This window comes from Hymenobacter sp. BT730, assembly GCF_030542105.1.
Classification (GTDB): Bacteria; Bacteroidota; Bacteroidia; order Cytophagales; family Hymenobacteraceae; genus Hymenobacter.
The window spans coordinates 57,672-173,014 of sequence record NZ_JAUOFB010000002.1 but is presented as its reverse complement, the minus strand read 5'-3'; the positions used below and the strand labels follow the sequence as shown (position 1 = coordinate 173,014).

Annotated in this window: 94 protein-coding genes and 1 tRNA gene (2 of these 95 cut by a window edge); 54 read left to right on the top strand and 41 right to left on the bottom strand. The window is 55.6% G+C overall.

What is annotated here, in order from left to right; genetic code table 11:
- The 13 genes from Q4G72_RS07690 to Q4G72_RS07630 form a co-directional block, all read left to right on the top strand.
- A protein-coding gene (locus Q4G72_RS07690; RefSeq protein ID WP_303310835.1) for a RagB/SusD family nutrient uptake outer membrane protein crosses the window boundary here: on the top strand, window positions 1-11 show its 3' portion. 1,516 nt of this gene lie to the left of the window's left edge; only the last 11 of its 1,527 coding nucleotides appear in the window; its start codon lies beyond the left edge, outside the window; it ends in the stop codon at window positions 9-11.
- A 122-nt stretch (window positions 12-133) separates the two neighbouring features.
- Window positions 134-1,216: a glycoside hydrolase family 43 protein gene (locus tag Q4G72_RS07685; RefSeq protein ID WP_303310834.1), complete on the top strand. Its 1,083-nt coding sequence runs from the start codon at window positions 134-136 to the stop codon at window positions 1,214-1,216.
- A gap of 51 nt (window positions 1,217-1,267) precedes the next feature.
- Window positions 1,268-2,989, top strand: a complete 1,722-nt coding sequence (locus Q4G72_RS07680; RefSeq protein WP_303310833.1) for a family 43 glycosylhydrolase — start codon at window positions 1,268-1,270, stop codon at window positions 2,987-2,989.
- A 304-nt stretch (window positions 2,990-3,293) separates the two neighbouring features.
- Window positions 3,294-4,496 carry an aldose epimerase family protein gene (locus Q4G72_RS07675; RefSeq protein ID WP_303310832.1) on the top strand — a complete coding sequence of 401 codons (1,203 nt, stop codon included), beginning with the start codon at window positions 3,294-3,296 and terminating at the stop codon, window positions 4,494-4,496.
- Window positions 4,497-4,540: 44 nt separating this feature from the next.
- Window positions 4,541-6,274: a ribulokinase gene (locus Q4G72_RS07670; protein ID WP_303310831.1), complete on the top strand. Its 1,734-nt coding sequence runs from the start codon at window positions 4,541-4,543 to the stop codon at window positions 6,272-6,274.
- Entirely contained in the window at window positions 6,271-6,972 is a 702-nt protein-coding gene (locus Q4G72_RS07665) for an L-ribulose-5-phosphate 4-epimerase (protein ID WP_303310830.1), read from the top strand. Before Q4G72_RS07670 ends, Q4G72_RS07665 begins: the two co-directional genes overlap by 4 nt.
- Window positions 6,973-7,092: 120 nt before the next feature.
- The gene (gene araA, locus Q4G72_RS07660) at window positions 7,093-8,583 is read left to right on the top strand and encodes an L-arabinose isomerase (protein WP_303310829.1); all 1,491 of its coding nucleotides are present in this window, start codon (window positions 7,093-7,095) and stop codon (window positions 8,581-8,583) included.
- A gap of 121 nt (window positions 8,584-8,704) precedes the next feature.
- On the top strand, window positions 8,705-10,408 hold the full coding sequence (locus Q4G72_RS07655) for a sodium:solute symporter family transporter (RefSeq protein WP_303310828.1): 1,704 nt from the start codon (window positions 8,705-8,707) through the stop codon (window positions 10,406-10,408).
- Window positions 10,409-10,687: 279 nt separating this feature from the next.
- Window positions 10,688-12,541, top strand: a complete 1,854-nt coding sequence (locus Q4G72_RS07650; RefSeq protein WP_303310827.1) for an NPCBM/NEW2 domain-containing protein — start codon at window positions 10,688-10,690, stop codon at window positions 12,539-12,541.
- 44 nt (window positions 12,542-12,585) lie between these two features.
- Entirely contained in the window at window positions 12,586-14,637 is a 2,052-nt protein-coding gene (locus Q4G72_RS07645; protein ID WP_303310826.1) for a glycoside hydrolase family 127 protein, read from the top strand.
- Window positions 14,638-14,772: 135 nt separating this feature from the next.
- On the top strand, window positions 14,773-15,945 hold the full coding sequence (locus Q4G72_RS07640) for a PAS domain-containing sensor histidine kinase (RefSeq protein WP_303310825.1): 1,173 nt from the start codon (window positions 14,773-14,775) through the stop codon (window positions 15,943-15,945).
- 143 nt (window positions 15,946-16,088) lie between these two features.
- Window positions 16,089-17,369: a hemolysin family protein gene (locus Q4G72_RS07635; protein ID WP_303310824.1), complete on the top strand. Its 1,281-nt coding sequence runs from the start codon at window positions 16,089-16,091 to the stop codon at window positions 17,367-17,369.
- Between the two features lie 184 nt (window positions 17,370-17,553).
- Window positions 17,554-17,958 (top strand): hypothetical protein, encoded by a 405-nt coding sequence (locus Q4G72_RS07630; RefSeq protein ID WP_303310823.1) that lies wholly within the window; start codon window positions 17,554-17,556, stop codon window positions 17,956-17,958.
- A gap of 78 nt (window positions 17,959-18,036) precedes the next feature.
- Here Q4G72_RS07630 and aspA read toward each other — a convergent pair whose 3' ends face one another.
- Window positions 18,037-19,443, bottom strand: a complete 1,407-nt coding sequence (gene aspA, locus Q4G72_RS07625) for an aspartate ammonia-lyase (protein WP_303310822.1) — start codon at window positions 19,441-19,443, stop codon at window positions 18,037-18,039.
- A gap of 347 nt (window positions 19,444-19,790) precedes the next feature.
- On the opposite strand from aspA, the gene Q4G72_RS07620 reads away from it, so the two are divergent.
- A complete protein-coding gene (locus Q4G72_RS07620) occupies window positions 19,791-20,783 on the top strand; it encodes a YitT family protein (RefSeq protein WP_303310821.1) in 993 nt (330 codons plus the stop codon).
- A gap of 67 nt (window positions 20,784-20,850) precedes the next feature.
- The gene (locus tag Q4G72_RS07615; RefSeq protein WP_303310820.1) at window positions 20,851-23,895 is read left to right on the top strand and encodes a cyclic nucleotide-binding domain-containing protein; all 3,045 of its coding nucleotides are present in this window, start codon (window positions 20,851-20,853) and stop codon (window positions 23,893-23,895) included.
- 25 nt (window positions 23,896-23,920) lie between these two features.
- On the opposite strand, the gene Q4G72_RS07610 is transcribed toward Q4G72_RS07615, so the two are convergent.
- Genes Q4G72_RS07610 through Q4G72_RS07600 form a run of 3 tightly spaced genes read right to left on the bottom strand, consistent with a single transcriptional unit; the run spans window position 23,921 to window position 27,592 of the window.
- On the bottom strand, window positions 23,921-24,967 hold the full coding sequence (locus Q4G72_RS07610; RefSeq protein WP_303310819.1) for an adenylate/guanylate cyclase domain-containing protein: 1,047 nt from the start codon (window positions 24,965-24,967) through the stop codon (window positions 23,921-23,923).
- 10 nt (window positions 24,968-24,977) lie between these two features.
- Window positions 24,978-25,367, bottom strand: a complete 390-nt coding sequence (locus Q4G72_RS07605) for a response regulator (RefSeq protein ID WP_303310818.1) — start codon at window positions 25,365-25,367, stop codon at window positions 24,978-24,980.
- Window positions 25,364-27,592, bottom strand: a complete 2,229-nt coding sequence (locus Q4G72_RS07600; RefSeq protein ID WP_303310817.1) for a sensor histidine kinase — start codon at window positions 27,590-27,592, stop codon at window positions 25,364-25,366. The genes Q4G72_RS07605 and Q4G72_RS07600 overlap by 4 nt, the downstream gene beginning before the upstream one ends.
- Window positions 27,593-27,911: 319 nt before the next feature.
- Between Q4G72_RS07600 and Q4G72_RS07595 the strand changes: the two genes are divergently transcribed.
- On the top strand, window positions 27,912-29,390 hold the full coding sequence (locus tag Q4G72_RS07595; RefSeq protein ID WP_303310816.1) for a sensor histidine kinase: 1,479 nt from the start codon (window positions 27,912-27,914) through the stop codon (window positions 29,388-29,390).
- A 65-nt stretch (window positions 29,391-29,455) separates the two neighbouring features.
- Here Q4G72_RS07595 and Q4G72_RS07590 read toward each other — a convergent pair whose 3' ends face one another.
- The 5 genes from Q4G72_RS07590 to Q4G72_RS07570 form a co-directional block, all read right to left on the bottom strand.
- On the bottom strand, window positions 29,456-30,373 hold the full coding sequence (locus Q4G72_RS07590; RefSeq protein WP_303310815.1) for a DUF6929 family protein: 918 nt from the start codon (window positions 30,371-30,373) through the stop codon (window positions 29,456-29,458).
- A 60-nt stretch (window positions 30,374-30,433) separates the two neighbouring features.
- Window positions 30,434-32,455, bottom strand: coding sequence for an RICIN domain-containing protein (locus Q4G72_RS07585; protein ID WP_303310814.1), 2,022 nt, complete (start codon window positions 32,453-32,455; stop codon window positions 30,434-30,436).
- Window positions 32,456-32,631: 176 nt separating this feature from the next.
- The gene (locus Q4G72_RS07580) at window positions 32,632-32,853 is read right to left on the bottom strand and encodes a hypothetical protein (protein WP_303310813.1); all 222 of its coding nucleotides are present in this window, start codon (window positions 32,851-32,853) and stop codon (window positions 32,632-32,634) included.
- A 289-nt stretch (window positions 32,854-33,142) separates the two neighbouring features.
- Window positions 33,143-33,814: a response regulator gene (locus Q4G72_RS07575; RefSeq protein ID WP_303310812.1), complete on the bottom strand. Its 672-nt coding sequence runs from the start codon at window positions 33,812-33,814 to the stop codon at window positions 33,143-33,145.
- 350 nt (window positions 33,815-34,164) lie between these two features.
- Entirely contained in the window at window positions 34,165-35,730 is a 1,566-nt protein-coding gene (locus tag Q4G72_RS07570) for an amino acid permease (RefSeq protein WP_303310811.1), read from the bottom strand.
- Window positions 35,731-35,931: 201 nt separating this feature from the next.
- On the opposite strand from Q4G72_RS07570, the gene Q4G72_RS07565 reads away from it, so the two are divergent.
- Complete coding sequence (locus Q4G72_RS07565; protein ID WP_303310810.1) at window positions 35,932-36,405, top strand: DUF4890 domain-containing protein; 474 nt, start codon at window positions 35,932-35,934, stop codon at window positions 36,403-36,405.
- Window positions 36,406-36,496: 91 nt separating this feature from the next.
- Here the strand turns inward: Q4G72_RS07565 and Q4G72_RS07560 are convergent, their stop codons facing one another.
- Both Q4G72_RS07560 and Q4G72_RS07555 read right to left on the bottom strand, forming a co-directional pair.
- Window positions 36,497-37,141, bottom strand: a complete 645-nt coding sequence (locus tag Q4G72_RS07560; RefSeq protein WP_303310809.1) for an NADPH-dependent F420 reductase — start codon at window positions 37,139-37,141, stop codon at window positions 36,497-36,499.
- A 69-nt stretch (window positions 37,142-37,210) separates the two neighbouring features.
- Window positions 37,211-37,648: a MarR family winged helix-turn-helix transcriptional regulator gene (locus Q4G72_RS07555; protein WP_303310808.1), complete on the bottom strand. Its 438-nt coding sequence runs from the start codon at window positions 37,646-37,648 to the stop codon at window positions 37,211-37,213.
- A gap of 217 nt (window positions 37,649-37,865) precedes the next feature.
- On the opposite strand from Q4G72_RS07555, the gene Q4G72_RS07550 reads away from it, so the two are divergent.
- From Q4G72_RS07550 to sbcD, 3 genes are all read left to right on the top strand, one after another.
- Window positions 37,866-39,245 carry an MBL fold metallo-hydrolase gene (locus Q4G72_RS07550; RefSeq protein ID WP_303310807.1) on the top strand — a complete coding sequence of 460 codons (1,380 nt, stop codon included), beginning with the start codon at window positions 37,866-37,868 and terminating at the stop codon, window positions 39,243-39,245.
- A gap of 119 nt (window positions 39,246-39,364) precedes the next feature.
- Window positions 39,365-39,703 carry a DUF6970 domain-containing protein gene (locus tag Q4G72_RS07545; protein WP_303310805.1) on the top strand — a complete coding sequence of 113 codons (339 nt, stop codon included), beginning with the start codon at window positions 39,365-39,367 and terminating at the stop codon, window positions 39,701-39,703.
- A gap of 114 nt (window positions 39,704-39,817) precedes the next feature.
- Entirely contained in the window at window positions 39,818-41,047 is a 1,230-nt protein-coding gene (sbcD, locus tag Q4G72_RS07540; RefSeq protein ID WP_303310804.1) for an exonuclease subunit SbcD, read from the top strand.
- Window positions 41,048-41,136: 89 nt separating this feature from the next.
- On the opposite strand, the gene Q4G72_RS07535 is transcribed toward sbcD, so the two are convergent.
- On the bottom strand, window positions 41,137-42,417 hold the full coding sequence (locus Q4G72_RS07535) for a glycoside hydrolase family 2 TIM barrel-domain containing protein (RefSeq protein ID WP_303310803.1): 1,281 nt from the start codon (window positions 42,415-42,417) through the stop codon (window positions 41,137-41,139).
- 204 nt (window positions 42,418-42,621) lie between these two features.
- Between Q4G72_RS07535 and Q4G72_RS07530 the strand changes: the two genes are divergently transcribed.
- A complete protein-coding gene (locus Q4G72_RS07530; RefSeq protein ID WP_303310802.1) occupies window positions 42,622-42,861 on the top strand; it encodes a hypothetical protein in 240 nt (79 codons plus the stop codon).
- Window positions 42,862-43,061: 200 nt separating this feature from the next.
- On the opposite strand, the gene Q4G72_RS07525 is transcribed toward Q4G72_RS07530, so the two are convergent.
- From Q4G72_RS07525 to Q4G72_RS07500, 6 genes are all read right to left on the bottom strand, one after another.
- Window positions 43,062-43,469 (bottom strand): hypothetical protein, encoded by a 408-nt coding sequence (locus tag Q4G72_RS07525; RefSeq protein ID WP_303310801.1) that lies wholly within the window; start codon window positions 43,467-43,469, stop codon window positions 43,062-43,064.
- 39 nt (window positions 43,470-43,508) lie between these two features.
- Window positions 43,509-45,803: a GH92 family glycosyl hydrolase gene (locus Q4G72_RS07520; protein WP_303310800.1), complete on the bottom strand. Its 2,295-nt coding sequence runs from the start codon at window positions 45,801-45,803 to the stop codon at window positions 43,509-43,511.
- 89 nt (window positions 45,804-45,892) lie between these two features.
- Window positions 45,893-46,270 carry a hypothetical protein gene (locus Q4G72_RS07515; protein ID WP_303310799.1) on the bottom strand — a complete coding sequence of 126 codons (378 nt, stop codon included), beginning with the start codon at window positions 46,268-46,270 and terminating at the stop codon, window positions 45,893-45,895.
- A 50-nt stretch (window positions 46,271-46,320) separates the two neighbouring features.
- A complete protein-coding gene (locus tag Q4G72_RS07510) occupies window positions 46,321-46,788 on the bottom strand; it encodes a DUF4279 domain-containing protein (RefSeq protein ID WP_303310798.1) in 468 nt (155 codons plus the stop codon).
- A gap of 64 nt (window positions 46,789-46,852) precedes the next feature.
- On the bottom strand, window positions 46,853-47,344 hold the full coding sequence (locus Q4G72_RS07505; RefSeq protein ID WP_303310797.1) for a nuclear transport factor 2 family protein: 492 nt from the start codon (window positions 47,342-47,344) through the stop codon (window positions 46,853-46,855).
- A 127-nt stretch (window positions 47,345-47,471) separates the two neighbouring features.
- Window positions 47,472-49,760, bottom strand: coding sequence for a GH92 family glycosyl hydrolase (locus Q4G72_RS07500; protein ID WP_303310796.1), 2,289 nt, complete (start codon window positions 49,758-49,760; stop codon window positions 47,472-47,474).
- Window positions 49,761-49,943: 183 nt separating this feature from the next.
- Between Q4G72_RS07500 and Q4G72_RS07495 the strand changes: the two genes are divergently transcribed.
- Window positions 49,944-53,375, top strand: a complete 3,432-nt coding sequence (locus Q4G72_RS07495; RefSeq protein WP_303310795.1) for an SbcC/MukB-like Walker B domain-containing protein — start codon at window positions 49,944-49,946, stop codon at window positions 53,373-53,375.
- 18 nt (window positions 53,376-53,393) lie between these two features.
- Here Q4G72_RS07495 and Q4G72_RS07490 read toward each other — a convergent pair whose 3' ends face one another.
- On the bottom strand, window positions 53,394-54,452 hold the full coding sequence (locus Q4G72_RS07490) for a DUF6687 family protein (RefSeq protein WP_303310794.1): 1,059 nt from the start codon (window positions 54,450-54,452) through the stop codon (window positions 53,394-53,396).
- A gap of 428 nt (window positions 54,453-54,880) precedes the next feature.
- Between Q4G72_RS07490 and Q4G72_RS07485 the strand changes: the two genes are divergently transcribed.
- From Q4G72_RS07485 to Q4G72_RS07455, 7 genes are all read left to right on the top strand, one after another.
- Window positions 54,881-55,330: a hypothetical protein gene (locus tag Q4G72_RS07485; RefSeq protein WP_303310793.1), complete on the top strand. Its 450-nt coding sequence runs from the start codon at window positions 54,881-54,883 to the stop codon at window positions 55,328-55,330.
- 115 nt (window positions 55,331-55,445) lie between these two features.
- Window positions 55,446-55,760: a thioredoxin gene (gene trxA / locus Q4G72_RS07480; protein ID WP_368408972.1), complete on the top strand. Its 315-nt coding sequence runs from the start codon at window positions 55,446-55,448 to the stop codon at window positions 55,758-55,760.
- Window positions 55,761-55,878: 118 nt separating this feature from the next.
- Complete coding sequence (locus tag Q4G72_RS07475) at window positions 55,879-58,221, top strand: TonB-dependent receptor (protein ID WP_303310791.1); 2,343 nt, start codon at window positions 55,879-55,881, stop codon at window positions 58,219-58,221.
- 43 nt (window positions 58,222-58,264) lie between these two features.
- A complete protein-coding gene (locus Q4G72_RS07470; protein ID WP_303310790.1) occupies window positions 58,265-59,083 on the top strand; it encodes a DUF4249 domain-containing protein in 819 nt (272 codons plus the stop codon).
- Between the two features lie 106 nt (window positions 59,084-59,189).
- Complete coding sequence (locus Q4G72_RS07465; RefSeq protein WP_303310789.1) at window positions 59,190-59,618, top strand: hypothetical protein; 429 nt, start codon at window positions 59,190-59,192, stop codon at window positions 59,616-59,618.
- Between the two features lie 465 nt (window positions 59,619-60,083).
- Entirely contained in the window at window positions 60,084-61,427 is a 1,344-nt protein-coding gene (locus Q4G72_RS07460) for an MBOAT family O-acyltransferase (RefSeq protein ID WP_368408971.1), read from the top strand.
- Window positions 61,428-61,445: 18 nt separating this feature from the next.
- The gene (locus tag Q4G72_RS07455) at window positions 61,446-62,453 is read left to right on the top strand and encodes a hypothetical protein (protein ID WP_303310787.1); all 1,008 of its coding nucleotides are present in this window, start codon (window positions 61,446-61,448) and stop codon (window positions 62,451-62,453) included.
- A 70-nt stretch (window positions 62,454-62,523) separates the two neighbouring features.
- On the opposite strand, the gene Q4G72_RS07450 is transcribed toward Q4G72_RS07455, so the two are convergent.
- From Q4G72_RS07450 to Q4G72_RS07440, 3 genes are all read right to left on the bottom strand, one after another.
- The gene (locus Q4G72_RS07450; protein ID WP_303310786.1) at window positions 62,524-63,342 is read right to left on the bottom strand and encodes a purine-nucleoside phosphorylase; all 819 of its coding nucleotides are present in this window, start codon (window positions 63,340-63,342) and stop codon (window positions 62,524-62,526) included.
- A gap of 136 nt (window positions 63,343-63,478) precedes the next feature.
- Window positions 63,479-65,233 (bottom strand): signal peptide peptidase SppA, encoded by a 1,755-nt coding sequence (sppA, locus tag Q4G72_RS07445; RefSeq protein WP_303310785.1) that lies wholly within the window; start codon window positions 65,231-65,233, stop codon window positions 63,479-63,481.
- A gap of 163 nt (window positions 65,234-65,396) precedes the next feature.
- Entirely contained in the window at window positions 65,397-66,644 is a 1,248-nt protein-coding gene (locus Q4G72_RS07440; protein ID WP_303311239.1) for a replication-associated recombination protein A, read from the bottom strand.
- A gap of 162 nt (window positions 66,645-66,806) precedes the next feature.
- Between Q4G72_RS07440 and Q4G72_RS07435 the strand changes: the two genes are divergently transcribed.
- Together Q4G72_RS07435 and Q4G72_RS07430 are read left to right on the top strand one after the other, a co-directional pair.
- Window positions 66,807-67,751 (top strand): DMT family transporter, encoded by a 945-nt coding sequence (locus tag Q4G72_RS07435; RefSeq protein WP_303310784.1) that lies wholly within the window; start codon window positions 66,807-66,809, stop codon window positions 67,749-67,751.
- 823 nt (window positions 67,752-68,574) lie between these two features.
- Window positions 68,575-69,507, top strand: a complete 933-nt coding sequence (locus Q4G72_RS07430) for a DUF5996 family protein (RefSeq protein ID WP_303310783.1) — start codon at window positions 68,575-68,577, stop codon at window positions 69,505-69,507.
- Window positions 69,508-69,709: 202 nt separating this feature from the next.
- Here the strand turns inward: Q4G72_RS07430 and lpdA are convergent, their stop codons facing one another.
- A complete protein-coding gene (gene lpdA, locus Q4G72_RS07425) occupies window positions 69,710-71,104 on the bottom strand; it encodes a dihydrolipoyl dehydrogenase (RefSeq protein WP_303310782.1) in 1,395 nt (464 codons plus the stop codon).
- A 242-nt stretch (window positions 71,105-71,346) separates the two neighbouring features.
- Here lpdA and Q4G72_RS07420 point away from each other — a divergent pair, with 242 nt between their 5' ends.
- A complete protein-coding gene (locus Q4G72_RS07420) occupies window positions 71,347-72,027 on the top strand; it encodes a tetratricopeptide repeat protein (RefSeq protein ID WP_303310781.1) in 681 nt (226 codons plus the stop codon).
- 80 nt (window positions 72,028-72,107) lie between these two features.
- Here Q4G72_RS07420 and Q4G72_RS07415 read toward each other — a convergent pair whose 3' ends face one another.
- Window positions 72,108-73,358, bottom strand: a complete 1,251-nt coding sequence (locus Q4G72_RS07415) for an NAD(P)/FAD-dependent oxidoreductase (protein ID WP_303310780.1) — start codon at window positions 73,356-73,358, stop codon at window positions 72,108-72,110.
- A gap of 149 nt (window positions 73,359-73,507) precedes the next feature.
- Between Q4G72_RS07415 and Q4G72_RS07410 the strand changes: the two genes are divergently transcribed.
- From Q4G72_RS07410 to pta, 3 genes are all read left to right on the top strand, one after another.
- Window positions 73,508-74,266 (top strand): tetratricopeptide repeat protein, encoded by a 759-nt coding sequence (locus Q4G72_RS07410; protein ID WP_303310779.1) that lies wholly within the window; start codon window positions 73,508-73,510, stop codon window positions 74,264-74,266.
- Window positions 74,267-74,359: 93 nt separating this feature from the next.
- Window positions 74,360-75,109: a 3-oxoacyl-[acyl-carrier-protein] reductase gene (gene fabG, locus Q4G72_RS07405; protein WP_303310778.1), complete on the top strand. Its 750-nt coding sequence runs from the start codon at window positions 74,360-74,362 to the stop codon at window positions 75,107-75,109.
- A gap of 213 nt (window positions 75,110-75,322) precedes the next feature.
- Entirely contained in the window at window positions 75,323-77,413 is a 2,091-nt protein-coding gene (gene pta, locus Q4G72_RS07400; RefSeq protein WP_303310777.1) for a phosphate acetyltransferase, read from the top strand.
- A 44-nt stretch (window positions 77,414-77,457) separates the two neighbouring features.
- Here the strand turns inward: pta and Q4G72_RS07395 are convergent, their stop codons facing one another.
- Both Q4G72_RS07395 and Q4G72_RS07390 read right to left on the bottom strand, forming a co-directional pair.
- The gene (locus tag Q4G72_RS07395) at window positions 77,458-77,934 is read right to left on the bottom strand and encodes a hypothetical protein (RefSeq protein ID WP_303310776.1); all 477 of its coding nucleotides are present in this window, start codon (window positions 77,932-77,934) and stop codon (window positions 77,458-77,460) included.
- 48 nt (window positions 77,935-77,982) lie between these two features.
- Window positions 77,983-78,399 carry a DUF1801 domain-containing protein gene (locus Q4G72_RS07390; protein WP_303310775.1) on the bottom strand — a complete coding sequence of 139 codons (417 nt, stop codon included), beginning with the start codon at window positions 78,397-78,399 and terminating at the stop codon, window positions 77,983-77,985.
- A 287-nt stretch (window positions 78,400-78,686) separates the two neighbouring features.
- On the opposite strand from Q4G72_RS07390, the gene Q4G72_RS07385 reads away from it, so the two are divergent.
- Window positions 78,687-79,883 (top strand): acetate/propionate family kinase, encoded by a 1,197-nt coding sequence (locus Q4G72_RS07385; protein ID WP_303310774.1) that lies wholly within the window; start codon window positions 78,687-78,689, stop codon window positions 79,881-79,883.
- A gap of 115 nt (window positions 79,884-79,998) precedes the next feature.
- Here Q4G72_RS07385 and Q4G72_RS07380 read toward each other — a convergent pair whose 3' ends face one another.
- Window positions 79,999-80,790 carry an SDR family NAD(P)-dependent oxidoreductase gene (locus Q4G72_RS07380; protein ID WP_303310773.1) on the bottom strand — a complete coding sequence of 264 codons (792 nt, stop codon included), beginning with the start codon at window positions 80,788-80,790 and terminating at the stop codon, window positions 79,999-80,001.
- Between the two features lie 297 nt (window positions 80,791-81,087).
- Between Q4G72_RS07380 and Q4G72_RS07375 the strand changes: the two genes are divergently transcribed.
- The 6 genes from Q4G72_RS07375 (at window position 81,088) to Q4G72_RS07350 (ending at window position 89,598) form a co-directional block, all read left to right on the top strand.
- Window positions 81,088-83,163 carry a VWA domain-containing protein gene (locus tag Q4G72_RS07375; protein ID WP_303310772.1) on the top strand — a complete coding sequence of 692 codons (2,076 nt, stop codon included), beginning with the start codon at window positions 81,088-81,090 and terminating at the stop codon, window positions 83,161-83,163.
- Between the two features lie 25 nt (window positions 83,164-83,188).
- Window positions 83,189-84,058: a pseudouridine synthase gene (locus Q4G72_RS07370; protein WP_303310771.1), complete on the top strand. Its 870-nt coding sequence runs from the start codon at window positions 83,189-83,191 to the stop codon at window positions 84,056-84,058.
- Window positions 84,059-84,090: 32 nt separating this feature from the next.
- Window positions 84,091-85,050, top strand: coding sequence for an alpha/beta hydrolase (locus tag Q4G72_RS07365; protein WP_303310770.1), 960 nt, complete (start codon window positions 84,091-84,093; stop codon window positions 85,048-85,050).
- A gap of 181 nt (window positions 85,051-85,231) precedes the next feature.
- On the top strand, window positions 85,232-87,181 hold the full coding sequence (gene dnaK, locus Q4G72_RS07360; protein ID WP_303310769.1) for a molecular chaperone DnaK: 1,950 nt from the start codon (window positions 85,232-85,234) through the stop codon (window positions 87,179-87,181).
- Between the two features lie 96 nt (window positions 87,182-87,277).
- On the top strand, window positions 87,278-88,426 hold the full coding sequence (locus tag Q4G72_RS07355) for an FAD-dependent monooxygenase (protein WP_303310768.1): 1,149 nt from the start codon (window positions 87,278-87,280) through the stop codon (window positions 88,424-88,426).
- 65 nt (window positions 88,427-88,491) lie between these two features.
- A complete protein-coding gene (locus tag Q4G72_RS07350; RefSeq protein WP_303310767.1) occupies window positions 88,492-89,598 on the top strand; it encodes a DegT/DnrJ/EryC1/StrS family aminotransferase in 1,107 nt (368 codons plus the stop codon).
- A gap of 45 nt (window positions 89,599-89,643) precedes the next feature.
- On the opposite strand, the gene Q4G72_RS07345 is transcribed toward Q4G72_RS07350, so the two are convergent.
- On the bottom strand, window positions 89,644-90,801 hold the full coding sequence (locus Q4G72_RS07345) for an endonuclease/exonuclease/phosphatase family protein (RefSeq protein ID WP_303310766.1): 1,158 nt from the start codon (window positions 90,799-90,801) through the stop codon (window positions 89,644-89,646).
- A gap of 57 nt (window positions 90,802-90,858) precedes the next feature.
- The gene (purE, locus tag Q4G72_RS07340; RefSeq protein ID WP_303310765.1) at window positions 90,859-91,419 is read right to left on the bottom strand and encodes a 5-(carboxyamino)imidazole ribonucleotide mutase; all 561 of its coding nucleotides are present in this window, start codon (window positions 91,417-91,419) and stop codon (window positions 90,859-90,861) included.
- A 147-nt stretch (window positions 91,420-91,566) separates the two neighbouring features.
- Between purE and Q4G72_RS07335 the strand changes: the two genes are divergently transcribed.
- The 3 genes from Q4G72_RS07335 (at window position 91,567) to hemE (ending at window position 93,902) form a co-directional block, all read left to right on the top strand.
- The gene (locus tag Q4G72_RS07335) at window positions 91,567-92,193 is read left to right on the top strand and encodes a MarC family protein (protein WP_303310764.1); all 627 of its coding nucleotides are present in this window, start codon (window positions 91,567-91,569) and stop codon (window positions 92,191-92,193) included.
- Window positions 92,194-92,314: 121 nt separating this feature from the next.
- Window positions 92,315-92,770, top strand: coding sequence for a hypothetical protein (locus Q4G72_RS07330; RefSeq protein ID WP_303310763.1), 456 nt, complete (start codon window positions 92,315-92,317; stop codon window positions 92,768-92,770).
- Window positions 92,771-92,867: 97 nt separating this feature from the next.
- Window positions 92,868-93,902, top strand: a complete 1,035-nt coding sequence (hemE, locus tag Q4G72_RS07325; protein ID WP_303310762.1) for a uroporphyrinogen decarboxylase — start codon at window positions 92,868-92,870, stop codon at window positions 93,900-93,902.
- Window positions 93,903-94,036: 134 nt separating this feature from the next.
- Here hemE and Q4G72_RS07320 read toward each other — a convergent pair whose 3' ends face one another.
- The 5 genes from Q4G72_RS07320 to Q4G72_RS07300 form a co-directional block, all read right to left on the bottom strand.
- Window positions 94,037-95,050, bottom strand: a complete 1,014-nt coding sequence (locus Q4G72_RS07320; RefSeq protein WP_303310761.1) for a bifunctional heptose 7-phosphate kinase/heptose 1-phosphate adenyltransferase — start codon at window positions 95,048-95,050, stop codon at window positions 94,037-94,039.
- Window positions 95,051-95,211: 161 nt separating this feature from the next.
- Window positions 95,212-96,444 (bottom strand): pyridoxal phosphate-dependent aminotransferase, encoded by a 1,233-nt coding sequence (locus tag Q4G72_RS07315; protein WP_303310760.1) that lies wholly within the window; start codon window positions 96,442-96,444, stop codon window positions 95,212-95,214.
- A gap of 82 nt (window positions 96,445-96,526) precedes the next feature.
- Window positions 96,527-98,533 carry a glycosyltransferase family 2 protein gene (locus Q4G72_RS07310; RefSeq protein WP_303310759.1) on the bottom strand — a complete coding sequence of 669 codons (2,007 nt, stop codon included), beginning with the start codon at window positions 98,531-98,533 and terminating at the stop codon, window positions 96,527-96,529.
- Window positions 98,534-98,720: 187 nt separating this feature from the next.
- On the bottom strand, window positions 98,721-99,335 hold the full coding sequence (gene recR, locus Q4G72_RS07305; protein ID WP_303310758.1) for a recombination mediator RecR: 615 nt from the start codon (window positions 99,333-99,335) through the stop codon (window positions 98,721-98,723).
- 95 nt (window positions 99,336-99,430) lie between these two features.
- Window positions 99,431-99,712, bottom strand: coding sequence for an ATP-dependent Clp protease adaptor ClpS (locus tag Q4G72_RS07300; RefSeq protein ID WP_303310757.1), 282 nt, complete (start codon window positions 99,710-99,712; stop codon window positions 99,431-99,433).
- Between the two features lie 336 nt (window positions 99,713-100,048).
- Between Q4G72_RS07300 and Q4G72_RS07295 the strand changes: the two genes are divergently transcribed.
- Window positions 100,049-100,606: a hypothetical protein gene (locus tag Q4G72_RS07295; protein WP_303310756.1), complete on the top strand. Its 558-nt coding sequence runs from the start codon at window positions 100,049-100,051 to the stop codon at window positions 100,604-100,606.
- An 87-nt stretch (window positions 100,607-100,693) separates the two neighbouring features.
- On the opposite strand, the gene Q4G72_RS07290 is transcribed toward Q4G72_RS07295, so the two are convergent.
- Both Q4G72_RS07290 and Q4G72_RS07285 read right to left on the bottom strand, forming a co-directional pair.
- Complete coding sequence (locus Q4G72_RS07290; RefSeq protein ID WP_303310755.1) at window positions 100,694-101,356, bottom strand: YceI family protein; 663 nt, start codon at window positions 101,354-101,356, stop codon at window positions 100,694-100,696.
- Between the two features lie 36 nt (window positions 101,357-101,392).
- Window positions 101,393-101,842 (bottom strand): MarR family winged helix-turn-helix transcriptional regulator, encoded by a 450-nt coding sequence (locus tag Q4G72_RS07285; protein WP_303310754.1) that lies wholly within the window; start codon window positions 101,840-101,842, stop codon window positions 101,393-101,395.
- 165 nt (window positions 101,843-102,007) lie between these two features.
- Between Q4G72_RS07285 and Q4G72_RS07280 the strand changes: the two genes are divergently transcribed.
- The gene (locus tag Q4G72_RS07280; protein WP_303310753.1) at window positions 102,008-102,586 is read left to right on the top strand and encodes a DUF6799 domain-containing protein; all 579 of its coding nucleotides are present in this window, start codon (window positions 102,008-102,010) and stop codon (window positions 102,584-102,586) included.
- On the opposite strand, the gene Q4G72_RS07275 is transcribed toward Q4G72_RS07280, so the two are convergent.
- Window positions 102,579-103,634 (bottom strand): dipeptide epimerase, encoded by a 1,056-nt coding sequence (locus tag Q4G72_RS07275; protein ID WP_303310752.1) that lies wholly within the window; start codon window positions 103,632-103,634, stop codon window positions 102,579-102,581. The genes Q4G72_RS07280 and Q4G72_RS07275 overlap by 8 nt on opposite strands.
- Window positions 103,635-103,797: 163 nt before the next feature.
- Here Q4G72_RS07275 and Q4G72_RS07270 point away from each other — a divergent pair, with 163 nt between their 5' ends.
- The 5 genes from Q4G72_RS07270 (at window position 103,798) to Q4G72_RS07250 (ending at window position 110,374) form a co-directional block, all read left to right on the top strand.
- Window positions 103,798-105,216, top strand: coding sequence for a dicarboxylate/amino acid:cation symporter (locus Q4G72_RS07270; protein ID WP_303310751.1), 1,419 nt, complete (start codon window positions 103,798-103,800; stop codon window positions 105,214-105,216).
- A 287-nt stretch (window positions 105,217-105,503) separates the two neighbouring features.
- A complete protein-coding gene (locus Q4G72_RS07265; RefSeq protein WP_303310750.1) occupies window positions 105,504-106,211 on the top strand; it encodes a hypothetical protein in 708 nt (235 codons plus the stop codon).
- A gap of 195 nt (window positions 106,212-106,406) precedes the next feature.
- Window positions 106,407-107,297, top strand: a complete 891-nt coding sequence (locus tag Q4G72_RS07260; protein ID WP_303310749.1) for a T9SS type A sorting domain-containing protein — start codon at window positions 106,407-106,409, stop codon at window positions 107,295-107,297.
- A 110-nt stretch (window positions 107,298-107,407) separates the two neighbouring features.
- Window positions 107,408-107,962: a hypothetical protein gene (locus Q4G72_RS07255; RefSeq protein ID WP_303310748.1), complete on the top strand. Its 555-nt coding sequence runs from the start codon at window positions 107,408-107,410 to the stop codon at window positions 107,960-107,962.
- Between the two features lie 81 nt (window positions 107,963-108,043).
- Window positions 108,044-110,374 carry a GAF domain-containing protein gene (locus Q4G72_RS07250; RefSeq protein WP_303310747.1) on the top strand — a complete coding sequence of 777 codons (2,331 nt, stop codon included), beginning with the start codon at window positions 108,044-108,046 and terminating at the stop codon, window positions 110,372-110,374.
- A gap of 101 nt (window positions 110,375-110,475) precedes the next feature.
- Here the strand turns inward: Q4G72_RS07250 and Q4G72_RS07245 are convergent, their stop codons facing one another.
- The 3 genes from Q4G72_RS07245 to Q4G72_RS07235 all read right to left on the bottom strand — a co-directional run bounded on the left by Q4G72_RS07245 (window position 110,476) and on the right by Q4G72_RS07235 (window position 112,218).
- Window positions 110,476-111,177, bottom strand: coding sequence for a phosphatase PAP2 family protein (locus tag Q4G72_RS07245; RefSeq protein WP_303310746.1), 702 nt, complete (start codon window positions 111,175-111,177; stop codon window positions 110,476-110,478).
- A gap of 112 nt (window positions 111,178-111,289) precedes the next feature.
- Window positions 111,290-111,374: transfer RNA gene (locus Q4G72_RS07240), tRNA-Leu, on the bottom strand.
- A 124-nt stretch (window positions 111,375-111,498) separates the two neighbouring features.
- Entirely contained in the window at window positions 111,499-112,218 is a 720-nt protein-coding gene (locus tag Q4G72_RS07235; RefSeq protein WP_303310745.1) for a phosphatase PAP2 family protein, read from the bottom strand.
- 85 nt (window positions 112,219-112,303) lie between these two features.
- Here Q4G72_RS07235 and Q4G72_RS07230 point away from each other — a divergent pair, with 85 nt between their 5' ends.
- Together Q4G72_RS07230 and Q4G72_RS07225 are read left to right on the top strand one after the other, a co-directional pair.
- On the top strand, window positions 112,304-112,957 hold the full coding sequence (locus Q4G72_RS07230; protein WP_303310744.1) for a class I SAM-dependent methyltransferase: 654 nt from the start codon (window positions 112,304-112,306) through the stop codon (window positions 112,955-112,957).
- Between the two features lie 131 nt (window positions 112,958-113,088).
- Window positions 113,089-114,924, top strand: coding sequence for a M61 family metallopeptidase (locus tag Q4G72_RS07225; protein WP_303310743.1), 1,836 nt, complete (start codon window positions 113,089-113,091; stop codon window positions 114,922-114,924).
- An 87-nt stretch (window positions 114,925-115,011) separates the two neighbouring features.
- On the opposite strand, the gene Q4G72_RS07220 is transcribed toward Q4G72_RS07225, so the two are convergent.
- A protein-coding gene (locus tag Q4G72_RS07220) for a Bax inhibitor-1/YccA family protein (RefSeq protein ID WP_303310742.1) crosses the window boundary here: on the bottom strand, window positions 115,012-115,343 show its 3' portion. 403 nt of this gene lie beyond the right edge of the window; 332 of the gene's 735 nt are visible here — the last part of the coding sequence; its start codon lies off the right edge, out of view; it ends in the stop codon at window positions 115,012-115,014.

Below are 115,343 nucleotides of genomic sequence, written 5' to 3'. Positions count from 1 at the left end.
CTGGCTACTAAGCCATGTTCCAGTAAGTACGAATTCAGACAGCCGCTCCCGGCCACTTTTGGGAGCGGCTGTTCTGTTTCGACCCACAGCCCAGCGTAAATGGGTATTTATTAGTGCCAGTTTCTGATTATCCATGACGTATCCATTCAAATCAATATTCCGGCAAATTCCCGCGCTGGCGTTGCTATTGCTGCTTAGCTGCACCAACGGCGACAAAACCATGGTGGCGCCCAAGCCCCCGGTAATTAATCCTCCGGTAGCAGGCACCACCTTCACCAATCCGCTGCTTTCTTCCGGCCCCGACCCCTGGGTGTATCATAAGGATGGGTATTACTACTACATGCACACCACCAATACTAATCTGCGCATCTGGAAAACGGCTAAGATGTCGGAACTGGGGACCAAGTCCAGCGTGCTGGCCTGGGCACCACCGCAAACCGGGCCGGCCTCGGGCAACCTGTGGGCGCCGGAGCTTTACTTTCTGGATGGCAAATGGTACCTCTACTATTCTGCCGGCCCGGCCGGCTCCGATTTGGGTCGGCAACGTACCTGGGTACTGGAAAACGCCAGCGCCGACCCTACCACCGGCACCTGGATTAGCAAGGGCCAGGTGGTCAGCCCCGAGGCCGACTATTGGGCTATTGACGGTACCGTGCTGGAGCAGAACGACAAGCGCTACTTTATCTGGTCGGGGCACAATGGCGTGGATGCTATTCAGCGCCTTTATATTTCCGAAATGAGCAACCCCTGGACGCTGATTGGTCCGCGGGTGGAGCTCTCCCACCCCGAGTACAATTGGGAAACTGTCGGTCCGCCTTATGTGAATGAAGGCCCCGAAATCCTGAAGCACGGCGACAAAACGTTTCTGGTTTACTCAGCCAGCTTTTGCGGTACCGATCAGTATGCTCTGGGCATGCTGACGGCCAATAGCACCGCCGACCCATTGGCTTTATCATCCTGGACGAAATCAGCCAAGCCCGTTTTCACCCAAAACCCCGCCAACCGGGCGTATGCGACCGGGCATAATTCCTTTTTCCGGTCGAAGGATGGGCAGGAAGACTGGATTCTGTATCACGCCAACTCCAACGCCAATGAAGGGTGCGTGGAAAAGCGCAACCCGCGCATGCAGAAGTTTACCTGGAAAGCCGATGGCACCCCCGACTTTGGTGTGCCGGTGGCCATCAGCACCCCCATTTTGAAACCCAGCGGGGAATAACCAGCCGTAAGGCTGTAGGTTTCTTTGCTCTCAACTTACCTTCAACTGCATATGTCTACCCCCATACTTTCAGGAAGCCGGGCCTCGGACCATCATGCTGGCCCCTTCTCTCATTTGCTGCGCCTGGCTGTGCTGGTTATGCTGCTCCTGGCTGGCACAGGCTACCAAGCCTTGGCTCTGCAAGGGGCCGTGGGCGTGCACGACCCTTCCACCATGGTGAAGGATGGCAACAAGTACTGGATTTTTGCAACGGGGCAAGGCATTTACAGCATGTACTCCACCGACTTGGTGAACTGGACCGCCGGTTCCAAAGCGGTGTTTGTGAACAACGCCTACCCGAGCTGGATTAATACCAAAGTAAAAGACTTCAAAGGCCATTTTTGGGCACCTGAGGTCATTTTTATGAACGGCAAGTACTATCTGTACTATTCTTGTTCCACCTTCGGCTCCAAGGTATCGGCCATTGGGCTGGCTACCAACGTTACCCTGGATCCGGCCAGCCCGAATTATAAGTGGGAAGATCAGGGTGAGGTAATCTCCACCGATGCAAACAGCGCAGTGAATGCCATTGACCCGGCCGTTTTTAAGGATACCAATGGGGATGTCTGGCTGTCTTACGGCTCTTTTTTTGGTGGTATTCGCATTACCAGGCTCAACGCTAGTACCGGCAAACTCACTGGAACCACACAATACGCTGTAGCCAACAACAATCCGGAAGCAGCTTACCTCACCAAAAATGGCAGCTATTACTATCTGTTTATTAACCGTGGTGCCTGCTGCAACGGAGTAAACAGCACCTACCATATCCTGGTGGGCCGCTCTACCTCTCCTACCGGCCCTTTCCTTGATCAGAAGGGGGTTGATTTAAATAGCGGGGGCGGTACCGTTGTCCTGAATACCTCCGGGCGTTATATCGGTCCGGGCCACACAGGTATTTTCCAGGAGAATGGCGTCAGCTACTTCTCACACCATTACTATGATGGGCAGGACAATGGGGTGGCCAAGCTAAGTTTGGCCAAGCTTACCTGGAGTGCTGCCGGCTGGCCGGTGGTTAGCCGGGACTGGGTAACCACCGGGCGCTACGAAATCAAAAACCAAAACAGCCAGCTGATCTGGGGTTCCTCAGGCTGCTCCGGCGTAACAGGCCAGGCCATTGCGCAGGCCACCCCTACCGGGCTGGACTGTCAGCGTTGGGATATCACGGCCATGGGCGATGGGGAATATAAAATCACTAATGCCTTGGGCGGTTTGGCCGCTGATGTAGCCGGCTGCTCCGCCGATAACGGGGCCAAGCTGCAGCTCAAGCCCTATAGTGAATTGGACTGCCAGCGCTTCCGGATAGACCGGGTAAACAACGGCAGCGTAGTATTGGCCTCCACCAATGGCAACCGGGTGATAGAGGTGCCGGGTGCCTCAACTACTGCTGGGCAGCAGCTGGCCCTCTGGGATTATAATGGCTGCAACTGCCAGCAATGGGCGCTTACTGACGTCACTATTCCCACGGCCTCTGCCACCGATAAGCAGCTTAAGGGAGTAACCTTATTCCCAATTCCAGCTACCCGTAACGGATTTACTATTGAGTTGGGGAGCCAAAAAGCACGCCAGGCTACGATAGTGGAGATGTATAACGTTCGGGGCCAGATGGTCTACCTTCAGTCGTTTTCCCGGCAGCAAAGCAGGCTGGAAGTTGCCCCCAAATTACCATCCGGCATCTACCTGGTACAGGTTCGACAAGACAGCGGATTCTGGCGACAAAAAGTGACCATTCAATAGGAGGATTGAAGGAGTGGGCGTAGCGTAATCCGGCTGCGTCTACTCTTTTTTATTATGGCAATACACAAACGATTGTGTAAAGTGAAAATCATTTTCTACTTTACACTCCTGTTAGGGCTAAAAAAGATCTAAGCGCCTATTTCGCACAAGAGAAGACAAACTATAAATAACTGATTAATTGATTCATACGATGGTTTTACACCGAACACAATCCATTGTTTAAATCTGGCAAATCATTAACTCACCCTGCATTTTCACCATATCAGCCCTGCTCAGTCACTTTCTAATTCCCATCCGTTAGATCATGAACCACTCCCTTCGCATCGGCTTATTTGGACTAGCCGGTTTGCTTTCCGTAGCCAGCTGTAACCAATCTTCTCCCGCTGAACAGTCGAATAACAACGACGCCAACCAGACCATGGCTGATTCCACCCAAACTACCGACAGCACTGCCAGCGCTGCTCCCACTGTTTCGTCCTTCGGCACCACGCAGGATGGCCAGCAAGTGCAGCTCTACACGTTGACCAACGCCCACGGGGTGCAGGTGAGCATCAGCAACTATGGCGGCACCATCACCCGCCTGCTTGTGCCTGATAAGGCCGGCAAGCTAGGTGACGTGGTGTTAGGCTTTGATAACGTGAGTGGCTACCAGAGCCCCGAGTTTCTTAAGTCGGGTCCGTATTTCGGAGCCCTCATTGGCCGCTACGGCAACCGCATAGCCCAAGGCAAGTTCACGCTGGATGGCAAGCAGTATACGCTGGCAAAAAACAACGGCGAAAACACCCTGCACGGCGGCAAGAAGGGCTTCGATAAAGTAGTATGGCAAGCGGAGCCCGGCAGCTCGGCCGAAGGCCAGACGCTCAAACTGACCTACCTCAGCAAAGACGGGGAGGAAGGCTACCCCGGCAATCTGAACGTGACGGTGCTCTACACCCTGACCCCGGACGATGCGTTGAAAATTGACTACACGGCCACCACGGATAAGGCTACCCCCGTGAACCTGACCAACCACGCTTACTTCAACCTGAGTGGAGGAAAGGATATCCTGGGCCACCAGGTGACGATTCCGGCGGACCGCTATAATGTGGTGGACGCAGGATTGATTCCCACCGGCGAGCTACGCCCCGTGAAAGGCACACCCTTTGACTTCACCACGCCGCACGCCATTGATGAGCGAATTGGGCAGGTCCCCGGCGGCTACGATCATAACTGGATACTGAACGAGACGACGGGCATGCATCCGGCAGCTATGGTATTCGAGCCCAGCACGGGCCGTACCATGGAAGTGCGCACGACGGAGCCGGGAATACAGTTCTACACCGGCAACTTCCTGGATGGCACCCTGAAAGGCAAAGACGGTCAGGTGTATGGCAAGCACGCCGGTTTCTGCCTGGAAACCCAGCACTTCCCTGATTCGCCCAACCAGTCCAAGTTTCCGAGCACGATTCTGAAGCCGGGGCAGACCCTGAAGTCCACTACGACTTATCAATTCGGCGTGCGCAAGTAGTGCCTGACTAAAAACTACCGCTTACACTTCTTACCCTTTTCGCTGTGCAAACATCCGCCTCAGCATCTTCCTCCGAAGAAGCCTACGTTATCGGTATTGACTATGGCACTGACTCTGTCCGGGCCCTGCTGGTAAATGCCCGTACCGGCGCCGAAGTAGCCCAAGCCGTGCATAACTATGCCCGTTGGAAAACCCAGCGCTACTGCAACGCGGCCAAAAATCAGTTCCGCCAACACCCGCTGGATCATATTGAAGGGCTGGAGGCCACGGTGCGCCAGGTAGCGCAGCACGTGCCGGCCGCGCAGATTGTCGGGCTGGCTATTGACACCACGGGCTCTACCCCGGGCCCTGTGAATGAGCAAGGCGTGGCCCTGGCCCTTACGCCCGGCTTCGAGGAAAACCCTAACGCCATGTTCGTGCTCTGGAAGGACCACACGGGCCTGGCTGAAGCGGCCGAAATCAACCAGAAAGCCAAGACCTGGGGCGGAGAAGACTTTACGCAGTACGAAGGCGGAATTTATTCTTCTGAGTGGTTCTGGGCTAAGATTATGCACGTAACCCGCGAGGACGAAGCGGTGACGAAAGCTGCCTACTCCTGGATGGAGCATTGCGACTGGCTCACGCTCCTGCTCACGGGCGGCGACCTGGCCACCTTTAAGCGCAGCCGTTGCGCCGCCGGCCACAAAGCCATGTGGCACGAGAGCTGGGGTGGGTTACCCTCCGAAGAGTTTTTGACCTTGCTGGAGCCCAAGCTGGGCGGCCTGCGCCAACGTCTGTTTGAGGAAACCTACACGGCTAATGAGGTAGCAGGCACGCTGTCGGCGGAGTGGGCCCAGCGCCTGGGCCTTACCACCAACACAGTGGTAGCCGTGGGCACCTTCGATGCCCACGCCGGGGCCATTGCTGGAGAAATTGAGCCTTACTCTATGGTGAAGGTGATGGGCACTTCCACCTGCGACATTGTAGTGGCTCCCATGGAGGAAGTGGGTGACAAGCTCGTTCCCGGCATCTGCGGGCAAGTGAATGGCTCCGTGATACCGGGCATGCTGGGTCTGGAAGCCGGGCAGTCCGCCGTGGGTGATTTGCTGGCCTGGTTTCGTCAGGTAATTGAATGGCCCCTGCGCACGCTGCTGCCCCAATCTTCCGTGCTCAGTGCCGAGCAGCAGGAAGCGCTACGGGCCGAAATGAGCGACAATCTGTTCACGGAGCTAACTAAAGCAGCTGCCGAGGTTAACCCCGAAGAGTCGGCGGTGCTGGCGCTGGACTGGGTAAACGGCCGCCGCACGCCCGACGCCAACCAGGCCCTGAAAGGCGCCATCATGAATCTGACCATGGGCACCAGTGCGCCGCACATTTTCCGGGCGCTGGTTGAGTCTATCTGCTACGGTTCCAAACAGATTGTGGAACGCTTCGAGCAGGAAGGAATTCCCATTAAGCAGGTCATTGGCCTGGGTGGGGTGGCCAAGAAATCTGGGTTTATGATGCAAACCCTGGCTGATGTGCTCAACCGCCCCATTAAGGTGGCCGAGTCAGACCAGGCGCCCGCGCTGGGCTCTGCCATGTACGCTGCTGTGGCTGCCGGCATCCACCCCGATGTTCTTACGGCGCAGCGGGTGATGGGCAGCGGTTTTGCCAAAACCTACCAGCCCAACCCGGCCCGGATAGCCGACTATCAGCGGCGCTACGAGCAATACCAGGCCTTTGGTCAATACATAGAGCAGGCCACCGAACTGCGCGCCGGTGAAGTGGCTGAAACCGAAATGGCCGCCCGGATATGAGCCAGTACCAAGCGTTAAAACAAGCCTGCTACGAGGCGAACATGCAGTTGCCTGAATTGGGCCTGGTGCTGTTCACGTTTGGCAATGCCAGCGTGGTAGACCGCGAAAAGCAGGTGTTTGCCATTAAGCCCAGCGGAGTGCCCTACGTGGCCCTGCGGCCCGATGACATTGTCATTGTCGACTTTGCCAACAACATCGTGGAAGGCACCAAGCGGCCTTCTTCCGATACCAAAACCCACGCGGTGCTTTACAGCCACTGGGAGCATATTGGGGGCATTGTCCACACACATTCCACTTATGCCACCGCCTGGGCCCAGGCGCAGCTGGACATTCCGATTCTGGGTACTACCCACGCCGACCACCTCACGGCCGACGTGCCCTGTGCGCCGCCCATGGATGACGCCATGATTGCCGGCGACTACGAGCATCAGACCGGCTGGCAGATCATCAACGAGTTTCAGCGCCGCGGGCTTTCCCCGGAGGAAGTAGAAATGGTGCTGCTCAGTAACCACGCTCCTTTCACCTGGGGCAAAACAGTAGAAAAAGCGGTGTATCACAGCGCCGTGCTGGAAGAGGTGGCCCGCATGGCCTACCTCAGCTGCACCCTGCGCCCCGATGTGCCCCGCCTGAAAGAAGCCCTGATTCAGAAGCACTACGAGCGCAAGCACGGGGCGAATTCCTACTACGGTCAATCCTGAAAATTCACTCATTGGCTGTCTTGCTGAATCATCTCGCAGGCAGCAGTAATCCAATCAGTCCACGACGCGAGCGAGATGCTTTGGCAAGCTCCGCAAGACGTTCTTTTCGCCTTTCCTCCCATGATTGACATCTCCCACTACGAAGTCTGGTTTATCACCGGCAGCCAGCACCTCTACGGCCCCGAAACCCTGGAGCAGGTAGCGCAGCACTCCCAGCAGATTGCCACAGCCTTGGGTCAGGCCCTGCCCATTACGGTGGTGTATAAGCCCGTTCTCACCGGCCCCGATGGTATTACCAAGCTGGTGCAGGAAGCCAACACTACGCCTAACTGCGTGGGCCTGGTAGCCTGGATGCACACTTTCTCGCCGGCCAAAATGTGGATCAATGGCCTGAAGATTCTACAGAAGCCGCTGGCCCACCTGCACACGCAGTTCAACCGCGACATTCCGTGGGGCGACATCGATATGGACTTCATGAACACCAATCAATCGGCGCACGGCGACCGGGAGTTTGGCTTTATTGGGGCCCGTTTGAAGCTAAAGCGCAAAGTGGTGGTGGGCCATTGGCAGAGCGCTGATGTGCAGGAGCGCCTGAGCATCTGGTCCCGTGCGGCCTGCGCCTGGGCCGACTGGCAGGGTGCCCGCATTGTGCGCTTTGGTGACAACATGCGCTACGTGGCCGTAACCGAGGGTGACAAGGTAGAAGCCGAGTTGAAGTTTGGCTACTCCGTGAACACCTACGGCATCGGTGACCTGGTAGCAGTGATTAACGCCGTGAGCGACGAGCAGGTGAAGGAGCTGCTGGCTACCTATGAGCAGGAATACGAGCTGGGCGATTCGCTGAAAGATGGTGGGAGCCAGCGTCAGTCATTGTATGAGGCGGCCAAAATTGAGATGGGCATGCGCCGCTTCCTGCAGGATACCAAAGCCATTGGCTTTACCGATACCTTCGAGGATCTGCACGGCATGGCGCAGCTGCCCGGTATTGCTACCCAGCGCCTGATGGCGGAGGGCTACGGCTTTGGCGGCGAAGGTGACTGGAAGACTTCTGCCCTGGTGCGCGCTATGAAGGTGATGGGTGCCGGTCTGCCCGGCGGCAACTCCTTTATGGAAGACTACACCTACCACTTCCAGCCCGGCAACGAGCAGGTGCTCGGCTCCCACATGCTGGAAATCTGCCCCACCATTGCCGAGGGCAAAGCCAAAGTGGAAGTGCATCCGCTGGGCATTGGCGGCAAGGCCGATCCGGCCCGTCTGGTGTTCAACTGCCCTGCCGGCCCGGCCCTGAATGCTACCATCGTAGACCTGGGGCACCGCTTCCGGCTGGTAGTAAACGAGGTGGAAGCAGTGGCCCCCGAGCAGGATTTGCCCAAGCTGCCCGTAGCCCGCGTGCTGTGGAAAGTAAAGCCCAGCCTGAGCGTGGGTGCGGCCGCCTGGATTCACGCCGGCGGAGCCCACCACACCGGTTACAGCCAGAACCTGACGGCGGAGTACTTGGAGGATTTCGCTGAAATGGCCGGTATCGAGTACCTCATCATCGACGACGAAACCAGGCTGCGCACCTTCAAAAACGAGCTGCGCTACAACGAGGTAGCCTTCAGCCAGCGCTAGGAAATGGCTGAAATCCAACAAGCTTCATAAATTCTCATTTTCGGGGTATGATTATTCTTTTGAAAAGGTATTCTACCCTTATCTTTTGCCACGCTAATCTTTTCGACCTCCCACCCCTCGCATGAAAAACGCCTTTAATACGCTAGACCTAGCGGTTTTTCTATTTTACCTGATAGGAGTATCGGCCTATGGCTTTTACGTCTATAAGCGCAAGCAAAAGGCGCAGATGGACACGAAGGACTACTTCCTGGCCGAAGGCTCGCTGACGTGGTGGGCTATTGGTGCTTCCATGATTGCCTCCAACATTTCCGCCGAGCAATTCATCGGGATGTCGGGCAACGGGTTTCAGGTGGGTATTGCGGTAGCGGCCTATGAGTGGGTGGCGGCTATTGTGCTCATTATTGTGGCCGTGTTCTTCATGCCGATTTACCTGAAGCAGAAGATCTACACCATGCCGCAGTTTCTGGAGCAGCGCTACAACTCTGCTCTGAGCCTGATTATGAGTATTTTCTGGCTGTTCCTGTATGTACTGGTTAACCTGACTTCCATTCTCTACCTCGGGGCGCTGGCCATCAGCAACCTGATTGGCGGCGGGGAAAGCTTCCACCTGATTATGGTGGCCCTGGCCGTGTTTGCCCTCATAATTACCCTGGGCGGTATGAAAGTGGTAGGCTACACCGACGTTATTCAGGTAACGGTACTTATCATTGGTGGTCTGGCCACTACGTATCTGGCGCTGACCTTGGTAAGTCAGCGGTTCGGTCTGGGGCATGATGCACTGGCGGGTTTCAATGCCATGATGCACGATGCCGGGGACCACTTCCACATGATATTTGAAAAGCCAACAGCAGCCTCCCCGCAGGTCGATATTAACAAGTACCTCATGGTGCCTGGCATAGCCATGTACGCGGCCGGCCAGTGGATTGTAAACCTGAACTACTGGGGCTGCAACCAGTACATTACGCAGCGCGCCCTGGGCGCCGACCTCAAAACGGCTCGTACGGGTATCCTGTTTGCGGGCTTCCTGAAGCTTCTGATGCCGGTAATTGTAATGCTGCCCGGTATTGCGGCTTACGTGCTGCATAAGAACGGCGGCCTGCAGGCTGAAATGAACTCTACGGGCGCTTTCAACGCCGACAATGCCTACTCGGCCATTCTGACCTTCCTGCCTAATGGCCTGAAAGGCTTGTCACTGGCCGCGCTAACGGCCGCCATCGTGGCCTCTCTGGCCGGCAAAGCCAACTCTATTTCCACCATCTTCACCCTGGACATCTACAAGCGCTACCTGCGCCCGGAGTCGGATGAAAAGAAACTGGTATGGATAGGCCGCGTGACGGTTTTCGCCGCTATGGCGCTGGCTATCATGCTGACCTGGAAAGACCTGTTGGGTATTGGCGGTGAAGGTGGCTTCACCTACATTCAGAAGTACACCGGCTATATCTCCCCCGGTATTGTGGCCGTGTTTATTCTGGGCTTGTTCTGGAAGCGCACCACGGCGCAGGCTGGCATTGCTGGTATCCTGTCGGGCTTCATTCTTTCGGTGTTCTTCAGCAAGTTTGCCCCCTTGCTATTCGGGAATGAAACCTGGTTTTACACGGCCTTCCCCAATGCCAGCGGCGAGTATGAAATTCCCTTCCTCATCTGCATGGGCCTCTCCTTTGCCTTCACGTTTTTGCTGATGATTGTCATGAGCCTGGCGGGGCCAAGAGTTAACCCTAAGGCCATTCCCGTGGATTCCAGCATGTTCAAGGTAAGCCCCAGCACCTTGGCAATGATTGTTATCACGCTACTGATTATTACGGCGCTGTACGTTAAGTTCTGGTAAAGAAAAAAGCAGGGCGGTTCACTTCCGCCCTGCTTTTAGCACCGTTACACAATCGGTTGTGTTAAAATACAAGAGGGTAAGAATCGATTTCTGAGTGAGTTAAAAAAGTAGAGCAAGAAAGAGTGAGTGAGGAAAAAGAGCGGGTGCTAACTGCTGGGCAGTAGAACTAGAGGTAAGGGACTGGGACTACATGCTGGGCGCAGTTCTGCACTCGCTCTTTCATTTTCGCTACTGATTCACCGTCAAAATTCTCTGAAGATGCGCCGCCTATATTCCCGAATGCTTCTAAGGGTATTGGCTCTGGGCCTGGCCAGCAGTGCCTGCGCCCCTAAAGCAGTACCCAGCAGTTCCGCTCCTGCCAAGGCCGATTTCCACCAGTGGGCCTCTACCCCACCTATGGGCTGGAACAGTTGGGACTGCTACGGACCCACCGTAACGGAAGCCGAGGTAAAAGCCAATGCCGACTACATGGCCCGGCATCTGCGCCCATCTGGCTGGGAGTACGTGGTAGTGGATATCCGCTGGTACGTAGGTAACGACACCGCCCACGGCTATAATGACAAAGACCCCGCTTTCTCCATTGACGAGTACGGCCGCTTTGTGCCGGCCGTGAATCGGTTTCCATCCGCCGCCGACGGAAAAGGCTTCCGGCCCCTGGCCGACTACATGCACGCCAAGGGCCTGAAATTCGGGATTCACATCATGCGCGGCGTGCCCGTGGTGGCCGTACAGCGCAGGCTGCCCATCCTGGGCACCACAGTAACCGCGGCCGATATCTACTCCCCGGAAGGGCAAGCCGGTTGGCTGCATGATATGTATACCGTGGTAGCCGGACGGCCCGGCGCACAGGAGTACTATAACTCTTTGTTTCAAATGTATGCCTCCTGGGGCGTTGATTTTGTGAAGGTGGATGATCTTTCTTCCCCCTACCATAAGGCCGAGGTAGAAATGATTCGTAAGGCCATAGACCTTGCCGGCCGTCAGATAGTGCTGAGCACCTCTCCAGGCGAAACACCCATTGCGGAGGCGCAGCACGTGCAGGACCACGCCAATATGTGGCGCACGGTGGGCGACTTTTGGGACAGTTGGGAGCAATTGAAGGAGCACTTTGAAGTGTGCAACCGCTGGGCGCCTTTTATCCGCGCAGGCGCTTACCCCGATGCGGATATGCTGCCGCTGGGCCGCCTGGGCATCCGGGCCGAGCGGGGCGACGACCGGATGACGCGCTTTACCCGCGACGAGCAGTACACGCTGATGAGCTTATGGAGTATTTTCCGTTCGCCACTGATGTTTGGTGGGGATTTACCCAGCAACGACGCCTTCACCCTTTCCCTACTGACCAACCAGGAAGTGCTGGCCGTTAACCGCCACAGCACCAACAACCGGCAGCTTTTCCGCCAGGACAACCTCATTGCCTGGACCGCCGACGACCCGGCCACCGGTGATAAGTTTCTGGCTTTGTTCAACGCGCAGGACCAGGAGCTGGCCCCCGCCAGTGAAGCCGCCTGGGCCGGCAGCCTCCTCACTCGCCAGACGCTGGGCCAAAGCCAACCGGTGGATGTGGATATAACCGGCGCGACTAAGCTATACCTGAACGTGCGCGACGGCGGCGACGATATTGCCTGGGACCACGCCGACTGGCTGAATCCGGTGCTCCGCAACGGCAGCAAAACTATTTCTCTAAGCTCCATTTCCTGGAAAGCCGCCTCGGCGGGCTGGGGCCAGGTTACGGCCAACAAAAGCGTATCGGGGGCCGATCTGCTGGTGGCGGGCAAGCGCTACGAGCAGGGCATTGGCACCCACGCCAACTCCATGATTGAGTTTGATTTGCCCGCCGGCTTTACCCGCTTTCAGGCTACCGCCGGGCTGGACAATGCCGGTGCCGCCCAGAATACCGGCGGCACCTTGCAATTCCTGGTCTTCACCAAGAACCCCTACCGGCCCATGCCTGTTGACTCAGCCCGCATTCCCGTGACAATGAAGCAGCTCGGGCTCAGCGGCCCCTGCACCGTGCGCGACTTATGGACGGGGAAGAACCAGGAAGTAGTTACCGATGAGTTTGCCCCTTTTGTGCGCCGGCATGGGGCCCGGCTGTACCGGATATCCAAGCGTGGAACAGCGGCGTCTCAGTAAGCCGCTGCATCAATAAGAACTGCTGGTTTTCTCTCTTCTAGCTTATGAAACGCATCCTATCTTCTCTCCTTATAGCCGGGCTGCTTAGTGCGCCGGTGCTGGCCCAGTCCGTTAAACGTTCGGATTATCCCATTCAGGCGGTATCGTTTACCCAGGTGAAGCTGGCCGATAACTTCTGGCTGCCCCGGCTGAAGACCAATACTGACGTAACGATTCCGGCTTCGTTTCAGCGCTGTGAGTCCACTAACCGGGTAAAGAACTTTGAGATGGCGGCAGCCCGAACGGGTAAGTTTGCCACCATCTTTCCCTTCGATGATACCGACATCTACAAGACCATTGAGGGCGCTTCGTACTCACTGAAGCTCTACCCCGACGAAAAGCTGGACGGGTACATGGACGAGCTGATTAAGAAAGTGGCCGCGGCCCAGGAGCCCGATGGCTACCTATACACGGCCCGTACTATCGATCCGGCCCATCCGCACCCGTGGTCGGGGCCGGAACGTTGGGTGAATGAGCGGGAAATGAGCCATGAGCTCTACAATTCAGGTCACCTCTATGAAGCAGCCGTGGCGCACTACGAAGCCACCGGCAAGAAAAGCCTGCTCAACATTGCCCTAAAAAATGCTGACCTCGTCTGCTCCGTATTCGGGCCCGGCAAGCGCGGCGTAGCGCCCGGCCACGAAATTGTAGAAATGGGCCTGGTGAAGTTGTACCGCGTAACGGGTAAGCCGGAGTACCTAAGCACCGCCAAGTTCTTTATTGAGGAGCGCGGCAAGTACAAAGGCTACGACCCCAAAAGCCCCGACCCGTTCCGCAATGGCTCCTACTGGCAGGACGCCAAGCCCGTGGTAGACCAAAAGGAAGCCGAGGGCCACGCCGTGCGCGCCGAGTACCTGTACTCGGCTATGGCCGATGTGGCTGCCCTCACCGGCGACCAGAAACTGCTGGCGGCCGTGGATACCATCTGGCAGAACATGGTGAGCAGGAAAATCTACGTCACGGGTGGCACGGGCGCTATTCCGGGCGGTGAGCGGTTTGGCGGCAACTACGAGCTGCCCAACGCCACGGCCTACAACGAAACCTGCGCCGCAGTGGCCAACGTGTACTGGAACCAGCGCATGTTCCTGCTGCACGGCGACTCCAAGTATGTGGATGTGCTGGAAAAAGTGCTCTACAACGGGCTGATTTCGGGCGTGGGGCTGGATGGCAAATCGTTCTTCTACAGCAACGCCATGCAGATTAAAAACAGCGCCAGCTTCCCGCAAACCGAGCCGGTCCGCGCGGGTTGGTTTGATTGCAGCTGCTGCCCCACCAACATGGCACGCCTCATGCCTTCCCTGCCCGGCTATGTGTATGCCCAGAAAGGCCACGACGTGTACGCCAATCTGTTCATCAGCGGCACTACGGACCTGAAGGTGAATAAGAAGAACGTGCGCATCACGCAGCAAAACAATTACCCCTGGCAGGGCAACCTGAAATTCACGGTGACTCCCGCTACCGCTATGGATTTCAACCTGTTGGTGCGCCTGCCTGGCTGGGCCCGGAACGAGGCCCTGCCCTCGGATTTGTACCGTTTTGCTACGCCCTCGGAGCAGAAAGTAAGCATCAGCGTGAACGGTCAGCCCGTAACGTATTCCACGCGCCAGGGCTATGCCGTGCTGGCCCGTAAATGGCGCAAAAATGATGTGGTGGAAGTGAAGCTGCCCATGGAAGTACGCCAGGTAGTGGCGCACCCCAGCGTGCAGGACAACCTGGGCAAAGTAGCCCTGCAGCGGGGTCCGGTAGTATACTGCGCCGAGTGGAAAGACAATGGCGGCAAAGCCAGCAACATCATGGTGCCGGCGGCTACCACCTTCACCAGCGCCTATCAGCCAGAGATATTAAATGGCATTATGCAGCTGACGGCCACCGTGCCCGTGGTGCTGGTAGATGCCGCCAATAACTCCATCAGCACCACCCGCCAGACCATGACGGCCATTCCTTATTATGCCTGGGCAAACCGCGGCAAAGGCGAAATGACGGTGTGGTTTCCCCAGAAGCTTACCGATGTGGACCTGATTTCGCGCAAGGCGCCGGAAGTAACCGTGGGTAAGTAGTCTGCTTGATTAACCGCGCTCAGGCTTATGCCCTGCCTGGGCGCTAGAACCAACCTTTTGCTTCCCGCCTGGCATGCGAAGCAGGAGGCTGGTTTGATTTCCGGCGTTTCCGGCGGCGGTGCGTATAGCCCAGTCATGAGTAAGGCCGATGATGAGCTGTTGCCCGAACTGGACCTGCGCCTGACGGAAGAAAACCTGGAAGACCTTTATGAGCACGCCCCCTGCGGCTATTGCTCCTGCCTGCCCGATGGCACGCTGGTAAAGCTGAACCACACACTGCTGCAATGGTTGGGCTACAGCCGCCAGGAGGTAGTAGCCCGCTATACCCTGCAGGAGTTACTTACTGCCGAGGGGCGGCAGAATTATGAAACCCACTGTCTGCCTTTGCTGCTGCAACACGGCCAGCTAAAGGAAATCAGCAATACCCTGCAGCTAAAAGACGGCGCTACCTTACCGGTGCTGCTGAATGCTGTGCTGCTGCATGATGCCACGGGCCAGCCACTGGTAGTGCGCGTTACGCTGTTTGATATTACCGGCCGGCACCAGTATGAGCAGGAGCTATTGCGCGCCAGGGCCCAGGCGGAGGAGCAGGCCGAGCAGCTCCGCGCCCAGAATGAGCAGCTCACCCGGATTAATGCCGACCTGGACAATTTCGTATACACGGCCTCCCACGATTTAAAGCAGCCGGTGCACAACATGGCCGGGCTCTTTGAGGAGTTTAAGCGCAGCACCACCTTCCATGACCCCGCAGCTGCCCATATGGCGGCCATGTTTACCGAGGCCCTGCATCAAATTCTCACAACCATTGATGGGCTGACGGAAATTGTGCAGGAGGAAAGAAAGCTGGAGCAGGCCCCGGTAGAGGCCGTAGAGTTGCAACCCTTCACCGAGGAAATTATCCGGAGCCTGCTGCCACGAAGGGAGCAGGCAGAAGCCCGGTTCTCCCTGAACTTTGTGGCGGTTCCTGCCCTGCGCATAGCGCGCCATAGTCTGCACAGCATGCTGTACAATTTGCTGAATAATGCGCTGCTGTACACTGAGCCTGGCCGGCCGCCGCACATCACCGTGAACACCACGCAGCAGAATGGCATGGTCGTGCTGAGCGTGCAGGACAATGGCCGCGGTATCGACCTAAAACGCTACCGGGGAAAGATGTTTCAGCTCTTCCGCCGCTTTCACCCGGAGGTAGCCGGCACGGGCATGGGCCTGTATCTGGTTAACCGCCTGGTGTACCAGGCCGGCGGGCGCATTGAGGTAGAAAGTGAAGTAGGCCAGGGCACTACCTTTCGGCTGTATCTGCCCCGGTAGCTCCGCTCCTACAGCTTCCTTTCTGCTTAAGTGCTGAGGCTCATTCGGTTTCTGTTGTGTAAGCCGAGTCACTGCTTACTAGCCTTGTTCCATAACCTGTTTTTAGGGCGGATGCGTATTCCCTGATTATGCCCTTCTGACTCATGGAGATACTGATTATTCTGCTGCTGGTCGTGCTCAATGGGGTGTTTTCGATGTCGGAAATTGCCCTTATATCTTCCCGTAAGTCGAAGCTGGAAGCGGAGGCCAAGCAGGGCAGCCACCCCGCCCAGGTAGCGCTGGCCCTGGCCCACGCCCCCACTCGTTTTCTTTCCACCGTTCAGATCGGCATTACGCTGATCAGTATTCTGACCGGGGTATTCAGCGGGGCCGCCCTCACCACCCAGCTCCAAGGATATCTGATCCAAATACCGGGCCTGCAGGCCTACAGTGAGCCTATTGCCGTAACGCTCATGGTCATTTTTACTACTTATCTATCGGTAGTGATTGGAGAGCTGCTGCCCAAGCGCATTGGCCTCACCAACCCGGAGCGCATTATTAAGTTCATGGCAGCGCCTATGGCGCTGCTTTCCCGCCTTACTTCCCCGTTCATCTGGCTGCTCACCGTTTCCAGCGACTTTCTCATTAAGCTCATGGGCATTAAGCCTCAGGAGAGCCCCGTAACGGAAGAAGAAATTAAGGCCCTGGTGAGAGAAGGCGCTTCCGAAGGCACTATTCAGGAAATTGAACACGACATCGTGCGCAACGTCTTCAGCCTGGGCGACCGGCGCGTGGGCTCCCTCATGACCTCCCGCCACGATATTGTGTGGCTGGATCTGGAAGATAATGTGGATACCACCCGGCAAACCATCCTGGAGCACAAGCAATCTGCCTATCCTCTGTGCCAGGGTGGTCTGGATGAGGTTGTGGGCATGGTGTACTTAAAAGACCTGGTAGGCGAACAGCTGGACCAGCAGCTACAAAACATGGCGGCCCTCAAGCGGGAGGCGCTTTTCCTGCCCGCCACCAGCAAAGCGTATCACGCCCTGGAGCTGTTTAGGGAGCGGCGCGTGCACCAGGGCATTGTGGTAGATGAGTTTGGCGGTGTGGTGGGAATGGTTACCATTGATGATATCCTGGATGCGCTGGTGGGGGACGTATCCCCGGATACGGAAGGGGAGCCAGCCATAGTGGCCCGCGAAGACGGCACTTTCCTCATTGATGCGGCCCTGCCCTTTGTGGAATTTGCCGACCGGTTTCACATTCCGCATGCCCAGCGGCGCGGCCTGGGCAGTTTTCACACTTTGGGAGGCTTTGCCCTCCACCTGCTGAATGTGCTGCCGCGGGCCGGAGAGAAGTTTACGTGGGAAGGGCATTATTTTGAAATCATTGATGTGGACCGCAGCCACATCGACAAAATTCTGTTCCGGCCTAGCGCCACTTAAGGGCCTGCCAGGTGCTGGCTTCTTGCCTGTTATCTAGGGAGCGAAACCCAAACCAGCCTTTTCTTGCCAGCTACATCCGTCAGCCCAACATTCTGTACGTCTTTACCGGATAACCCTACTGCCGCCGGGCCGTTACGGTAATAAGTCATCGGTCTTCACTTTCGGCCAAAAAAAATCTGCTATCATGGAAAAAAAAGAGGTTCAAAACCAAGTGCATTTAGATGCCGCTACAGCCCTGCTGAACGGCAACCTGCAGGAAGAAGCTTCCCGCGCGGGACTCGATAACACTTTCCAGCGCTGGATTCAGGACCTGAAAGATGCCGACAACCCCGAGCTACACCAGTTAGTGGTGGATATGCAGGAGCTAAAAGCCCACTTCGGCTCCGGTACCCTGGATAAGAATGTTATCAGCCGTTTGCTCCAGCGCCTAGGCGAAAACACGTTGAAAGCCGCCATTTTTTCGGAAGGCAACACCCGGCCCCGCGTAGAGCAGTTAGGGGAAGCGCTGCTGGCCGCGGCCAAGCAGGTGCAAAGCCCCGGCACCAACGCCGAGCAGGATCTGCAGAATGCGAATCGCGAAGCCCAGTAAAGCTTCTCGCTGTTTAACACCAAAAAGCCCGGCGCTACAACTGTAGCGCCGGGCTTTTTACTGGCGGTTAACTGCCAGCTATTGAATGAAGCCGGGCCGGATCAAATTCTCAAACGTGAATATCTCATCCCATTTAGCCTGAGTCAGCAGTTGGCGCTCTGTTACGGCAATCTGGTAAACCGATTTTCCTGTCAGCAGGGCTTCCTTCGCAATTTCAGCGGAGGTTTCGTAGCCCAGCACCGGGTTTAGCTGCGTCACAATGCCAATACTGTTACGCACCAAATCTTCGGCGTGCTTCGCATTGGCCGTAATTCCTACCACGCACTTTTCGCGCAGGGTATGGCAGGCGTTGGTCATGTAGGAAATTGAGGTGAACAGAGCAAAGCTGATAACCGGCTCCATCACATTCAGCTGCAGCTGTCCGGCCTCGGCCGCCATGGTTACCGTTAAGTCGGCCCCGATAACGTAAAAAGCCGTCTGGTTCACTACCTCGGGCACTACCGGGTTTACTTTGCCCGGCATAATGCTGGAGCCGGGCTGCAGCGGCGGCAGGTTAATCTCAAACAAGCCCGTGCGGGGCCCCGACGACAGCAGGCGCAAATCGTTGCAGATTTTGGAGAGCTTTACCGCCGTGCGCTTCAGCACGCCGGAGAGCTGCACGTAGGCACCGGTATCATAGGTGGCCTCAAATAAGTCGCCGGCCAGGCTTAGGTCCAGCCCCGTGATGGTGCGCAAATGCTGCGTGACCAGTTCGGCATAGCCTTTAGGCGCATTAACGCCGGTGCCAATGGCCGTGGCCCCCATATTAATTTCGCTGATGAGGCGGCGGCTGTCCTCAATGCGCAGCAACTCTTCCCGCAGGTTAGTGGCAAAGGCATGAAATTCGTCGCCCATGCTCATGGGCACGGCATCCTGCAGTTGCGTGCGCCCCATTTTCAGCACATTACGGAACTCCTCGCCTTTTGCGTGAAAAGCATCGGCCAGCTCCCCCAACGCCTTACTATATCCGACCAGCTTATTACTGAGGGCAATGCGAAAAGCCGTAGGATAGGCATCGTTGGTGGACTGCGAGAAGTTGACGTGGTTGTTGGGGTGGCAGAACTCGTACTCCCCCTTCTGCTTACCCAGCAGTTCCAGCGCTACATTGGCAATTACCTCGTTGGCATTCATGTTCACGGAGGTGCCTGCCCCGCCCTGAATCATATCCGTCAGAAACTGGTCGTCAAACTCGCCCGCCGCTACTCGGTCACACGCTTTTACGATGGCTTCCGCAAGTGGGGCTTCCAGCACCCCCAAATCCCGGTTGGCCAGGGCCGCGCCTTTCTTTACGTAGGCCAGCGCCTGCACAAACAGTGGCTCCACTTTTAGTGGGATGCCCGTGATGTGGAAGTTTTCAATAGCGCGTAGTGTCTGAATGCCATAATATGCATCGGCGGGAATGGCCCGTTCACCCAGAAAGTCGTGTTCAAGTCGGGAGGTTTGCATTCGATACTGTTGAGGTTTGGTGCTTATTGTACGGAAAGCCAGGTAGAAGGGAGGAAGTGTTTTTAACCAAGGGCACCACCGAATCTTTTTCCCTACTTCGGATATTTTATTTATATTTTTACTTTCCATATAAAATAAAAAAGAAGCAGATAGAAGGCCAGTCTGGGGCTGGCCTAGTGTGTAGGAAACAGATGGGGCGCTGGCAATGCAGCCGGCGCGGTTCTTCTTCTGCAGTGCGGCGGCTGTTTCTGGCCAGTAAGCACTGCTTGTGCATGGCAGCAAAGGCAGTTCTTCCCTTTTTCAGCAGACTGCGCTGAGAGCAATAGCTCCGTCACTTATCCTGGTTGATGATGCTGATTGACCCGTTTATTCCGCTACGCCTGCGGACCAGAAAGCAGGGCCGGCACCTGGTAGCAGTGCCCCCTGCCCTAACGGCCGCCGCTACGGCGCCAGACTACCGGCTCCTGTACCGGTTGTCGCACCGCTGGGCGCGGCGTGCGCTGCAGCACGGACTTTTGCTACTGGCCGGCATCTTTTCGGCGGCTTTTGGGCTGAAAGCTTTCCTGCTGCCCAATGGCTTTATTGATGGTGGCGTCACGGGTATTTCCCTGCTGGCCAGCCAGGTCACGGGGGTTTCCCTGTCCGTGCTGATTGTGGTCATCAACATTCCCTTCATCATCCTGGGCTATTATCAGCTGGGGCGGAAATTTGCGCTGAAAACCCTGCTGACGATTGTAGCGCTGGCGGGCACTCTGCTCATAGTATCATTCCCACCCATTACGCAGGACAAACTGCTGATTGCCGTGTTCGGGGGCTTTTTCCTTGGCGCAGGTGTAGGGCTGGCTATGCGCGGGGGCGGTGTGCTGGACGGCACCGAAATTCTGGCCGTCTACATCAGCAAAAAGCTCCCCAGCTCCATCGGCGACATTATCCTGATTATCAACATCCTGATTTTTGGGGTAGCTGCCTGGCTGCTGTCGGTAGAAACGGCCCTGTATTCCATTCTGGCCTACCTGTCGGCCGCCCGCACCGTTGATTTTGTCATTGTGGGGGTAGAGGAATACACCGGTCTCACCATCATTTCTATTCACAGCGAAGCCATCCGGCAGATGATAACGGAGAAGCTCTGCCGGGGTGTTACGGTGTATGAGTGTATCCGGGGCTTTGGCACGCACGGCCACCAGCACCTGCGCGTGGAGGCTCTGTTCACGGTCATCACACGCCTCGAGGTGATTCACCTGACGGATGAGATTCATAAGATTGATCCGCATGCATTTGTAGTGATGCAATGCGTGAGTGATACCAAAGGGGGCCTGATTAAGAAACGGCCCCTGCATTAAAGCCGGTTGCCCATGGCTGCCAAGCTCCTTTCATAGCCAGACGCTGATGGAACGTTGGAATCGACTTATGAGCGTACGTTCAGGCGAGGTGAAAACCGTCTGGCTTTTTTTCCTGCACAACTTTTTGCTGGGCGTCGGTACCATTCTCGTCTACGTAGTAGCCAACGTTATCCTGCTCGAAAACGCCCCGGAGCGCAACCTGCCTCTGGCCTATGCCGTGGGCGCGGTGGCTATGATGGGACTGGGCAAAGCCTATTCTTACTACGAGCATCATCTGCTGCTAAAACGGCTGGCGGTGCGCGTACTACTGGCCGTGGTGGTACTTACTGCGGTTATCGGGATGCTCGTCACGCTGGGGCACTCCGTGGTAGTGGCACTCATCATCATGACGGGCTACCGCCTCATTTACCTGCTCACTAACCTGGAATTCTGGGGTGTGTCGGCTGTGGTATTCAATGTACGCCAGGGCCGGCGGCTATTCAGTGTTATCAGCTCGGGTGATATGCCCGCTAAAGCCCTGGGCGCCATTCTGGCCGTATTCGTGCATCAGCACTCTGAGCTGCTGATTTTGCTACTAACGGCTTTTGCCGCCTATCTGGCGGCGCTGTATACCCAGCAGAAAACCTTCCACTCGCACGTGGTGGAAGCCAAGCCCGGCCCACTTCGCAGGCCCCGGCGGGAAGCCACGCCGCTGGTTCAGCAGTTGCTGGGCGGTAACCCGCTGGTGCTGTTTATGGGCCTGAGTATGGCCGCGCTGGCGGCTGTAGCCGCGGGCGTGGAGTTTTTTTTCTTCGTCAACGTGAAGCAGAAGCTACACGACCAAACCACGATTCTGCAGTATGTAGGTGGCGTATTGGCGGCCACCTATCTGGTAGCTATGCTTTTTAAACTGCTGCTTACTCACCGCGGGCTCGACAGGCTGGGTATGCGCTGGACGCTGCTGCTGCTGCCGCTCACCGCGCTGGTAGGCATTGGGCTGTTTGGCGGTCTGCAACTGGTGGGCACCGGTACTGCCGGGCACCTGGCATATTTCTGCGGCCTCTACCTGGCACTGGAAGTGCTGCGGCGGGCCGTGTTTGAACCCGTCTTTCTGGTGCTGTTTCAGCCCCTTACCCCGCAGGAGCGTCTGAAGGGTCATACGCTGGTGAAAGGCTTTTACGAGCCCCTGGGCATGGGATTGGCAGGCCTACTGCTGTATAGCCTGCACCGTTTGCCGGAGTTGAACGCCTGGGTGCCCTTTGTGTGGATGGGCCTGTTGCTGCTGGGGGCGCTGGTGCTCCTACAACGGACTTACGGGCAGTATCTGGAGGAGCTGAAAACGGCCGTTAGTCGTCGGTTTTCGGACCCTGCCTCCCAATCGGAGCAGCTCTCCCGCATTCAGGATGTGCCGCATACAAACAGGAACTCGCCCACCAAGCCGGCCGAGCCGGCTGCCAGCCTGGCGCCGCTCCAACCATTACACCCAAACGGCCCCGATGAAAAAACTCTTCAGGCCGATAACGTGCCATTCCGGCTCCACCAGGAACCATTTATGGCTCAAACTGCCAACCGGGACCAACCGCAACTCACTCCGGCCGATACGCAGGCGCAGCTTAGCCTAGGCGCTCTGCATACCACTCCGCAACTAGCCCACCGCCTGGCCGCCCTGGACCGAATCTGCTTTCTGCCGCCGGAACAGCAGGTAGCGCTAGTGAATGCCAGTCTGAGCAGTCCGGAGCTAATAGAAGTACGGGCCGCTATCCGGGCAGCAGGGCTGGCCCACCATCCGGTACTCACCCGGCAGTTGATTTCGCTGCTGAAGAGCAAAACCCTGCGAAGGGCTGTAACCGACAGCCTTATCGACGTAGGCGCTACGGCCCTGCCCCTGCTGCGTGAGGCCCTGAACCAGGAAACCGATTATCCGCTGGTGCGGCGCCTGACGCAGGTGTGTGCCCGGCAGGCCACGCCGGAAAGCCGTGCGCTGCTGGTAGAAATGGCCCAGCAAACCAACCTCACGCGCCGTATGGCGGCCCTGCAGGCGCTGGGCAGCTTTGCCTCGGAGGCCGGTGATACTCTGGTATTTCAACGGCTGGTACAGGAAGAAATGCGGCTGGCCCAGTTGCTGCTGCATGGCATGCTCAGCGCCAACGTAGCTTTGCGGGCCTGCCTCCGCTATGAGCTAAGCAAAGTGGCGCAGCGTCTGTTTCAGGTGCTGTTGCAGCTATATGAGCGCAAGCCCATTCTGGATGCACAGCGGGGTATAGCCCACAGCAGCCGGGAGCGGCAGGCCAATTCCCTGGAAGTGCTGGACAATCTGATTCCGCGCCCCCTGTACCAGGGCCTGCAGGCGCTGCTGGAGGTGGGCCGCCTGCAGGAAAAAGTACAGCTCTTTGATGAGCTGCTGGGGCCGGTGCAGCCGGAATCGGTGGTCCTGCTGGTGCTGGAACGGGGTGAAATGGCCTTCTCGCCCTGGACCATTAGTATGGCCCTGCGTCAGTGGAAGCCCCTTCCTGTTTCGGTGTCGCTGCTATATCCGCATTTACATTCCTCCAACAGCTTACTGCAGGAAAGCGCCTTTTCGGTACTCCGCCAGTTGCCCGAGCAACAACCGGCGGCTTACCAGCAATTGAGGCAGCAATATCCTGCCATTTCTGCTATGCTTATGAGCCATACGCCTGCCACCTCCCGCACCACCGCGCTGGAGCGCGTGCTTGTGCTGAAATGCACTACGCTGTTTTCCCAAACGCCCGAAAACGTGCTGAGCAACATTGTCCCCATCATGAAGGAAGTCACGTTTCAGGAGGGGGAAACCATCTTTTCCAAGGGCGACCTGGGCACTTCCCTGTTTATTGTATACGATGGTGAGGTGGGCATTTTCAACGGCTCGCAGCAGCTGGCTACCTTCCGGAAAGGCGACTTTTTCGGGGAGCTGGCTTTGCTGGATACCGAGCCCCGCTCTGCCTCCGCCGTGGCGCTGGGAGAGGTGGTGGCCTTCCGGCTCGATCAGGAAGACTTTTATGATGTGATGGAGGAGTGCTCCGAAGTGCTGCACAATATTCTGCGGGTATTGTGCCAGCGGCTGCGGCTGCAAAACGAAAAAATGCAGGCCTATTCTTCTCCTCATGCGGTGTAGGCAGCCCAGCCGCCCAAGCTTAGACTTAGGCCACCACCTCGTAGGTCATCACGGGCTGAGCCTTGTTTTTGAGCGTGAACTGCTGCACCGGCTGGCACTGAAACGACTCTTTCACACGCAGGTAAGTAGCCTCCGTAATGAGAATCTGGCCCGGCTGCGCCACCGACTGTAGGCGCTGGCCCACGTTTACGGCGTCGCCGATGACGGTGTAGTCCAAGCGGCGAAGCGAGGCCGAGCCGATGTTACCGGATACCACTTCCCCGGTGCTGACACCGATGGCCACATCGGGCCGGTAGTTTACGCCTTCCGGCAGGGCCTCCGGGTTATTCTGCAGCAACGTGCGCACGGAAAGCGCGGCATCAATGGCGCGGTCCAGGTGATACGCCCCCCGGAATACGGCCATTACCGCGTCGCCCATAAACTTATCAATGTAGCCGCCCTGGGCAATAATCTCCTTCACCATTTGGTCGAAGTACATGTTGAGCAGGCGCACCAGGGCATCGGCAGGCAATTGTTCGGCCAGGGTGGTAAAGCCACAGATATCGATGAAAATAACGGTGGCCTCAATGGTTTCGCTGACCAATAGCTTATTCTCAAAGCCAGGTCGCGCCATAAAGTTGATAACCGTTTCATCCACGTACATCTTCAGAATGTTGTTTTCCTGAATGGCCTGCAGCGTTTCGCGGAGCTGGCGCACGTGAGTGGCGGTTTTTTCAATGGTTACCTCCAGATCAGTGAAGTCCACGGGCTTACACACAAAGTCAAAGGCGCCGCGGTTCATGGCGGTGCGAATGTTCACCATGTCGGCGTAGGCGGAAACCATTACGGTTTTGAGAATCGGGTTGGCTGCCTGCAGCTTAGTGAGCAGGGTAAGGCCATCCATCACGGGCATATTAATGTCGCTGAGCACAATGTCGATATCTGCGTGCGTGCCCAGCGTATCCAGCGCCTGCTGACCATCGTGAGCAAACAGGAACTCGTAGGTACCCTCCCGAATTTTGCGCCGGAATTTCTGCTTGATGAGCAACTCCAGGTCGGCTTCATCATCTACCACCAAAATTTTCGTTTTCATAGCCGGGCCCTCACGTATTGTTCAGGGGAGCAAGTTTTTGTCTTAAAACGGCGAAGTCCAGCGGTTTCGACAAGAAATCGTTGGCCCCCAGCTCCATAGCCTTGGCGTAGCTTTCGGCGTCGCCATAAGCAGTAATCATCATCACCATAGGCGGCGGATTGGGGTGGTCGCGCTTAATATGGCGCAGCAGCTCCAGCCCACTCATGCCCGGCATATTGATGTCGGACAAAATCAGGACGACTTCTGAATAGTGCTCCTCCTGCTCCAGATAGGTAATGGCCTCCTCGCCGGAAAAAGCAAAGTAGAAGGCAAATAACCCGTCACGGATTTCGCGCCGGAAGCGCTGCTCAAACAGCAGGCGCACGTCCGTTTCATCATCAACCACCAGAATCTTTCTCATACTGACAAGGACATTGCCTCCATTTGTTCATTGTTCATGGGCAGGCTTACCGTAAATTCTGTGTAGGCCCCCTCGCAGGTATCTACCGTGAGCGTGCCTTTGTGGCCTTTGGTGATGATGTCGTAGCTAAGGGACAAGCCCAGCCCGGTGCCCTCGCCCGTTGGCTTGGTGGTGAAGAAGGGTTGGAAAATCTTTTCCCGCACCGCCTCCGGAATCCCCATGCCATTGTCGCGCACCCGAATCACCACTGGTCCTTCGGCTAAATGCTGGGTAGTGAGGCAGACTTCGGGGTGGTAATCAGGCTGCCCCAGCTTCTGGCGCTGCTGCACGGCATAAAAGGCATTGTTGAATAAATTCAGCAGCACGCGCCCAATTTCCTGCGGTACCACGCTGACTAGCCCCAGGTTTTGGTCCAGATGAATGGTGAGAGTGGCGTTGAAGTCCTTGTGTTTGGCGCGCAGGCCGTGGTAAGCCAGGCGCAGGTATTCCTCGGCCAGGGCATTCAGGTCGGTGGGTTGCCGCTCGCGGCCGCTGGCCCGGCTATGCTCCAGCATGCCTTTCACAATGCTGTCGGCCCGCTGCCCATGGTAGGTAATTTTGCCCAGGTTTTGCGTGAGCTCCTCCACCAGCTCATCGGCCACCTTTTTCTCGCTTTCCGACAGCGTGTGCAGCGGCCCGTCGCGCAACTCCGTGAGCAGTTCCACGCCTACCTCCGCAAAGTTATTAACGAAGTTGAGCGGGTTCTGAATCTCGTGGGCAATACCAGCTGTCAGCTCGCCCAGAGAAGCCATTTTCTCGCTTTGAATAAGCTGGTGCTGGGCGGTTTGCAGGGTAGTGAGCGTGTGCTGCAGGGCGGCCGTGCGTTGTTGCACCTGTTGCTCCAGGGTTTCATTTTGCCGGGCCAGCAGCTCCTGTTTCTCCTGATGCTGGGCCAGCGTTTGTGCTGAGAGTCGCCGCACCTGCGCCAGCTTGATGGCCAGCAGACGACTATCCAAAGCAAAGCGGCGGGCCAGAAACAGGGATATGGCCAGCACCGGACTCAGCAGAGCCGGGAACGTAAGCAGCGTATTCAGCGGAATAAAGAATATTTCCCGCGCCAGCAATTGAGGATGGAAGTTAGCCATGTAGCTGAACGTGAGCAGCAGGACCAACGAAATAGCAAAGCCCGTGGCAATAATACCGGCGGCCCGCTTGGTCTGGCGCAGTGCCCCCAGTGTCAGGCGCAGCTGCTCGGCTGTGACCAGCACCATAAACCCAACCGTAGGATACCAGCTTAAGCTATGGCTGAAGGTGAGCAGCAGCAAGCTGAAGATATTGGTGACCCAAATGCCATAGTAGATGGGGCCTACCGGCACGTTAAACAAACTATAGAGGGCCCGCACGGCCAGTACGCCCCCGGTTTGCAGAAACACATAGGAAAGGATGTCCACGGCCACCCGCAGATCGAGGCGATGCACCTCGTCCAGAAAACCGGTGCAGCAAAAGCTTACGGCCTCCGCCAGGGTATAAAGGGCAAAATAGAAATTAGCCCGCTGGGCGGGGTTGTATATGTAGAAGGCCAGATGCAGCATACTTAGCAGCAAAAAGGCCCCAAACAGCAGCATATCCGATGTTTTGTAGGTAGCCTCCTGCTTGAAGTTTTGCATGAGCTGCGGCAATTGATGCAGGTGCGCCTCGAGAAAAACCGGCACGAAAAAGTCGCTGAGGGTGGTGAAAGGCGGCCAGGTAGCAAAGCGTACGGCAAGCACCTGCTCTTCCTCCCAGTTGGTAATGGGCAGCTCAATGGGTTGCCCGTCGGGCCAGTAGGGTACTACCCAGCCAGGATCGGGGCTGATAGTGCCGTAGCGGCGCAGCAAGCGGCCGTTAAAGTATATTTCTGAAGCAGCATATTGGAAAATACCCAGCATGAGGGCCCGGCCCTGCAGGCCGGGGGCTACCCGAAAGCGCAGCCTTAACCAGCCAATAGGGGTTTGTGCCACCTGCGGAAGCTGGTGCAGGCTCAGAGTAGGATTTAGGGGTTGCCAGTGCCGATCATCAGTTTCGGGCCGTGCCCAGCTGTTGTCATCCCCGGCGTGAAACATCCAACCCGAGTCCAGCACAATCCCGGATGCCGGCATGCTTTGCACTACCACCACCGAACGGTCAGCGGGCTGGGCTACTCCTGGGTGTATCCAGCCCGCCAGCAGTAGCAGCAAAAACACTTTTATCGGCGAAGAAAAAGGCATAGTGCTTTTAAACTCGGGGTTGAAAGCGGCCCGGCCCCATGACACATGTCAAAGAATAGCAGACCGGCTTGCCGGCCGCTTACGTGGCATGGTACACGCGGCATGCGGGCCTCTGGTTTGGTGCCGCATACAGCTCCTCTACTACAAAAGGCAGCGCGCTTTCTATAAATATAGTGTTATTAAATACGGTTTTGTTTCAAAATAATTCCCTAAACTTAACTACAACGCCGGCAAATGAGCCCTTGTAGTTAGACCGGCGGATACTCTCCCTGCCGTTGGGTGGATGCCTCTTCGCAACCCCTTGCTACTACTTCCCGCTATGCTTACACCCCATCTGCCGGCTCCGGAAAGTACTTCTTCCTCCTTCGGAGCTGGTCTGTTGCAGTATGGGCTACTTCTGTGGCATCGGCTGATTAATATTGGCCGGCAGCCCACGCTCACGGTATGGCAGCTGAAGCGCCTGCACCTGCTCAATGGTATCAGCTTTGTTACCCTTACCATTTATGCGGGCTACGTCCTTATTTTCTTTAACTCACCTGACTGGCTTACGTTCCGCATTTGTGTTTGCGGGGTTATTCTCAACCTGCCACCGTTCGTCTTCAACTACTACCGGCTGTATGATGCGGCGGCCTACTATTGTATACTGAGTGTTACGGTTTTATGCTCGTTTATTGCCGTGGCCCGCAAGTATGACGGCGTAGAGTATTTCCTGATTTCCAACAGCGTGGTACCTATGCTGTTCTTCCGCACTTTTTGGAAAATAGCCCTCCTCTTTTCCCTGAATGTGGGGGCCTATTTTGGGGTGCGTTATGCCATGAAGTTTATTAAGCCTTTTCTCTACGTTCCCAATAGCGCCTACTTCTACAATGTGAATGTGCTGCTGTTTTTTATGACGCTGTTTTTTGTGGTGTACTATTTCCGCTCGGAGAACTTCCGGCAGGAACAGTTGCTTACTCAAAAGAACAACTCCTTAGCACAGTCCCTGCATCATTTAAAAAGCACGCAGGATCAGCTTATTCAGCAGGAAAAGATGGCTTCCCTGGGAGCCCTCACCGCCGGTATTGCCCACGAGATTCAGAATCCGCTCAACTTCGTGGACAACTTTGCGGAGGTAGGCGTGGAACTGGTGCAGGAACTGCGCGAGGAACTGGCCCACGAGCCGCTTTCGGAAAAAGGCCGGCAAACCGTTTCCCTTCTTCTTCAAGACTTGCTGCAAAGCCAGAAGAAAGTAAATGAGCACGCCGACCGTGCCGGAGTCATCGTGAAGGGGATGCTGCAGCACAGCCGTTCCAGCACCGGCGAGCGGCAACCCACCGACCTGAACGCCCTGGCCGAGGAATACCTGCGCCTGGCCTACCACGGCCTGCGCGCCAAGCACAAGGATTTCAACGCCACCCTCAACACTGATTTCAACGCGCACCTGGGGTTGGTCAAGGTGGTAACCGAAGACGTTGGGCGCGTGCTGCTGAATTTATTCAACAATGCCTTTTACACCGTGCAAAAGAAGGCAAAGCAGCTACCGCCCGGTACGTATCAGCCGGCCGTATCGGTGAGTACTCAGCGGGCAGCCCAGGGGTTTATCATTCGGGTACGGGACAATGGCACCGGCATTCCGGCGGATATTATCGACAAAATTTTCAATCCTTTTTTTACCACCAAACCACCGGGCGAGGGCACCGGGCTGGGCTTGTCCCTCAGCTACGACATCATCACTAAAGGCCATGGGGGCACCCTAACGGTAGAATCAGTAGTGGATCAATACTCGGAATTTACCGTCTGGCTGCCAGAGCTTTCCTAACGAGTTTCACTGCTCCGCCTTACCTCCATCTAAGGGGTATTCCGTTACCGCGCTACTTTCCATTTTCAAACCACTACCTCTACCGTAACGGCCGTAGAGCCACCGGCGTCATCATCCGTTACCAGCAGCAGTTCATAACGCCCGGGGCCTGTACGGCGGCGCACGGCTACGCTTTCTACTTTTCCGCGGTATGGCTGGCCGCCGGGTAGCTCCAGCCGGGCCAGCGCTACGGGCAGAGGCCGCTCATTATCCTTAGTGAGTTGAAGAATGCCTACAAACGAGCCCAGTACGGCGCCGTCCAGCACGGCATCCTGCGTGTCCTCTACCGAGGCCGTGATAAAGAGCCTATCGACAAACCACGAGGCCCCGGAGAAGCCCGCCGGCTTCCCCTCAATAGCAGGCAGTTCCGCAAATTGCCGATGCACCGGGGGTAGCTGGGGCGTGTGGTGGTGCAGATAAGCCAGCGTAGCTTCCAGCGGCAACCGAAACACCAGGTTACCCGCTTCTGCTCCCACTGTGCGCTGAAATAACAGCAGCTCCGTAGCCGTAGCGGCGGCAGCTTCCAGATTTAAAACAATACCAGAGGGCAGTAGTAGGCGCAAGGCGGCGTAAAGCCCACCCAGCGCCAGCGGATATACACTGCCCGCAGCACCGGTGGTACCCGGCAAGGGCACCCAGAAGCCCTGTTCCCGTGCTGCCGTGGCACCGGACCCTAATACCAGCAGGCCTACTTCTCCCTTCGCAGTGGTCAGGGCCGTCAGGCACTCCAGGTCTAGCTTTATATCCTTGGGAATGCGGCCGGTGCTGAAATGGGCGGTTTCAAACAAAGGCACCTTCTCCCCTGCTGTCAAGGAGGAAGCCGCCAGCTGATACAGAAACGGGGAATCGTCGCCGATGACGTAGGCTACTTCCCCCAGAATCTCAATACCGGAAGCCGAGGGCAGGTTCGGCAGAGGCGTTTCCTGTAGAATAGTAGCCCGCATAGCTGGTTTCTGAGGCGCAGTGGTTTCTTTTCTTTGGACGTTGACACCCAACAGAGCCGGCTATTTCACAATCGTGAATTCTACGCGGCGGTTGAGGCGGCGGGTTTCCTCCCGGTCGTTGCTGGCGCGGGGTTTCGAGCCACCATAGCCAATAGTGCTGATACGGGTTTCGGCCACTCCCCGGCGTACCAGGTAGCGTTTCACTTCCTTTACCCGGTCCTCGGAAAGCTTCACGTTCAGCGCTGCGTTGCCTACGTTATCGGTGTGGCCTTCCAGCCGAATATTCACCGTGGGGTTTTCAACCAAAGTAGCGGCCAGGCGGTTCAGTTCTGTAAATGAGGCAGGCAGCATGGTGTACTTGCCTTGGGCAAAAATGAGGGTAGGCAGTTCCAGCCGGGAACCTACGCTGGCGGGCATCACCAAAAAGTCGCGGGCCTGGTTGGTGGTGAGCGTCAGCGTGTCGGTGGCCGTGAGGAAGCCGCCCGCAGTGGCGGCTATGCGGTAACGGCCGGCGGGCAGCATTAGCTGGAAGGTGCCGCCGCTGGCTTCGCTGCGTGCATTGGCCAGCAGCATAACATTCTCATCCAGCCGCTCGGCCTTAATGGTGGCGGCAATGGGCTTGCGGGTTTTGGCATCCAGTACCCGCCCTGTAAGCGTGGCCCGTACCAGGGCGGGTGGGGTTACTACCGTATCGGGCTTGGGCGGTGGCGTTACGCCTACTTCTGAGCGCAGCACATCGGCCGGGCCGTTGGGGGTTCGGGAAGAGGCATAGTAGGCCTGCTTACCATCAGGAGTCAGTTGAAAATAAGCATCAAAACCGGGGCCATTTACGCTGGCCCCCAGGTTCTGAGGAGTGCTCCAGGCCGTCCAGGAATTATCCAAGCGGTGGCTTACAAAGATATCGGCAGAGCCATAGCCGGCATGGCCGTAGGAGGCAAAGTACAGCGTACGGCCATCCGGGGTAAGCCAGGGGGCAAACTCAAATCCCGGCGAGTTGATGACGTTCCCCAGGTTGCGCGGCTCGCTCCATGCACCGTCGCCGGTGGGCAGACTTACGTAAAGGTCGTTGGCGCCGTAGGCATCGGGGCGTTCCAGGGAAAGGAACAGCACCTTTTCGTCGGAAGGCGCAAAAAACGTGGTGGAAGTACCGTTGGAATAGTAATTATTGATGTCGATGGGTTCAGGCTTTAATGCCTGCTTGCCGCTAAGCTCCGTGCGCGACACCCCTTCGTCGCGGAAGCTGCCGTCCCGCTCATAGTGGCCGCGCACCAACAGAGCCTTGCCATTTTCCACAACGGCCATTACGCCGTTATTCTGAGGCGTATTCAGCGCATCAAGGCGCTGGGCCAGCCCCCAGGTGCGGCCCTTATCCGTAGAGCGGCTCACCCATACGTCCGCCGATTCAGTGTTACCTTCCATATTACCGGCAAAGCGGTTACGGGCAAAATACAGCGTATTACCATCCGGGCTCAACACGGGCTGCATTTCATTGCCTACGGTATTTACCCCCGGCCCTAAGGACGTAGGTGCCCCCATCAGTGGGTGGTCAGTAGCCAGGTTCAGCTTCAGGGGAAACAGCCACCATTGCTGGCTGGCCCGGCCCAGGGCGCGCTGCCCTACCACGGGCGTAGCATTAGCTTTATCGGCGGAGGCTAGGGCTAAGCTGAAATCATTGCCCCGGCTAACCAGTTGAAATGAGCCGGCGGGCCCGGCGGGCACAATGCGCCATTGCTGATAAAAGCTACCCGACCATGGCTGCTGCACCACCGCTGCGTTTTCGGCGGGCCCATCCAGGGTAAGCACTTTGCCGCTGTGGCGGGCCTCAATGCGGTAATACAGGCTATTGGGCGTAACAGGCGTCAGGCGCCATTGCTGGCTCTGGGCCTGGGTAAATTCCCACTGCACGGCCTTGCTGCCGCTTTCCGGCGAGGCATTGGTGATATCCAGGGAGCGGCCGCTACCGCGGGCTACCACCCCATACCACACCGTAGGGTCAGGAATGAAAGCGGCCTGTTGGGCCAGGGCCGGAGTGCCCAGCCCGAGTAAGACGAACCAAAGCACGCAAACCAGTAAACGAATCATAAGCACGCAAAACGGATGAATCGGGCCCAAGTTAGCCGATTTCCGGGCGGCAGGTGCAAACTCCCTAAAAGTGCTGGGCGCCAATCTTCTTTCTGAGAAAGAAAACCGGCGCCCAGTTCTGACGGATAGAGAGTAAGGGTTTCACCTATAGAGTGACGCTAGATGGAACACTATAATTATTGATTATTAATGTACTTAAAACGCACAAAACGCTCATTCTCATAAATAGCCGCAAAGTGGCCACCTCCGGTGCTGTTAGTATTGGAAGCTGACGAGGAGGAAGAAGAAGCGCGACGCTCCGTACGCTCAGGTGCTTTAGGAGTAGTAGGAACGGCGGGGTATGCCCCTGGCGTGAGGCCGGGAACATGGCAGATGAAGGAGAGGATTTTAGACGGCATGTCGGTAATGGTTAAAAGGTGTGAGATAATTCCGGTGGTGATAGAGGCAAGCAGAGCGGCTAAGAAATGAATGAGGCTATAAATATTTTATTGAACGATGCTAAGATAAAACAATAATTTTCAATTATCAATCAGTAGCACCCCGTAAATTCTCCTCCGTACTGGTACGGAGTTTTTAATCCCTCCACCAGCTACCCTGGGCGTGCTATCAACAAGCGGTTTACTGCCGCCTTATTCCCTTACTGTGAAAAATAGGCTGACGAGTACTAAAGGCTTTTTTGGTGCCTGCTTAGCTAATGAGCTTGTGCCGAAAAGCGTACTTGATCAGCCCCACAATGGACTTGGAATTGGTCTTGGCGAGGATGTTTTTCCGGTGAGTTTCCACCGTCCGCTCGCTGATAAATAGCTCTTCAGCAATTCGATTGTTGGAGTATTCCTGCACAATTAGCCCCAGTACCTGCCGTTCGCGCTCCGTTAGCAGCGCCGGCACCACCTGAGGCGCCCGGCGGGCTGGAATATCCAGGTGCTGCAGCAAAGTGGCCGCAGCCTCCTGGCTGAAAAACGTATTACTGGCTGCCACCTGACGAATAGCTTGTACCAGCTCCGATTTAGTGGAGTTTTTCAATAGATAACCCGTCCCGCCAGCTCCCAGCACGGCCTGAATAGTGGCGGCATCGGCCAAGGAGGCAAGTGCCAGAATCTGCACCTGCGGCTTCTGTTGCTTCATGCTGCGGATCAGCTCCACCCCTTCTGCACCGGGTATATTCAGATCTATCAGTACTACCTGCACCTGGGGTAATGCTTCCAGCAACTGCAGGGCTTCTTCCCGATTACTGGCCTGCCCTACTACCTGTATATCCTGCTCGGCGCGCAAAAGCGTCCGAATGCCCTCCAGTACCATCTGGTGGTCATCTACCAGCAGTACCTGAATATCGGTCTGGCCACTTTCTTCTCTTTTCATAGCAGAAGGCACCTTCCCGGTAGGGGTTACAGTAGATGTTTGGCTTCTTATCATCCCGCTTCTATCGCTATAGCATGATACTAAATATAGACATATTACTTATGTAATCAAATTTATATTTTATTGTCTTAATTATACAATGATTTTTACAAGACACTGATTACTTGCGTGATACACTAGGAAAAACCATGCCAGAGCGTAGAATCCCTCAAATCTGTTTTCAGCTTTGCGCGGTTTACTTTTTTCTATTCCACAAAGCCTTTCTGTTAAGCCGCCTATTAGGCCAGAAGACACAAAAAAGCCTCGTTAGCATACGCTAACGAGGCTTTTCACTCTCCAGTACGGTGCGGCTATTCGTGCACTGTTACCTGGTCCATTTCTGTTGGCATTACTACAATGCCTTGCTGCAGCTTGCTATTGCGTCGGCCGTAGAGGAAGTACACAATAAAGCCCAGCAGCATCCAGCCTAAGGCTACCTTCAGCGTAAACGAATCCAGCGCCATAATCATGCTGGTGCAAACCAGTACGCCCATTACAGGCACGAAGGGGAAAGATGGCGAAGACAACGGGGCCCGGAACGGACGGTGCTGTGCAGGATCCGAGCGACGCATAATCCAGATGCCGGCTGATACCAGCACGAAGGCCAGCAGCGTACCAAACGAAGTCAAATCACCGGCCAGCGAGCCGGGCACGAAGGCAGCAAAACCACCCACGAAAACCAGCAGCGCCAGGTTCGACTTGTAAGGTGTGCCGAAGCGGGGGTGCAGTTCCGAAAAGGCTTTCGGCATCAGGCCGTCTTTGGCCATGGAGAAGAACACGCGGCTCTGCCCCATCAGCATCACCAGAATTACCGAGGAGAAACCCAGCAGAATGGCAACCGTTACGGCCGTGCTCAGCCACTCGTAGCCGGGCATGTGCGTTTTAATAGCATAGGTTACGGAAGCCTCGCCGCCCAGAGCCGGGTCAGCAAACTCACGCCAGTTGGCTACGCCCGTCAGCACGTGGCCGAACAGGATGTAGAGGACCGTACATACGGCCAGAGAGCCCAGAATACCAATAGGCATGTCGCGCTTTGGGTTTTTAGCCTCCTGCGCCGCGGTGCTCACAGCATCAAAACCAATGAAAGCAAAGAATACGATGGCCGCGCCACCCAGAACACCGCCCCAGCCATGCTTATTCCAAGCCGTGTACTCACGCACCACAGTGCCGGCCGCATTTTTCACGGGCTCAGCGTTTTCAGGAATCAGGTAAGGCGTATGGTTAGCAGGGTTGATAAACTGCCAGCCTACGGCAATGAAAACCAGCACAATGGCTACTTTCAGAAATACAACAACGGCGTTAAACATAGCCGACTCCTGCGTGCCTTTGATCAGCAGCAGCGACAGGGCCACGATAACCAGCAAGGCCGGCAGGTTAATGATACCGTGCTCCGTCACACCGTTTACCACGGCACTTTCGAAGGGCGAGTGGCTTAAGCTGTACGGCATACTGGTGCCAAAGACTTCCAGCAGCTTATTGAGGTATTCGCTCCAGGCAATGGACACTGTGGCGGCACCCAACGCATATTCCATGATCAAAGCCCAGCCAATAACCCAGGCTATAAACTCGCCCATGGTGGTGTAGGCGTACGTGTAAGCCGAGCCGGCAATAGGAATCATGGCGGCAAACTCGGCGTAGCACAGGCCAGCGAATACGCAGCCAATGGCGGCCACAATGAAAGCCAGCGTTACGCCCGGCCCAGAGGCCTGCGCGGCGGCGGCGGCTGTGCGCACAAACAAACCGGCCCCGATAATAGCCCCCACGCCCAGTGCGACAAGGTTGCCAGCCCCCAGCGTGCGTTTTAGCGTGCCGTGGCCGGTAGAGTTGGCCTCGCCCAGCAGTAGGGCCAGCGGTTTTTTGGCGAAAATATTTGCCATAGAGGTGAAAAGAGAGAAGAAAGAAAGGTGAGTTGGAAAGAAATAAGGATGTTGCCAGGCAGCAACGGCATGGCCAATATAGCCGATTATCCGGACTGTGAGGGCAAATAGGAGGTTTGTGGCGGCAAAACCGGGCCTTTTTAAACCTGGCACCAGCTTTGTAATCTAACCCGGCAAAACCAATCTACAGACCCACCTCCTATGAAAAAGATGCTTGCTCTGGTAGCTTTTGCTGCCCTTTTCAATACCGCCGCTTCCGCACAAACCACCGCTCATACTACTCAGGACCATGCCATGCACCGCGCTGGCCGCATGAACCACGAGAAGATGACACCGGAGCAGCGCGCGACAAAGACCTCGCAGCGTCTCACCCAGCAGCTCTCCCTGTCCGCTGATCAGACCGCCAAAGTGCAGGCTATCCTGCTGGCCCAGGGCCAGGAGATGGAGGCCATCCACACAAAGTACGCCTCCTCCACCGACCGCAAAGCTGCTAAGCCAGAAATGAAAGCGGCCAAGGAAAAGTATGATGCCCAGATGAAGGCTGTTTTTACCGCCGAGCAATATGCCAAGTATAACCAGATGCGCGACCAGCAGGCGCAGAAGCAAAAGGGCATGATGAAAGACGGAAAACTAAAGGTGAAGAACGATAAGATGAAAATGAAGGCCCAGTCCTAATTCTTCGCGCTTTACAACTACCCACCGTACGCAAAAGCCCCGGCCATCTGGCCGGGGCTTTTTGTTGGAGGCAGTTTGAAACCGGGCCGTTTTAGAACCGCATGGCGTGCGTCCAGGTGTTGTGAATGATGCCGTAGCGCACCCACAGCAGCACAAAAGGCTCGGTGGCGCGGGCTTCCTTAATGCCGCCCAGGTCGGTGATGCGGCGCCAGCCCATTTGCTGAAGCAGCTCCGTTACCTGCTGTTTGGCCTCGGCATTGTCGCCGCAAAGGAACATGTCGGGCTCCCCTCCCCCGTTGGCCGAGGCAGGGTCAATCATCTGGGCTACGTTTACCAGGTTTAGGGTTTTTACCACATGAGCGCCAGGTAGCGCGCGTTGCACCTGCTCGCCCAGAGAGTCCGTAACGCCTACAAATAGTTGGGGCGGCATGCCCTGCGAGAAGTCCAGCGGGTTGGTCAGGTCAATGACGGTTTTACCAGCCGCGTTGGCAGCGCCGGCCTGCTCTACGGCGGCTATCGTGCCCGTACCCATGGTAGCCACAATCAGCAATTCGCCAAACTGAGCCGCGTCGGTGAAGGAGCCTTCACGGGCGGTGCCACCGTGCTGCTGCACCCAGGCTACTGCCTTTTCATTGCCAGCCTGGCGCGAGCCCAGCATAACATCGTGACCCAAAGAAAGCAGCTTAGCGCCCAACGTCTGGCCTACGTTGCCGGTACCGAGAATTCCGATTTTCATAAGTTAAAAATAATGGTGAGTGGAAATTTTATTTGGTTGTACATGCAATTATTAATGGACAAAAAAAGGCTATTCAGCCTCTTCCAGCGCCTGAATGGCGGTGTAAGATTGTTGGGTGAGCATTTTGGCAGCTTCTACGCCAATAAGCTCGGAGTAGCGCGCATACAGGCTGCGCCAGGCGGCCTGCAATTGGGGCTGCAGGGCCAGCCCCTTTTCCGTAGCATGTACCTGCGTAGTGCGCCCGGTTACCTCCCGGCGCAGATAGCCCTGGTGCTCCAGCTTCTCCACCAGCCGCGACACGGTAGAAGGCGTCAGCTTCATTAGCTCGCTGAGTTGGGAAGGCTGAATACCGGGTTGCCGGTTCACATTCATCACCACAAACGCCAGGCTGGGGGCTAGTCCTGTTGTCCGAAATTCCTGATCGGCCAGCCCGGTTAATAGCCGGCCCAGCGCATTGGCCGCAAAATACAGGCAGCTGCAGTAAGGAGAATTCTTCTTTTCGCTCATGATGGCTCAAAGGTAATAGATTTTTATATTTGTATGTACAAGCATTAATAAAAATGTTTTTCAACCCTGTCAAAGACCTTTTTAGCAGCTGAAACCTGCCATTTTGCCACAGAACCGACCTTCGCTGTGCAAAAGGAACTACACTTGCTTATATTTGAAAATATGCCTCCGCGCTTAGGCTCTATCGGCCCGATGGCATCCACCAAGTTTTACCCCTATGAGTCCCCTTCCCAGTAGTACCACCTCGGTACAAATTCAGCAGTTTTACGACAAAGGACTGGCCCACGCCAGCTACGCTATCCGCAGCGGCCGTCAGGTGGCTATCATCGACCCGGCCCGCGACCCCCAACCCTATTATGATTTTGCCGACGAGCACGAAGCGCGGATCATAGCCGTCATTGAGACGCATCCGCACGCCGACTTCGTGTCCTCGCACCTGGAAATAGCCGAAGAAACCGGCGCAACCATCTATTGCAGCAAGCTAGTGCAGGCCAGTTACCCCCACCATCCGTTTGATGATGGTAACCGGATAGAGCTGGGTACCGTGGAGCTGCACGCCATCAACACCCCCGGCCACTCCCCCGACAGCATCAGCATTCTGCTGATTGACGACATGGCCCAGATTCGAGCCGTATTCACCGGCGATACGCTGTTTGTGGGCGACGTAGGCCGCCCCGACCTGCGCGAAGCCGACCTGGTAGGCGGCCACCAGCGCGAGCAGCTGGCCGCGCAGCTCTACCACTCCACGCGCACCAAGCTCATGACCTTGCCGGCTACTACCAAAGTATACCCGGCGCACGGCCCTGGCTCTTTGTGCGGCAAAACCACCAGCCCCGACCTCGACAGCACTATTGGCAAGGAGCTGAAAACCAACTACGCCCTGCAGCCCATGAGCCAGGACGAGTTTGTGCGGGTGCTGCTGGAAGATCAGCCCTTCATGCCGAAGTATTTTGGGCACGATGTGATGCTGAACAAGCAGGGCGCGCTGCCCTTCGAGGACAGCATCCGGCGGGTGCCGCGCCCCCTGATGGATGCGCCCGTAGAGCCCGGCATTCTGATTATTGATACCCGCCCGGCCGCGGAGTTCCGCGCCGGCCACCTCCCTGGTGCCATCAATCTGATGGATGGCGGCAAGTTTGAAACCTGGCTGGGCTCTATAGTGGGCCCTCAGGAGCCGTTCTACCTGATGGCTGATTCGCAGATTGCCCTGGATGCAGTGATTCGTAAAGCCGCCAAAATCGGCTACGAAACCAACATCAAAGGCGGCTTACTCACGCCCCACCAGTTGCCGGCCACCAGCCCCACAACGGATGTGGAGCACGTGCGCCATCAGCCCCACGATTTCACCATCGTGGATATCCGCAACCGTACGGAGGCCCAGCATCCTATTTTCGATAATGCCCTGCTGATTCCGCTACCGGAGCTGCGTGAGCGGGTGCGCGAAGTGCCGACTGATAAACCTATTCTGGTGCATTGCGCCGGTGGTTACCGCTCTGCGGCGGGTGCCAGCATTCTGGAAGCGGCCCTGACCGGCGTGCCGGTGTATGATTTGGGCGAAGCCATTACCAGCTTCCAGCCGCAGTCGGCGCACGTGTAAACAGCTTTTTTCGCGGTGCAACTATCCGGCACTGCGCACACTCTTCAAATGACCAGAGCCTTAAGTGGGTCTGGTCATTTTTGTTTTTCTATGGCGCTATTCATTTTGCCAGTACTCCCATGAAAAAGATTCTTTACTGTTTGATTGGCGCTGCCTTTGTTTTCACGGCCTGCGAGAAGGTTGACATTGTGAAGGACGCTCCCAAGTGTATGAAGCAAAAGGCCGTGGACCTAGCACAATCCCCTTGCGAGTCGGATGTAAACATCAAGGAGTACCTCTTTCAGAATAAGCTAGTCTATGTACTCAACACCGGAAATTGTATTGCGGATGCCAGTGCCGAGGTGATAGATGCTAATTGCAATTCGCTCGGCTTCCTGGGCGGATTTGGAGGAAGCACCAAAATCAACGGCGAAGACTTCAGCAAGGCGGAGTACAAGCGCACCGTCTGGGAGAAATAACGACTCATTCAGAGGAAGCCTTTCTTCCGAAGAAGCGGTTGGGACAACATGGGAAGCTCCGGTGGATAACGCCGGAGCTTTCTTCTTACAGCTGGCACGAGTATCTTCGTAGTCATGCGCGTATTACACACCGCCGACTGGCACCTGGGTCAACGCTTCATCAGCGGCCACGAACGTACCGATGAGCATCGCCATTTCCTGGACTGGCTGGTGCAGACCGTGCGCGAGCAGCAGGTGGAAGTGCTGATAGTAGCCGGCGACATTTTTGATACTGGCTCGCCCTCCAACCAGGCTCTGGAGCTGTACTACTCCTTCCTGCTGAATATGCGCGGCACCGGCTGCCGCGACATTGTGGTGGTAGGCGGCAACCACGACTCCCCCGCCACCCTCAACGCCCCTGCGCGCCTGCTGCGCCACCTGCGCGTGCACGTGGTAGGCTGCGTGCCCGACTGCTTCGAGGACCAGGTGTTGGTGCTGGATGATGCCCATTGCAAGCCCGGCCTGGTAGTGTGCGCCATACCCTTCCTCCGCGACCGGGACGTGCGCCTTTCCGTGCCCGGCGAAACTGCCGAGGAGCGCGAAGCCCGCATCAAGCAAGGCATTGCCGACCACTACTCGCGCTGCGCCGAAATAGAGCAGGTATGGCAGCTTAAAGACCTGGGCCTGCCCGTTATTGCCACCGGCCACCTCTACGCCGCCGGCGCTGCCCCTTCCGATTCTGAGCGTACTATTCACGTGGGCAACCTGGGCCAGGTAACTGCCGACCACTTCCCCGATATCTTCGATTACGTGGCGCTGGGCCACATTCACCGGCCACAGCGCGTGGGCGGCCGAGAGCATATCCGCTATTCGGGTTCCCCTATTCCGCTGTCTTTTTCCGAAGTAGACCACCCGAAGGAGGTTTTGCTGCTGGATTTTAAGGGCGGCTGCCTCGCGGAGCTGCAGAGCCTGCTGGTACCGGGTGCCCGGCGGCTGGTGCGCTTCCATGGCACCCTAGCGGAAGTCACCCAAAGCCTCACCACCTATGATAACACCGGCTACCACCTCCCCGCCTGGGCCGATGTGCAGATTCACTCCGAGCTCACCCAGCTGGAAGTAGCCGATGCCCTGCTCAAAGTGATTCAGGAGCTGGACCGGCAGCAGCTGGAAGTGCTGGCCCGCCGCCACTTCCGCCTGGTAAAGCTCCGCGCCCTCGGCGAGGAAGAAGAAGCCGATGCGCCCCTCACCCGCAGCCTCCACGATTTTACGGAGCGCGAAGTATTTGAGCAGCGCCTGGCCGCCGAGCCGGAAGACAGCCGCGCCGAACTGCTGCGCACGTTTGACGAGTTGCTGGAGCGTATGTAAAGAAAAAGGCCACTGAATTTCAGTGGCCTTTTTCTTGCAGACTCTTTAGTAATTAGATGGCTGCTGTGCTTTCAAGAAACCGACAACGGCTACTTGCCCTTCACATAAAACGGAATGTTGGCGGTGGCTACGTTGTCGTGCCCATCATAGGTGTAGATGAACAGGCGGTAGGCTCCTTCTTTTTCGGGAGCTTTAAGATTGATTTTGGCTTTGGCATTCTTCGGAATCAGCCCTGCAATGGGCTCCGGGCGGCTTTCCCGGTCGCCGCCGGATTTCAGGTCGGTGCTTTCCGGGAGCAGCTCCCAGCGGTACGTCAGCCGGTCTTTGTCGGGGTCAGTTACGGTGACGATGGCGGGGTAGCTTTTGCCGGGTTGCAGGTACACGCTATCCGTGGCCTGCTGGCCGTTCAGGCGGAAACCGGCCAGGTGTGGGGCGCGGTTTTCGGGCCATTGGCCGCTCCACAGGTACTGCATCACATCCACCACTTCCGACTCCTTCCCATCCTCCGTGAAGATGCCGTACCAGGTGGGCGTGCGCTCCTGCTTCTGGCCCCACAGAAACACGTAGGTGCCCAGGCACTGGGTTTTGTCCTTGGCCACCGAGGCCTCGTAGCGGCTCTGGTACACGGCGGCTTTCTGGCTGCTGGTTTCTTCTACTGAGGCTTTCCAGGGCGTAACGGGGCTTTCCCAGTGCCCGGTGGGCCCCCACTCGGCTACCACGTACGGCCCCGTCCAGCCGGTGGAGCGCACCTGCTGTGGAATGGCCGCCAGCCCGGCGTAAGTATTAATGCTGAGGATATCCACGGCCGGACATTTGGCCTTGATCAGGTCAACCTCCTTTTGATTGAGGCCCGCCAGCACGGTGCTGGTGGGGTGGTTGGGGTCCACTTCGTGAATCATCTGGGCAATCTGCTGCACGGCATCCCACACTTTGGGGTTGGTGTACTCCAGGTTCAGCTCATTGCCAATGCCCCAGAATAGCACAGCCGGGTTGTCCTTATACTTGAGCACTTCGGCGCGCACCTTTTGCAGTTGCTCGGCCACGGCCTGCGGGTTGTTGTAGTCAAAGCCGTGCCGCTCCCGGGCCACGTCCAGGCCCAGCATCACGGTCAGGCCGTTTTTGTTGGCCTCAGCCAGCGTTACATCGGCGCCCTCGGTGCTCCAGGTGCGGATGGAGTTGCCACCATAGGCCTTCACGCGCTCCGGAAATTGCCCGCCGCCCGCGCCTTTGATGAAGTACGGCTGGCCGCCCCGCAGCAGCTCGTAGCGGCCATTGATTTGTTTTACTTCGACTTTAATCGGGCCGCTTTGGGCATAGGTAACGGTGCTGAGAGCCAGCAATGGTAGGAGGAAACGCAGATTTACGGACAAAATTTAAGGAGTAAGGAGGCAGAAGGGGGTACCAAATCTAACGCAGAAAACGCACGTTACGCTGCTTCCCAACTCTCAAAATATGCGCGGCTCCGGGGCAGGCCATCTATTTATTCAACTCGACTCCTGATTTACAGCTTTTGAAACTAACCCCAATGGCGCCGTCTGCGTTTTATATAGCCTACACCATATCCCTTGTCAATCATGAGCATCTTTGGTTCTTCTGACCGCCCAAGCGGCACAATGGGTGGCCTGCTTTCAGGCCTATTTGGGGGTCGTAAACCCATTAATCCAACTACAGGCAATTATGGCAATGTCAACCAGTCCGGCGGCACTGGCCGTAAACTCGTCACCGGCGCACTGCTGGCTGCCGGCGCCGCATACCTCTACAATCGGAATAAAAACAAGAGCGGCGCAACTCCTGGTTTTTTGCCTAACCGGTAGGGATATTTATTTCAAAATTTTGAAGCCCTGTCATTAGCTATTTTAGCTAGTGACAGGGCTTTTTTCACTTGGGCAAATTACTGTCGCTGCGCAGCTACAACGACAACGCCTAGTCAGTAGTCTTGTAACTGCGGATATTAATAAAAAACATTATAAATAAGATCAATATATTAAATATAAATTAAACAATTGCCTTATTCTTATATTTTATCTGGGTTATGCTTAATATTGCTAACAAACAGCACATAAGTGTCATCTAAAATCTCATAGTGTTCTTTTGAAAGTTGAAAATAACTCGGATTTAACACTACTATATCACAATGGTCACGAGTATATCCTTCAATTTTACCTTCTATAATGAAATTAGAATGATAAAATTCGTAATCAGTAAAATTTGATGCTATTGCTAATATGATGTTTTTCTTATTTGATTGAATCAACCGAACATTCCAATTTTCATCTACATAAGGCTTTAATACTTTACCTCCCGCACTATTAGCTAGATCTTCAACACTCCAATTGGAAATCAATTCAACCAATGCGTCCACCTGGCAGCTATCTATAATACATAATAACTTATTCAAATATTCAAAATCAGATTTTACCATACTTAATAACAAGTTATTTTTAGGAAAAATATTTGTGGCTCATGGTTTCCCCGCCATCACAAACACCAGCTCCCCCCCATTCAGGATATTCTGATGATTGAGAAACGGTCGGGTCAGTTTCTGGCCGTTTAACCGCGCTTCCTTCACATACACGTTCTTGTCGCTCTGGTTTTTGACGGTGATGCGGAAGGTTTTGCCGTTTTCCAGCCGGAGCGTGGCGCCGTGGATGGCGGGACTACCGAGGGCGTATTCCGGGGAGCCGGGCGCTACGGGGTAGAAACCCAGGGCCGAGAAGACGTACCAGGCTGACATCTGCCCGCAGTCGTCGTTGCCGCCGAGGCCGTCGGGGGTGGGGCGGTACATTTTGGGCAGAATCATGCGTACGCGGGCCTGGGTTTTCCAGGGCTGGTTGGTCCAGTTGTAGAGGTAGGCGGCGTGGTGGGCGGGCTCATTGCCGTGCACGTAGTTTCCGATGATACCGTCGCGGGTGATGTCCTCGGTTTCGGCGAAGAACTTATCGGGCAGGTGCATGGTGAACAGCGAGTCCAGATGCTCCGTGAAGCGGGCGTTGCCGCCCATTTTAGCGATGAGCGCGCCAGGGTCCTGGGGTACGTAGAGGCTGTAGTTCCAGGCGTTGCCTTCGATGAAACCCTGGTTGTGGGTGCTGAGCACGTCGAAGTCTTTGCGGAAGGAGCCATCGGAAAGGCGGGGGCGCATGAAGCCGATGCGCTGGTCGTATACGTTCTGCCAGTTCTGGGCGCGCTTGCTGAATTCCTGCTCAATATCCGCGCGGCCCAGCTTTTTGGCGGCTTGGGCAATGCACCAGTCGTCGTAGGCATATTCCAGGGTTTTGGAGACGGAGGAGCCGCTTTTATCCTCGGGCACGTAGCCCAGGCGCAGGTACTCGCCTATGCCGTCGTACCACTGCTGGCGGGCAGTAGTCACGCAGGCATCCAGGGCCTTGTTGGCATCGAAGGGTGCGTTGCCTTTCACAATGGCATCGGCAATAACGGGCACCGAGTGGTAGCCAATCATGCACCAGTTTTCGTTGGCGTGGTGGCTCCACACGGGCAGCATGTGCTCAGCGCTCTGCCCAAAGTGCGCCAGCATGGACTGAATCATGTCGGCGTTGCGCTTGGGCTGCACCACGTTAAACAGCGGGTGCAGGGCGCGGTAGGTATCCCAGAGCGAGAAGGTGGTGTAGTTGGTGAAGCCTTCGGCCTTGTGAATGTTCTGGTCGAGGCCACGGTACTGGCCGTCCACGTCCTGATAGGTAGTGGGGCTGAGGAAGGCGTGGTACAGGGCCGTGTAGAAGTTGTCCTTGTCCACCCGTTTCGGCGACTCAATCGTGACCTTGCTTAGCTCCTGCTGCCACTGCGCCTGGCCCTGGCGCTTCACCTGCTCAAAATCCCAGCCCGGCAGCTCGGCGCGCAGGTTGCGCAACGCCCCTTCGGTACTTACCGACGACAAGGCCATTTTCAGCTTGATCTTCTCCCCTGCCTGGGTCTGAAAGTCGAAGTATAGGCGCAACTGCTCGCCGGCTTGCTCCGGAAAGTTATGGGCTTGGTCGAAACGGCCCCAGAAGCCACGATAAGCCTGCTTCTTGGCGTAGTTGCGGGCGCCGTACTGGCGGAAGGGCTTGGAGAATTGCAGGGCAAAATACTCAGTGCGGGTGCGGGCCCAGCCGTTGGTCTGGCGGTAGCCGGTCACCAAGGAGTCGTTTTCCACGCGCACAAACGTCCAGACATTTTTATCGGGGTAGTTGTAGATGCCGGCCGTGAGGTCGAGGATGATGTGGGCGTCGTCGGCCTTGGGAAAAGTGTACTGGTGAAAGCCGACGCGGTTGGTGGCCGTCAGCTCAGCCAGGATGTTGTGGTCGTCGAGCTTTACTTTGTAGTAGGCCGGTTCCGCTACCTCGTTCTGGTGCGCAAACCGGGAACGGAAGCCACTCTCGGGCTTGTCGGCGGTGCCGGGGTTGAGCTGCAGCGGCCCGGTAGTGGGCATAATAAGGAAGTCGCCGAGGTCGGAGTGGCCGGTGCCACTGAAGTGCGTGTGGCTGAACCCGACGATGGTTTTGTCCTCGTACTGGTAGCCTGCGCAGTATTCGTACACCTTGGGGTTGTACTTGCCGTTCTGCTCGTAGCTGATGGTGTCGGTATCGGGCGAGAGCTGCACCATGCCAAACGGCACCGTCGCGCCCGGAAACGTGTGCCCCATGCGCTGCGTGCCCACTATGGGGTGCGCGTATTGGACGAGGTTTTCGGCGGGCTTAGCCTTTTGGGCGAAGGTGGGAAAGGATGCGAGGAGAAGTGCGGCGAGGGAAAGGCGGTTCATCAGCTTCAGAGTGGCGTTGAAGCTGGGAAGGTAGGAAAGAGTGTATAAGAAAGTGAAAGGAGTTTCCTAACTACAGGATGAAGGCTCTATTAATACACAAGCTTTAAATCCTCAAACTCAATATTATTCAAGTATATAACCGACTCGCGTAACAACTCTTCTATATGCATCTCGATTTGCCTAAAATCAGCTGAGTTTACAAGGTTCCTATCCGACGCAAATCTATTAGGCCCTATATCCTTCCAGGCTACGTTTACAAAATTCCATTTACTGGTATCTACACCATTTTCGCTGAAGTCATGCTGAATAATCACCGCCAAATTCACCTCATTATGTTGCCAATCTATTCGTCGCTCTTCAAACTTGAACAGGTAAACACTTGTATCCTTACGATTTTTTGTAAGTACAGCATTCTGCTCATCAGCGTAACGTTCAAGGATAATATCAATATTATCGAATAGACCCATACTACTTTGCTTACAACACTACGAAATTAGATATTAGATTACCCCAGCTCCTAATTACTGGAATCATATCGGTATATATCAACGTCAATATAAGTCTGAGTTTCATATAAAAATTTGATGGTACGCAGGTCCTGACCTAAAGCAGGTGTGGAATTTTCTTCATTCATATCCACATAAAGAATGATTCCCAATATAGATTCTAACTGTAGCTCTCTTTTTAATTCTACAATAGCATCTATTCTATACTCAAAAGCATCAACCACTTTTGTTACCAGTTTATCTACCCAAATAGGCTCAGTCCCTCTGTTTGTCTCCCAAATCCAACCTGCGTATTTGTACTCAATACCTGAAAGAGTCTTCTTGTCGCCTTTTCTCCAAGCTCTTGTGGGATTTATACCGAGCTTCTTTGTAACCTCATCAGGATCAAAATCGGAATTGGGCTCAGAGTCGGTGCCATATAGGGCAAAATACACGTAGGTTTCCGACTGACTCATTTGTGCGTTAATACGATGCTTCACAATTCAGATGTATACTATTTCAGCCCCGCTAACTAATTAATCATTGGCTTAGAAGTGCAAGAGTTCAATGCCCATAACTCACCACCCTCGTCACCTTCCACTGCCCATCCTTTAGTCGCCACACCATCATATTCTTAAAAGTCCCGCAGTCGTCTTTGCCGTTTTCCACGTGGCAGAAACGGTGCTGGTAGGTTTCTACGGCACCATAGCCGTTGATGGGATACACTTCCAGTGTGCCCGGCACCAGCTGGCGGTTTAGGCCCGTGGTTTTGTTCTGGTCGAACATATTTCGAAAGCCCTGCATGGTTTGCTGAAAGTTGGCTAGGCCACCCTTATCGTGGTAAAATTCCAGGTCTTCGGCAAAGAAGGTTTGCAGCTTCTCTACATCATGCTGGTTGAACGCCACGAACATAAGGCTGTCCTGCCGGGCAATAGTGCGGTACAATTGCGCATCGACGGGCTTGTATGCCCCTACTGCAGCCGGAGTGGTGGGTTTTACCGTGGCGCAGGCTCCCAGCACTGCCACACTACTCAAAAGCACATACCAATTTTTCATACCTCATTTCTTTTTGTGTCATGCTGAGCGCAGCCGAAGCATCTCTACCGCTTCGTTGGGTTACCACACTACCAAGATGCTTCGGCTGCGCTCAGCATGACGTTCAATTAGGTTTAAAAATGCTGCCCTACTTCCTTTCCTTCGAAAAGGAATATGGCGCGTCCTCAGCCTTCGTACCGCGAGTTATATTCGGCTTATTGGTCATATCAAAATCCACTGTTGCGCCCTGCATCAGCGTTTGGTGGCTGAGCCAGTTGTGGGTGTAGGGCTGGCCGTTGAGACGCACAGCCTGCACGTAGCGGTTGGCGGCGCTGTTGGCGGGAGCGTTCAGCACGATGGTCTTGCCGTTGGCGAGGTGTAGGGTGGTTTTCGGGAAGAGCGGGGCGCCCAGCACGTACTGGTCGGTGGCGGGGCACACGGGGTAGAAACCCAAGGCCGAAAAGACGTACCAGGCTGAGGTCTGGCCGTTGTCTTCGTCGCCGCAGTAGCCGTCGGGAGTGGGCAGGTAGAGGCGGTTGAGGGTTTCACGGGCCCAATACTGGGTTTTCCAGGGCTGGCCGGCGTAGGCGTAGAGGTACACCATGTGCTGAATGGGCTGGTTGCCGTGGGCGTAGTTGCCCATGCCCGCAATCTGCATTTCCCGGATTTCGTGAATCACGGAGCCATAATATGAGGCATCGAACACCGGCGCCAGGGTAAATACCGTGTCCAAGGCCGCCACAAAGGGCTTGGGGCCGCCCATCAGCGTCATCAGTCCATTTACATCGTGGAAAACCGACCAGGTGTAGTGCCAGCTGTTGCCCTCCGTGAAGGCGTCGCCCCACTTAAAGGGGTTGAAGGGCGACTGGAACGTGCCATTCTGGTTGCGGCCGCGCATCAGGCGGGTTTGCTTATCGAAGAGGTTGCGGTAGTTCTGGCTGCGCTTCTGGTAGAGCGCCACTTCTTTCTTGGGCCGGCCCAGCGCCTTTCCGAGCTGGGCAATGGCGAAGTCGTCGTAGGCGTATTCCAGCGTGCGGGCCGCGCTTTCGTTGATTTTGACGTCGTAGGGCACGTAGCCGAGCTTGTTGTAGTAGCTGGCGCCGGTGCGGCCCACGGCTTCCAGCGGGCCTTGGGCGTTGGCGCCTTTCAGCAGACCCTCGTAGAGCTTGTTGATGTCGTAGCCGCGCACACCTTTCAGGTAGGCATCGGCCACCACGGAGGCCGAGTTGTTGCCCACCATAATGTCGCGGTAGCCGGGGCTGGCCCACTCCGGCAGCCAGCCGCCCTCCTTGTAGGTATTCACGAGGCCTTCTTGAATCTGGCTGTTTACATCGGGGTACAGCAGATTCAGGAAGGGGAACAAGGCCCGGAACGTGTCCCAGAAACCGGTATCGGTATAGAGGTAGCCGGGCAGCACCTGGCCGTTGTAGGGCGAGTAATGCACGGGTTGCCCGGCGGCATCCAGCTCATAAAACTTGCGCGGAAACAGCAGGGAGCGGTACAGGCAGGAATAGAAGGTGCGCTGCTGGGCATCGGTGCCGCCTTCCACCTGCACCCGGCCCAGCTGCTCATTCCAGGCGGCTTTGCCTTGCTGCTTTACCGCCTCAAAATCGTTGGCCCCAATTTCCTGCAGGTTGCGCTCGGCCTGCTCGGGACTAATGAATGAGGAGGCCACCCGCGCCTGCACCTGCTCGCCCTTGCGGGTTTTGAAGCCCACTACGGCCCCGGTGTGGCCGCCGGTAGCTTCCAGCCGCTGCCCGTAGAGTACTTTATCAAGGTAAATAGTAGTGCTGCTGAACTGGTGGTCAAACTCGATGATGAAGTAGTTCCGGAAGTTCTGCGGTACGCCGCCGCTGTTGCGGGTAGTGTAGCCAATAATGCGGCGTTGCTGGGGCAGCACCTGCACGTGGGAGCCGTGGTCCAGGGCATCGAGCACCACGTAGGCGCTGTCGGTTTTGGGGAAGGTAAAGCGGAAACGGGCGGCGCGCTCAGTGGGCGTCAGCTCGGTAGTAATGTCGTAGTCGGCCAGATACACACGGTAGTAGTAGGGCGTGACCACCTCGGCCTTGTGCGAAAACCAACTGGCCCTCTCCTCTTCCTCAAAGCGCAGGGCCCCGGTGATGGGCATGAGGGCAAACTGCCCGTAGTCGTTCATCCAGGGCGAAGGCTGGTGCGTTTGCTTGAAGCCTTTGAGCTTATCAGCCGAATACTGATAAGCCCAGCCGCTGCCCATTTTGCCCGTTTGCGGCAGCCAGAAGTTCATGCCCCAGGGCCGCGCAATGGCCGGATAGGTGTTGCCATTGGAAAGGCTGGGCTTGGAATCCGTGCCCATCAGCGGGTTCACCAAATCGGCCAGGTCGCGGGTTTGGGTCTGGGCGAAGAGCGGGAGGCACGCGAGGAGCAGCGCGGCAAGAGGAAGTACTTTCAGCAGCTTCATGCAAGGGGCTTTGAGGCTGGGAATATAGGGAGGTGAATGGGCTGTTTGCTTATTCTTCTTCAACAGGGCGCAGGAACGCCCGCTTCGGCGTAACTTCGTGTGCTGTGTGCCCGGCCGCTTATAGGCCGGTTTTTGCCATTCTCTTTTGCTTTTCCCCGGCTCCTCCCCTGGCTGGTTTGCCCTATGAAGATTCTCCGCGTCCGTTTTTGCAATCTGAACTCCCTGCGCGGGGAGCACACCGTGGATTTCAGCCAGACGCCGCTGGTTGATGCGGGCCTGTTTGCTATTACCGGCCCCACGGGTGCGGGCAAAACCACCATTCTGGATGCCATTACCCTGGCCCTCTACGGCCAGATACCCCGCCACGAAACCAGCGGCCCGGAGCACGTGATGAGCCACGGCACCGGGGAAAGCTGGGCCGAAGTGGAGTTTGAAGTAAACGGCCAGCACTACCGCTCCAAGTGGGGCCAGTACCGCGCCCGCCGCAAGCCGGAAGGCAACCTGCAGGACTCCAAAATGGAGCTCAGCGAGCGGAAAGTAGCCGAAGACGGCACCGAAACCTGGCCTTTTCTGGAAACCTATAAATCAAAGGTTCCTGCCAAAGTAGCCGAGCTAAGCGGCCTGGAGTACAAGCAGTTTCTGCGCTCCGTGCTGCTGGCCCAGGGCGACTTTACCCGCTTTCTGAAAGCCCCGGCCGGGGAGCGGGCCCAGCTGCTGGAAAAAATTACCGACACCCGAAAGTACTCCGACATCTCGCGGGCTGCTTTTGAGCGGGCCAAGCAGGAAACCCAACAGGTGGAGCAGCTCCGCGCTGGCCTCACGGGCCTGGTGCTACTCCCCCCGGAAGAAGTAGCGTCTCTGGAAGCGGAGATTCAGGAGCTTACCACCCAGCTAAGCGCTACTACTGCGGCCCAGGAGCAGCTCCGCGAGGCCCGGCAGTGGCATCAGCGTATGCAGGAGTTACGCCAGAAGCTGCAAACCACTCAGCAGCAGCAGCAACAACTGATAACACAAGCCGAAACGCTGGCTCCGCTGCGGCAACGGCTGGCCCTGCACCAGCAGGCGGCCCCTTTCGCCACCGATTACGCGCTGCTCCGCCAGGCGGAAGAACAGCTGGCGCGCCTGCGCCGGGAGGCAGAGCAACTACAGGAGCAACTGCCGCAGCTGGAACAGCAACGCTGGGCTGCCGAAACCGCACGCACTGCTGCCCGCCAAGCGCACGAACAAGCTACTGCCACCCGGGAACAGCAGGAACCTAAGCTGCGCGCCGCCGAGCAGCTGGATTTACTGCTCTCCGAAGCCCGGCAGCGCCTGGAAAAAGGCAAGCAGGAATATCAGGAGCGCAATGCTCAGTGGAAAGAGCAGAACCGCGAGGCCTCCCAGGCCGCCGACCAAACCAAGCAGCAACAGCACCAGGCCCACGAATTAAGTGAGTGGCTGACGCGCCACGCCGTGCTAAGCGGTGCCTCCGAAGCCTTGGCGCCGCTCAGTGGCTACCTGCAGGACTGGCAGCACGTGCAGGCAGAAATAGCCGAGCTGGAGCAAAATGTCAAAACACGGCGGCAGCAATTAGCCATGGCTACGGCCACCCAGGCCAGCAGCGCGCAGCTTTTGCAGGAAGTAGAAACCCAGCTAAGTGCAGCGGCCACTCAATACACCGCGGCCACCACTGCCCGCGACGACTGGCGGCACCAGCTGGCGCACCACGTAGCCCGGCTGCACCGCGAGGAACAGGCCCTGGAAAGCAGCCTGCAGGATTTGCGCCGCCTTACGCAGGCCCACCAGCTTATTTTAACCCATGAAGAAGCCCGCCAGCAGCTGAGTCCCGGTGAGCCCTGCCCCTTGTGCGGGGCCAAGGAGCACCCCTTTACGGCGGGCCTGCTGGGAGTAAGTCACGATTCGGTGCAGCAGGACCGCCTGCGGGAGCAGGAGCTGACCCAGCAGACGGTGGATCTAAAAGGCCGCATTAACCGCCTGACTTCCATCAGTGGGTTGCTGGAATCCGATGCAGCCCCGGCTCCGGCGGAAACTACCATTGTGCGGTGGCTATCTGAAGAAGAAGAAAGCGGCATTCCGGCCACCATACGCGGCCTGGTGCAGGAACTGCGCGCTTTGGAACAGCAGCAGCAACAGGCGCTGCTAACTCAAACCAAAGCGCAGGCCGACCTGCAGAACGCGCAGCAACAGCTACAGCAGCTGGGCACCGAGCTGGAGCATCTGTCGCTGCGCCTGAGTGATTACCGGGAGCAGGCGCCCAAGATCAGGGAAATCATTACCAGTCTATTGACCTCTTTTGGGCTGGAATTTTCCGGCGAAAATGGCCCTGCGTTGGTGCGCAACCTTGAAAATGCGGGAGCTGACTTCCGGCAGAAGCAGCACCAACTGGAAGAACTGGAGCGGCAGCTCTGCGTGATAAAAGAACGCGCGGCCGCTGCCGAACAACGGCGCGAAGCCTTGCAGCAGGAGCTAAATCAGCGCCGCGAAACGCTGCAGCAGGACCACGAAGCCATTCAGCGCCAGGAGCAGCAACGCTTCGAACTGCTGCCCGAAAAAGATGTAGCCCGGGTGCGCCAGCAATTGGAAGAAACCCTGCGCACCACCGACCAGCACCGCCAGCAGGCAGAGCAGCAGTTTCAGCAGCACGAAACCGCCCTGACCGTGGCTCTGGACAAGCGCCGGCAGCGGGAATTAGACGTGCAGCAGCAACAGCAGGCCCACGCGGAGCGCCTCGCGGCCCTCACCGCCAGCCTTACTGCCGCTGGCCTCTCCCCTGAGCCCACGGCTTTGCTTCCCTTACTCCTGCCAGAGCCAGAAGCTGCCAGCCTGCAGGCACAGCTTCGCCGCCACGAGCAGGCCGTAGCGCTGGCCGAGCAAAACGCCCAGGAAACCGCGCAGCAATTGCAGCAGGAAGAAGCCCGCGCCCTCACCCAGGAGGCGCCTGAGCTCCTCGACCAACAGCTAATTGCCCATAACCAACAGCTTGCATCTTTAAATCAGCAGTTAGGCCAGCGCCAGGAACGGCTGGGCAGCCACCAGGCGGGCCTGGAACGCCATGCTGCCTTAGCCGAGCAGTTGGAAAAGCAGCAGCAGGAAGCCCGCCGCTGGCGGCAGCTGGCTGAACTTATCGGCTCAGCCGATGGCAAGAAGTTCAGCGAGTTTGCCCAGGGCCTTACCCTGGCGCGGCTTATCGACCTGGCCAACCGACACCTGCACCGCTTTACCGACCGGTACCGCATTATGCGCAACCCGGAGCAACATCTGGATTTACTGATTCAGGATGAATACCAAGCGGGCAGCGTGCGTTCCATGAACTCACTGTCGGGGGGAGAGAGTTTCCTGGTGAGTCTGGCGCTGGCACTGGGCCTCTCGGAGCTGGCGGGGCGCCGCACCCAGATTGACACGCTGTTCATTGACGAAGGCTTTGGCACCCTGGACCCCGACACGCTGGATGTGGCCCTTTCAGCCCTGGAAATGCTACAGGGCACCGGCAAAACCATCGGTATTATCTCCCACGTGGAAGCCCTCAAGGAGCGGGTAACCACTCAGATTAACATTCGAAAAGGGGCAGGTGGATTTAGCTCTATTCAGGTATTGGGTTTTGGCGAAGAGGTCTAGCAGCAGGCTACAACGGTACTACCCTCCTACTGCCCGAATTTCAGCCCAGGTCCAATACTTTTTGGGCTCGATGCCCGCGTAACGCTGCTCAAAAAACGCTACTACTTCTTGTTCCATCTGCTCCGGCGCGATAGACGAGGGATAAATAGGCCGCTGATCGGGGTCGGCGTAGCGCTGGGCTTTGCTGAGTTCTTTCCCGCTCAGGCGCAGGAGCGGGCCAGTATCGGTGATGCCGTCGAAGGTCCAGCGGCGCGGGGCAGTTTCCTGGGCATTGAGGCGCTCGGCCAGCGCATCCAGCCGCAGGCGCGGCAGTGTAGGGCGGCTTTCAAGGTCAATCCAGGTGGTGTATTTGTATTCGAGTTCGTAGCGCTGCCCGTCATATATACTTAGCACCATATCCGTACCAGCCGTGGGCCCGAATAGAGCATAGTATGGCAGCGGCTCTGGCGTGCGCACCACCGTCAGGCCAATACCCGGGTAGCGCGAACAGGAAGTACTCAGGCTTTCCATCCTAGCTATAGCCTGTTTCACCCGTGTGTATTCCGGCTCCCAAGCTGCGCGGCCCGCTTCGGGGTTTTCCAGCATTTGCGCAAAACGGGGCAAAAACCACTCAAATTTTTCCGCGGAGGCTTCATCTTCCCGCTTACGGCGAGACGGGGCTCCAAAAGGCTCATAAAACCGGACCTTTTCCTCAGCATTCAGCCAGCATACCAGTTGCAGGGCGTGGTCGGCCAGCGGGTGTTGCCAGTGCATTTCGCGGAAGTCACCCAGGGTGGCCACCAGCCGTAGTAAGGAGTCGTGCCGGAGAGCCAACTCAGGATGCAGCAGTGCCCACACACCCACAAACCCGTCCACATCAAAATGATTGGCCGTAACGGCTGCGGTAGCCAAGCCTACAGTTTCCGGGGCGCGTAGCGCCCGAAGTACAGAGCCTGCGCTGGTATCATCACGCAGTGCCTCCGGTGTAGCAGCGCCGCGCCAGTGTGCCAACGTGAGTACAGCCCCTGAGCCTACGCTATCCACTACAATAGTGGGCTGCCGGCGCAGTTGCGCAAAGGGCACGAAAGAACGGCTCATGTGGGGTTGACTTGCCAATAAGGCTTTAAGCAACGAAGCTACAACGACTTCCGGAAAGCGGGGGCACAAACATGTTCGAAATTCTATACCTGCAACTCAGGCTTACCAGCACACCCCACACATAGAAGTTGGACTATCTTAAAAATCAGACAAAAAATGCTAACCTGTTCGTGCATCTATACTCCCGTTATTTTGTCGCTTTATCATCAAATCCATAGACTGAGAGCAGATTACCAGACTGATAGCAGATATTACAGATTTAATAGCATGTCAAAAAAATTCCATTGAAATCATTGTGAATTACTGAGTTGCCTTTTTATATTTGGTTGGCCAGAGTATATATCCTTGTAGCAACCCCGTTATTTAGCCTAGTTTATCTTCTCTGCTCCAGCCCCCTTCCATTCGTCACACTCTTATCTGTTCACACCATGCAAACTTCTACCCGCAACATTTTACCTCAACTAAACCGTGTGCTGCGCGTTGCCGGCTTGCTGCTGCTGCTGCTGGCTTTCCGCGCTACCACTGCTCAGGCCCAGACCTGGATGGTATCGACGGACGCCTACATTAAGCTGGGCGTGATGGATAAATACGGCCAGTTGGGCACTTACACCGCCAAGTTTGTGGTAACCAACGAGGATGGCAAGCAGTACATTCTGGTGAAGGACATTGAAAAAGGCCAGAATGGTGTGGACGTCATGTACCCCGCCGATCCTACCAATGGTGATTACTTCAAGTCGGAGGCCAATGAAGCTGCCCGCACTACTCCCGGCCGCTATACCTGGGAGTGTCAGGTTGCTGGTAAGCGCGTGGTAGGTGGCCGCTTTGAGTTCCCCACTACCTCGAATGATGTAACTGTTATTGAGAAGAAGGGTCGTTAGATTTCTCAGAATTCACGTATAAAGCGTCCGGAGCCATGCTGCTCCGGACGCTTTTTTTGTGCCGGTCGCCTACTGCGGCGCAGACACTTTTCATTCTTTAAAAGCAGTTGCTGCCATGCCTAAGAAATCTTTTTCCGAACTCATCAACAGTCCCGGAATGCCGGTGCTGGTTGATTTTTATGCAGACTGGTGCGGCCCCTGCAAAACCATGGCGCCTATTCTGCAGCAGGTAGCGGCCCAGCACCAGGGCAAGCTGAAGGTGATAAAAATAGACGTAGACCGTAACCAGGCCGCCGCGCAGCAGTTCCGCGTGCAGAGCATTCCCACCCTCATTCTTTTTCATAAAGGCCAGCCGGTGTGGCGCCAGGCCGGCGTTGTACCCGCGCAGCAACTGGCGCAGGTAGTGCAGCCTTATATGCAGGCCAGCTAAATATGCAGGCCAGCTAATTGTTGGAAACATTCGGGCGTTGGTAGCCTTACACTGAAAACTACCGCAGATAAAGGCTTTGGGCTACCTTTGCCTTGATTTGTGATATCCCGTGCTGCTGATGCCTGTTTCCGTGTTTCGATTTCTATTATTAGCCCTCGGAGTTTGGCTGCTTCCCTGTTTTGTTCTGGCCCAGCAACGCACTTATACCCTGCAGGGGCGGGTGCTGAGCAATGCGGAAACGTTGCCTGGTGCCTCGGTAGCGGTGCCGGCGCTTAACACCGGCGTAACGGCTGATGCAAATGGCAAGTATGTGCTGATCCTTCCGGCCGGCCGTCATGAGCTGGTGATTTCGTTTATCGGCTACCAAACCCTGACGCGCACCGTGAATCTGCGGGCCGATCAGCAGCTGAATTTGCAGCTGACCCTGGCTGGCAACGAGTTGGGTGAAGTGGTGGTAGAGTCATCGGGCACGCTGGAGCAAAAGCTGCAAACCACCCAGATGAGCGTAGAGCGTCTCACGGCCAAGGAAGCCAAGCTCTTGCCAGCGTTGTTTGGTGAGGTGGATATCCTGAAAACCCTGCAGTTGAAACCGGGCGTGCAGAATGGCGGCGAGGGCACCTCAGGGCTGTTTGTGCGCGGCGGCTCCGCCGACCAAAACCTGGTCCTGCTGGACGATGCGGTGGTGTACAACCCGAACCACCTGTTTGGGCTGTTTTCGGTGTTTAATTCTGATGCTGTACAGAGTGTAGACCTATATAAGGGCGGTTTCCCGGCGCAGTACGGCGGGCGGCTGTCCTCGGTGGTGGATGTAAAGCTGCGTGAGGGCAATCAGCAGAAGCCCAGCGTAACGGGCGGGCTGGGCCTGATATCTTCGCGGCTGACGGTAGAAGCGCCCATCGTGAAGAACAAAGGTGCGTTTCTGCTCTCCGGTCGGCGCACCTACTTCGATATCTTCACCCGCCAGATCAACAAAGTCAACGAGGGCGACCCCGACTTCAACCCCATTCCCGATTATTATTTCTACGATTTCAACGCCAAAGCCAACTACACACTGGGCGAGAAAGACCGGGTATATCTGACGGGCTATTACGGGCAGGACCGGTTTGGCTTTAACTCCACCAACGGCTTCAATTTCAATTTTAACTGGGGCAATGGCGTGGGCGCGGCCCGCTGGAACCACGTGTTCAACAAGCGGTTGTACGCCAACGCTACGGCCTCTTTTACCCACTACCAATACAGCATCACCAACAAGCTGGACCAGTTCAGCTTCAATCTGGCCTCCACTATTCAGGACTACACCCTGAAAACGGATTTTGAATACACGCCTTCCGAGCGCCACACCATCCGCTTTGGAGCCATGGGCACGCAGCACCACTTTGGCGTGGGCCGCCTGAAAGCCGGCTCCACTGATGGTCGCCTGAATTTTGGGCAGGATGTGACCTACCAGGGTCAGGAAGCCGGGCTCTACGCCACGGATAACTTTCGAGCCTCCGACCGGTGGCAGTTGGAATATGGACTGCGCCTAACGGGTTTCCAGAGCGACGCGGATACGTACGGAGGACTGGAGCCGCGCCTTTCGGCTCGCTATACCATTTCGCCTAAGCTCACCCTGAAAGGCAGCTACGCGCTGATGTATCAGTACCTGCATCTGGTTACCAACTCGGGCGCCTCCCTGCCCACGGATATATGGTATCCGTCGCGGCTATCGGTAAAGCCGCAGCGCAGCCAGCAGGTGTCTGCCGGGCTTAGCTTCTTGTTTGGTGGCGGCACGTATCTGCTATCCAATGAAGTGTATTACAAATGGTCCCGTAACCAGGTGGATTTCCGCGACGGAGCTCAGCTGTTTGTAAACCCTGAGCTGGATGCGGAGTTTCTGTTTGGCAAGGGCTACGCCTACGGTAATGAGGTGTATCTGGAAAAGAAAAGCGGCCGCACCACCGGCTGGATTGGCTACACCCTGGCCTGGACCAAGCGCCGCTTCACGGCCCAGCGCGGCACTTCGGGCATCAATAACGGTGAGCTGTTTTACCCTACTTACGACCGGCGCCACAACCTGACGGTGGTAGGCCTGCACCAGCTTTCCAAGCGCGTAAACCTGACGGGGGCGCTGACCTTCAGCTCTGGCAACCCGACCACCCTGCCTTTAGCGCGCTTTGTTTTTCAGGATATATATGGATCCGATGCGGCCGCAGTGCCGGTGTACCCTAACCGCAACGGCTACCGCCTGGCCCCCTACCACCGCCTCGACCTGGGCGTGGTCTGGAAGTTGAAGCCCTCACGCTGGTTCCCGGAATCGGACCTGACGTTCAGCGTCTATAATGCTTACAGCCGGCGCAACCCCTATTTCGTGTATTTCGACCAGGTGAAGAATGAGGATAAAAGCCAGACCGTTGGCTACCGGGCCCGACAGGTTTCTCTATTCCCGGTCATTCCTTCGGTGACATATAATTTCAAGTTTTAGCAGGCGGAGAATGCAGATGGAGCGAATTAAAAGGGTTTTCAGCATGACGCCTTTTCAGGCTGCTTTGCTATGGATAAGCATCCTACTAACGGGCTGCGGGCTGCAGAAGGATATTGATGTGGATCTACCCGCCTACCCCGCCCAACTGGTGGTGGAGTTTTACCTCATGCCCGGCCAGGTGCCCCAGCTTACCGTAACCGAAACCACTGAATATCTGGCTTCTCCTACCCCGGCCGTACCGCGCGATGTGCGCGTAGTGCTCAGCGCGCCCAGCGGCCTGAAGGATACTCTGCAATTTGACCCAGGCTATGATTCTCTGATGCAGAAGGCCTATACCCACCGCGGCACCACGCCGGTGCAGGCCCGCCCCGGCGACACATTTACACTGGACATCACCGATAGTAAAGGCCGCCACGTAACCGGCACCGCCACCATGCCGGCCTTGGTGCCCATTGATACCGTGGAATGGAAATTCAACGACAAACCCGACGACCAGCGACGGGCTTACGTGCTGCTCCGCTTTCACGACCCCGACACCCCCGGCGACTACTACCGCTTTCAGGTGCACCGTGACAGTATTTCCCGTGACCCGGAGGTAGATTACACACCCGAAGACCGGCTCAACAACGGCCAGGAATTCTCCTTGGGTACCAGCTACGAGTTTGAGGCCAACGATACGCTCATCATCAGCTTGTTTCACTTAGACCGGTCGTATTTTCAGTTTCTGCAGTCGGTGCAGGATGCGCGCAATGCCAACGGCAACCCATTTGCGCAGCCTTCGGCCATTAAGTCTACGGTACAGGGGGGCGTTGGCGTCTTTACTGTATTGAGCTATCAACGCCGCACCATTATTGTAAAATAAGATTCTGGAATATTCTGGGCAGGTGTTGCAACCGTTCAGCAGGCTGAGGGCTCACTATCATACCCTTACCTCCCTATTCCGGCTACTTATGCTACGCTTCCCGCTAATGGCTTTTTCATGGCTGCTTCTCAGTGGCCTCCTGCTCAGCAGTTGTGAACACACGGACTGTGGCTGTGTTGCTCCGCCCGGCTTTTCAGATTCTCAGCTACTACACACCTGGCGGCTGGACGAAATTTCCCAGGCGGGCAAAGTACTAAGCAGCGGCACTGCCATAAAAGATCAATACACGCTCACCTTTAAAACCAAAGGCAGCTATACCCAGACTATCCTGGCTAGCGGCAACGAACTCTCGGGCACCTGGCAGCTCACCAGCAACGGCCACGCCCTGGAGTTAACTGACCACAAAGGTGACATACAGGCCTATGCTATCGAAGGAAGCTGGCCCCACGGCGGCTCTATACCTGAGCAGATTTCCCTTTACCGGGAAAACAAAGACAAACTGGTAGAAACCCTGGTCTTCAGCTTGGTACCGTAGTTACTGCTTCGCTTTAGCACCATATACATCAGAAGGGGCCTACAATACTTGTAGGCCCCTTCTGATGTATATGGGTGTATGCCAACTGATAAGATACTCACTTGTTTGGGGTTAGCAACGATAACTAAGTAAATCAAGCATTTCGATTATACCACGAAAACTAATAGTGCATTGAAACCTACATTCTAAGGGTTTGGTGAAAGATTACTATTTATCATTTTTATAATAATATCAATTTCAAATTTGACTCCATCAATAAACATCCTTAATACTAATCTCTTCGCTTACCTTTGTCATACTGTCACTTGCCTCCGGCTCTGTCAAATCATATTCTAAGGCCCTTGCCCGATGCTTTTTAATTCGTTTGAATTTCTTCTATTCTTTCCAATTGTTACCATTTTATATTTTTTGTTGCCCCAGCGTTTTCGGTGGCTGCATTTACTGGTTGCTAGCTGCCTCTTTTACATGGCTTTTATACCGGTATACATACTTATCTTATTTGTAACTATTATCATTGACTATATAGCAGGTATATTAATTGAGGATGCATCTGGAGCTCGTCGAAGATTATATCTTTTAATGAGCCTTGTTGCTAATATAGGCGTATTAGCTGTATTTAAATATTATAATTTCTTTATTGATAACATCAATTTTGTTTTTCACTCAGTTAATATTCAGCAAAGTCTTCCTCTACTAGGAATTATTTTGCCACTAGGATTATCATTTCACACATTTCAGGCTATGAGTTATACCATCGAGGTATACCGTGGCAATCAGACGGCTGAGCGTCATTTAGGTATTTACTCTTTATATGTAATGTTTTATCCGCAACTGGTAGCAGGCCCTATCGAGAGGCCACAAAACGTTCTGCACCAGTTTCGCGAAAAACATAATTTCAGTTACGACCTGGCGACAAGCGGCCTACGTCTTATGGCGTGGGGCATGTTTAAGAAAGTGGTAATAGCTGACCGGTTGGCAATTTTTGTCAATCAAATTTATGATCATCCTCAACTAGCCCAAGGGCTGCCACTAATCGTAGCAACTATATTTTTTGCAATTCAGATTTACTGTGATTTTTCCGGGTATTCTGATATTGCTATTGGCTCAGCCAGAGTAATGGGTTTCCGATTGATGACCAACTTCAATCGTCCATATTTCGCACGTACTATTTCGGAATTCTGGAAGCGTTGGCATATTTCGCTTTCTACATGGTTCCGCGACTACTTATATATTTCGGTAGGTGGCAACCGTGTTTCACTGCCACGCCGCTATTTCAATCTGTTTTTAGTTTTCCTGGTGAGTGGCTTTTGGCATGGCGCCAACTGGACCTTTCTAATTTGGGGAGCTTTACATGGTTTCTATCAGGTGTTTGGCATCCTTACGCGCGACTTCCGGCATAAGCTGACGTCTTTGCTACATCTTCCTGCCCGCTTAGATAAGGGAGTAGATGTTTTGATTACCTGCTCACTCGTAACGTTTGCGTGGATCTTCTTCCGGGCTTCCTCCTTTGCCGACGCCTGGTATATCATCACCCATATGCTGGAGCCAAGCCATGCGGTAGAGCGTGGTGTTGATTACTATGGCTTATCAGCAGTAAAAGCTTTCTATACCCGTTCTGAATGGGTGTATATGATAGTAGGCGTAGGCACATTGTTTACGGTGGAAACCATGCAACGTCGCTTTGATATCAATGAGGTATTGGTGCGGCAACCAGTAGCATTGCGCTGGGCCAGCTACTTTGCCATTGTCATGGCCATTGTGTTCTGTGGAGCCTTTGAGAAAGTTCAATTCATCTATTTCCAGTTTTAATTCGGCGCACTTTTTCTCATGCATTCTTCCCAAATAGGCAGTTTTTTTGCCAAATGCGCGCTGCTATCCTCTCCCTTTGTTTTTCTGGTTGCTACCTACCTGTACTACGATCCGGCGCAGGTATTACGCCACTATACTGATTTTAATCAAGGGGAAATGGTGAACCGAGATTTCATCAGTACCCAGACGTTTTTAAATAACAACCCGACTCAGCATTATCAATCTTTCATTCTGGGAAATTCCCGGTCTGGCCCCTATTATACTACCGATTGGGCACCCTACATTCATGACAAGCAGCCCTTTCACTTTGATGCTGCTGCTGAGTCACTCTATGGAGTATATTCTAAAGTTAAATTTTTAGACACTCACGCAGATAAACTCAAAAATGTCCTTATTATTTGTGACCGTGGTTTATTAAAAAATACCAGCAATCCGGCAGGCGGTCCATTATTTATGAAGGATAGTCGTGCTTCTGACAATTCTTGGCTGGAATTCCAGTTAGGCTTTATCAAAGCATACTTCTCTGATTTTTTCTACGTTAATTTTCTAAAGCGCAAGCTCTCAGGAGAGAAAAAGGACCCTAATAAGCTTCCTGATTCTTATTATTATGTACCTGTAAGCAATGACATGCCGCTAAAAGCCCTGGATGCTCAGATTGCTCAAGATTCCGTAGGATACTATAAGTCGCGTGCAGACTTATTTAAAAATGCACCAAAGCCTGCAGCAATAGAAGCACAGCCCGTTATTAAAGAGGAACAGCTCAAAATGCTACAGGAAATGGCTCGGATTTTTAAGAAGCATAATACCGACTATCGTATTGTTATCAGCCCTTTGTACGATAAGCTACCCCTTAACCCACAGGATGAGCGGGCGTTGCGGGCAGTATTTGGAGAGAATCGAGTATATAATTACTCTGGCAGTAATAAATTCACTAACTCCTGCTACAACTATTATGAAACGTCGCACTACAGGCCACACGTAGCTCGACAGATCATGAAAGAGATTTACTCAAACCCAGTTGAATAGCTGATTATTTTAGCTAAATAAAAAGGGTTGTTCCTATATCAGGAACAACCCTTTTTTCAAATCAATACATTTACTGCCGCTCAACTACCGTGCGCAACAGCGCCGTCAGGCGTGGCTCAGCGGCTGCCGCCACGCGCAGAATGTCGGCCAGGGCTACGTGCTTCAGCTTGCCTGGGGAGCAGAGGTCCGTGATGACGGAAACGGCCAATACGGGTAGGTTCATGTGGCGGGCAGCAATTACTTCCGGCACCGTGCTCATACCTACGGCATCTGCCCCGATGGTGCGCAGGTAGCGGTACTCGGCGGGAGTTTCCAGCATGGGGCCCGGCAGGCTGGCGTACACGCCGCGCCGCACTTTATCGGCAAAGCCTAAGTCCCGGGCGGCTTGTTCGGCCTGGGCGAGCAGGCCCCGGTCGTAGGGCTCCAACATATCAGGGAAACGCTCGCCCAGCTCATCCAGGTTTTTGCCCAGCAAAGGGTTCAGGGGTTGCAGATTGATATGGTCTTCAATAAGCATCAAATCCGAATATTCCATATCGGGGTGCAGGCCGCCGCTGGCGTTGCTGACAAATAGCTTCTGAATGCCCAGCAGCTTCATGACGCGCACGGGCAGCACTACCTGCTCCATGGTGTAGCCTTCGTAGAAATGAAAGCGGCCCTGCATTACCAGCACCCTCCGCCCAGCCAGCGTGCCCGCCAACAAGTTGCCGGAGTGACTTTCTACCGTAGAAACCGGAAAATGCGGAATGCTGGCATAAGGCAGCGTATGGGCAATGTCGATATCATGCACCAACGCCCCCAGCCCGGTACCGAGGATGATACCAAATTCCGGCTGGAAGTCGCCAAGCTGTTGGCGGATATAGGCGGCGGCTTCGCGAAGTTGTTGCATGGGAAAGGGAGGGCTCATAAAAACTGTCATCCTGAGCTGGCGAAGGACCTTCTCCCGCAAGCCCGACTATCGTTATAACGACTCGTTACTGCGTAAGAAGGTCCTTCGCCAGCTCAGGATGACAGTAGATTTTTGGTTATTGAATATTCAGTTCAAACGGCATACGGGCCTGTACACCACTCATTTCTGACAGCTTCTTGTATTGCTCGTATACGGGGTACATCGGACCCATTTCTTCCCGTACCAAGTGCATGCGCACTTCTTCATTGAAGTTGCTGAACATCGATTCCATGAAGGATTTCTGCCGCGGCAGATTCATGACCCGGTAGTCGCCCTTCTCCAGATGCGCCCGGCGGGCGGCAATGCGTAGGGCATCATCAAAGGAGCCCAGCACATCTACCAAGCCACGCTGCTTTGCTTCCGTGCCCGACCATACCCGCCCGGAGGCGAAGCGCCGCAGACGCTCTACCGGCATGTTGCGACCCTGAGCCGCTTTTGTAGTAAAGTCGGCATAGATGCGGTCCACTTCTTTCTGTAGCTGGGCCTTTTCGTAGGCCGTGAGCGGACGCGTGATGGTAGGAATATCAGAGAACTTACCGGTGGTTACCCGGTCGGTGGTGATGCCGAGCTTATCGCGCAGCATAGGCTGAATGTTCGGCAGAATGCCAAACACCCCAATGCTGCCCGTAATAGTATTGGGGTGCGCCACAATAGTGTCGCAGGCCATGGCAATGAAATAGCCACCCGAGGCTGCCACATCGGACATAGAACACACTATGGGCTTCACTTTTTTGGTGAGCACCACTTCCCGATAGATAATGTCGGAGGCCAGCGAAGAGCCGCCCGGTGAGTTTACACGCAGTACCACGGCCTTCACCTTATCGTCTAGGCGGGCTTTGCGAATGGCTTCGGCGAAGCGGGTGCTACCAATGCTGCTGTTGCTGCCTTTACCGGTTACAATGTCGCCATCGGCATAGATAACGGCAATGCGGTTGCTGCCCCCTTCTGCCTCATCCAGGCCTTTGGCGTAGTCGGTTAAGGGTACCAGGCTCAGTTTGGCCTTCTTCTCCAGTTTCAGCTTGCGCTTCATGAAGTCAGAAGCCTCATCATAGTACCCCAGATGGGTCACCAGGCCCAGGCGCTTGGCATCTTCGGCATTGTGCACCAGCATGGAGTCGCTGATAACTTTGAGGCGGGCGGGCTCAATGCCGCGGGCGGCAGCCACGTGGCTGAGGGTAAAGTTATTGATGGAGTTCAGGAATGAAGTGGTCTGCAGCCGGGCAGAATCCGACATATTCTCGCGGAAGAACGGCTCCACCGCACTTTTAAACGAGCCTACACGGAAGATATAGGGCTCGATACCGGCTTTCTTGAACAGATTGGTGTAGTAGAACGTCTCCGAGCTTAGGCCATTAAACTCCAGCGTACCCTGCGGATTGAGGTAGATTCTATCGGCAACGGAGGCGAGGTAGTAGCTCTTTTCCGAAGCCATATCGTTGTAGGCCACCACAAATTTACCCGACTTCTTGAAGTCGAGAAGGGCATCCCGGATTTCTTCCAGCGAGGCCATACCAGCCTGCGCCATTTCTACATTCAGGAAAATACCCTGAATGTCCTCGTCGGTTTTGGCCCGGCGTATACTGGCCTTAATCTGGTCTAGGCCAATGTTATCGGCCTTATTTGTCAGCATGGAAGCAAACGACTCGCGTCTTTCCTGCTCAGTCACAGGCTTGTCGAGCTTAATTTCCAGCACGGAGTTACTAGCCACAGTTACTTCCTCGCCCGCCGATGCCAGGGCCACTACCAGTCCCATCAGCAGCGCAAAGCCCACTATGGCAAATAACATCAGCCCCACAAAAGAAGCCAGTACATATTTCAAAAATTGTCTCATTTGCTAGAGAAAAAGGTATATCCGCTACTAAACAAAGGTAACTGGCTTTCGGTATTCCCATAGAGGTGATTTTTGGCCATGGGTTGCGCCTCACCAAAGCAAACGCACTGGCCGTGCCCATACCTTCAATAGACACCTCACGCCCGTTTATCAGGCACCAGCCCTAGTAACCATATTTCTCCCCCCAGAGCTGACGCATCCGTTCCCGGATTTTATCTTCCGTAGGATTATTTCCGGGCTGATAAAAGGCCGTACCGCTGAGCTTTTCGGGCATAAACTCCTGGTAGGCAAAGTTGCCGGGATAGTCGTGGGAGTATTGGTACTCGGTGCCGTAGCCGAGCTGCTTCATAAGCTTGGTGGGCGCATTGCGTAGCGGGATGGGCACGGGCTCTACGCCCTGCTGCCGCACCAAAGCCCGCGCCTCCCGAATGGCCTTGTAGCTGGCGTTGCTCTTGGGCGAAGTGGCCAGGTACACCACTGTCTGCCCCAGTATAATATCCGACTCCGGCAAGCCGATAACCGTGACGGCCTGAAAGCAGCTTTGCGCCAGCAGCAGAGCGTTGGGGTTGGCATTTCCCACATCCTCCGAAGCCAGTATCAGCAGGCGGCGAGCAATAAACTTCACGTCTTCGCCGCCTTCCAGCATCACGGCCAGGTAGTAGAGCGCGGCATTAGGATCGGAGCCGCGGATGCTTTTGATGAAGGCGGAAATGACGTCATAGTGCATTTCGCCGCCTTTGTCGTAGCGCGCCAGGTGCTGCTGAGCCAGCTGCTGCACACCTTCATCAGTGATGATGATTTCGCCGGATTTAGGGTCGGGGCGGCTGGCTTCCACCACAATATCCAGCAGGTTGAGCAGTTTGCGGGCGTCGCCGCCGGAAATGGTGAGCAGGGCATTGTAGTCCTGCACCCGCACTTTCTTCTGCTTCAGGATTTCATCTTCAGCCAGGGCTTTGTCTACCAGCCCGGTCAGAATTTCCTTGTCCAGCGGCTCCAGTACGTACACCTGCGCCCGGCTCAGTACGGCGGGAATTACCTCAAACGACGGGTTTTCCGTGGTGGCGCCAATCAGCGTGACAATCCCCTGCTCCACAGCCCCTAGCAGCGCATCCTGCTGGCTCTTGCTGAAGCGGTGAATCTCATCAATAAACAACACGGTGCCGCGCTGCTTGCGGGCGCGCTCAATCACCTCACGCACGTCTTTCACCCCCGCATTCACGGCGCTGAGGGAGGCAAACGGCTGCCCCAGCTCCTGGGCCAGCAAATTGGCCAGCGTGGTTTTGCCTACGCCGGGTGGGCCCCATAAAATGAGCGAAGGCAGGCGGCCGGCATTTAAATACCGCCGCAGCACTCCTTCAGGCCCCACCAGATGCTGCTGCCCGGCATATTCCTCCAGGGTGCGCGGACGCATCCGCTCGGCCAAGGGCGCACCGGGACGAGGAGTGTGGGGTTGAGGGGCGGGAGAATCAGTATCGAACAGGGAGCCGGTAGCCATGCGGGAGCAAATGAGTGGATACGTAAAGGTACGTGGGGATGAAGGCCGCGTGTTGCATCTCTGTTACCTTCGTTGGGCATGAAAAACTCCTTCCGCGTCCACGCCGCGCTTTTGTTTGTGACGCTGATTTACGCGGCAGCCTACAGTCTGTCTAAAGACATTATGCCGCGCTACGCCGGGCCGTTTGGCGTGGTGGCGCTGCGCATAGCAGGGGCGGCCATCTTCTTCGGGATACTCAGCCGCCTGGTTACCCAGGACCGCATCCGGGGCCGTGCTGATACCATCCGCTCTATTCTGTGCGGCGTTATTGGTATTGGGCTAAACCAGCTGCTGTTTTTCGCAGGCCTCAATCTGACCTCGCCCATCAATGCCTCGCTTATTCAGACGGTGGCGCCCATTGTGGTAGTGCTGGCTTCGGCGGTGCTGCTGGGCGAGAAAATTACGCCTACACGGGCGCTGGGCATTTTGCTGGCGGCTGTGGGCGCGGCGTTTATTATTTTGGGCCGGGGCCATGGAGCGGTGGCCGTGCCGGGGCAGGATGGCACGCTGGGCAACGTATTTATTCTGCTTAATGCCACGGCCTTCGGCATTTACCTAGTGATTGTGACGCCGCTGATGCGCAAATACCACCCCTTCACGGTGCTGGCGCGCATATTTCTGGTGGGCGCCGTGGTGGCGGTGCCGGTGGGCTGGCAACAGGTAACCGCCATTGAGTATGCCCGGTTGCCGCATTTCATCTGGGCCGAGCTGGTGTATATGGTGGTGTTTCTCACCATTCTGGCTTACCTGCTCAATAACTGGGCCCTGAAATACGCCTCCCCTGCCCTGCTGGGCGTGTATGTGTATCTGCAGCCGGTGCTGGCGGCTGCCATTGCTATTTCTCTGGGCAAGGATGTATTTACCTGGGGCAAATTCCTGCAGGCGCTGCTGATTTTTGCGGGCGTGTGGCTGGTCAGTCGCCGACCGAAAGAGGTGCTGCCGAAGGGTACGGAGCCGGTGCCGCTGGAAGCGGTGCAGGATTGAGAGTACGCGGCTATATTGGCGCTTCAGGTTTCATAAAGCATGTCAACAGAGTTATGCTTTATGGATTTTTTTCGCAAAGAACACCGGTTGCCGAAACCAAGGAACCATGGTATTTTTGTAACCACACCTACTTATCTGTAATAACAAAGCTAACATGCGTCAATCCATATTTTACTTTGACAGACTTAACGCATGGGACAAAATTTCTATAATACTCTACATATTAACAACATCTATTTGTGGTTATTTATTTTATTTCGATAATAGCTTTAATTCAAATAGACAATTGCTCTTGCTTTACACTTTGGGGACACATTCTCTACTATACTTGATTAACTATAAGTCACTTATAAATTTAACAGTATATTTTATATGGATTTGCTTCGCTTTAATTCATTTATATCTATATTTTCAACTTAGGCTCGACCCGTCGTTATCAAACTTTCGTGGCCATGCGGCGACTGGACTACGCAATACAATCATTCTACTTCTTCTATATCAAGTTTTACGTATTATTAGCGTAAATATTCAAAGCCAAGAACTAGTAGCACCATCAAGGGGTAATACAAAAGATATTTTTGAAGAACGGAGAATAACGTTCGTTGATTTTATTCTATTTATCATATATTTCGCAATTATGATTATTTTAAGCATATGAATAGTAATAGCTACTACAACCGCAGGAGTATTTGCTTTTGATATTAACAAAACCAGTCTTTTGCATCTGACTAGTCGGTAGCCTAAGAACATCCAGCTTAACCACCATAGTCCGTAACTTATCCGGCGAAGGCCCCGGCTGACATTCCCCGGACTTCTGCCGCCTATGCCAACCCCGCTAACTATCGCTGAGCGCTGGCCCGCCCTGCCCGCCTCCGATTGGGAGCCCACGCGCCGCGCCCTGCACATGTACCTGCAGATTGTGGGCAAAACCCGCCTCACGCTCAGTCCGCTTGTGAATCACTGGTGGCAGGTACCGTTCTACGTCACGCCCCGCGGCCTCACCACCTCGGCCATACCCTACGCAGGCGGTAGTCTGGAAGCACTCTTCGATTTCCACGACCATGAGTTGCGACTGTTCACCTGCAACGGCGACACCCGCACCCTCCGCCTGCCCGATATAAAATCGGTGGCTGACTTCTACCAGCAGTATCAGACCGCTCTGAGCGACCTGGGAGTGCATGTTCACCTGTGGATTATGCCGGTAGAAGTGGCCGAGCTAAATACGCCCTTCGATAAGCAGACTGAGCCAGTACCATATGATGCCGATGCGGTACACCGATGCTGGCGTATTCTGCTGGAATCGGCAAGGGTGCTGAGTGAGTTTCGCAGCCGGTTTATTGGCAAAAGCAGCCCGGTGCACTTTTTCTGGGGCAGCTTCGATCTGGCCGTATCCCGCTTCTCCGGTCGGACGGCGCCGGCCCATCCGGGCGGGGCGCATAACCTGGCCCCATGGGTTATGCGGGAAGCATATTCGCACGAGGTAAGCAGTGCCGGCTGGTGGCCCGGCGGCGGGGGCTACGAGGCATCTTACTACAGCTACGTATATCCCCAACCCAGCGAATTTGCCCAGGCCAAAGTGCCCGCCCCCGCTTACTACGATAAGGACCTCGGCGAATTTATTCTGCCTTACGAAGCCGTGCGCACCGTCCCTGACCCGGAAAAACTGCTTCTGGAGTTTCTGGAAAGCACCTACACCGCCGCTGCCGCGCTGGCCAAGTGGGACCGGGTGGCGTTGGAGCGAGCTGCTGTGAAGTAGCAGGCCTTACGTTTGTGCTGTAGTTACCATTAGAAACGTGCCGCTGAGCGTAACCGGCGTAGCTTCTCCACTGCTTTATCAGGATGGCAAATGATAAAAAAGCAGCCTGCCAGTTACTAAACCCTGTTTACAGCTAAGTCGATTTTAAACAAAAAGGCCCTGTCATTCCTGACAGGGCCTTTTTGTTTAAATGCTGCAGCGCTTACAGGTGAATTACCTCGCCGTAGGCCGCAGCGGCAGCTTCCATAATGGCTTCTGACATAGTAGGGTGCGGGTGCACAGCCTTAATGATTTCGTGGCCGGTGGTTTCCAGCTTGCGGGCTACCACTACCTCGGCAATCATTTCCGTCACGTTGGCGCCAATCATGTGGGCGCCCAGCCACTCGCCGTATTTCTTGTCGAAAATCACCTTCACAAAACCGTCCTTCACACCACCAGCGGAGGCTTTGCCGGAGGCGGAGAAGGGGAATTTACCCACCAGAATGTCATAGCCCTGGTTTTTGGCTTCGGCTTCCGTCAGGCCGACGGAGGCAATTTCCGGCGAAGCGTAGGTGCAGCCGGGAATGTTCTGGTAGTTGAGCGGCTCGGGGTGGTGACCAGTAATGGCCTCCACGCAGATAATGCCCTCGGCCGAGGCTACGTGTGCCAGCGCGGGGCCGGGCACAATGTCACCAATGGCGTAGATGCCGGGCACGTTGGTCTGGTAGAAATCGTCTACCAGCACGCGGCCTTTCTCTACTTTAATGCCCAGCTCTTCCAGGCCCAGGTTTTCGAGGTTAGTAACTACGCCGGCAGCGCTCAGCACCACGTCGCAGGCAATCTGCTGGTCACCTTTCGCGGTTTTGATGGTGACGTTGCAGCCGTCACCGCTGGTATCCACTTTGGTTACCTCGGCCGAGGTCAGCACGTTCACGCCAATCTTGCGGAACGACTTCTCCATCTGGCGCGATACTTCTTCGTCCTCCACGGGCACAATGCGGGGCAGGTACTCTACCACCGTCACCTCAGAGCCCATAGTGCGGTAGAAATAGGCAAACTCCACACCGATGGCGCCGGAACCTACTACCACTAAGCGCTTGGGCAACTCGGGCAGCACCATCGCCTGGCGGTAGCCAATGATTTTCTTGCCATCAATGGGCAGGGCAGGCAGCTCGCGGGAGCGGGCTCCGGTAGCCAGAATAATGTGCTTGGCTTCTACCGTTTGCTTGGTGCCGTCGGCGGCGGTAACTTCTACTTTGCCAGGGGCCAGCAGTTTGCCGGTGCCCATCACGGCTTCAATCTTATTTTTCTTGAACAGGAAGTTGATGCCCTTGCTCATGCCGTCGGCTACGCCGCGGCTGCGCTTGATGACGGCTCCAAAGTCGTAGCCTACTCCATCGGCTTTCAGACCATATTCGGCGGCGTGGTTGAGGTATTCAAACACCTGCGCGCTTTTCAGCAGCGCTTTGGTGGGTATGCAGCCCCAGTTCAGGCAAATACCACCGAGCGACTCACGCTCTATCACCCCTACTTTCAGCCCCAGCTGCGAAGCCCGAATAGCGGCTACGTAGCCGCCCGGACCGCTGCCAATCACGACCAGGTCGAATTGCAATGCCATATCTTGGAATAAATGCTTGGAGGGAAGACCGGTCTTCCCGTATTTTTGAAAAACTTTGCCTTGTTTATTCCGCAGCGGGTTGGTGCTACGTTGTTTGTTTCTGCAAAGCGGGAGTAAAGATAGACACGGAAATCAATCAGTTCCGAATGAGGCGAAGGCAAATAGCTGGCCCGGATATTGTCTGGCAGATTTCTACGGCTTTTGCCCCACCTTTTTCAACAATCTCAGCATTTCTATTAGTCATGAAACACTGCTTCTCTCTATTGGCAGCTGGTTTATTAACAGTTTCTCTGGGCTATACGGCCTCGGCGCAAACTGCTGTTCCGGCGGCTACCTCTACTACCCCGCCCGCTCAGCAACAGCCTGCCGTTGTAACTTCTACTGTAGCCCCGGCTGTGCTGCCACCCAAAAAGCTGACGACAGCTGATTACAAGCAGCAGGTCCTAACCTCTGATAAAGTCCTGGCTGGCAATCCTAAAAACGAAGAGGCATTGCTGACCCGTGCCAAAGCACACCTGCAGCTGAAGGACTACCCGGATGCTATAAAGGACTATAATGCGGCCCTGAAGCTGAACCCTACCAACACGGACGCTTATTACAACCGGGGCCTGGCCCATTTAAAGAACGAGGAGCTAACGCCCGCCATCAGTGACCTGAGCAGAGTCATTCGCCTGCGTCCCGACGATAAAGAAGCCTTCTTTGCCCGTGGTGTAGCCAAAATGCAAACCGGTAACAATAAATCGGCCCTGGGTGACTTCTCTAAAGTTATTACGCTGGATGCCAACTATGCCGATGCCTATGAGTACCGCGGCATTTGCTATGCTTCCATCAATAAGCCCAAAGAAGCGCAGAAGGACCTGGAGCAAGCCGTGAAATTGAATCCGGCCGCTGCTAAAAGCCTGCGCAAATACGGTAAGAAGTAATCTTCTGCTACGGAGTTAAAAGACAAGAGCAGCTACTCCGGATGGGGTAGCTGCTCTTGTCTTTTAACTCCGTAGAAACCTTAGCCCGGTTTTCGGCCAAACAGCAGCTTCATATAAAAGCTTGGCTGGCGCAGCCGCTCCCGCAGATCAATATCCATGAACATGCTCGAAAGCGTTTCGGCCAGCGTGGGGTTGTTGGCGGCTCGGTTGGCGACAAAATTGAACAGGCTGGGGAATTGCAGCAGGCGCTGCATAGTCCGGCTTAGGCGCAGCTCCTGCCATAACCGGCGGTACACGGCGGCATCATACTGCTTCAAAAACTCGGCGGAGGTATTCCGGGCTGCCAGGGCTTTAGCGGCCCAGTCGGCGGCGTGGCGGCCGCTGACCATGGCATGGCTGATGCCCTCCCCACTGAACGGGTCAATAAGAGAGCCAGCGTCGCCGAGCAGCAGATAGCCCGCTCCCGATAAGGGGCGACGCCGGGAGCCTAAAGGCAACCCAAAGCCGCGTACCGGGCCAAGGCGCTCAGCTCCGGCAAACCGCTCTTTCAGTACCGGGTGCGTTTCCAGCATTTCGGTCAGCCGCAGGCGCAGGTTTACTTTTTTCCTCGATACGGCGCTGGTAAGCATGCCCACGCCCACATTGGCCTCGCCATTAGGCAGCGGAAATACCCAGAGGTAGCCGGGCAGAAAGTCTTTGATGAAGTGCAGCTCAATAAAATTATCAGGATGCAGGCCCTGCACGCCCCGGTAGTACGCACGCAATCCGGCGCAATGGTGGTCAGGCTCTAGCTGGTGGCCGCCTATCTGGCGGGCAAACGCTGATTGTGCCCCGTTAGCCACTAGCAGGAGGCGCGTACGGGCAATGGCAGTGCCGTCGGCAGCTTTCAGGAGCCAATGACCGTCGGGCTGCCGCTCGTGCTGGGCCACGTCTACGCCTTCGCGCAAGTCAATTTCGGGGTGGCGGCGCACTTCTTCTATCAGAAAGTTGTCGAAATCCAAGCGCTTGGCAATGTGGCCGGCAGCCTGATCGGTGCGGGGGTTGTAGCGGGGGCGGAAAGGCACGGCCAGGCGGCGGCCGTTAGGGGCATAAAAATCGATGCCCCAGCTGGGCAGCTGTATGGGTGATGCTTCCAGTTGGGCGGGCAGCGCCATGCCCAGGCGGCGCAGCTCAGATAATACTTTGCCGCTGAGGGCATCGCCACAGACTTTGTCGCGGGGGAAGGTGGCGCGGTCCAGCAGCAGGCAGCGTTGGCCGGCGTTGGCCAGGTGCAGCGCGGCGGTGGCGCCACCAGGCCCCGCGCCCAGAATGCAGATATCGGTTTCGAGCATGAAATAAGCTTACGCGACGAAGGTACAGACTTCGGCGCGCACCGTACACGGGTAAAGTTGACGGAAAAATCGGCCGGGCCGAAATGTCTTGCGTAAAGCAGAGTGCCCGCAGTTTCTCTATCATCCGTCTAATTCGCAATACTTTACCAATGAAAAGAGCATTACTTCTCTATTGCCTGGGTTTCTCCTTCCTGGGTCTTACTACCCAGTGCGCTACTACACCACAGGAAAAAGAGTCGCCCATCAGGGCCGCTTCTTCACCTACAACCTCCGCGGTGCCTGCTGCGGCACCGGCCACCACCACTACTGACTCCACGGCGCAGGATGCCGTACTGGGCGCGGTTTCCAGCACAGCACCAGCCGCCGCTGTAACGCCGGCTGCTCCCGTAGCGCGCAAGCTTACCAATGCCGACTACAAAGCCCAGATTAAGGCGGCCGATGCTTCCTTGAAAACTAATCCGCGCAATCCGGATGCGCTGATGGAGCGGGCTAAAGCCCATATTGAGCTCAAGGATTACAAAGAGGCCATTGTGGACTACAACTCGGCCCTGCGCCTCAAACCTACGAGTGCCGAAGCCTATTATAACCGCGGATTGGCCCGGTTGAAAACGGAGGCATATACGCCCGCCATCAGCGACTTCACCAAAGCTCTGAAATATCGGCCCGATGATAAGGAAGCGTTTTTTGGGCGGGGCGTAGCTAAAATGCAGGCCCAGAATTTCCGCAGCGCCATTCCGGATTTCACGAAGGCCATTGCCCTGGACTCTGCTTACGCGGATGCCTTTGAGTATCGGGGTATCTCCTATGCTTCCATTAACAAACCCAAAGAAGCCAAGAAAGACCTGCAGCGCGCCGCCACGCTGAACCCGGCCGCTACCAAGAGCCTGCGCAAATACGCCAAGGACTAAAGTGCAGGAGTACATGGAGCCAATTGACAGAAAATTGAGGCCGATGCGGCGTCAAGCTTGCTGCGCTTTGTGGGTTGGGCTACCTTCGTCCCTATGACAAAACTGCTCGACGGAAAAGTAGCCCTCATTACGGGCGCATCTAAAGGTATTGGCCGCGCCATAGCGGTGCATTTTGCCCAGTTGGGCGCTCAGGTTGCTTTCACGTATCTCTCCAGCGTGGAGAAGGGTCAGCAACTGGAAGCAGAGCTTGGCGCGCACGGCACCAAAGTGAAAGGCTTCCGCTCCGATGCCTCTGACTACGCCCAGGCCGAAAAGCTGGTGGAAGACGTGGTGGCGGAGTTCGGCAAGCTGGATATCCTGGTAAACAACGCCGGCATTACGCAGGACGGTTTGCTGATGCGCATGAGCGAGCAGCAGTGGGACCAGGTGCTGGCCGTGAACCTGAAATCGGTGTTCAACCTGACCAAAGCCGCCACCAAGCCGATGATGCGTGCCAAATCGGGCTCTATTATCAACATGACTTCGGTTGTGGGCATTAAAGGCAACGCCGGGCAGAGCAATTATGCCGCTTCTAAAGCGGGTATTATTGGCTTCACCAAATCGGTGGCGCTGGAGCTGGGCTCACGCAATATTCGCTGCAATGCCATTGCTCCCGGTTTCATTGAAACGGAAATGACCGATGCCCTCGACCCCAAGCAGGTGGATGAGTGGCGCAAGGCTATTCCGCTGAAGCGTGGCGGCTCGCCCGAGGACGTGGCCAAAGCCACGGCTTTCCTCGCCTCGGATAACTCCTCCTATATCACGGGACAAGTGCTGCAGGTTGATGGCGGCATGCTGACGTAGGTCGGTTTAAAGTAGAAAGCGCCGGCCCTTCCGGCCGAGGCGAAAGTTGAAGCATCTTGCTAGTGTGGTAAACGCATTTTTACTACACGTCAGCATATGAGATGCTTCGGCTTTTGCCTCGGCCGGAAGGGCTTTTTATGGTGTTCGATAAAGCCAACCACCACCTAACTTGCGCGCATCCGTAGTTCATCGGGTACCTAACTGGTCAGATGCATGAGTAAGGGTGTATTTATTGCTACGGCGGAGCCGTATAGCGGCAAATCGGTCGTAACGCTGGGATTGGTAAACCTGCTGCTGAGCAAAGCGCAGAAAGTGGGGTATTTCAAGCCCATTATCACCCCCACTACTCCCAACCAGAATGATCAGCATATCGAAACAGTGCTGCATCACTTCAATCTGCCCCTGGCCTATGCCGATACTTACGCCTACCGGGGCCAGGAGGCGCTGCGGCTGATGGAAACCGGCCAGCAGGGCGAGCTGCTGGACACCATCATCCATAAGTTTAAGCACCTGGAAGCCCAGCACGACTTTACGGTGGTGGAAGGCACCGACTTTGTGGGCACCAGCACGGCCCTGGAGCTGGATATTAACTGGTCGGTGGCGCGCAACCTCAGCATTCCTGTTATCCTGGTGATTTCCGGGGCCGGGAAAACGGTGGAGCAGGTGGTGAATGCTGCGCTTTCTATTCGCCGTACGGCTCAGGACCGCGAAGTGCGGGTGCTGGCGCTGGTGCTGAACCGTGTGGCGCCCGAGCAAGTGGTGGAAGTGCACCAACAGGTGAAAGACCAGCTGCCGCCGGATGCCCTGCTCACGGTTATTCCCGAGCTAAAAGACCTGCGCAACCCCACCATGCAGGAAATTTATGACCAGCTGGGCGGGCAGCTTTTGTTTGGAGAAGATCAGCTCACCAACACCGTCGACCATTTCATTAATGGCTCAATGCACGTGCCCAACTTCCTGCGGCGCATTGAGGAAAACGTGCTGGTGGTAACCCCCGGCGACCGGTCTGACCTGATTCTGAGCACCCTGCAAGCCAATATTTCGGCCAACTACCCCAAGGTAGCGGGGCTGGTCCTCACCAGTGGCTACATGCCCGAAGAGCCGGTGCTGCGGCTGATTGAAGGCCTGCAAACCACGGTGCCCATTGTGCTGGTAGAAACCGGCACCTTCCAGACTACTACGCGCATCGGCGCCATCCAGTCGCGCATTGGGCCCAGCCACGCGAAGAAGATCCGCCTGGCCATTCAGACGTTTGAGCGGCATATGGACACCGCACCGCTGCTGGAGCAGCTGGCTACCTTTGAGCCCGAGGGCATGACGCCGCACATGTTCCAGTACCAGCTGCTGCAATGGGCGCGCAGCCAGCGCAAGCACATTGTGCTGCCTGAAGGCAACGACGACCGGGTGCTGCGTGCCGCCGCCCGCCTGCTGGAGCAGGACGTGGTAAACCTCACCATCCTCGGCGACCCGGCTCAGATTCTGGCCGCCGCCAAGCGCCTGGGGCGCCCCCTGGACCCTACCCGCGTGCAGCTCCTCGACCCCACCAAAACAGATCTGTTCAACGACTTCGCCGAAACGCTCTACGAGTTGCGCAAAGCCAAAGGCGTAACCCTGGAAATGGCCCGCGACCTGATGACAGACGTTTCCTACTTCGGCTCGATGATGGTGTATAAGGGCCTGGCCGATGGCATGGTATCGGGCGCGGTGCACACCACGCAGCACACCATCCGGCCGGCTTTGCAGTTCATCAAAACCAAGCCGGGCGTGTCGGTGGTGTCGTCGGTGTTTTTCATGTGTTTGCCGGACCGCGTGGCCGTGTTCGGCGACTGCGCCGTGAACCCCAACCCCACCGCCGAGCAGCTGGCCGAAATTGCCATTTCATCCGCCGACAGCAGCCGGCGCTTCGGCATTGAGCCGCGCGTAGCCATGCTCTCCTACTCCTCCGGCACTTCCGGTGAGGGCGCCGACGTAGATAAGGTGCGCCTGGCCACCCAAATCGTGCACCAGCTCCGCCCCGATTTGCTGGTAGAAGGCCCCATTCAGTACGATGCGGCTGTAGACCCCGCCATCGGCCAACAGAAGCTCCCCGGCTCGCCGGTAGCCGGCCAGGCCAGCGTGCTCATCTTCCCTGATTTGAACACCGGTAACAACACCTACAAAGCCGTGCAGCGCGAAACCGGCGCGTTGGCCATTGGGCCGATGTTGCAGGGGCTGAACAAACCGGTCAATGATTTAAGCCGCGGGTGTACCGTGGATGATATTTATAATACGGTGCTGCTGACGGCTATTCAGGCACAGGGGTAGAAGTTGCTATGAAGAAAAAGGCCGTTTATAAGAACTGGCTGCGTTTATGATTTTTTTAATTTATTACTTAGCAAATATTCAAATCCATATCCAAGTAGCAACGCTAAAGGCAATCCTAGTAGAAAGATTGGCACAGCTATCCTCAGAAGGAAATAAAACGATAAATAGGCATCAAAACCGCTAAGCCAACTTATTTGAATAACTACAGCTATTGAAACGATTAATGAAAATACAGTCAAAATTTTTAGAGCAGCAATAAACCCAATTGAACTTTGAGCCTTATTATTGCGCCCAATTTTAACGCCTGCTATTTTACCCAGGTAATAGGCGGATAGAAAAATGGATAAAATTCCAGCTATAACAGGGAATGCAAATTCCTGAAAATCATCGGCAATCATTTTTACTACATTAGGATTCGTAGTTAACTTTATTAAAAATACAACAAGCAAAACAAGCGCCATACCTGCACTTACTGCTAGTATGGCATATAGGCTTCCTTTAACCCCTGCCTTTTTCGTCATTGTAATTTGGTATAAAATTTATTCCAGTCTATAATTTATTTGTTATATCTACGCAAAATTGCCTTTAGATGCTTCTTCAATTATTTTTTTCAAAATTTCTATATCAACATCCTCAAGTTTATTTATATAAAGACAACCAGCACCGATTTTGTATTTACCTAATTCTTTTAAGGTATCAGCATGGCGCTTTAGATCAATAAGATGCAATGATAAATTAGCTTTACGTGGGGAAAAACCAATTTTAAACCAATCCACCTCTCTACCGGTGGCCGGGCTTTTATACCGCACACTACCAAAACCTATCATTGAACTCCCCCACATTTTCGGGGTCTCATTCGTAGCTTTTTCCATTAAATCAAGAATAATTCGACTATCTATACGCTTTTGCTCATCTAAGACACCACCAATAAACTCATCTACACTAGATGAGTTTTGCTTAGTTTTAATTTCTACCAATTTGCCCATTTAAGATATTTTTTCAGGGTTTATTTCACCAATTCCTATTTACACTATTGCTACTTGTATCAAGTTTTCTTTGCACGCAAAGTGTTAAGTTCATCCTGAGCAAGGTAGGGAGCATGACCCTACAATACCAAGCTTCTTTGGTCTTATGGCTGACCATTACCCATGAGTTATTAGGAATAGTACTGCCATTACCGTCTTCTTAATAGATAGGCAACTTAGGTGAAGAGCCAAAGGCAGAACCCCATTCCATCCGTACTTTCGGGGCGCGTCTTTACTTTCACGGCCCTATGAACATCTTCGTTATCAACTCCGGCAGCAGCTCCCTCAAGTACCAACTCTTCCGCTGGCCCCAGGAGCAGCCCGTTAGCCGGGGCTTGATTGAGCGAATTGGCCTGACGGATGGCCTGCTGAGTCACCACGCTATGGTAGATGGGCATGAGCGCACCGTGCGCCGTACCCTGCCCATTCCAGACCACCGCGCCGGTCTGGAGGAAGCCATGCGCCTGCTCACCGATGCTAAAATCGGCGTTATCAAGAACCCGGATGAAATTGCGGTGGTGGGCCACCGCGCCGTGCACGGCGGCGAGCAGTTTCGGGATACTACGCTCATCACGGCGGAGGTGAAAGAGAAAATCCGGCAGCTGTTTTCCTTAGCTCCGCTGCACAACCCAGCCAATTTGCTGGGCATGGAAGTAGCGGAACAACTGTTTCCGCAGGCCCGGCAGGTGGCGGTATTCGATACCGCCTTCCACCACACGCTGCCGCCCCACGCCTACCGCTTTGCCCTGCCCGAAAAGCTGTACACCGAGCACGGATTTCGCGCCTATGGCTTTCACGGAACCAGCCATAAGTTTGTGGCCGGCGAGGCACTCCGGTATTTAGAAAACCCGGCCGCCCGCGTCATCACCATTCACTTAGGCAACGGCTGCAGCATGACAGCAACTGCCGCCGGCCTCTCCGTAGATACCAGCATGGGCTTTGGCCCCATGAACGGCCTGGTAATGGGCACCCGCGCCGGCGACACCGACCAGGCCATTATTTTTCACCTGATAGAGCACTTAGGCTATACCGCCGCCCAGGTGCAAAACCTGCTCAACAAGGAAAGCGGCATGCTGGGCCTCACCGGCCACAGCGACATGCGCGACGTGACTCGCTCCTTAGAACAGGGCGACGAGAGTGCCCAACTGGCCTATCACCTCTACGCCTACCGCATCAAGAAATACATCGGCGCATTTATGGCGGCCCTCAACGGTGCCGAAGCTATTGTGTTTACCGGCGGCGTGGGCGAAAACGATGCCCGCGTGCGGGAGTTGGCCTGCCAGGATCTGGACTTCTGCGGCATAGCCCTTGACACTGCGGAAAACCAGCGCCGCGCCCCCGGCATCCGGGATTTATCGGCTCCCGGTGCCCGCGTAAAAGTGCTGGTAATTCCGACCAACGAGGAGTTGGAAATTGCCCGTCAGTGTGCGGAGTTAGTTGGGTAGAAAACTTATGGTTTTTGCCTTAGAAAAAATAGAACAGCCTACAAAGAGAAGCCCGGTTGCGTGACAGCAACCGGGCTTCTCTTTGTAGATACTGTCGTTAAATACAAACAGGGCTTTACACAGCACTGCGCACAATGCCGCCATCTACCCGCAGGCTGGCCCCGTTAATGGCTCCGGCCAGCGGACTGGCCACAAATACGGTAAAATCGGCAATTTCCCGGGGCTGAATTAGGCGCCCGATCAGGGACGTGGGCCGGTTCTCAGCCATAAACCGACGTTCCGCGGTGGCGTAGTCCTTTTCCTCCGGAAAAACCTGCCGAATAAACTCCTCAACGCCGGGGGTATGCGTGGAGCCGGGCAAGAGGGAATTAACGGTTACGTTGGTTCCTTTCGTCATTTCGGCCATACTCCGGGAAATGGAGAGCTGCATAAGCTTAGTGGCGCTGTAGTGCGCCATTTCGGGGGCCGGGTTCAGTGCCGATTCGCTGCTGATGAAGAGAATACGTCCGGTATTACGGGCCAGCATGCCGCGCAAGTAATGCCGACTCAGCCGCACTCCGCTCATAATATTCACCTCAAAAAGTCGCAGCCAGGCTTCGTCGGTGGTAGCAAAGAAATCGGTGGCTTCATAAATACCGAGGTTGTTTACCAGCACATCCACATCAGGATATTCCTGGATGGTGCGCGCTGTGCCTTCCGCGGTGCCGTTATCGGCTACCAGTGGCAGCAGCTCGGCCGCCGAAAACTCCTCCCGTAGCTGAGTAATGGCCTGCTGCACGCTGGCAGCAGTGCGGCCATTGATAATGACGCGGGCGCCTTCGCGGGCAAATGCACGGGCTATTTCCAGGCCGATGCCGCCGGTTGAAGCAGTAACCAGAACGGTTTTATGCGCAAGTTGTAAATCCATAAAAAGGAAGTTGAAAAGGAAGCAGACTTTCAGGAGCGAGCCGCACAAAAGCGGTAAACCTCCAATGAAAACGCCTGCTGGTAAACTGCGGTTGGTAAAAGCAGATTTCCCTTAACAACCTCGGCCTACATTTGGCTTACGCCGCTAGGCAATTTTGGCAAAAAAGCCCGTTAGCTGATGGGGCCTGCCAATAACTTTTAACTTCGCCCATCTTACCTACTCTTTATCCCTGAAAGACCCAAGCAACCGTTTCCCTTGCTTTGGAGTTCTTTGTGCTCCATTTACGTATTTCTGCCGTTGATTTCCCTCGCCGCTTCTCCCTGGTTTATTCTGCTGTGCCTGGCCGTGGGCGTGGGCTACGCGGCCCTGCTTTACTCAGCCAAAGCGCCCTGGAGCCGGACGCTGAACTACGGCTTGGCAGCCCTACGCTTTCTGGTGGTAAGCCTGCTGTGCTTCCTGCTGCTCTCCCCCTTCATTAAAACCACCACCAGCACTACCGAGAAGCCAACCATTGTGCTGGCCGTGGACAATTCGCAGTCGGTAGGGCTGTTTACGCCGGCGCCACTGCTGCAGCAAACCACGCATGGCCTGCGCCAGCTTTCCACCGAGTTGGAGGCCAAGGGCTTTACCGTGGAAACCCAGACGCTCACGCCTAACCCTCGTCCCACTCGCCCGGATTCCCTGCGCTTTACAGCTGCCGCTTCGGATCTGGATGGCATGCTGACCTCCGTGAGCGAGGGCTACGAAGGGCGCAATCTGGCCGGAGTGGTACTGGTGTCAGATGGCATTGTTAACCAGGGCAGGGCGCCGCAGTATTCGGAATACCGCTTCCCCATTTACGGCCTGGCTGTGGGGGACACGGTACCCAAAAAAGACCTCAGTATTCCGGCTCTGAATTATAACCGCGTAGCCTTCAGCGGCAACCGTTTCCCTATTGAAGCCGAAATTGGCTACGATGGCTATGCCGGAAGCACAGCCACGGTGCAGCTGCGCGAAAACGGCCGCGTACTGCAAACCAAAAGCGTGAAGCTGGCCGCGGGCCAACGGCGGCAGAAAACTACTTTTTTGGTGATGGCGCCCGCCCCCGGCAAGCGCCGCTACGAGGTAGTAGTAGAAAAGCAGCCCGGCGAGTTTACCCTGCTCAACAACAGCAAATTTGCTTACGTGGACGTGGTAAAAGGCAAGCTGAAAGTGCTTCTGGCCGGCGCAGCCCCCCACCCTGACTTGAAAGCCCTGCGCGCCGCCATCCAACAAAACGACAACTTCGACCTGGTTACTTATCTGCCCGGCATCAGCCCCTTAAAGGCCCAGGATTACGACGTGGCCATTCTGCATCAGCTTCCGGCCAGCGGCGGGCTGGGCAGCGAGGTAGTGGCCCAGGTACGGCAGCGTAAAATTCCGGCCTTCTACATTTTGGGGGCGCAGTCTGACTTTGATGCCTACAACCGTTTGGGGGCCGGCCTGACCGTGCAGCCGCGCGGAGCCCAAACCGACGATGTAACGCCCGTACCCAATCCTGCATTTGCGCGCTTTTCGTTTGAAGACGATGCCCAGCGTCGGTTTGCTGCTTACTCTCCGGCACCCGTTCCGTTTGGTAGCCTGCGCCTGAGTGGCGGGGCTGAAGCGGCCCTATTTCAGCAGGTAGGTCGGTTGAAAACCCAGCGCCCGCTGCTGGTTTTTGGCGGCTCAGCGGCCCAGCGCCAGGCCACCTTGCTAACCGATGGCAGCTGGCAGTGGCGCCTACAGGAAGCTACCGAGCACAACGACCGTCCCGAGGCGTATGACCGACTGATAATTCGTACGCTACAACTGCTCACGCAAAACGCCAACAAAAAGCGCCTCGATGTATACCCCACGCAGGATGCTTTTTCCTCGCAGGATGACGTAACGTTTGGCGCCGAAACCTACAATGCGGTATTTGAGCGCATCTACAATCAGAGAATTACCCTCACCCTTACCGACGAAAAACAGCAGACGCGCACCTTCAGCTACACCAATACCGAAGATGGCGCGCCCTTGCACCTAGGGTCATTACCCGGCGGCCTCTACCGCTACACGGCCCGCGCCACGCTAGGTGGCCAGCCTCAGCAGGACCGCGGCGAGCTACTGGTACAGGAGCAGCAACTGGAAGCCCTGGAAGCCCGCGCCGACCATAATTTACTCTACCAACTCTCCCGCCGCAGCGGGCAGCGCCTTTACTTCCCACAGCAGTTCGCCCAGCTCACTCAGGACATCGAAAAGGCCAATTACAAGCCGGTTATTTACTCTGAGGAAAACTTGAAGGAGCTCATCAACATGAAATGGCTCTTCTTCCTGATTCTGACGCTGATTTCGGCGGAGTGGGCGTTGCGTAAATATTCGGGTGGAGTGTAGTGCTACAAGTGGCTACCTTTGCACCATGCGTTACATCCTCGTCAACAAACCCTACGAAGTCCTCACCCAATTTACCGACGAGAATGGCCGTGCCACACTCAAGGATTTCGTCAATATCCCCAACATCTACCCCGTAGGCCGCCTGGATTACGACTCGGAAGGCCTGGTGCTCCTCACCGACGATAAGCAGCTCCAACACCGCTTGTCGGAGCCACGCTTTAAAGTGCCGAAAACCTACTGGGTACAGGTAGAGGGCATTCCCACAGAAGAAGCCCTGGAAAACCTGCGCCGCGGTGTAGACCTGAAAACCGGCTTCACAACGCCGGCCGAAGTTGAGCTGCTACCTGAAGCTCCTGAGCTTTGGGACCGAAGCAAGCCTGTACGTTTCCGGGCCGCTATTCCCACCTCATGGATTCAGATTACCATCTCCCAGGGCATGAACCGGCAGGTGCGCAAAATGACGGCCGCTGTAGGCTTTCCTACACTTCGCTTAGTGCGCGCCCGCCTCGCTGGTATTCCGGTAGGCAACTTGCAGCCCGGCCAGTGGCGCGAGCTGACCGCCGATGAGGTAAAAGCGCTGACCGATGATATGGCGGCACAAACCCTGGCCGCCGGCACCTTTAAGCCCGCCAGCAAATCAGACAGTGGCTACTGGCCGGGCGGCATTCGCCCGGCTAGTGAAAAACCTGGCCAGAACAGCGCTGGTGGCTATAACCGGGGCGGTTTTGGTGCCAAGAGCGGGGCCGGCAGCAAATCCAAAACCGGCCGCAGTGCCGGCGGCCCGGCACCGGGAAAAGGAAAAGGCAAACCCGCCGGAGGCCCTAGCCGAAGTGGCGCTGGCCGCAAGCCTGGCTCCGACCGGCCTACTGGTGGCGGGCGCAAGGCTGGCCGATGAAGCGGAAGCGCCTTGTTCTGCTGCTCTTAGTATTGGCCACGGTTGTGTTAAACGCCGTGGCCTTTTTCCACGCTTGGCGCTTCACCCATTTTTCCCCGGCTGCTGCCGTGCGCACCGCCCATCCGGAGCGGCTTACCGGCTGGCTTAAGCTGGGTGTGCTGCTTATGGGCGTTTCAAACCCCAAGCCGCACAGCCTCACTGTTCCCGAATTTCCCTTTACTACTATCTTTCTTACTAGCCCCAACGGGCGCCTGGAAGTGTGGTATAGTACCGTTCCGCATGCGCGAGGCACGGTAGCGCTTTTCCATGGCTATACCAGCAACAAAGCAGCACTATTACCCGAAGCAGCCTATTTCCGCCGCTTAGGCTTCAATGTTTTGCTCACTGATTTTGCAGGTAACGGCAGCTCTGCTGGCTATACCTGCACCGTAGGGTATCGGGAAGCCGAGGATGTGCGAACGGTGTTTACCTGGTTACAGCAGACACAGCCCCATCAGCCGGTTTTGCTTTACGGCGTTAGCATGGGGGCCGAGGCTATTCTGCGGGCAGAAAGTGAGTTGGGCGTAGCACCTGAGGCCAACATCCTGGAATGCCCCTACGGTAGCATGCTACAAACCGCTCAGAACCGGTTTGCCGCCATGCACCTGCCTGATTTCCCGATGGCCAACCTGTTAGTATTCTGGGGTGGCGTGCAAAACGGTTTCTGGGCTTTTGACCTCGATGCTACGCAGTTCGCCAGCCACATTACTACTCCTACTCTGCTCATGTGGGGCGAAACCGACCCACGGGTGACGCGTCAGGAAACCGACGCTATTTACCAGAACCTGCGGGGACCTAAGCAACGACAGGATTTTGCGGGATCCGGCCATGAGCCTTATTGGAAGAAACACAAGGAACTCTGGCAAAGCCGGGTTGATGGTTTTGTAGGAAACCAAGCTTTCAAAAAGGCTACTGGTGCATCTACCCCTCCTGCCCAGCTGGCAGGGAAATAGGTATTAGGGGTTCAGGGAAAAGGTCAGAGCGGCGGAAAAGCGGCGTTGCCGTCCCGTAAAAATGACAAGTTGTCACAGGAAAAGCCCTTCGCAAGGGCTGGTACGCTGCTTGTAATCCTCCTCCCGCGAGTGATTCGCAATTATACCCTGACACCTCAACTCCTAAACGATAACCATCCACATGGGCAAAATAATCGGTATTGACCTCGGCACCACCAACTCGTGCGTGGCCGTAATGGAAGGCAACGAGCCGGTGGTGATTCCAAACAGCGAAGGCCGCCGCACCACCCCCTCCATCGTAGCGTTCCTAGATAACGGTAAAGGCGAGCGTAAAGTCGGTGACCCCGCCAAGCGTCAGGCCATTACCAACCCCAAGAACACGATTCAGTCGATTAAGCGCTTCATGGGTCGCAGCTTCGGCGAAGTAACCGAAGAAGCCAAGCACGTTTCCTACGAGCTGGTGCCCGGTCCTAACAACACGGTAGCTGTGCAAATCGGTGACCGGAAGTACACGCCGCAGGAAATTTCGGCCATGGTACTGCAGAAAATGAAGCAGACGGCTGAGGATTATCTGGGTCAGCCCGTAACGGAAGCCGTTATTACGGTGCCCGCTTACTTCAACGACGCTCAGCGTCAGGCTACCAAAGAAGCCGGTGCTATTGCCGGTCTCGATGTAAAGCGCATCATCAACGAGCCTACGGCCGCGGCCCTGGCTTATGGCCTCGATAAGAAGCACAAAGACCAGAAAATTGCCGTGTACGACCTTGGCGGTGGTACCTTCGATATCTCCATCCTCGAGCTGGGTGACGGTGTGTTCGAAGTACTGTCTACCAACGGTGACACCCACCTCGGCGGCGACGACTTCGACCAGGTAATCATCAACTTCCTGGCCGATCAGTTCGCCAGCGAAAACGAAGGCCTCGACCTGCGCAAGGACGCTATGGCGCTCCAGCGTTTGAAAGAAGCCGCTGAGAAAGCCAAAGTAGAGCTGTCTTCTTCTACGGAGACGGAAATCAACCTGCCCTACGTAACAGCAACTGCCTCCGGCCCTAAGCACCTGGTGGTAAAGCTGAGCCGCGCTAAGTTTGAGCAGCTGGCTGACAGCCTCGTACGTCGCTCCATGGAGCCTTGCAAAAAGGCCCTGCAGGATGCCGGCCTGAGCACTTCCGATATCGACGAAGTAATCCTGGTAGGTGGTTCAACCCGTATCCCCCGCATTCAGGAGGAAGTAGAGAAGTTCTTCGGTAAGAAGCCTTCCAAGGGTGTTAACCCCGACGAAGTAGTAGCTGTAGGCGCTGCCATTCAGGGCGGTGTACTGACCGGTGAAGTGAAAGACGTGCTCCTGCTGGACGTAACCCCGCTTTCGCTGGGTATCGAGACGATGGGCGGCGTAATGACCAAGCTCATCGAGTCGAACACGACCATCCCGACCAAGAAATCGGAAACCTTCTCCACGGCTTCGGATAACCAGCCTTCGGTTGAAATCCACGTGTTGCAGGGCGAGCGTCCGATGGCTTCGCAGAACCGCACCATTGGTCGCTTCCATCTGGCTGACATCCCGCCAGCACCCCGCGGCGTTCCGCAGATCGAAGTAACCTTCGACATCGACGCCAACGGTATCCTGCACGTATCAGCCAAAGACAAAGGCACCGGCAAAGAGCAGAAAATCCGCATTGAAGCTTCTTCCGGCCTATCGGATGCAGATATCGAGCGGATGCGTCAAGAAGCGGCCGCCAACGCCGAGTCAGACAAAGCTGAAGTGGAGCGCATCTCCAAGCTGAATGCCGCTGACTCGATGATCTTCCAGACCGAAAAGCAGCTGAAAGAGTACGGCGACAAGCTGAGCGGCGGCAACAAAACCGCAGTAGAAACTGCGCTGGCCGACCTGAAAACCGCGCACGAAAGCAAAGACATTGCTTCTATCGACAAAGCAATGGAGGCTATCAATGCCGCGTGGCAGGCAGCTTCGCAGGAAATGTACAGCGCAACCCAGGGCGGTGAGCCCGGCGGTGCAGAAGGTGGCAACCCCTTCGGCGGTGCCGGCCAGCAGCCCGGCGGCAACGGTCAGGGCGGCGCGGCACACGACAACGTGACTGACGTAGACTACGAAGAAGTAGACGGCAACAAGTAATTGTTGGCTTATAAGAACAAAAAGGCCGGTAGCTATATGCTGCCGGCCTTTTGTGCGTTAGGGCTGCTTCATTAATAGTTCACTTACTTTTCGTACATGGCACACTTTCTCATCATCGGGGCAGGCATTGGCGGCCTCACCACGGCCCATGCACTTTTGCAGCAAGGGCATACGGTGCGAGTGATTGAAGCCGCGCCCGAACTGCGGGAAATTGGCGCGGGCGTGGTATTAGGTGCTAATGCTATGCTGGCCCTTAGCAAGCTAAACCTGCAGGAAACCGCGCGGGCGCAAGGCACCCCCATCACCAAAATTCAGCTGCACAATGAGCAGGGTGGTATCCTACAGACCGTAGATACCGCGGAATTCACCCGTCACTTGGGTTTCCAAAACCTGGGCATTCACCGGGCGGCGCTGCAACAGGCGCTGCTGGCCGGCTTGCCACCCGATACCGTGCAGCTGGGCATTCCATTTGAGCGGTTTGAGCAAACGGCCAGCGGCGTGCGGGCGCACCTGGCCAACGGCACCTCGCTTACCGCCGATGCGCTGATTGGAGCCGATGGACTTCGCTCCCGCGTGCGCCGGCAGTTGATGCCCCCGGCCAAGCCCCGGTACGCAGGCTATACCTGCTGGCGTGCTGTAGTTGATGCTACCTCCTTAAACCTGCCGGTGGGCGAATCCAGCGAGGTGTGGGGAACGGGAGGGCGGCGCTTCGGCTACGTGCCCGTGGGCCACGGCCGCGTGTATTGGTTTGCCTGCCTGAATTGTGGCCAGGTAAACAGCCCCCATTTTAGCCGCTACCGCCTGGCTGACCTGCGCCGGGAATTTGGCGGCTTCCACGCGCCAGTGCCACAGCTGTTGGCTCTTTCCTCTGATGAGGAGGTGCTCTGGAATGACATTCTCGACCTGAAACCACTTACCCAGCTGGCATTCGAGCGGGTGCTGCTGTTAGGGGATGCCGGCCATGCCACCACGCCCAATCTGGGCCAAGGCGCGGGCATGGCTATTGAGGACGCGCTGGTGCTGGCAGAGTCCTTGAAAACTGAAACCAATATTCCCGCCGCCTTTCAGCGCTTTGAGCAGCGCCGCCTGCCCCGCACCACGCGCATTGTGAATACTTCCTGGCAACTGGGCCAGCTGGCGCAGCTGGAAAAGCCGTGGCAGATTAAGCTGCGCAACTTGGGGATGCGCCTGGTGCCCGACGCTATAAGTCTAAAGCAAATGGCGTGGCTGTATCAGCCGGCATAGCGCGGGCTTTTGCCCGGCGGCGGCTAAAGCTGTTTCTTTGTTGATACGCCCTTCTTCCCGCCCCGATGCCCGTTCCCTTTCTCTCCTTCACCGCCCAGAATGAACGTATTCGTGCCGACGTGCAGGCGGCCACTATGCGGGTGTTCGACTCGCAGCAGTATATTCTGGGAGAGGAAGTGCGGCAATTTGAGGCAGAATACGCAGCCTTTAATCAGATACCACATTGCGTGGGCGTCAGCAGTGGCTTATCGGCGCTGCACCTGGCCCTGGTGGCGTTGGGTATCGGTCCCGGCGACGAAGTGCTGGTACCCAGCAATAGCTACGTGGCTACCTGGCTGGCAGTCTCCTACGTGGGCGCCACGCTGGTGCCGGTGGAGCCGAATGAGCAGACATTCAATCTGGATCCGCAACAGTTGGGAGCGGCCATTACCCCCCGTACCCGCGCTATTGTGCCGGTCCATTTCTTCGGCCAAGCCTGTGATATGAAGGCTATTATGACGGTGGCCCGGCGGCATCAATTACTGGTAATTGAAGATAATGCCCAAGCGCAGGGTGCCGTCAGCCACGGGCAGCTAACGGGCAGCTTTGGGCAGGCAAATGCCACCAGCTTCTATCCCACTAAAAATATAGGCGCGCTGGGTGATGCAGGCGCCATAACTACGGAAAATGCCGCGCTGGCCGAACAGTTGAAAGTACTGCGCAACTATGGCTCCCGGCAGAAATATCAGAACGAAGTCATCGGTTTCAATGCCCGGCTGGATGAGCTGCAGGCCGCTATCCTACGCGTAAAACTGCCGCATCTATCCTTCTGGACCCAGCAGCGCCAACAGCTGGCCACTTGGTATGATACTTACCTGGCAGATATTCCGTGGCTACAACTGCCACTACGGCTGCCTACGTCCACCCACGTCTATCATTTGTACGTGGTACGCACACCGCACCGTGATGCGCTGCAGCAGCACCTTTCGGCTTACGGCATTGGCACCGTCATTCACTACCCGGTGCCGCCGCATTTGCAGCCGGCGTACCAACAGTTGGGCTTTAGGGCCGGGCAGTTTCCAATAGCGGAACGGCTGGCCGCTACCAGCCTCAGCCTGCCGCTGTGGCCGGGCATGCAGGAAGCACAGGTGGCAGAAGTGGCAGAGTGCATCCGGGGGTTTAAACCCGATTAAAACAGCCCGAAGGTTACTTTGGCAAATTGCCAGATAGGAAAAGATTTATGAAGTGGCTTCCAGTTTCTCTTGGCGCTCCTTGTGCTCTTCTTCCGCCTCTTCCTCAAAGCCTTTCTGAATTTTCTCTATGGCTTCCTGATGGTCTTCGGCGTCAGCTTGCTCCTGATTTTTCTCCTGCTGCGTTTTGTCGTGGGGCTCGTAGCTGACTTTGATGTAGATAGGAAAATGGTCGGAGCCTACATAAGGCAGACGCTCCATGGCTTCTACTTTAAAGTGGGGTGAAACGAAGACATGGTCCAGCGGCCAGCGCATCAGGTGGTACTCGGCATGAAAAGTGGGAAGTAGCCCGCGGCCCACGCGTGGGTCCAGCAGCCCACTGATGCGCCGGAACAGCTCACTGGTATGCGACCAGGCCACATCATTCATATCTCCAAACACAATAGTAGGCTCCTCAGAGTAGTCTATTTCTTTACCTACAATCAGCAACTCAGCGTCTCGACGGGTGCTGGTTTCGGCTTCCTGCGGTGCGGGCGGCTTGGGGTGCAGGCCATACAGCCGAACCCAGCTATGGCCATCGGGGAGTTGCACGTAGGTGTGCAGGGAGGGAATATCGTCGTCGAGCAGGTATTTAATCTGGGCATCGCGCAGGGGCAGGCGCGAGTAGAACAGCATGCCGTAGGTGTTATCCAGCGGCTCGTGGCAGATATAAGGATGCGTTTCTTCCAGAGGCCGCAGCTGTTCCTGCCACCACTTATCGGTTTCTACTACAATAATGAGGTCAGGGTCGGTTTCCTGCAGCACCTGCAGGGCTTTGGGAGCCTGCTTGTTGTACTGTAGCACATTCATCACCGCCAGGCTCATGTGGCGCTTTGCATCTTTCAGGGTGCTGTCGCCTACCTGTTTGCCTACAATGGGAGTGTAAGGAATAATACGAAAAAGCTGGTACCCCACTGCTATGGCCAGTACGGCCATTAACCCCAGGCCCCAGTAACCCGGCAGCTGATGCCACCCAAGCACAAACCCTAGGCCCAGGGTAGCTATGGCTACAAATACAATCTGCAGGCGAGGAAAGTCGAATATCCTGATCCACCAGGCTTCTTCGCGGAGAAGTGGCAATAAGGTGGCTATAAGGGAACCAATGGCAAGCAGCAGGTTGATACCGTGCGCAATCAGTAACCAAACCGGGGCATCAAAATCAGGCAAGAGAAAAGCTCATTAGGGGTGGGAAAATCAGCAGCGGAGGCTCAGAGCGTAATTTCGTTAAATATCATCATTGTAACCGCCTTTGCGAAGCTCTTCAATAGTTCGCATCACTTTATCTTTTAGCGAGTTACGGTATTTTTCCAAGACATCTACTAAGCGGGCATTGCTCAGTCCCAGCATTTGCGTAGCCAGCACCGCCGCATTAGCAGCGCCGTCAATAGCCACGGTGGCTACCGGTACCCCGGCCGGCATTTGTAGCATGGACAGAACCGAATCGAGCCCTCGAATAGAGGTGGAAGAGTTGATGGGCACGCCCACTACCGGCAGGCTTGTAAAGGCCGCCACCATTCCGGGAAGATGAGCTGCGCCGCCACCGCCGGCAATAATGACGCGCAAACCACGCTTACGGGCATTTTCGGCATACTCCACCAGCCGGTGCGGCGTGCGGTGCGGCGACACTAAGGTAATTTCATAAGGCACGCCAAACTGGCGCAGCAGCTCCGCCGCGGCTGTCATAACTTTCAGGTCAGACTGCGACCCCATGATGATGCCAACCAACGGGGTAACGTCCCGGGACTCGTCGGGGGCTGGAGCGGGAGCGGAAGAAGGCGTATGCATAAAGGGAAATTGGATCAAAGGAAGGCTGCCCGCGGATTTCTACGGCACTCCGGCATAACAGTTGGATTATCAAACATAGCATTTTCCCTCTTTGCTGATTCTCAATCCCTCGTACCTTTACCCCACTCCCACCGCGCCCGTTCTCGCATGGAAATCCTGCTCGCCACTTTCACCACCTTATTTTCCGTTGTGAACCCCTTTGGGGCCATGCCGGTATTCCTGACCCTGACGCAGGAAGACTCACCCGCACACCGCGCTGGAGTGGCCCTGCGGGCGTGCCTGTACATGATTGGGGTACTCACCGTGTCGTTTTTCGCCGGGCAGTATGTACTCAATTTCTTCGGCATCAACATTCACCACCTGCGCATTGCGGGCGGTATTCTGCTCATGCGCTCCGCTTTTGATTTGCTTACGCCCGGTGGCAACCGCGCCAAAGTTTCGGACGCCACCCTGGAAGAAAGTATGCACAAGGATGATATTTCCTTTACTCCCCTGGCCATGCCCATGCTATCCGGGCCTGGCTCTATGGCCGTTTGCATTGGCTTATTTGCCGAAAAGCTCACTTTTCCGGATATGGGGCTGATTATCGTAGGTTTTGTACTGGTGGCGCTGGCCAGCTACCTGATTCTGATGTCGTCGTTGCGGCTCACCAGGTTTCTGGGCAGGCCGGGTATGGCGGCGCTGGCGCGCATTATGGGTTTCCTGACTCTGGCTATTGGGGTGAATTTTCTGGCTACCGCTATTGTGGCACTGTTTCCGGGGCTGAGCAGATAGGAAAATCATGGGAGAAGTACTCATGCTGATACTCGTATTCGCCATATTTTTTGTCGTTATACTAGGGGTCCCCACTATCCTATTATGGCGGCTAGGCCAGTGGTTCCATCGTCGAAACCATTTGTGGGCAGCACGCATCTCGCAAGCATTTTTGTTGTGCTTTATCCTCTTTTGGATAATAGGCATTTACTCCTTCTTCTTTCCCTTCGATAGCGAATTTGAACAGGAATTCGAGAATTTAACAGGGCTTTCTTTCCCGGCCTCGGGCGAAATCGTGAAAGGAAAAGAATCAGGGCTTGATTTGGGAGGAGATTATTTCGTTGATGCACGGGTAAAAGTTGATGCGGCTGATTATCAGCGTCTATTACATAGCCTACATGCCGACCCAACCTTTCAGACTAATGTTTCCAGCCAAGACACTACTGTTGTCGGAAATGCGCTATGTACTTCATGTGACAGATCAGCCCTTATCAAGCCTTGCACCTTTTCAAAAAATGATATTAGTAAAGGTGAATACCAATCCATCAGCTTCCTGCCAGACCACCGCACCATCATCTTTCACCGCAGGCAAGAGTGAGAGAGTTGGCATTTTGGGTATGTACCCTCTGTATTCCTGAGTGCTAGGCTTACCTTTGCTGCCAGCGCCGCTTTCCGGCCTCTAATCAGCGAAATCTGTGATTAAGAACGACCTCCTCCTCCGTGCCGCCCGCGGCGAACAGACTGAACGTACCCCCGTGTGGCTCATGCGCCAGGCAGGCCGAATTCTGCCCGAGTACCGCGCCCTGCGCGCCCGCCTCAGTGGGTTTAAGGAACTGGTAGAAACGCCCGATCTGGCAGCCGAGGTTACCATTCAGCCGGTAGATGCGCTGGATGTGGATGCAGCCATTATCTTCTCCGATATTCTGGTGGTGCCCGAAGCTATGGGGCTCACTTATGAGATGATTGAGGCCCGCGGCCCGCTTTTTCCGGAAACCATTAAAACTGCGCAGGATGTGGCCCGCCTGCGCGTGGCCGACCCTGAAGAGCATTTAGGCTACGTACTGGAAGCTATTCGGGTAACCAAACGCGCCCTGAATGGCCGTGTGCCACTTATCGGGTTTGCTGGTGCCCCCTGGACTATTCTGGCGTACATGGTGGAAGGCCACGGATCCAAAACCTTTAGCAAAGCCCGCCGCCTGTTGTATACCAACCCGGCGCTGGCGCATGAGTTGCTGCGCAAAATCACGGATACTACCATTGCCTACCTAAAAGCGCAGGTGCAGGCCGGTGCTAACATTATTCAGGTGTTCGACTCGTGGGCGGGTATTCTGCCGCCCGCGCATTACCAGGAGTTTAGCACGCGCTACATTGCAGAAATCTGCGCAGCCATACCAGAGGTACCGGTTACTGTGTTTGCCAAAGGCGCTTTCTGGGCAGTGGGTGACTTCGCGCAGCTTTCCTGCCGCACCATTGGGCTGGACTGGAACCAGGACCCACGCACAGTGCGCCCACTAATAGGCGACAAAACGCTGCAAGGCAACCTGGACCCCTGCGCCCTCTACGGTACCCGCGAGCAGGTACGCCAGGCTACCATACAGATGCTCGAGCAGTTCGGCCCTTACCACCACATTGCCAACCTGGGCCATGGCGTATATCCCGACACTGACCCGGACAACGTGCGCGTGTTTGTTGATACAGTGAAGGAATACAGCGTGAAGATGCGCCGTTAGTTACTGCAAAAACAATTTGTCATCCTGATGCAGGAAGGCCCTTTTCGCGGTTGCAAAAGTCGTTTTTACGACAAATCCTCTACCGTAAAAAGGGCCTACCTGCATCAGGATGGTATTTTTTCTGTTTAGCGCATCTATAGCACTTGGTTTTCCTGAGCCTCCGCCAGTAGCAGTGCTTTTTCAATGGGCACTACGCCTACCTGCTCACACACCAGCCCGCCGCCCAGGTTAGCCAGGGCGGCCGTTATGGGCGGGGCCATACCCAGCGCCACACACAGTGCAGCAATACTAATTACGGTATCGCCGGCGCCGGAAACATCGGAAATACTGCGCAGGTGAGCGGGAATGTAGGTGCGCTGCGTAGCTTCGTCTTCCACAAAAACGCCGCGCTCAGAGAGGGTAACCAGCACAATTTCCGGTAGTAGCAGCTCGCGCAGACGGTCTACGGCCGCTTCGAATTGAGGGCGGGCGGCATCAGTATCTTCAAACTCCAGTTTCAGCCCTTCGCGCAGCTCTTTCAGGTTGGGCTTGAACAGCGTGCAGTATCGGTACGCCAGAAAGTTCTTTTTCTTGGGGTCGACAACGGTAGGAATGCCCCGCTCGCGGGCCAGCTCAATAAACCGGGTAATGCTGGCTTCGCTGAGCACGCCTTTATCGTAATCTTCAAAAATCACTACGTCGGCACGGTCCAGCAGGGCGGCGTAGCGGGCCGTGAGAGCAGTATTTTCCTCCTGATTAAGGTTATGCTCTACCTCCGAGTCGATGCGCAGGAGTTGCTGGCCGTGGGCCAGAATGCGTTGCTTAACGGTGGTGGGCCGGTGGTTGCTGCGCACCATTCCTTCCGCCGACAGGTTATTTTCGCGCAGCAAATCCAGTAGTTGGCTGCCGCCCTGGTCCTCGCCTATTACGGCACACAGCAGCGGCGTAGCTCCCAGGGCCTGCACATTCAGAGCCACATTGGCAGCTCCACCCAGGCGCTGCTCGGTGCGGCTCACATTCACTACCGGCACCGGTGCTTCCGGCGACAGCCGGCCGGCCTTGCCCCACACATAGGCATCCATCATCACGTCGCCCACAATCAGGACGGTCAGGTGGTTAAAAGCTTCAAATAACTCAGAGAGGGAAGCAGGCGGTACGGAGGCGGGCATTGCGTCAGATTCAGGAAACGAAGCCGCAAAGGTAGGAAGTAGCGCTGTAGCGCGCCGCGTCGGCTTCACCCAACTGTTAGGTAAGTTCCGATACACAGCCTATCCATGTATGCTTACGTCTGCTACTTGCTCTACTCGGAGTAAAGCCGGCGCGCTACAGTTTATACCAGCTTAGCCAGGCTGTGTTTGATGCGGGTGAAGGCTTCCCGCAGCTTTTCATCGGCAGCCGCGGTGCTGAAGCGGATGCAGTTAGGCGCGCCGAAGGCGTCGCCGCTTACGGCCGCTACGTGGCCATCATTCAGCATGTACATAGCCAGGTCAGTGGCATTCTGAATAACACTGCCAGTGGGCGTCGTTTTGCCAAAATACCCGCTCACGTCCGGAAATACATAGAAAGCACCGCTGGGCGTGGGTGTGCGGAAACCGGGAATATCCTTTACCAGCTCCAGGACCAGGTCGCGACGGCGGCGGTAGGCGGCCACCATTTCGTCGGCGGAAGTGCGGCCACCTTGCAGGGCGGCCAGGGCCGCGCGCTGGGCAATGGAACAGGTGCCAGAGGTAATCTGACTCTGCATTTTCTCGCAGGCACTGGCAATTTCCTTGCGTGCGGCCAGATAACCCACGCGCCAGCCCGTCATGGCATAGCCTTTCGAGAAACCATTCACGGTAATCACCCGGTCCTTTATGTCCTCAAACTGCGCCAGGCTCACATGCTCGCCTACAAAGTTGATGTACTCGTAAATCTCATCAGCCAGCACATACACCTGAGGATGCCGGGCTACCACGGCAGCAATGGCGGCCAGCTCTTCGCGGGAAAATACCGCCCCCGTGGGATTGCACGGCGACGAATACATGATCAGCTTGGTACGGGGCGTAATGGCTGCTTCCAGCTCAGCCGCAGTTACTTTGAAGTCGTTTTCTAGGGAGCCCATGAGTGTAATGGCGGTGCCTTCTGCCAGTCGCACCATCTCCTCATAGCTCACCCAATAGGGAGCAAACACAATGACTTCGTCATCGGGGTTTACCAGGCTGAGCACAGTGTTGGCCAGCGCCTGTTTGGCTCCCGTGCTTACTACAATATTTTCCGGCTTGTAGGCCAGGTGGTTTTCCCGCTGCAGCTTGTCGCAGATAGCCTGGCGCAGGTCGGGGTAGCCGGGTACGGGGGTATAAAAAGTAAAGCCGTCGTCCAGAGCTTTTTTGGCGGCGTCCTTAATGTATTGCGGCGTCTGAAAATCCGGCTCGCCAAAGCTCAGGCTGATAATATCGATGCCCTGTGCAGCCAGCTCACGGCCTTTTTTGGCCATGGCAATAGTCTGTGACTCCTGCATCGTGTTGATGCGGTCTGACAGTATGGGGGTTGACGAGGGAGCAAGCGAGTCAACAGCTGGTGACATAGCAAAAGAGCAAAGTGGGTGGGTGGGAAACAGGGGTCAAAAGTACGGGAATGTACGGACTCGGTAGCAGCAAGCAATGGCCCTACTCCTGCCCCAGCCAGCGGAAGCAGCGCAGCAGCAGACGCAGGTCGGTGCTGGTGGCATAATCCCGAGCGTATAGGAGCTCTACCCGCCTTTTGGTGGCTTCAGACAGCGGCGCGGTGGTTTCGCCCGCATCAGCAGGCGAAAGGATAGCCTGGGTCATGCGCCGGGGTCCGGCGGCATGGTGCAGCCCCACCCAGGTGCGGTTTCCGGCCAGCACGCGCAGGCAATTGCGCAGGAAGCCCACCTTTTGCACCATCACCCATACTACCAGCGGCGAGGCCAGCAGTAGCAGTAAACTGGTTAGTACATCCAGCACGCGCTTATTGCGAATATGCTGGGGCTGAAACAGATTCAGGGCAATTTCCAGCGTATAGTAGTCGCCGGGGCTGTCTTTGTTGGTACTGCCGATGATGTACTGGCTGTCCTCAGGCAGAATTTTATAGCCCACCGGGTGCTGGCGCTGCTGCGGCAGATGCACCATAAGGGCCATAATACGGCTGGCCGACAAGTCTTTGCCACAGAAAATGACCTCATCCACCTCATAAATCCGGATAATATCTTCCAGCTGGCGCAATTCTCCCAGCAGGTCCGGGGGCGCAACTTCCTGGGCGGCTACCGGCAGCGGGCTTACGTACCCCATAATGCGGGCCCGTACGCCGGCATTTTCCAACAGAAAGCGTACCCGGGTGCTTTCCGCCGCCGAGCCCACAATGGCAATATTTTTCTGCTCCTCTTTCTGCAAATGGAAATTACGGTGGCGCAGAAAGTGCGTCAGCAACCGGCGCAGCAAAAGAGCCGCCACGGCCCAGGCGCCACCCAGAATAATCAAGGCTTTAGAAAAGCGCCAGGCATCAAAGAAGTTGGAGCCTGCGGAAATTAAAACCGTTCCCAGAAAGATACCGCGCACAATGCGCAGAATACGCACCGGCTTATCGTAGGCCCCACTGAAATAGGCAGCCGTGAGCCACACCCCTATATACACTGGTACAGCCACCAGCATAAACTGTGGTGGGTAGGGCGTGGGCACATATTTGTGGTTGTTTTCCCAGTATACTTTCAGGAAATACATCCCCCCGTAAATCAGGGCGGCATCCAGCAGGACCGGGGCCGCCTGCGTGAGCAGGCGTCGAGCCACGGCAGCGCCGGCCCGCAGCCAGATGGCCAGGTTTATCAGCAGCGAGAATATACCGGCGCGGCCCGGCGCAAAATGCTTTCGGGCAAAAATGACCATGGCCCGGTAGAACACAAACACGTAGTTTACGCTGGTGCGCCTGGTGCTTTCGCCTTTGTAATGAATGATGCGGGTACCCGGGAAGTAATAGTTTTTCCAGCCACCTCGCGTGAGCCGGTACGAGAGGTCAATATCCTCGCCATACATAAAGTAATCCTCATCCAGCAGCCCCACTTGGTCCAGGGCGCGCTGGCGCATCAGCATAAAGGCCCCGCTTAGTACTTCTACGGCATGGGTTTCGTCTTTATCCAGGTAGCCCAGGTGGTAGCGCCCAAAGGTGCGCGAGCGGGGAAAAAGCTGCGCTAACCCAAACATCTTGAAAAAGGCAACTTTAGGAGTAGGTAGTCCGCGCTTGCTTTCCGGCAGAAACTTGCCCTGCCCATCCAGCATCTTCACCCCCAGCCCGCCGGCTTCGGGGTGTGCATCCATAAAGTCGCAGCACAGGCGGAAGGTGTCTTCTTCCACCACGGTATCGGGGTTCAGCAGCAGTACGTACTGCCCGCAGACCCGGCGCAGTGCCTGGTTATTGGCTTTGCTGAAGCCGGGGTTGTCTTTGTTTTCCAGGAGAATAACCTCCGGAAAGCGTGCCCGTACCATGGCCACAGAGCCATCTACGGAGTTGTTATCCACCACAAATACCTCTGCCGGCGCCCCTAGCTTCTCCACTGCCTTGCGCACCGACAACAGCGCCTGCTCCAGGAAATAGCAGACATTGTAATTGACGATAACGACGGAAAGCTTCACAGGCGCGGCGGGGCAGGATCGAACGGCCACGAAAGGTAAGCAGAGTTGCCAATGTCTGGTTCCGGTCCGGCAGGCATCACGAGGCATTTTACCTCCTAGGAGATATCAGAAGGCTTCAGATGCAAAAACCCCTTGACGCTCTGAGAGTGTGTCAAGGGGTTTAAAGGAATCAGTGTATGAAGGTGGGCCGAGGAAAAGTGCTCCTTCCCTATTGTAATTACTTAGCCTGGCGCTGACGCTCTACAATTGAGCGGCCCAAAGTAATTTCATCGGCATATTCCAGCTCGCCGCCCATGGGCACGCCGCGGGCAATGGTGCTGATATGCACCTGGGGAAAGTCACGCAGCTTGCGGGAAAGGAAAAAGGCGGTAGTATCTCCCTCCATTGTGGGGCTGATGGCCAGGATAACCTCCTTTACTTCCGATTCCGGCTCGCCGAGACGCTCTACCAGGGACTCAATCTGCAAGTCACTGGGGCCAATACCTTCAATGGGGGAAATAACACCACCCAGCACGTGGTACGTGCCCTGGTACTGCCCGGTATTTTCAATAGCAATAACGTCGCGAATGTCGGACACCACGCAAACGGTGCTATGGTCGCGCAACGGGTTGGCGCAGATGCCGCATTTCTCCGTGTCGGAGATATTATGGCAGGTGTCGCAGTAACGAATATCGAAGCGCATTTTAGCCAGGGCTTCCGCCAGGGAGGCAGTGGCCTCGGTTTCGGCTTTCAGTAAGTGAAGAGCCAGCCGTAGCGCGGTTTTTTTGCCGATACCGGGCAGCTTCGCCAGCTCGCCCACGGCATTTTCTATCAGTTTGGAAGGGAATTCCATTCAGTTTCAGTTACGAGTTGTCAGTTACCAGTTGCCAATGCCCGCGGCCTGTTGGTAACAACCTGGCAACTGGTAACTGACAACTCGTAACTGAATTAAAGGACATCCGCCGAAATGCCCCGGTCGTGGATAGCGGTGCACATGTCAGCCAGTTCTTCGAAGGCGCCATGCTTCACGGTACACTGCCCTTTGTAGTGAATGAGCAGGGTGCATTGCTCAGCTTGCTCAGGCTCGTGGCCGCAGACGTCGATGAGGGTTTTTATGACGTGGTCGAAGGTATTTACGTCATCGTTGTACACAATAAGGTCACGCACATCGATGGTTTCCTCCAGCAATAGTACGTCCTCGTCGTAATCGATTTGCGGGTTGGTATTCATGCGGCAAAAATACGAAAAAACGGCCATAAAAGCGCGTTGCGTGGCGCTATTCAGAGTACTATAACCCCTTGGCGAGCAGAATCGTTTCGCAAAAAATCAAGGAAAATCAGTGGCCGGCTTCAGCAACCCTAGCTTATCCTGTGGGCTTTGTTTGCCCCGACCCCAGGCACTACATCAGCCCTATAACTACTCCGCCGCATAGGGGCGGCTAAACCTTTACCGGCCTGCCACAGTACCATTCCCGCCTGGGTGCCGCCGGCAGGAAGTTGCATTCCTTGCCGGGCAGGCGGTAACCTGGCCACCATTTTTGTTTTGCTCATCCCGGCAGCTCCCGTTATGCCCGTTCCCTCCGCCGACTTCAAAAAAGCCCTAAAACGCCTCTCCGATAAAGAGAAAGAAACCCTGCTGCTACGGGCCGTGCGCCGGGATGCCGAGCTATATGACACACTGAGCTTTGAACTGCTGCCTGAAGTATCCCTGGATACTGTATACGAAGAGGCCGCTGACCGTATTCATGAACTGTTTAACGTGGCCGTAACGGGCCGGCTGCTCAACCGCAGCCTCACCAAAGCCCTGCAAAAAGCCACCAAAGAAGTAGCCCGTGCCCGTCGTATCACTAAAGACAAAAAGCTGGAAGTAGACCTTAACCTATATACGCTCCGGCTTATCTTCGACAATTATACCGGGCAGTTTGAAAGCCCATACAATGGCTTTTATGTAGGCTCTGCCCGTCTGGCAGCCCGTACGGCGCAGCTAATTCTCAACAATCTGCACGAGGACCTGTGGCTGGAGTATAAGGCGGAGCTGGATGATTTCCTGACCCAACTGCATGCGCGCACCAAAAGCCGCAATCTGAAATTTGAGCTCCCGCGTGAGTTGCCACTGGCCGATTAAAAGCTCCTCCTACCCCACAAAAAAGTCCCGGACACCATGGTATCCGGGACTTTTTAAATCGTTGCCGAAAGGCAGCAGCAGGGCTGCTTACTTCTTGGCAATGACGTTAAAGCTCAGCGCAAATTCATTGTCAATGGCTTTGTCAGCAGCGGCACCGAATAATGTCGAGCCGTACTTGATGTCATAGTTGGTGCGGTCGATGATGGCCGTGCCGCTGGCAGCAGCCACGCCGTTCTTCACACCTACTTTAGCAGGGAAGGTAACAGGCTTGGTGATGCCTTTGATGGTCAGGTCGCCGGTGATGCGCATGTTGTTGCCTTGAGCATCAGCCTTAATGGGTGCCAGGCTGGTAATTTTCAGCGTAGCGGTAGGGTGCTTCTCCACGCTGAAGAAGTCGTCGGAACGCAGGTGGCCGATGAGCTTGCCGTTGTAGGTTGCATCCGTCAGGTCTTCGTTTTTGATGGAGTTCATATCCACCGTCACGGTGCCGCCTACCAGCTTGTTACCACGCACGAGCAGGTCGCCCTGCTGGAACTGGGCCGTGCCATTGTGCTGACCGGCTACTTTTTTACCCAACCAGCCCAGGGTGCTCAGCTGTGGCTGCAGTTTGTATACCGCAGCAGAAGCTTTAGCGGCTTTGGCAGCACGAGGAGCGCTGGTGCCAGCCGAGTTGGCAACGGGAGACTGAGCGAAGGCGGGAGCCGCCAGGAGCGTGAAGGCCAGCAATGCGGGCAAAACAATCTTTTTCATAACAGAAAGGAAAAAAGAAAAGGAGAAGTGTAGTAATTAACCGCGCAGCTTATCCAGCAGCGCATTCAGTTGAGAAGCTTCTTGTTCGGTGAGGTTTTGCAGCCCCAGCGTCTGATTCGAGACAACGGCATCCATACGCTGCAGCAAGTCCAGCCCTGCCTTGGTAATCAGAATATCCACGGCCCGCCGGTTGCTGGGGCACACGGTGCGGGTAACCAGCCCTTTGGCTTCCAGCTTGTCTACAATGCGTGAGGCATTGCTGGTTTTATCCAGCATACGCTCAATAAGCAGGTTGACTGTGGCCGGCTTGGGGTGCTGCCCCCGCAGAATGCGCAGCACATTAAACTGGGGCAGCGTGAGGTCAAACTCCTTGAAGGCCGCACTTTGCCGGAACTGTAGCCAGTTTGCTGTAAACACCAGGTTGATATGCATCTTGTGGTACTCACTCTGGAAAGTGCGTTGCTGGATTTCATCTTCGATTTTCATACAGCAAGTAAGTGTCATCAGGAATTCGTTGCAAATATATGTACATACATTTAATGTACAAACATAGTTTCACAACTTTCTGAAATTTATTAGTTTGACCATCTGCCTTCGACCTTCTCCGGCAGGGTTGCGTATGTAGGCCGAAATCACCGAAGAAAAACTCCCATGAAACGCTTCTTCCCTACTTTGCTAGTAAGCTTTGCCCTGCTGGCGCCTCTGGGCGCAGCGGCGCAAGCCAAAACCACGCCGCAAACTAAACAAACCGTTAGCGGCAATGCACAATATATCATGCAGAACGGCACCGTAGTGCTGCGTCAGGGGAACCAGACTACCGGCCTCACCCAAAACATTCGCCTGGCCAATGGCACTAAAATCAATTACAAAAGTGGCATTGTAGAACTGCCTGGCGGCAAAATGACCACACTGCGCGAAGGCGACTTTGTAACCGCCAAGGGAGAAATTGTTTTTGCCACGCCCGGCAGCGCCGCTGCTGCCCGTGGGGAGAAAGCCCCCGCCGATGCGCAGTTTGACCGCTACGTAGAGAAAGGTGCTGCTATTTCACCCGAAACGTTTGATGCCCGCCTGACGTCTCTGAATACGCGCATGGATCTGATGGCCCAGAAAATTCAGTTACTAAATCAGAAAATCAGCCTGCTCAGCGCAAATGCGCAGCGCCCTACGGACACCTCCCAGCTGGATCAGCAGATTCAGGCCCTGGAAGAGCAGCTGAAGAATATTAAATAACGGTGGGGTTAGCTAAATCCAGTTCGGGCAGCTTGGCCTGAGGAGTTAGCTGACCGCCGGTTTCCTGCACCAGGCCAAACGGCTCGTCTCGCACAATCAGAAACCCATCCAGGTCACAGATCTGTGCCAGCGGGCTTACCTGCAGCGCCGACCAGATGCCCAGGGACGTTTCTACCATGCAGCCTAGCATCGTTTGCAGCCCATGGGCGCGGGTTTGCTCCAGAATATGAAGGCCGTTGCGGTATCCGCCGGCCTTCATTAGTTTCATATTAACGCCATGAAACTGACGGGCCACCTCGGCAAAGTCTGCGGTGTCCGTTACCGATTCATCGGCAAACACCGGGAAGGGAATACGGGCGTGCAGGTAGCGGTAGCCTTCGATGCAGGCGGCGGGCATGGGCTGCTCCAGCAGGCGCACCTGCAGGCCTGGCAGCATCTGGGCCTGCTCCAGAAACTGCAGCAGACTATCGGGCTCCTGCCAGGCTTCGTTGCCATCAATCAGCAGGGGGTGGCCAGGCAGGCATTCTGTGAGGGCCTTCAGCAGTGCCAAGCCGCTTTCCTGATTTACCTTCAGTTTGAGCAACGGAAAGCGGGCCACGGCGTGGGTGCGCACAAATTCGGGCACGGCCTCAGGCTCCATAATCGGCAGCGAAAATGCTGTGGGCACCACCCCAGGCGCAGCATCTATTCCTAAATAGGTTCCTACCGTTTGGCCCCGCCGAGCAGCTTCATAATGGATAAAGGCTGATTCCAGCGCAAAACGCAAGGCATGCGCTGGCTGCTGCGCATCCAGTAGCTCCTGTAAGTCCTGCTCCTCGCCTACATGCTGCAGGCCGGCTGAAAGCAGACGGGCAAAATCGGTTTGCAGGCTTTCTGGTGTTTCGCCGTAGCGCACGTTGGGTGCAGCCTCGCCCCAACCTACGGGCCCGGCGCTTCCCTCCCGCCCTACACGCACCAGTAAATTCACCTTTTCGGTGGAGGCATTACGCGAGATTTTCCAAGTATAGCGCAGCGGCAGCGTGCGGGTATGCAGAGACCAGTGAAGCATAGGGGCAGCGGGCAAATGAGCCGCACATGTAGCCTCAAATAACGTGGAAATTGCTGGGGGTTGAAAACCATTTAGCAGGACCTCTAAAGCCTCATTACGCTTAGCAAGACCAAAAACCTATCTTTGCTGACATTCCCCCCGTTTGTTCCCCTCACTTGCCCGCATGAAGTTTTCCCGCCTCACTCCTGTTGTTCTTGTTTTATTTATTGTGGCGGCGGTGCTCACGCTGCTCGGCGCCTATCAGGTGGTGCCGTTAGCGCCGGCCGTGCCCCTGGCGGCCCGCTGGCTGGCTCTGTTAGCACTGGCAGCTTATGCTACCCAGCGCCGCTCTCTTACTTTCTGGATTGTGGTGAGCATGCTGGTGGGGGCCGAAATTGGCCACGATTTCCCAGTGCAGGCCATGAGCCTGAAAGTACTGAGTGACGTTTTCCTGCGCCTGGTAAAAACCATTATTGCTCCGCTGGTATTTGGTACGCTGGTAGTGGGCATTGCTGGCCACGCCGACCTCAAGCAGGTAGGTAAAATGGGCCTGAAAGCCCTGGTGTACTTTGAGGTGGTCACCACCTTTGCTCTATTCATCGGGCTGGCGGCTATTAACCTGACCAAAGCAGGGGTAGGTATCAACCAAGGCGCTATTCAGGCCGACTCAGAGAAGCTGGAAGCCGTGCACCAGAGCACCTCCGATATTATTCTGCACATCTTCCCCGAGAATATTGCCAAATCCGTAGCCGATGGGCAGGTATTGCAGGTGGTGGTATTTGCCATCATTTTCGCCATTGGCCTGGCTATGGTGCATCAGAAGCACCGTAAGCCTATGCTGGAGTGGTCGGAGAGCCTTTCAGAGGTGATGTTCAAGTTCACCAATGTGGTCATGTACTTTGCTCCTATTGGGGTGGGTGGTGCTATGGCTTACACGGTAGGCAAAATGGGCTTCGCGCCGCTGCTGAATGCCTTGCAGCTGTTGCTGACCCTGTATGGGGCCCTGGTAGTGTTTATTCTGGTGGTGCTGCTGCCCATTGCCCTGATAGCCCGCATTCCGGTAAAGCGCTTTGTGCAGGCCATTGCCGAGCCCGTAAGTATTGCCTTTGCCACTACCTCCTCGGAGGCAGCGTTGCCCCGGGCCATGGAGGCCATGGAAAGTATTGGCGTACCGCGCCGCGTGGTAGCCTTTGTTATGCCTACCGGCTATTCCTTTAACCTGGATGGCACCACGCTGTATCTGTCCTTGGCGGCGGTGTTCGTGGCTCAGGCTGCCGGCATTGAGCTGTCGTTCGGCCAGCAGCTGATTATGGTGTTTACGCTCATGCTGACCAGCAAAGGCGTGGCCGGCGTACCCCGCGCTTCCCTGGTAATTCTGCTGGCCACCGTTGCTTCGTTCAACCTGCCTGCCTGGCCTGTGTTTATTATTCTGGGTATTGATGCCCTGATGGATATGGCGCGCACCGCCGTAAACGTAACCGGCAACTGCCTGGCTACTGCTGTTATTGCCCGTTGGGAAGGTGAGTTTATCGACAACTACCACGCTGAGCCAGTAGCCGATCTGGCAGAAGCTGACAGCTCACTTGTGCAACACGCAGGCTAGTCGGTTTGCCACTCATACAGAAGGCCGGTGTTCTCTGCGAGGGCGCTGGCCTTTTCATTTTTCCAATACTTAGTGCATTATAAAGCCCAGCACACCCGCAAACAGCACAACCTAAACTTGTTTATTTTATATAATTACTCAGTGTTTCGCTGTAATTTATTAAAATAATAAAATTATCATAATAGTTATATGTAATAACAAAATTTTACAATTTTACAGAGTACCTAACTGGTAAGCAGGGTGTTACCTTCGAAATCTTTTTTGCCACCTCTAGTAAGCTCTACCCTATGCGCCTGGCCCAACCCCTACTCCTACTTTTGAGTGCTTCCTCGTTGCTGCTGGGCGGATGCCGCTCGGGCAGCCAGCTGCTGTATCAGCCTTCGCCACTAGCATTAAGTACCCGATTGCCGGAAATGGAAGTGCAGGTGGAGAACGGGCCCATGGACAAAACCGAAGGCTCCTTGCCCGAAGATCCGGCGCAGCTTTTCAAGCGCGAAACGACGCAGAATTTAGTGGAGAAAAATGATAGCAGCGCCCGATTTGGCTACCTCAAGCTGCAGGTGCTGGAGGCCAAAGCTTCCCGGCATGGCAAAGCGCTGCATGCAATTCAGATGGTAGGTTTTCTGACGCCCAGCCTGTTTGGAGTGCCCCTGGAGTATTTCCGCACCCATGTACGGGCGCAGCTGCAGGTGGTAGATGCCAAGGGAGAAGTGCTGGGTACATATGAAGGCACCGGCGATTCTAACATCAAGGTGGCCATGTACCACGGCTATTCGCAGAGCATGGGTCCCCGCCTGGCTGATACAGAAGCGCTGAAAAGTGCACTGGCCAATATAAAACCGCAGTTGGATACGGCGGCTACCATGTTGCGCACCCGCCTTCTGAGTGCCGGGCAATTGGGAGATGATGCCCCAGGCGTAGTAACAGGCACCCTCTACAACCCAGCCCCGGCAGCCCCTAGCCCCACCTCCTCTGAAAGCGCGGATGAGGAATAAAAGCAATGAAGTGAAGCTACACTTAGATATAAGGCCAATGAGTGTATTTCGTTTTTACCAATAAGCCCTTTGCTATATATAAAAACCGTTACAGAGCTATCTGTAACGGTTTTTTTCTGACTACTGGTTAAACCTACGGCCTCTTCGTTCCTCTATAGGGCAAATTCAGATACTTCATCTTTTGCCTTACTTGGTATGCGTTTCTTCTCCCTCTCATCACTTTTAGCAGCGCTAGCTGTGCTGCTGATAACCATTGCCTCTCCGGCCCAGAATCGTCCCTTGGCTAAGTCGCCGGCGCGCCAGGAAATGCGCACCTACCTGCAGCAATCGGTAATGCCCGTAGTACGGCAGCAGCGGCAGAAGCTGGAATCCCAGCTTTCGGCCACCGATAAAACCCAGCTTACTGCCTACCGGGGCCAACTGCAGGCCCTGAAAAAGCAGGAGAAGGAGTTGCGCCGCAGCTTCCGCACCGCTAATCCGGCACCGCAAGACCAGCCCCGGCAGCATGTAGCCTTAACCGATGCACAAAAAGAGCAGCTGAAAGTACTGCGCACCCAGCGCCGTACCATTATGGAGCAGGTAAAGCCAATGGCGCAGAAATACCAGGCGGCTATTGCCCAGCTGGCTACTGAAGTGCAGCCGCAGCAAGCCCAGTGGCAAACTGATTTACAGGCAATCCGGGCCAAATATCCAGCAGCCGCTCCGCAAGGACAGTCCGCCCCGGCTACCCGTAAGCACCAGGGTCTGCGCCGGTACTTCAACCCGGTTTCCTTCCTACTCCTCGACCCCAATGCCCCCGCGCATACTCGCCGCACCCAGAAGCAGCCTGAGGCAGGCCAGACCGCCGTATATCCAAACCCGGTAGCTGCTACCAGCCAGTTGACCTACGATGTCAAGAAAGCAGGCCCCGTGACTGTGGAGCTGTTAGATGGCCGCGGCAGTACGTTGCGCACTGTAGTCAATCAGAAACAGGACAAAGGTGCCTATTCCCAGGAAGTGAATGTGGAAGACTTGGCGCGGGGCACTTATTTCTTTAAGATAACCACACGCAGTGGGGTAGAAACCAAGCGCTTCGTGAAGCAATAACTCTTAATTAAGTGGTGTACTGTCAGTGCCGGCTCTGTAAAGGGCCGGCACTGCTGGTTATAAAGGTTGGGTACATACGGGGCAGGCGCATATCCTTATCTTTACCACCGATGACCTCCCGCCTTACCTCTACTTTTCTTGTCTTACTGCTGATGCTCCTGGTAGCAGCCTGCTGCGGCAATTCTGCCGTCGATTGTCAGGATGCTCATGCCGACAGCCTGTACCTGCGTTTTAATCTGCAGGATTCTACAAGCGGCCAGGGTTTCCGGGCCCATGAAGTAGACAGCGTAGTGGTAATTAGGAAAACGCGGCCCAAGACAGCAACCTACACTTCTCCTGATACAGCACGAGTGCCCCCCGATACGGTACGGATAGTTCGGCTGCCCTCCGCCGTGGGCGAAGCCATCCTCTTGGAGCACGCTGCCCCCTTTGTCCGAAAGGGCACCCGTCGGCTACCGGATTATACTTACACCATATTGCTGCCTAATACAACTCAGAAACTGCGCTTTGAGCTGACTGAGCTCGATATTGCGGGGGATTTTGAGGCCGATGGCTGTGTCACTTGCTACCGCAACCGAAAAAAGAAGCTATTAGTAAATGGCGTAGCGCGGGATGTTACTTCTTCTGACGGCCATACCGAAGTCCCGGTAGTGCTGAGCCGGTAGGCAGCCGCGGCGAACCGGGCTGCGTATATATCTTCATCTGCCCCGGCAGGCCCTGTTGGCCTGCGGCCGCACACTACCTATATGCAGCTTAAGACCTTAGAACGCCCGGCCTCTACCGGGATATTTCCGTTTGCTACCTCGCTCAGCCTGGAGCCCCTGATTGCCTATTGGCAGGAGCGGGTAAATGATTCCAATAAAGGCACTGCTGCCCTGGCCCAGGCTATTATTGAGCAGGTGCAGGAAGCTACCTGGAGCCGGGGCTCTATTACCGACATGACGGCCCTGGAATGCGGCTGTGACCTGGTAGAAACCCTGATGCTGGCCGTGTTCCCCCCTGCTTCCTTTCAAACGGATATCAGCGGGGCCACGCCGCCTTTCGCTCGGTTTAGCTTTTACCACTCGCCCCGCTTCGCCGAAGTACTTCTTAATCCCAACCACACGGTAAAACAGCCGCTGAACATTGATGCGGCCACCATGGAGGTATACATGACGCGGGTGGCCTACCTGCTCATTCTGGAAAAGGTATATGGCGTGAAGCTACCGCTGAACAGCACGGTTATCTTTACCGTGCCCGACTACAGCATTGGCCTGTACCGGCACTATGGCGTGGAGTTTAACTCTTTATTTATTGAGGTGCGGGTGAAGGGAGAAGCGCCGAAGCTTACGCCCGAACAGATTGAAAACCTGGGCCATAACCTGCACCGCCTGGATATCTGGAAAGAGACATTGCCGCCGGAGCTTTTTGAGCTGCATGGCTTCAATATTGTGCATCTGGTGGATGTAACGGACCAGGAAATTCTCTCTGAGTTGAAGTATGACCTGCTGGAGCGCGACGTACTGCAGGCCTCTGACCGCCTGGAACAGATTCAGGAAAAGCTGCGCGTATTGTTCGGGCGACCCTTCCTGCAGTTGGGTATTGCTGCTTACGATGAGAAAAAGCGGGCTTTTGTCGATTTTGGACGCAAAATCAACCACAGCTTCCTCACCAAACAGCTGCAAAACCAGGAAGTCAGTTCCGGTTTCCGGCAGATTTATGCCCGCCTGATGTTGGAGCGGCAGCCGGTGGTACTGGAAAACGTGGAAACCGCCGATATTCCCGAGGACCTGCGCCAGCAGATTCTGGGTATTGGCATCCGCAGCGCTATTCTGGCCCTGCTCCCCTACGGCGACGACACGGTAGGCTTGCTGGAGTTGGGCTCCCCCAACGTGGGCGACCTGGACGAGTTCAGCCTGGAAAAGGTGACGCCCTTTATTCCTCTGTTCGCCGTGGCGGTGAAGCGCAATGCCGAGGATATTCAGACCCGGGTGCAGGCCATCATCAAAGAGAAGTTTACGGCTATTCACCCTACCATGGAATGGCGCTTTACCGATGCTGCCCTGAACCTGCTGGAAAAAATAGAAGACGGCAACAAAAACGCCGAAATGGAGCCCATTGTGTTCCACGAAGTGTATCCGCTGCATGGCTCTTCTGATATCCGGGGCAGCAGCACGGCCCGGAACGAGGCCATTCAGGGCGACCTGATTGAACATTTGTCGCTGGCGAATAAGGTGCTCAAAAAGGCCTCTGAGTTTCAGGCCCTGCCCATCCTGGACGAACTGAAGTTCTACGTTAATAAAAACCTGCGCCGCCTGCGCCAGGGCATTATCACGGGGGATGAAGTCAATATTCTGGAGTCGATAAAGACGGAGGTGGAGCCCTTATTTGAATACCTGGGTACCAATACGCCCGAGTTGCGCACCATCCTTACCGAATACTGGGATAATATAGACCCCGATCTGGGCATTCTCTACAAGCGGCGCAAGGCCTTTGAGCAGAGCGTAACCCGCCTGAATGATGCGGTCAGCGACTATCTGGATGAAGAGGAAGAGAAGGCTCAGCAGATGTTCCCCCACTACTTTCAGCGCTTTAAAACGGATGGCGTGGAGTACAACATTTATGTAGGCGGAGCACTGGTGGAGAACAAGCCCTTCGACCTGATTTTCCTGAAAAACCTTCGCCTATGGCAGCTCCTGACCATGGTGGAAATAACGCGCCGCACTGCTGCCCTGAAGAATGAATTGCCCATGCCGCTGGAAACTACCCAGCTGGTACTGGTACACAGCCAGCCACTGAGTATTCGCTTCCGGCAGGATGAGCGCCAGTTTGATGTGGACGGCACCTACAATATCCGCTACGAAATCATCAAAAAGCGCATCGACAAAGCCACCATTCTGGGTACTGGTGAGCGGCTGACGCAGCCTGGCCAACTGGCCCTGGTGTACACCCAGGCGCGGGAAGCCACCGAATACATGGAATACATTGACTACCTCCAGGACCGCAACCTGCTGGAACAGGAGGTGGAAGAACTGGAACTGGAAGAGTTGCAGGGCGTGAAAGGCCTGCTGGCGCTGCGGGTAAAAGTGAAGCTATAATTCACCGAACCAGCCTCCATAGAAAGCCCCTGATGTCGGTTCTGACGTCAGGGGCTTTTTTATTAAAGCGAGGCTTTGCTGCATACGCCTCGTCAGAGCTTTTATTGCTCCTTCAGCACTTCTACATCATCCTGGATGGTGACGCCTACGATACGCTCCCACAGGTGCAGGGCAAAGCGCAGCAGAATCAGCCAGACCAAACCCGCGGCAAAACCAGCTACCACATCGGTGGCATAGTGCACGTGCAGGTATATGCGGGAAAGGCCAATCAGTACCGTCCAGAGCAAGAGGGCTGCTGCCCAGGCGGGGTGGTGACCATGCCGCCAAAGCAGCCAGGCCACGCAGCCATACAGCGTCATGCCAATCATGGCGTGGCCGCTGGGAAAGCTCAGGCCGGCTTGCGGCAGTAGCGCCGTATCGGGCCGGAGCCGCTCATAATGGATTTTGAGCAGCTGGTTCAGGATGGAGCCGCCCACTATGGCCCAAAGTAGCTCCCAGGCCTCCCGCTTGTAGCCGCGCCACAGCAGCGCTGCCGGAACCACTACCCCGGCGGCCAGCAGAAAAGGCATGGAGGCAAAAAAGGTAATAATCAGCACCCCGGAAGTAAGCCAGGGATATGCATAGCGCAGCGTATCCATGCAGGAAAATGCCCACCAGTCGAACGTAGCTGACTTATTGACGAACACCACGCGGGTGAGGTAGAAAAACACCAGCAACGCCGCCCACAACAATACGCCTACCACCAGCACTTCCGTGGTAATTAACGATAAGCGGGCCAGCAGACGTGCAGTGAAGGCTTTCATAGGCTTCCGTTTTTCTGCCAAACGCAAATCCAAAGGCTTCGTTGACTTGCACACCCAATTTGCAAAAGGGTGAAAAGCAAAAAAAGCCGGCTCCCAAAGGAACCGGCTTTTGTGGTGCGCTCGGAGAGACTCGAACTCTCACACCTTTCGGAACTGCCGCCTGAAGACAGCGCGTCTACCAATTTCGCCACAAGCGCATCAATAGTTCAAAAGCCTAAACTCCCGTGTGGAGGTGTCTTTTGACGCTGCAAAGATACACGGCGAATTGAACTTATGTCAAGCCAGGCCCTACATTTTTTCGAAATAAATTGCGAAATCAGCTTATAAGGCCTGTTTTTCAGCCAATTGCGGATCATTACGAAACCGCTTTTTTATCACTCCTTCTAACCGGCGCAGCAGCGGAATAGCAATCAGCAGCCAGGAAATACCTGCCAGTATACCCGCCAATACATCAGTAGCATAATGCACCCGCAGGTAAATACGGGTAAGGCCAATGAGGGTAATCAGCAGCACTAACATAGCTATAAGCCCCCAGCGCAAAACCTTATGCTGCCGCACGTGGGTGTATACCAGGTAAATAAGTAAGCCATAAAAACAGGCACTGATCATGGCATGGCCACTGGGAAAACTCAGGCCTGAGGCCGAGGTGAGGGGCAGCAATGGCCGGGGGCGCTGATAAAGCCCTTTTAGGGCAATGTTGAGCGTGATGCCTCCCAAGGCCACCACGGGCACCATGAGAGTATACCAGCGGTGCCGGCGCAATACCAGAAAGTATAGAATAACGGCCAGTGCCGCTACCACAATAAAATTGCGGGAGGCAAAAAACGTAATAGCTTCCACCCACTGCTTCTGCTCGGAGCCAAACAACCGTTGCGTCCAGCGGAAAGCATCGGCATCGAAGGTAGCCGCATCCTGATCAAACACTTCCCGGCTAATGGCCAGAAAACCGGCTACCCCCAACACACCAATAGCCAGCACTATAGCAAACTCGGTGATGAACAGGATGAATTCCGCCAGTAAGCGGCGCAGATGATTCGTCATGGGTGAGCAAAACACGGTGAGGGCGCCTACTGCAAACGAAAGCCGCGTGGGAAAGGATATTCAGCTGCGCCGCGCATCTTTGCATATGCCACTGCCTGATGCCGGTTTTGACCGGGTAGCTGCCTTTTATGACCCGCTGGCGCGTCTGGTATTTGGGCGCAGTCTGCTGCGGGCCCAACGCTTGGCACTGGAAGGGCTGCCAGCAGGCGCGCCACGTGTACTTATTATTGGCGGAGGTTCTGGCTGGGTGCTGCCAGAGGTACTCCGGCGTCGGCCAGCGGCACATATCCTGTATATCGAAGCCTCGCCGGCTATGCTGCGCCGCTCCCAGCAAACTTTGCAAGGGCTGAGCCCTACCCAGCAGAAGCAGGTAGAATTTCGTTTGGGCACTGAGGACTCTTTGCTGCCTACGGAGGCTTTCGACGTTATCGTGACTTTCTTTTTTCTCGACTTATTTCCGGCTGCCCGGCTGCGCCACATAGTAAGCCGGCTGGCGGCCGTACGCAAACCCCAGGCGCCGTGGCTGCTGGCCGATTTTGCCCCCCCACGCACTGCCTGGCAAAAGCTGCTGCTGGCTTCTATGTACCGCTTTTTTGGGCTGACTACCGGGATTCAGGGCCGGAAGCTGCCCCCCATTCGGGAAGAACTGGCGCGGGTTGGGCTGCTGCCGACTACGCGCCACACGGTGTTTGGGGGAATGGCGGAAGCCGTGGTATACGTAGACAAATCTAAAAGCTAAGGCAAAGCAGAGCGGCTGTAATCATCATTAATTTACGATCCAGCAACCGGCAGCTCCACAAAAGCAGCATTGTTAAGCATTAGGCCCGTACTTTCAAGTCCTATTCCTTCTCTCTACCCTTAACTTCCTCTATGCGGCATTCTACCGCCTCTCTACTTTTTGCCCTGGCGCTGCCTCTCACGGCCCTGGCCCAGGCTCCCGTTCGCTACCAGGTAGCCTTTCCCAATGCCGTACACCACGAGGCCCAGGTAACTGTCACCTTCGCCGAGATACCCTCCGGGCCGCTGCAGGTCCGGATGGCGCGCAGCTCGCCCGGCCGCTATGCCCTGCACGAGTTTGCCAAGAACGTGTACGACGTGCAGGCCACCGACTCGAAAGGAAAAGCCCTCAGCATTTCCCGCCCCGACCCTTATGGCTGGACCGTGACAGGCCATGATGGCACTGTACGCTTCACCTATACGCTGTTCGGCGACCGGACCGATGGCACCTACGCCGGCATCGATGCCCAGCACGCCCACCTGAATATGCCAGCCACGCTGGCCTATGCCCAGGGGCAGGAACAGCGGCCGGTGGAAGTGAAATTTGACGCCCCCGCCGGCTGGCAGATTGCCACCCAGCTTCGCCCGGAAACGGCCGCCAACACCTACTACGCCCCCCACATGCAGTACCTCATGGACAGCCCCACTTCTCTGGGCAACCAGAAAGTGCGCAGTTGGCAGGAACAGGGCCAGACCATTGAACTACAAGTACTGCACGCCGGCACCGATGCTGAGCTTGACGCCTATACCGAGCAGACCAAGAAGGTAGTAAAAGAAGCCGCCGCCATATTTGGTGAGCTGCCGAAATACGATTTTGGCCGCTACACGTTTGTGGCCGACTATCTGCCCCAGGCCAGCGGAGACGGTATGGAGCACCGCAACTCCACTTCCGTCACCAATTCCCGCTCGTTAAAAGGAGCCGATGCCTTACGCAACCTGGGCACGGTTTCGCACGAGTTTTTCCACGGCTGGAACGTGGAGCGCCTGCGCCCCCGCGACCTGGAACCGTTTGACTTCAGCCGGGCGAACATGAGCAGCAACCTGTGGTTTGCCGAAGGCTTTACCCAGTATTTTGGCGAGCTGCTACTGCGTCGCTCCGGGGCGTATACCACGGATCAGTATGCCAGCATTGCCGTAAGCGGCCTGGTGAATGCCATGCTGAATGCGCCCGGGGCGAAGCGCTACTCGCCGGTGCATATGAGCCAGCAGGCGCCTTTTGTGGATGCGGCCGTCAGCATCGACCCCAACAACCGCAGCAATACTTACCTCTCCTACTACATCATAGGTGGCGCCAATGCCCTGGCGCTGGACCTGGAGCTTCGCCAGAAGTACAAAACCGACCTGGATGCCTTTATGCGCGCCATGTGGCAACAGCACGGCAAGCCCCAGCACGACTATGCCCCGGAACGCCCCTACACCCTGGCCGACTGGCAGCGCGTACTGGGCGAGGTAACGCACGACACCGCCTTTGCCGGGCAGTTTTTCCGGCAGCACATTACCGGGCATACGCTCCCCGATTTTACCACCTTGTTGGCCCCCGCCGGGATGGTAGTCCGCAAGGCGCACGCCGGCAAAGCCACGCTGGGGGAAAGCTGGTTGAAGTTTGACAACAAGGTTCTGAATATCAGCTCAGCTACCTTCCTGAACGATGCGCTGTATACCGCCGGCCTCGACCGGGGTGACCAATTGCTGAAGCTGGATGGAAAAGAGTTGAAAGATCAGAAGACATTTGACAAACTACTGAGCAAGCACAAGCCCGGTGATGTAGTGCAGTTGGAGGCCCGCTCGCGTGGGCAGGTGCGCACCGTACCGGTGACGCTGCAGGAAGATTTAGAGCTGGAAGTGGTAACCATGGAAACAGCCGGCCAGCAGCCCACGCCCGAGCAGCTGGCGTTCCGGGCCGCCTGGCTAGACGGCAAGGCCAAATAGGCTTCTAGCACCTTTCTTACCCGTTGAAAAAACAAAAAAGCGGCCTCCAGGAATTGGAGGCCGCTTTTTTGTGCGTTGAACCGAAGGTTACTTTCGACGACCAAACAGGCGCAGAATGTAGAGAAACAGGTTTACAAAGTCCAGATACAGTGTCAGGGCGCCCAGCACGGCCGCCTTTTGGTTGATGGTAGTGTCTTCCTCGCCATAGCCCATGAAGGCCATCATTTTCAGCTTCTGGGTATCGTAGGCAGTAAGCCCTACGAATAGCAGCACCCCGACGAAGGAGCAAATGGTGTAAAGCATGGAGTTCAGCAGGAACATATTCACTACCGAGGCTATGATAAGGCCGATGAGGCCCATCAGGAGCAGGTTTCCCCAGCGGGTGAGGTCGGTGCGGGTGAAAAAGCCGTAGAGGCTCA

Excerpts from the sequence above, each read along its gene's own strand:
- Q4G72_RS07685 (WP_303310834.1), top strand. The coding sequence starts at position 134 with ATGACGTATCCATTCAAATCAATATTCCGGCAAATTCCCGCGCTGGCG.
- Q4G72_RS07680 (WP_303310833.1), top strand. The coding sequence starts at position 1,268 with ATGTCTACCCCCATACTTTCAGGAAGCCGGGCCTCGGACCATCATGCT.
- Q4G72_RS07675 (WP_303310832.1), top strand. The coding sequence starts at position 3,294 with ATGAACCACTCCCTTCGCATCGGCTTATTTGGACTAGCCGGTTTGCTT.
- Q4G72_RS07665 (WP_303310830.1), top strand. The coding sequence starts at position 6,271 with ATGAGCCAGTACCAAGCGTTAAAACAAGCCTGCTACGAGGCGAACATG.
- araA (WP_303310829.1), top strand. The coding sequence starts at position 7,093 with ATGATTGACATCTCCCACTACGAAGTCTGGTTTATCACCGGCAGCCAG.
- Q4G72_RS07655 (WP_303310828.1), top strand. The coding sequence starts at position 8,705 with ATGAAAAACGCCTTTAATACGCTAGACCTAGCGGTTTTTCTATTTTAC.
- Q4G72_RS07650 (WP_303310827.1), top strand. The coding sequence starts at position 10,688 with ATGCTTCTAAGGGTATTGGCTCTGGGCCTGGCCAGCAGTGCCTGCGCC.
- Q4G72_RS07645 (WP_303310826.1), top strand. The coding sequence starts at position 12,586 with ATGAAACGCATCCTATCTTCTCTCCTTATAGCCGGGCTGCTTAGTGCG.
- Q4G72_RS07640 (WP_303310825.1), top strand. The coding sequence starts at position 14,773 with ATGAGTAAGGCCGATGATGAGCTGTTGCCCGAACTGGACCTGCGCCTG.
- Q4G72_RS07635 (WP_303310824.1), top strand. The coding sequence starts at position 16,089 with ATGGAGATACTGATTATTCTGCTGCTGGTCGTGCTCAATGGGGTGTTT.
- Q4G72_RS07630 (WP_303310823.1), top strand. The coding sequence starts at position 17,554 with ATGGAAAAAAAAGAGGTTCAAAACCAAGTGCATTTAGATGCCGCTACA.
- aspA (WP_303310822.1), bottom strand. The coding sequence starts at position 19,443 with ATGCAAACCTCCCGACTTGAACACGACTTTCTGGGTGAACGGGCCATT.
- Q4G72_RS07620 (WP_303310821.1), top strand. The coding sequence starts at position 19,791 with ATGATGCTGATTGACCCGTTTATTCCGCTACGCCTGCGGACCAGAAAG.
- Q4G72_RS07615 (WP_303310820.1), top strand. The coding sequence starts at position 20,851 with ATGAGCGTACGTTCAGGCGAGGTGAAAACCGTCTGGCTTTTTTTCCTG.
- Q4G72_RS07610 (WP_303310819.1), bottom strand. The coding sequence starts at position 24,967 with ATGAAAACGAAAATTTTGGTGGTAGATGATGAAGCCGACCTGGAGTTG.
- Q4G72_RS07605 (WP_303310818.1), bottom strand. The coding sequence starts at position 25,367 with ATGAGAAAGATTCTGGTGGTTGATGATGAAACGGACGTGCGCCTGCTG.
- Q4G72_RS07600 (WP_303310817.1), bottom strand. The coding sequence starts at position 27,592 with ATGCCTTTTTCTTCGCCGATAAAAGTGTTTTTGCTGCTACTGCTGGCG.
- Q4G72_RS07595 (WP_303310816.1), top strand. The coding sequence starts at position 27,912 with ATGCTTACACCCCATCTGCCGGCTCCGGAAAGTACTTCTTCCTCCTTC.
- Q4G72_RS07590 (WP_303310815.1), bottom strand. The coding sequence starts at position 30,373 with ATGCGGGCTACTATTCTACAGGAAACGCCTCTGCCGAACCTGCCCTCG.
- Q4G72_RS07585 (WP_303310814.1), bottom strand. The coding sequence starts at position 32,455 with ATGATTCGTTTACTGGTTTGCGTGCTTTGGTTCGTCTTACTCGGGCTG.
- Q4G72_RS07580 (WP_303310813.1), bottom strand. The coding sequence starts at position 32,853 with ATGCCGTCTAAAATCCTCTCCTTCATCTGCCATGTTCCCGGCCTCACG.
- Q4G72_RS07575 (WP_303310812.1), bottom strand. The coding sequence starts at position 33,814 with ATGAAAAGAGAAGAAAGTGGCCAGACCGATATTCAGGTACTGCTGGTA.
- Q4G72_RS07570 (WP_303310811.1), bottom strand. The coding sequence starts at position 35,730 with ATGGCAAATATTTTCGCCAAAAAACCGCTGGCCCTACTGCTGGGCGAG.
- Q4G72_RS07565 (WP_303310810.1), top strand. The coding sequence starts at position 35,932 with ATGAAAAAGATGCTTGCTCTGGTAGCTTTTGCTGCCCTTTTCAATACC.
- Q4G72_RS07560 (WP_303310809.1), bottom strand. The coding sequence starts at position 37,141 with ATGAAAATCGGAATTCTCGGTACCGGCAACGTAGGCCAGACGTTGGGC.
- Q4G72_RS07555 (WP_303310808.1), bottom strand. The coding sequence starts at position 37,648 with ATGAGCGAAAAGAAGAATTCTCCTTACTGCAGCTGCCTGTATTTTGCG.
- Q4G72_RS07550 (WP_303310807.1), top strand. The coding sequence starts at position 37,866 with ATGAGTCCCCTTCCCAGTAGTACCACCTCGGTACAAATTCAGCAGTTT.
- Q4G72_RS07545 (WP_303310805.1), top strand. The coding sequence starts at position 39,365 with ATGAAAAAGATTCTTTACTGTTTGATTGGCGCTGCCTTTGTTTTCACG.
- sbcD (WP_303310804.1), top strand. The coding sequence starts at position 39,818 with ATGCGCGTATTACACACCGCCGACTGGCACCTGGGTCAACGCTTCATC.
- Q4G72_RS07530 (WP_303310802.1), top strand. The coding sequence starts at position 42,622 with ATGAGCATCTTTGGTTCTTCTGACCGCCCAAGCGGCACAATGGGTGGC.
- Q4G72_RS07525 (WP_303310801.1), bottom strand. The coding sequence starts at position 43,469 with ATGGTAAAATCTGATTTTGAATATTTGAATAAGTTATTATGTATTATA.
- Q4G72_RS07520 (WP_303310800.1), bottom strand. The coding sequence starts at position 45,803 with ATGAACCGCCTTTCCCTCGCCGCACTTCTCCTCGCATCCTTTCCCACC.
- Q4G72_RS07515 (WP_303310799.1), bottom strand. The coding sequence starts at position 46,270 with ATGGGTCTATTCGATAATATTGATATTATCCTTGAACGTTACGCTGAT.
- Q4G72_RS07505 (WP_303310797.1), bottom strand. The coding sequence starts at position 47,344 with ATGAAAAATTGGTATGTGCTTTTGAGTAGTGTGGCAGTGCTGGGAGCC.
- Q4G72_RS07500 (WP_303310796.1), bottom strand. The coding sequence starts at position 49,760 with ATGAAGCTGCTGAAAGTACTTCCTCTTGCCGCGCTGCTCCTCGCGTGC.
- Q4G72_RS07495 (WP_303310795.1), top strand. The coding sequence starts at position 49,944 with ATGAAGATTCTCCGCGTCCGTTTTTGCAATCTGAACTCCCTGCGCGGG.
- Q4G72_RS07490 (WP_303310794.1), bottom strand. The coding sequence starts at position 54,452 with ATGAGCCGTTCTTTCGTGCCCTTTGCGCAACTGCGCCGGCAGCCCACT.
- Q4G72_RS07485 (WP_303310793.1), top strand. The coding sequence starts at position 54,881 with ATGCAAACTTCTACCCGCAACATTTTACCTCAACTAAACCGTGTGCTG.
- trxA (WP_368408972.1), top strand. The coding sequence starts at position 55,446 with ATGCCTAAGAAATCTTTTTCCGAACTCATCAACAGTCCCGGAATGCCG.
- Q4G72_RS07475 (WP_303310791.1), top strand. The coding sequence starts at position 55,879 with ATGCCTGTTTCCGTGTTTCGATTTCTATTATTAGCCCTCGGAGTTTGG.
- Q4G72_RS07470 (WP_303310790.1), top strand. The coding sequence starts at position 58,265 with ATGACGCCTTTTCAGGCTGCTTTGCTATGGATAAGCATCCTACTAACG.
- Q4G72_RS07465 (WP_303310789.1), top strand. The coding sequence starts at position 59,190 with ATGGCTTTTTCATGGCTGCTTCTCAGTGGCCTCCTGCTCAGCAGTTGT.
- Q4G72_RS07460 (WP_368408971.1), top strand. The coding sequence starts at position 60,084 with ATGGCTTTTATACCGGTATACATACTTATCTTATTTGTAACTATTATC.
- Q4G72_RS07455 (WP_303310787.1), top strand. The coding sequence starts at position 61,446 with ATGCATTCTTCCCAAATAGGCAGTTTTTTTGCCAAATGCGCGCTGCTA.
- Q4G72_RS07450 (WP_303310786.1), bottom strand. The coding sequence starts at position 63,342 with ATGCAACAACTTCGCGAAGCCGCCGCCTATATCCGCCAACAGCTTGGC.
- sppA (WP_303310785.1), bottom strand. The coding sequence starts at position 65,233 with ATGAGACAATTTTTGAAATATGTACTGGCTTCTTTTGTGGGGCTGATG.
- Q4G72_RS07440 (WP_303311239.1), bottom strand. The coding sequence starts at position 66,644 with ATGCGTCCGCGCACCCTGGAGGAATATGCCGGGCAGCAGCATCTGGTG.
- Q4G72_RS07435 (WP_303310784.1), top strand. The coding sequence starts at position 66,807 with ATGAAAAACTCCTTCCGCGTCCACGCCGCGCTTTTGTTTGTGACGCTG.
- Q4G72_RS07430 (WP_303310783.1), top strand. The coding sequence starts at position 68,575 with ATGCCAACCCCGCTAACTATCGCTGAGCGCTGGCCCGCCCTGCCCGCC.
- lpdA (WP_303310782.1), bottom strand. The coding sequence starts at position 71,104 with ATGGCATTGCAATTCGACCTGGTCGTGATTGGCAGCGGTCCGGGCGGC.
- Q4G72_RS07420 (WP_303310781.1), top strand. The coding sequence starts at position 71,347 with ATGAAACACTGCTTCTCTCTATTGGCAGCTGGTTTATTAACAGTTTCT.
- Q4G72_RS07415 (WP_303310780.1), bottom strand. The coding sequence starts at position 73,358 with ATGCTCGAAACCGATATCTGCATTCTGGGCGCGGGGCCTGGTGGCGCC.
- Q4G72_RS07410 (WP_303310779.1), top strand. The coding sequence starts at position 73,508 with ATGAAAAGAGCATTACTTCTCTATTGCCTGGGTTTCTCCTTCCTGGGT.
- fabG (WP_303310778.1), top strand. The coding sequence starts at position 74,360 with ATGACAAAACTGCTCGACGGAAAAGTAGCCCTCATTACGGGCGCATCT.
- pta (WP_303310777.1), top strand. The coding sequence starts at position 75,323 with ATGAGTAAGGGTGTATTTATTGCTACGGCGGAGCCGTATAGCGGCAAA.
- Q4G72_RS07395 (WP_303310776.1), bottom strand. The coding sequence starts at position 77,934 with ATGACGAAAAAGGCAGGGGTTAAAGGAAGCCTATATGCCATACTAGCA.
- Q4G72_RS07390 (WP_303310775.1), bottom strand. The coding sequence starts at position 78,399 with ATGGGCAAATTGGTAGAAATTAAAACTAAGCAAAACTCATCTAGTGTA.
- Q4G72_RS07385 (WP_303310774.1), top strand. The coding sequence starts at position 78,687 with ATGAACATCTTCGTTATCAACTCCGGCAGCAGCTCCCTCAAGTACCAA.
- Q4G72_RS07380 (WP_303310773.1), bottom strand. The coding sequence starts at position 80,790 with ATGGATTTACAACTTGCGCATAAAACCGTTCTGGTTACTGCTTCAACC.
- Q4G72_RS07370 (WP_303310771.1), top strand. The coding sequence starts at position 83,189 with ATGCGTTACATCCTCGTCAACAAACCCTACGAAGTCCTCACCCAATTT.
- dnaK (WP_303310769.1), top strand. The coding sequence starts at position 85,232 with ATGGGCAAAATAATCGGTATTGACCTCGGCACCACCAACTCGTGCGTG.
- Q4G72_RS07355 (WP_303310768.1), top strand. The coding sequence starts at position 87,278 with ATGGCACACTTTCTCATCATCGGGGCAGGCATTGGCGGCCTCACCACG.
- Q4G72_RS07350 (WP_303310767.1), top strand. The coding sequence starts at position 88,492 with ATGCCCGTTCCCTTTCTCTCCTTCACCGCCCAGAATGAACGTATTCGT.
- purE (WP_303310765.1), bottom strand. The coding sequence starts at position 91,419 with ATGCATACGCCTTCTTCCGCTCCCGCTCCAGCCCCCGACGAGTCCCGG.
- Q4G72_RS07335 (WP_303310764.1), top strand. The coding sequence starts at position 91,567 with ATGGAAATCCTGCTCGCCACTTTCACCACCTTATTTTCCGTTGTGAAC.
- Q4G72_RS07320 (WP_303310761.1), bottom strand. The coding sequence starts at position 95,050 with ATGCCCGCCTCCGTACCGCCTGCTTCCCTCTCTGAGTTATTTGAAGCT.
- Q4G72_RS07315 (WP_303310760.1), bottom strand. The coding sequence starts at position 96,444 with ATGTCACCAGCTGTTGACTCGCTTGCTCCCTCGTCAACCCCCATACTG.
- recR (WP_303310758.1), bottom strand. The coding sequence starts at position 99,335 with ATGGAATTCCCTTCCAAACTGATAGAAAATGCCGTGGGCGAGCTGGCG.
- Q4G72_RS07300 (WP_303310757.1), bottom strand. The coding sequence starts at position 99,712 with ATGAATACCAACCCGCAAATCGATTACGACGAGGACGTACTATTGCTG.
- Q4G72_RS07295 (WP_303310756.1), top strand. The coding sequence starts at position 100,049 with ATGCCCGTTCCCTCCGCCGACTTCAAAAAAGCCCTAAAACGCCTCTCC.
- Q4G72_RS07290 (WP_303310755.1), bottom strand. The coding sequence starts at position 101,356 with ATGAAAAAGATTGTTTTGCCCGCATTGCTGGCCTTCACGCTCCTGGCG.
- Q4G72_RS07285 (WP_303310754.1), bottom strand. The coding sequence starts at position 101,842 with ATGAAAATCGAAGATGAAATCCAGCAACGCACTTTCCAGAGTGAGTAC.
- Q4G72_RS07280 (WP_303310753.1), top strand. The coding sequence starts at position 102,008 with ATGAAACGCTTCTTCCCTACTTTGCTAGTAAGCTTTGCCCTGCTGGCG.
- Q4G72_RS07275 (WP_303310752.1), bottom strand. The coding sequence starts at position 103,634 with ATGCTTCACTGGTCTCTGCATACCCGCACGCTGCCGCTGCGCTATACT.
- Q4G72_RS07270 (WP_303310751.1), top strand. The coding sequence starts at position 103,798 with ATGAAGTTTTCCCGCCTCACTCCTGTTGTTCTTGTTTTATTTATTGTG.
- Q4G72_RS07265 (WP_303310750.1), top strand. The coding sequence starts at position 105,504 with ATGCGCCTGGCCCAACCCCTACTCCTACTTTTGAGTGCTTCCTCGTTG.
- Q4G72_RS07260 (WP_303310749.1), top strand. The coding sequence starts at position 106,407 with ATGCGTTTCTTCTCCCTCTCATCACTTTTAGCAGCGCTAGCTGTGCTG.
- Q4G72_RS07255 (WP_303310748.1), top strand. The coding sequence starts at position 107,408 with ATGACCTCCCGCCTTACCTCTACTTTTCTTGTCTTACTGCTGATGCTC.
- Q4G72_RS07250 (WP_303310747.1), top strand. The coding sequence starts at position 108,044 with ATGCAGCTTAAGACCTTAGAACGCCCGGCCTCTACCGGGATATTTCCG.
- Q4G72_RS07245 (WP_303310746.1), bottom strand. The coding sequence starts at position 111,177 with ATGAAAGCCTTCACTGCACGTCTGCTGGCCCGCTTATCGTTAATTACC.
- Q4G72_RS07235 (WP_303310745.1), bottom strand. The coding sequence starts at position 112,218 with ATGACGAATCATCTGCGCCGCTTACTGGCGGAATTCATCCTGTTCATC.
- Q4G72_RS07230 (WP_303310744.1), top strand. The coding sequence starts at position 112,304 with ATGCCACTGCCTGATGCCGGTTTTGACCGGGTAGCTGCCTTTTATGAC.
- Q4G72_RS07225 (WP_303310743.1), top strand. The coding sequence starts at position 113,089 with ATGCGGCATTCTACCGCCTCTCTACTTTTTGCCCTGGCGCTGCCTCTC.